General features: G+C 72.0%; 104 protein-coding genes, 4 tRNA genes and 3 pseudogenes (1 of these 111 cut by a window edge). 51 read left to right on the top strand and 60 right to left on the bottom strand.

Annotation, left to right across the window (positions count from 1 at the left end; genetic code table 11):
• Positions 1–112 precede the first annotated feature (112 nt).
• Positions 113–1063, top strand: coding sequence for a GTPase Era (gene era / locus ABZ934_RS09840; protein ID WP_361310814.1), 951 nt, complete (start codon positions 113–115; stop codon positions 1061–1063).
• A gap of 72 nt (positions 1064–1135) precedes the next feature.
• Here era and ABZ934_RS09835 read toward each other — a convergent pair whose 3' ends face one another.
• The 4 genes from ABZ934_RS09835 to ABZ934_RS09820 form a co-directional block, all read right to left on the bottom strand.
• Positions 1136–1810, bottom strand: coding sequence for a class I SAM-dependent methyltransferase (locus ABZ934_RS09835; RefSeq protein WP_361310811.1), 675 nt, complete (start codon positions 1808–1810; stop codon positions 1136–1138).
• A 134-nt stretch (positions 1811–1944) separates the two neighbouring features.
• Positions 1945–2775, bottom strand: a complete 831-nt coding sequence (locus tag ABZ934_RS09830) for a GNAT family N-acetyltransferase (RefSeq protein WP_361310809.1) — start codon at positions 2773–2775, stop codon at positions 1945–1947.
• 56 nt (positions 2776–2831) lie between these two features.
• A complete protein-coding gene (locus tag ABZ934_RS09825) occupies positions 2832–3101 on the bottom strand; it encodes a protealysin inhibitor emfourin (RefSeq protein WP_361310806.1) in 270 nt (89 codons plus the stop codon).
• Positions 3102–3111: 10 nt separating this feature from the next.
• Complete coding sequence (locus ABZ934_RS09820) at positions 3112–4176, bottom strand: M4 family metallopeptidase (protein ID WP_361310803.1); 1065 nt, start codon at positions 4174–4176, stop codon at positions 3112–3114.
• A gap of 376 nt (positions 4177–4552) precedes the next feature.
• Between ABZ934_RS09820 and leuA the strand changes: the two genes are divergently transcribed.
• From leuA to ABZ934_RS09790, 6 genes are all read left to right on the top strand, one after another.
• Positions 4553–6316, top strand: coding sequence for a 2-isopropylmalate synthase (gene leuA, locus ABZ934_RS09815; protein ID WP_361310801.1), 1764 nt, complete (start codon positions 4553–4555; stop codon positions 6314–6316).
• 251 nt (positions 6317–6567) lie between these two features.
• Positions 6568–7263, top strand: a complete 696-nt coding sequence (locus ABZ934_RS09810; protein WP_361310799.1) for a TerB family tellurite resistance protein — start codon at positions 6568–6570, stop codon at positions 7261–7263.
• 507 nt (positions 7264–7770) lie between these two features.
• The gene (locus tag ABZ934_RS09805; RefSeq protein ID WP_361310797.1) at positions 7771–9456 is read left to right on the top strand and encodes a nucleobase:cation symporter-2 family protein; all 1686 of its coding nucleotides are present in this window, start codon (positions 7771–7773) and stop codon (positions 9454–9456) included.
• A 100-nt stretch (positions 9457–9556) separates the two neighbouring features.
• Positions 9557–10303 carry a DNA repair protein RecO gene (recO, locus tag ABZ934_RS09800; protein ID WP_136215648.1) on the top strand — a complete coding sequence of 249 codons (747 nt, stop codon included), beginning with the start codon at positions 9557–9559 and terminating at the stop codon, positions 10301–10303.
• Positions 10304–10314: 11 nt separating this feature from the next.
• Entirely contained in the window at positions 10315–11139 is an 825-nt protein-coding gene (locus ABZ934_RS09795) for an isoprenyl transferase (protein ID WP_361310793.1), read from the top strand.
• Positions 11140–11255: 116 nt separating this feature from the next.
• Positions 11256–11783, top strand: a complete 528-nt coding sequence (locus tag ABZ934_RS09790; protein WP_361310792.1) for a hypothetical protein — start codon at positions 11256–11258, stop codon at positions 11781–11783.
• On the opposite strand, the gene ABZ934_RS09785 is transcribed toward ABZ934_RS09790, so the two are convergent.
• The 4 genes from ABZ934_RS09785 to ABZ934_RS09770 are packed head-to-tail and all read right to left on the bottom strand — an operon-like array spanning position 11780 to position 14900.
• Entirely contained in the window at positions 11780–12202 is a 423-nt protein-coding gene (locus ABZ934_RS09785) for a transcriptional repressor (protein ID WP_361310789.1), read from the bottom strand. The two genes, ABZ934_RS09790 and ABZ934_RS09785, sit on opposite strands and share 4 nt — an antisense overlap.
• Positions 12203–12253: 51 nt before the next feature.
• The gene (locus ABZ934_RS09780) at positions 12254–13120 is read right to left on the bottom strand and encodes a metal ABC transporter permease (protein WP_361310786.1); all 867 of its coding nucleotides are present in this window, start codon (positions 13118–13120) and stop codon (positions 12254–12256) included.
• Positions 13120–13914 (bottom strand): metal ABC transporter ATP-binding protein, encoded by a 795-nt coding sequence (locus ABZ934_RS09775; RefSeq protein WP_361310783.1) that lies wholly within the window; start codon positions 13912–13914, stop codon positions 13120–13122. Before ABZ934_RS09775 ends, ABZ934_RS09780 begins: the two co-directional genes overlap by 1 nt.
• A gap of 32 nt (positions 13915–13946) precedes the next feature.
• The gene (locus ABZ934_RS09770) at positions 13947–14900 is read right to left on the bottom strand and encodes a zinc ABC transporter substrate-binding protein (protein ID WP_361310781.1); all 954 of its coding nucleotides are present in this window, start codon (positions 14898–14900) and stop codon (positions 13947–13949) included.
• A 154-nt stretch (positions 14901–15054) separates the two neighbouring features.
• Here ABZ934_RS09770 and ABZ934_RS09765 point away from each other — a divergent pair, with 154 nt between their 5' ends.
• Complete coding sequence (locus ABZ934_RS09765) at positions 15055–16437, top strand: glycine--tRNA ligase (protein WP_361310778.1); 1383 nt, start codon at positions 15055–15057, stop codon at positions 16435–16437.
• 88 nt (positions 16438–16525) lie between these two features.
• Here ABZ934_RS09765 and ABZ934_RS09760 read toward each other — a convergent pair whose 3' ends face one another.
• The 6 genes and pseudogenes from ABZ934_RS09760 to ABZ934_RS09735 form a co-directional block, all read right to left on the bottom strand.
• Positions 16526–17239, bottom strand: coding sequence for a VC0807 family protein (locus ABZ934_RS09760; protein WP_361310775.1), 714 nt, complete (start codon positions 17237–17239; stop codon positions 16526–16528).
• A gap of 189 nt (positions 17240–17428) precedes the next feature.
• Positions 17429–18022 carry a TetR family transcriptional regulator gene (locus ABZ934_RS09755; RefSeq protein ID WP_361310772.1) on the bottom strand — a complete coding sequence of 198 codons (594 nt, stop codon included), beginning with the start codon at positions 18020–18022 and terminating at the stop codon, positions 17429–17431.
• Between the two features lie 20 nt (positions 18023–18042).
• A complete protein-coding gene (locus tag ABZ934_RS09750) occupies positions 18043–19116 on the bottom strand; it encodes an aldo/keto reductase (RefSeq protein WP_361310770.1) in 1074 nt (357 codons plus the stop codon).
• 57 nt (positions 19117–19173) lie between these two features.
• On the bottom strand, positions 19174–19317 hold the full coding sequence (locus ABZ934_RS09745; protein WP_361310768.1) for a hypothetical protein: 144 nt from the start codon (positions 19315–19317) through the stop codon (positions 19174–19176).
• Between the two features lie 85 nt (positions 19318–19402).
• A pseudogene (locus ABZ934_RS09740) lies at positions 19403–19519 on the bottom strand (DoxX family protein); the annotation flags it as partial.
• A gap of 153 nt (positions 19520–19672) precedes the next feature.
• The gene (locus ABZ934_RS09735; RefSeq protein ID WP_361310766.1) at positions 19673–21079 is read right to left on the bottom strand and encodes an MFS transporter; all 1407 of its coding nucleotides are present in this window, start codon (positions 21077–21079) and stop codon (positions 19673–19675) included.
• A gap of 64 nt (positions 21080–21143) precedes the next feature.
• Here ABZ934_RS09735 and dusB point away from each other — a divergent pair, with 64 nt between their 5' ends.
• From dusB to ABZ934_RS09715, 4 genes are all read left to right on the top strand, one after another.
• A complete protein-coding gene (gene dusB / locus ABZ934_RS09730; RefSeq protein ID WP_361310764.1) occupies positions 21144–22286 on the top strand; it encodes a tRNA dihydrouridine synthase DusB in 1143 nt (380 codons plus the stop codon).
• 376 nt (positions 22287–22662) lie between these two features.
• Positions 22663–25383: a pyruvate, phosphate dikinase gene (gene ppdK, locus ABZ934_RS09725; protein WP_361310761.1), complete on the top strand. Its 2721-nt coding sequence runs from the start codon at positions 22663–22665 to the stop codon at positions 25381–25383.
• 444 nt (positions 25384–25827) lie between these two features.
• Positions 25828–26889, top strand: coding sequence for a winged helix-turn-helix domain-containing protein (locus tag ABZ934_RS09720; protein WP_361310758.1), 1062 nt, complete (start codon positions 25828–25830; stop codon positions 26887–26889).
• 117 nt (positions 26890–27006) lie between these two features.
• Positions 27007–27417: a VOC family protein gene (locus ABZ934_RS09715; protein WP_361310756.1), complete on the top strand. Its 411-nt coding sequence runs from the start codon at positions 27007–27009 to the stop codon at positions 27415–27417.
• An 11-nt stretch (positions 27418–27428) separates the two neighbouring features.
• Here the strand turns inward: ABZ934_RS09715 and nirD are convergent, their stop codons facing one another.
• The 3 genes from nirD to ABZ934_RS09700 form a co-directional block, all read right to left on the bottom strand.
• Positions 27429–27767: a nitrite reductase small subunit NirD gene (nirD, locus tag ABZ934_RS09710; RefSeq protein WP_361310753.1), complete on the bottom strand. Its 339-nt coding sequence runs from the start codon at positions 27765–27767 to the stop codon at positions 27429–27431.
• Positions 27764–30253, bottom strand: a complete 2490-nt coding sequence (nirB, locus tag ABZ934_RS09705; protein WP_361311362.1) for a nitrite reductase large subunit NirB — start codon at positions 30251–30253, stop codon at positions 27764–27766. The genes nirD and nirB overlap by 4 nt, the downstream gene beginning before the upstream one ends.
• Positions 30254–30393: 140 nt before the next feature.
• Positions 30394–31647, bottom strand: a complete 1254-nt coding sequence (locus ABZ934_RS09700) for an FAD-dependent oxidoreductase (RefSeq protein WP_361310750.1) — start codon at positions 31645–31647, stop codon at positions 30394–30396.
• Between the two features lie 180 nt (positions 31648–31827).
• Between ABZ934_RS09700 and ABZ934_RS09695 the strand changes: the two genes are divergently transcribed.
• Positions 31828–32604 (top strand): TSUP family transporter, encoded by a 777-nt coding sequence (locus ABZ934_RS09695; RefSeq protein WP_361310747.1) that lies wholly within the window; start codon positions 31828–31830, stop codon positions 32602–32604.
• 22 nt (positions 32605–32626) lie between these two features.
• On the opposite strand, the gene ABZ934_RS09690 is transcribed toward ABZ934_RS09695, so the two are convergent.
• Positions 32627–33262 (bottom strand): class F sortase, encoded by a 636-nt coding sequence (locus ABZ934_RS09690; protein WP_361310744.1) that lies wholly within the window; start codon positions 33260–33262, stop codon positions 32627–32629.
• A gap of 129 nt (positions 33263–33391) precedes the next feature.
• Positions 33392–33934, bottom strand: a complete 543-nt coding sequence (locus ABZ934_RS09685) for a hypothetical protein (protein WP_361310742.1) — start codon at positions 33932–33934, stop codon at positions 33392–33394.
• Positions 33935–34202: 268 nt separating this feature from the next.
• On the opposite strand from ABZ934_RS09685, the gene ABZ934_RS09680 reads away from it, so the two are divergent.
• Positions 34203–34673, top strand: a complete 471-nt coding sequence (locus ABZ934_RS09680) for a gamma-glutamylcyclotransferase family protein (protein WP_361310739.1) — start codon at positions 34203–34205, stop codon at positions 34671–34673.
• Positions 34674–34680: 7 nt separating this feature from the next.
• Here the strand turns inward: ABZ934_RS09680 and dnaG are convergent, their stop codons facing one another.
• The 4 genes and pseudogenes from dnaG to ABZ934_RS09660 all read right to left on the bottom strand — a co-directional run bounded on the left by dnaG (position 34681) and on the right by ABZ934_RS09660 (position 40272).
• On the bottom strand, positions 34681–36582 hold the full coding sequence (gene dnaG / locus ABZ934_RS09675; RefSeq protein ID WP_361310737.1) for a DNA primase: 1902 nt from the start codon (positions 36580–36582) through the stop codon (positions 34681–34683).
• A 34-nt stretch (positions 36583–36616) separates the two neighbouring features.
• Positions 36617–37891 carry an FAD-dependent oxidoreductase gene (locus ABZ934_RS09670; protein WP_361310734.1) on the bottom strand — a complete coding sequence of 425 codons (1275 nt, stop codon included), beginning with the start codon at positions 37889–37891 and terminating at the stop codon, positions 36617–36619.
• 93 nt (positions 37892–37984) lie between these two features.
• The gene (locus tag ABZ934_RS09665) at positions 37985–39316 is read right to left on the bottom strand and encodes a deoxyguanosinetriphosphate triphosphohydrolase (RefSeq protein ID WP_361311359.1); all 1332 of its coding nucleotides are present in this window, start codon (positions 39314–39316) and stop codon (positions 37985–37987) included.
• Between the two features lie 75 nt (positions 39317–39391).
• A pseudogene (locus tag ABZ934_RS09660) lies at positions 39392–40272 on the bottom strand (sirohydrochlorin chelatase).
• Positions 40273–40494: 222 nt separating this feature from the next.
• Between ABZ934_RS09660 and ABZ934_RS09655 the strand changes: the two are divergent.
• From ABZ934_RS09655 to ABZ934_RS09640, 4 genes are all read left to right on the top strand, one after another.
• The gene (locus ABZ934_RS09655) at positions 40495–41193 is read left to right on the top strand and encodes an ElyC/SanA/YdcF family protein (protein ID WP_361310731.1); all 699 of its coding nucleotides are present in this window, start codon (positions 40495–40497) and stop codon (positions 41191–41193) included.
• Between the two features lie 40 nt (positions 41194–41233).
• On the top strand, positions 41234–41998 hold the full coding sequence (locus ABZ934_RS09650; RefSeq protein WP_361310729.1) for a glucose 1-dehydrogenase: 765 nt from the start codon (positions 41234–41236) through the stop codon (positions 41996–41998).
• 110 nt (positions 41999–42108) lie between these two features.
• Positions 42109–44205: a molybdopterin oxidoreductase family protein gene (locus ABZ934_RS09645; protein WP_361310727.1), complete on the top strand. Its 2097-nt coding sequence runs from the start codon at positions 42109–42111 to the stop codon at positions 44203–44205.
• A 140-nt stretch (positions 44206–44345) separates the two neighbouring features.
• On the top strand, positions 44346–45542 hold the full coding sequence (locus ABZ934_RS09640) for an RNA polymerase sigma factor (protein ID WP_361310725.1): 1197 nt from the start codon (positions 44346–44348) through the stop codon (positions 45540–45542).
• A gap of 88 nt (positions 45543–45630) precedes the next feature.
• Here ABZ934_RS09640 and ABZ934_RS09635 read toward each other — a convergent pair whose 3' ends face one another.
• The 4 genes from ABZ934_RS09635 to ABZ934_RS09620 all read right to left on the bottom strand — a co-directional run bounded on the left by ABZ934_RS09635 (position 45631) and on the right by ABZ934_RS09620 (position 51284).
• Positions 45631–47553, bottom strand: a complete 1923-nt coding sequence (locus ABZ934_RS09635) for an ABC transporter ATP-binding protein (RefSeq protein ID WP_361310723.1) — start codon at positions 47551–47553, stop codon at positions 45631–45633.
• A complete protein-coding gene (locus ABZ934_RS09630; RefSeq protein ID WP_361310721.1) occupies positions 47550–49283 on the bottom strand; it encodes an ABC transporter ATP-binding protein in 1734 nt (577 codons plus the stop codon). Before ABZ934_RS09630 ends, ABZ934_RS09635 begins: the two co-directional genes overlap by 4 nt.
• 129 nt (positions 49284–49412) lie before the next feature.
• Entirely contained in the window at positions 49413–50876 is a 1464-nt protein-coding gene (locus ABZ934_RS09625) for an FGGY family carbohydrate kinase (RefSeq protein WP_361310719.1), read from the bottom strand.
• Between the two features lie 105 nt (positions 50877–50981).
• Positions 50982–51284 carry a YtxH domain-containing protein gene (locus tag ABZ934_RS09620; protein ID WP_361310716.1) on the bottom strand — a complete coding sequence of 101 codons (303 nt, stop codon included), beginning with the start codon at positions 51282–51284 and terminating at the stop codon, positions 50982–50984.
• A 145-nt stretch (positions 51285–51429) separates the two neighbouring features.
• Between ABZ934_RS09620 and ABZ934_RS09615 the strand changes: the two genes are divergently transcribed.
• From ABZ934_RS09615 to ABZ934_RS09605, 3 genes are all read left to right on the top strand, one after another.
• Positions 51430–51502, top strand: a tRNA-Asn gene (locus tag ABZ934_RS09615).
• 5 nt (positions 51503–51507) lie between these two features.
• Positions 51508–51580: transfer RNA gene (locus ABZ934_RS09610), tRNA-Asn, on the top strand.
• 174 nt (positions 51581–51754) lie between these two features.
• A tRNA-Ile gene (locus tag ABZ934_RS09605) sits at positions 51755–51828 on the top strand.
• 105 nt (positions 51829–51933) lie between these two features.
• Here ABZ934_RS09605 and ABZ934_RS09600 read toward each other — a convergent pair.
• On the bottom strand, positions 51934–53103 hold the full coding sequence (locus ABZ934_RS09600; RefSeq protein ID WP_361310713.1) for a glutamate--cysteine ligase: 1170 nt from the start codon (positions 53101–53103) through the stop codon (positions 51934–51936).
• Between the two features lie 215 nt (positions 53104–53318).
• Here ABZ934_RS09600 and ABZ934_RS09595 point away from each other — a divergent pair, with 215 nt between their 5' ends.
• Positions 53319–54581, top strand: a complete 1263-nt coding sequence (locus ABZ934_RS09595; RefSeq protein ID WP_361310710.1) for an MFS transporter — start codon at positions 53319–53321, stop codon at positions 54579–54581.
• Between the two features lie 44 nt (positions 54582–54625).
• Here ABZ934_RS09595 and ABZ934_RS09590 read toward each other — a convergent pair whose 3' ends face one another.
• The 3 genes from ABZ934_RS09590 to ABZ934_RS09580 all read right to left on the bottom strand — a co-directional run bounded on the left by ABZ934_RS09590 (position 54626) and on the right by ABZ934_RS09580 (position 57323).
• Positions 54626–54778, bottom strand: coding sequence for a hypothetical protein (locus tag ABZ934_RS09590; RefSeq protein ID WP_361310707.1), 153 nt, complete (start codon positions 54776–54778; stop codon positions 54626–54628).
• A 321-nt stretch (positions 54779–55099) separates the two neighbouring features.
• Positions 55100–56470, bottom strand: a complete 1371-nt coding sequence (locus ABZ934_RS09585; protein ID WP_361310704.1) for a carboxyl transferase domain-containing protein — start codon at positions 56468–56470, stop codon at positions 55100–55102.
• Positions 56471–56522: 52 nt separating this feature from the next.
• Positions 56523–57323: a hypothetical protein gene (locus ABZ934_RS09580; RefSeq protein WP_361310702.1), complete on the bottom strand. Its 801-nt coding sequence runs from the start codon at positions 57321–57323 to the stop codon at positions 56523–56525.
• A gap of 70 nt (positions 57324–57393) precedes the next feature.
• On the opposite strand from ABZ934_RS09580, the gene ABZ934_RS09575 reads away from it, so the two are divergent.
• Positions 57394–57828, top strand: coding sequence for an Lrp/AsnC family transcriptional regulator (locus tag ABZ934_RS09575; RefSeq protein WP_361310699.1), 435 nt, complete (start codon positions 57394–57396; stop codon positions 57826–57828).
• Positions 57829–57855: 27 nt separating this feature from the next.
• Here ABZ934_RS09575 and ABZ934_RS09570 read toward each other — a convergent pair whose 3' ends face one another.
• Complete coding sequence (locus tag ABZ934_RS09570; RefSeq protein WP_361311357.1) at positions 57856–59373, bottom strand: GAF domain-containing protein; 1518 nt, start codon at positions 59371–59373, stop codon at positions 57856–57858.
• A 110-nt stretch (positions 59374–59483) separates the two neighbouring features.
• Entirely contained in the window at positions 59484–60521 is a 1038-nt protein-coding gene (locus ABZ934_RS09565; RefSeq protein WP_361310696.1) for a rod shape-determining protein, read from the bottom strand.
• Between the two features lie 352 nt (positions 60522–60873).
• On the opposite strand from ABZ934_RS09565, the pseudogene ABZ934_RS09560 reads away from it, so the two are divergent.
• Positions 60874–61023 (top strand): annotated as a pseudogene (locus ABZ934_RS09560) (triacylglycerol lipase); the annotation flags it as partial.
• 251 nt (positions 61024–61274) lie between these two features.
• On the opposite strand, the gene ABZ934_RS09555 reads toward ABZ934_RS09560, so the two are convergent.
• Positions 61275–61868, bottom strand: a complete 594-nt coding sequence (locus tag ABZ934_RS09555; RefSeq protein ID WP_361311354.1) for a hypothetical protein — start codon at positions 61866–61868, stop codon at positions 61275–61277.
• A gap of 78 nt (positions 61869–61946) precedes the next feature.
• Here ABZ934_RS09555 and ABZ934_RS09550 point away from each other — a divergent pair, with 78 nt between their 5' ends.
• Complete coding sequence (locus tag ABZ934_RS09550) at positions 61947–62849, top strand: hypothetical protein (RefSeq protein WP_361310694.1); 903 nt, start codon at positions 61947–61949, stop codon at positions 62847–62849.
• A gap of 3 nt (positions 62850–62852) precedes the next feature.
• On the opposite strand, the gene ABZ934_RS09545 is transcribed toward ABZ934_RS09550, so the two are convergent.
• The gene (locus ABZ934_RS09545) at positions 62853–63275 is read right to left on the bottom strand and encodes a MarR family transcriptional regulator (RefSeq protein ID WP_361310692.1); all 423 of its coding nucleotides are present in this window, start codon (positions 63273–63275) and stop codon (positions 62853–62855) included.
• Between the two features lie 115 nt (positions 63276–63390).
• Between ABZ934_RS09545 and ABZ934_RS09540 the strand changes: the two genes are divergently transcribed.
• The 3 genes from ABZ934_RS09540 to ABZ934_RS09530 all read left to right on the top strand — a co-directional run bounded on the left by ABZ934_RS09540 (position 63391) and on the right by ABZ934_RS09530 (position 65828).
• The gene (locus tag ABZ934_RS09540) at positions 63391–64413 is read left to right on the top strand and encodes an NADP-dependent oxidoreductase (protein ID WP_361310689.1); all 1023 of its coding nucleotides are present in this window, start codon (positions 63391–63393) and stop codon (positions 64411–64413) included.
• Positions 64414–64478: 65 nt separating this feature from the next.
• The gene (locus ABZ934_RS09535) at positions 64479–64901 is read left to right on the top strand and encodes an organic hydroperoxide resistance protein (RefSeq protein WP_361310687.1); all 423 of its coding nucleotides are present in this window, start codon (positions 64479–64481) and stop codon (positions 64899–64901) included.
• A 69-nt stretch (positions 64902–64970) separates the two neighbouring features.
• Positions 64971–65828 carry an EI24 domain-containing protein gene (locus tag ABZ934_RS09530; RefSeq protein ID WP_361310685.1) on the top strand — a complete coding sequence of 286 codons (858 nt, stop codon included), beginning with the start codon at positions 64971–64973 and terminating at the stop codon, positions 65826–65828.
• Positions 65829–65878: 50 nt separating this feature from the next.
• On the opposite strand, the gene ABZ934_RS09525 is transcribed toward ABZ934_RS09530, so the two are convergent.
• Positions 65879–66592, bottom strand: coding sequence for a carbon-nitrogen hydrolase family protein (locus ABZ934_RS09525; RefSeq protein ID WP_361310683.1), 714 nt, complete (start codon positions 66590–66592; stop codon positions 65879–65881).
• A gap of 56 nt (positions 66593–66648) precedes the next feature.
• Positions 66649–67230 (bottom strand): TetR/AcrR family transcriptional regulator, encoded by a 582-nt coding sequence (locus ABZ934_RS09520; RefSeq protein ID WP_361310680.1) that lies wholly within the window; start codon positions 67228–67230, stop codon positions 66649–66651.
• 157 nt (positions 67231–67387) lie between these two features.
• Between ABZ934_RS09520 and ABZ934_RS09515 the strand changes: the two genes are divergently transcribed.
• Positions 67388–69841: a glycoside hydrolase family 3 C-terminal domain-containing protein gene (locus ABZ934_RS09515; protein ID WP_361310678.1), complete on the top strand. Its 2454-nt coding sequence runs from the start codon at positions 67388–67390 to the stop codon at positions 69839–69841.
• A 79-nt stretch (positions 69842–69920) separates the two neighbouring features.
• On the opposite strand, the gene ABZ934_RS09510 is transcribed toward ABZ934_RS09515, so the two are convergent.
• Complete coding sequence (locus ABZ934_RS09510; protein WP_361310676.1) at positions 69921–70817, bottom strand: SGNH/GDSL hydrolase family protein; 897 nt, start codon at positions 70815–70817, stop codon at positions 69921–69923.
• 250 nt (positions 70818–71067) lie between these two features.
• On the opposite strand from ABZ934_RS09510, the gene ABZ934_RS09505 reads away from it, so the two are divergent.
• Positions 71068–71562, top strand: coding sequence for a DUF3145 domain-containing protein (locus ABZ934_RS09505; protein WP_361310673.1), 495 nt, complete (start codon positions 71068–71070; stop codon positions 71560–71562).
• A 121-nt stretch (positions 71563–71683) separates the two neighbouring features.
• Here the strand turns inward: ABZ934_RS09505 and fabF are convergent, their stop codons facing one another.
• The 5 genes from fabF to ABZ934_RS09480 form a co-directional block, all read right to left on the bottom strand.
• Positions 71684–72949 carry a beta-ketoacyl-ACP synthase II gene (gene fabF, locus ABZ934_RS09500; protein WP_361310670.1) on the bottom strand — a complete coding sequence of 422 codons (1266 nt, stop codon included), beginning with the start codon at positions 72947–72949 and terminating at the stop codon, positions 71684–71686.
• An 81-nt stretch (positions 72950–73030) separates the two neighbouring features.
• The gene (locus tag ABZ934_RS09495) at positions 73031–73279 is read right to left on the bottom strand and encodes an acyl carrier protein (RefSeq protein ID WP_361310667.1); all 249 of its coding nucleotides are present in this window, start codon (positions 73277–73279) and stop codon (positions 73031–73033) included.
• A gap of 55 nt (positions 73280–73334) precedes the next feature.
• Positions 73335–74339: a ketoacyl-ACP synthase III gene (locus ABZ934_RS09490; RefSeq protein ID WP_361310665.1), complete on the bottom strand. Its 1005-nt coding sequence runs from the start codon at positions 74337–74339 to the stop codon at positions 73335–73337.
• Positions 74340–74358: 19 nt separating this feature from the next.
• Positions 74359–75276: an ACP S-malonyltransferase gene (locus ABZ934_RS09485; RefSeq protein WP_361310663.1), complete on the bottom strand. Its 918-nt coding sequence runs from the start codon at positions 75274–75276 to the stop codon at positions 74359–74361.
• An 89-nt stretch (positions 75277–75365) separates the two neighbouring features.
• Positions 75366–76595, bottom strand: a complete 1230-nt coding sequence (locus tag ABZ934_RS09480; RefSeq protein ID WP_361310660.1) for a helix-turn-helix domain-containing protein — start codon at positions 76593–76595, stop codon at positions 75366–75368.
• Between the two features lie 115 nt (positions 76596–76710).
• Between ABZ934_RS09480 and ABZ934_RS09475 the strand changes: the two genes are divergently transcribed.
• Positions 76711–77367 (top strand): pirin family protein, encoded by a 657-nt coding sequence (locus ABZ934_RS09475; protein WP_361310657.1) that lies wholly within the window; start codon positions 76711–76713, stop codon positions 77365–77367.
• A 16-nt stretch (positions 77368–77383) separates the two neighbouring features.
• Here the strand turns inward: ABZ934_RS09475 and ABZ934_RS09470 are convergent, their stop codons facing one another.
• Complete coding sequence (locus ABZ934_RS09470; protein ID WP_361311352.1) at positions 77384–78202, bottom strand: serine hydrolase domain-containing protein; 819 nt, start codon at positions 78200–78202, stop codon at positions 77384–77386.
• A gap of 70 nt (positions 78203–78272) precedes the next feature.
• On the opposite strand from ABZ934_RS09470, the gene ABZ934_RS09465 reads away from it, so the two are divergent.
• Both ABZ934_RS09465 and ABZ934_RS09460 read left to right on the top strand, forming a co-directional pair.
• A complete protein-coding gene (locus tag ABZ934_RS09465; RefSeq protein WP_361310654.1) occupies positions 78273–78653 on the top strand; it encodes a MerR family transcriptional regulator in 381 nt (126 codons plus the stop codon).
• Positions 78650–79672, top strand: coding sequence for an aldo/keto reductase (locus tag ABZ934_RS09460; RefSeq protein WP_361310652.1), 1023 nt, complete (start codon positions 78650–78652; stop codon positions 79670–79672). The genes ABZ934_RS09465 and ABZ934_RS09460 overlap by 4 nt, the downstream gene beginning before the upstream one ends.
• Before the next feature lie 242 nt (positions 79673–79914).
• Here ABZ934_RS09460 and ABZ934_RS09455 read toward each other — a convergent pair whose 3' ends face one another.
• The 3 genes from ABZ934_RS09455 to ABZ934_RS09445 form a co-directional block, all read right to left on the bottom strand.
• Positions 79915–80739, bottom strand: a complete 825-nt coding sequence (locus ABZ934_RS09455; RefSeq protein WP_361310648.1) for a DUF4429 domain-containing protein — start codon at positions 80737–80739, stop codon at positions 79915–79917.
• Between the two features lie 76 nt (positions 80740–80815).
• Complete coding sequence (locus ABZ934_RS09450; protein WP_361311349.1) at positions 80816–81982, bottom strand: alpha/beta hydrolase; 1167 nt, start codon at positions 81980–81982, stop codon at positions 80816–80818.
• A gap of 219 nt (positions 81983–82201) precedes the next feature.
• On the bottom strand, positions 82202–82858 hold the full coding sequence (locus tag ABZ934_RS09445; protein ID WP_361310645.1) for a TetR family transcriptional regulator: 657 nt from the start codon (positions 82856–82858) through the stop codon (positions 82202–82204).
• 189 nt (positions 82859–83047) lie between these two features.
• Between ABZ934_RS09445 and ABZ934_RS09440 the strand changes: the two genes are divergently transcribed.
• Together ABZ934_RS09440 and ABZ934_RS09435 are read left to right on the top strand one after the other, a co-directional pair.
• Positions 83048–84655, top strand: a complete 1608-nt coding sequence (locus ABZ934_RS09440; RefSeq protein ID WP_361310642.1) for an MFS transporter — start codon at positions 83048–83050, stop codon at positions 84653–84655.
• Positions 84656–84873: 218 nt separating this feature from the next.
• Positions 84874–85290 carry a peptidase inhibitor family I36 protein gene (locus ABZ934_RS09435; RefSeq protein WP_361310639.1) on the top strand — a complete coding sequence of 139 codons (417 nt, stop codon included), beginning with the start codon at positions 84874–84876 and terminating at the stop codon, positions 85288–85290.
• Here ABZ934_RS09435 and ABZ934_RS09430 read toward each other — a convergent pair.
• Together ABZ934_RS09430 and aceE are read right to left on the bottom strand one after the other, a co-directional pair.
• Positions 85271–86173 carry a potassium channel family protein gene (locus ABZ934_RS09430; RefSeq protein ID WP_361310636.1) on the bottom strand — a complete coding sequence of 301 codons (903 nt, stop codon included), beginning with the start codon at positions 86171–86173 and terminating at the stop codon, positions 85271–85273. The two genes, ABZ934_RS09435 and ABZ934_RS09430, sit on opposite strands and share 20 nt — an antisense overlap.
• Before the next feature lie 70 nt (positions 86174–86243).
• Positions 86244–88976: a pyruvate dehydrogenase (acetyl-transferring), homodimeric type gene (aceE, locus tag ABZ934_RS09425; protein ID WP_361310633.1), complete on the bottom strand. Its 2733-nt coding sequence runs from the start codon at positions 88974–88976 to the stop codon at positions 86244–86246.
• Positions 88977–89424: 448 nt separating this feature from the next.
• Here aceE and ABZ934_RS09420 point away from each other — a divergent pair, with 448 nt between their 5' ends.
• From ABZ934_RS09420 to ABZ934_RS09395, 6 genes are all read left to right on the top strand, one after another.
• The gene (locus ABZ934_RS09420) at positions 89425–89856 is read left to right on the top strand and encodes a DUF3052 domain-containing protein (RefSeq protein WP_361310631.1); all 432 of its coding nucleotides are present in this window, start codon (positions 89425–89427) and stop codon (positions 89854–89856) included.
• 185 nt (positions 89857–90041) lie between these two features.
• Positions 90042–90500 carry a peroxiredoxin gene (locus tag ABZ934_RS09415; protein ID WP_361310628.1) on the top strand — a complete coding sequence of 153 codons (459 nt, stop codon included), beginning with the start codon at positions 90042–90044 and terminating at the stop codon, positions 90498–90500.
• Between the two features lie 127 nt (positions 90501–90627).
• Entirely contained in the window at positions 90628–91203 is a 576-nt protein-coding gene (locus ABZ934_RS09410) for a TerD family protein (protein ID WP_136214179.1), read from the top strand.
• 212 nt (positions 91204–91415) lie between these two features.
• The gene (locus ABZ934_RS09405) at positions 91416–91991 is read left to right on the top strand and encodes a TerD family protein (protein ID WP_136214178.1); all 576 of its coding nucleotides are present in this window, start codon (positions 91416–91418) and stop codon (positions 91989–91991) included.
• Between the two features lie 25 nt (positions 91992–92016).
• Positions 92017–93135: a DUF475 domain-containing protein gene (locus ABZ934_RS09400; protein WP_361310625.1), complete on the top strand. Its 1119-nt coding sequence runs from the start codon at positions 92017–92019 to the stop codon at positions 93133–93135.
• A 102-nt stretch (positions 93136–93237) separates the two neighbouring features.
• Positions 93238–94005, top strand: coding sequence for a Tellurium resistance (locus ABZ934_RS09395; protein ID WP_361310623.1), 768 nt, complete (start codon positions 93238–93240; stop codon positions 94003–94005).
• A gap of 25 nt (positions 94006–94030) precedes the next feature.
• Here the strand turns inward: ABZ934_RS09395 and ABZ934_RS09390 are convergent, their stop codons facing one another.
• Entirely contained in the window at positions 94031–94813 is a 783-nt protein-coding gene (locus ABZ934_RS09390) for a TerD family protein (protein WP_361311347.1), read from the bottom strand.
• Positions 94814–95021: 208 nt separating this feature from the next.
• On the opposite strand from ABZ934_RS09390, the gene ABZ934_RS09385 reads away from it, so the two are divergent.
• Genes ABZ934_RS09385 through ABZ934_RS09370 form a run of 4 tightly spaced genes read left to right on the top strand, consistent with a single transcriptional unit; the run spans position 95022 to position 100277 of the window.
• Entirely contained in the window at positions 95022–96188 is a 1167-nt protein-coding gene (locus ABZ934_RS09385) for an HpcH/HpaI aldolase/citrate lyase family protein (RefSeq protein ID WP_361310620.1), read from the top strand.
• Positions 96185–98794, top strand: coding sequence for a phosphoribosyltransferase (locus ABZ934_RS09380; RefSeq protein WP_361310618.1), 2610 nt, complete (start codon positions 96185–96187; stop codon positions 98792–98794). Before ABZ934_RS09385 ends, ABZ934_RS09380 begins: the two co-directional genes overlap by 4 nt.
• Positions 98791–99621, top strand: coding sequence for an HAD family hydrolase (locus ABZ934_RS09375; protein WP_361310615.1), 831 nt, complete (start codon positions 98791–98793; stop codon positions 99619–99621). The genes ABZ934_RS09380 and ABZ934_RS09375 overlap by 4 nt, the downstream gene beginning before the upstream one ends.
• Complete coding sequence (locus ABZ934_RS09370; protein ID WP_361310612.1) at positions 99618–100277, top strand: O-methyltransferase; 660 nt, start codon at positions 99618–99620, stop codon at positions 100275–100277. The genes ABZ934_RS09375 and ABZ934_RS09370 overlap by 4 nt, the downstream gene beginning before the upstream one ends.
• 83 nt (positions 100278–100360) lie before the next feature.
• On the opposite strand, the gene ABZ934_RS09365 is transcribed toward ABZ934_RS09370, so the two are convergent.
• From ABZ934_RS09365 to ABZ934_RS09355, 3 genes are all read right to left on the bottom strand, one after another.
• On the bottom strand, positions 100361–100582 hold the full coding sequence (locus ABZ934_RS09365; RefSeq protein ID WP_361310609.1) for a zinc ribbon domain-containing protein: 222 nt from the start codon (positions 100580–100582) through the stop codon (positions 100361–100363).
• Between the two features lie 9 nt (positions 100583–100591).
• The gene (locus ABZ934_RS09360) at positions 100592–101176 is read right to left on the bottom strand and encodes a DUF4383 domain-containing protein (RefSeq protein ID WP_361310606.1); all 585 of its coding nucleotides are present in this window, start codon (positions 101174–101176) and stop codon (positions 100592–100594) included.
• A 78-nt stretch (positions 101177–101254) separates the two neighbouring features.
• The gene (locus ABZ934_RS09355) at positions 101255–102499 is read right to left on the bottom strand and encodes a hypothetical protein (RefSeq protein WP_361310603.1); all 1245 of its coding nucleotides are present in this window, start codon (positions 102497–102499) and stop codon (positions 101255–101257) included.
• Between the two features lie 105 nt (positions 102500–102604).
• Between ABZ934_RS09355 and ABZ934_RS09350 the strand changes: the two genes are divergently transcribed.
• Positions 102605–102679: transfer RNA gene (locus tag ABZ934_RS09350), tRNA-Val, on the top strand.
• 70 nt (positions 102680–102749) lie between these two features.
• Complete coding sequence (locus ABZ934_RS09345; RefSeq protein WP_361310600.1) at positions 102750–103607, top strand: acyl-CoA thioester hydrolase/BAAT C-terminal domain-containing protein; 858 nt, start codon at positions 102750–102752, stop codon at positions 103605–103607.
• 13 nt (positions 103608–103620) lie between these two features.
• On the opposite strand, the gene ABZ934_RS09340 is transcribed toward ABZ934_RS09345, so the two are convergent.
• Positions 103621–103800, bottom strand: a complete 180-nt coding sequence (locus ABZ934_RS09340) for a hypothetical protein (protein ID WP_361310598.1) — start codon at positions 103798–103800, stop codon at positions 103621–103623.
• Between the two features lie 67 nt (positions 103801–103867).
• Here ABZ934_RS09340 and ABZ934_RS09335 point away from each other — a divergent pair, with 67 nt between their 5' ends.
• Both ABZ934_RS09335 and ABZ934_RS09330 read left to right on the top strand, forming a co-directional pair.
• On the top strand, positions 103868–104521 hold the full coding sequence (locus ABZ934_RS09335) for a hypothetical protein (protein ID WP_361310596.1): 654 nt from the start codon (positions 103868–103870) through the stop codon (positions 104519–104521).
• Positions 104522–104539: 18 nt separating this feature from the next.
• The gene (locus ABZ934_RS09330; RefSeq protein ID WP_361310594.1) at positions 104540–104773 is read left to right on the top strand and encodes a DUF2277 domain-containing protein; all 234 of its coding nucleotides are present in this window, start codon (positions 104540–104542) and stop codon (positions 104771–104773) included.
• Between the two features lie 67 nt (positions 104774–104840).
• Here the strand turns inward: ABZ934_RS09330 and ABZ934_RS09325 are convergent, their stop codons facing one another.
• The 4 genes from ABZ934_RS09325 to ABZ934_RS09310 form a co-directional block, all read right to left on the bottom strand.
• Positions 104841–105335, bottom strand: coding sequence for a hypothetical protein (locus tag ABZ934_RS09325; protein ID WP_361310592.1), 495 nt, complete (start codon positions 105333–105335; stop codon positions 104841–104843).
• 235 nt (positions 105336–105570) lie between these two features.
• On the bottom strand, positions 105571–106203 hold the full coding sequence (locus tag ABZ934_RS09320) for a VTT domain-containing protein (protein ID WP_361310590.1): 633 nt from the start codon (positions 106201–106203) through the stop codon (positions 105571–105573).
• A gap of 215 nt (positions 106204–106418) precedes the next feature.
• Positions 106419–108077, bottom strand: coding sequence for an alkaline phosphatase D family protein (locus tag ABZ934_RS09315; RefSeq protein ID WP_361310588.1), 1659 nt, complete (start codon positions 108075–108077; stop codon positions 106419–106421).
• Between the two features lie 171 nt (positions 108078–108248).
• On the bottom strand, positions 108249–108902 hold the full coding sequence (locus ABZ934_RS09310; protein WP_361311345.1) for an HNH endonuclease family protein: 654 nt from the start codon (positions 108900–108902) through the stop codon (positions 108249–108251).
• Positions 108903–109396: 494 nt separating this feature from the next.
• On the opposite strand from ABZ934_RS09310, the gene ABZ934_RS09305 reads away from it, so the two are divergent.
• Positions 109397–109978 (top strand): TMEM165/GDT1 family protein, encoded by a 582-nt coding sequence (locus ABZ934_RS09305; protein WP_361310586.1) that lies wholly within the window; start codon positions 109397–109399, stop codon positions 109976–109978.
• Positions 109979–110167: 189 nt separating this feature from the next.
• On the opposite strand, the gene ABZ934_RS09300 is transcribed toward ABZ934_RS09305, so the two are convergent.
• Both ABZ934_RS09300 and ABZ934_RS09295 read right to left on the bottom strand, forming a co-directional pair.
• The gene (locus tag ABZ934_RS09300) at positions 110168–110854 is read right to left on the bottom strand and encodes an HAD-IA family hydrolase (protein ID WP_361310583.1); all 687 of its coding nucleotides are present in this window, start codon (positions 110852–110854) and stop codon (positions 110168–110170) included.
• A gap of 645 nt (positions 110855–111499) precedes the next feature.
• On the bottom strand, positions 111500–112489 hold the full coding sequence (locus ABZ934_RS09295; protein ID WP_361310580.1) for a peptidoglycan-binding domain-containing protein: 990 nt from the start codon (positions 112487–112489) through the stop codon (positions 111500–111502).
• A gap of 204 nt (positions 112490–112693) precedes the next feature.
• On the opposite strand from ABZ934_RS09295, the gene ABZ934_RS09290 reads away from it, so the two are divergent.
• Positions 112694–113456, top strand: the beginning of a protein-coding gene (locus ABZ934_RS09290; protein ID WP_361310578.1) for an MFS transporter. The gene runs 1289 nt beyond the window's last position; only the first 763 of its 2052 coding nucleotides appear in the window; its start codon is at positions 112694–112696; its stop codon lies beyond the right edge, outside the window.

The raw sequence follows: 113456 nt of genomic DNA, 5'->3' as shown, positions 1-113456 counted from the left end.
ACGCGGGGCGAGCGCCGAAGGCACCGCCGACTACGCGCGGCGGCCCCGGCTCACGACCACGCCGGCCCTCGCGACCGTGGCCTGGTCGGCGCTGGGAGCGGCATCGGGGAGAATGGCCCGTATGAGCGATCGTTCCCCCGAGCCCACCGCCCCGCACCGCGCGGGCTTCGCCTGCTTCGTCGGCCGCCCCAACGCGGGCAAGTCGACCCTGACCAACGCGCTCGTGGGCACCAAGGTCGCGATCACCTCGAACCGGCCGCAGACCACCCGCCACACCGTTCGCGGCATCGTGCACCGCCCCGACGCCCAGCTCGTGCTGGTCGACACCCCCGGCCTGCACAAGCCGCGCACCCTGCTCGGCGAGCGCCTGAACGACGTCGTACGGACCACCTGGGCCGAGGTCGACGTCATCGGCTTCTGCCTGCCGGCCGACCAGAAGCTCGGCCCCGGCGACAAGTTCATCGCCAAGGAACTCGCGGAGATCAAGAAGACCCCCAAGATCGCCATCGTGACCAAGACCGACCTGGTGGAATCGAAGCAGCTCGCCGAGCAGCTCCTCGCCATCCACCAGCTCGGCGTGGAGCTCGGCTTCGAGTGGGCCGAGATCGTCCCCGTGTCGGCGGTCGGCGACAGCCAGGTCCAACTGCTGGCGGACCTGATCGCGCCGCTGCTGCCGGAGAGCCCGCCGCTGTACCCCGAGGGCGACCTCACCGACGAACCCGAGATGGTGATGGTCGCGGAACTCATCCGCGAGGCCGCGCTGGAGGGCGTGCGCGACGAGCTTCCGCACTCGATCGCGGTGGTCGTAGAGGAGATGATCCCCCGGGAGAACCGTCCGGCGGACCGCCCGCTGCTCGACATCCACGCGAACGTCTACATCGAGCGGCCCAGCCAGAAGGGCATCATCATCGGCCCGAAGGGCTCCCGTCTCAAGGAGGTCGGGATGAAGTCGCGCAAGCACATCGAGGCGCTCCTGGGCACGCCCGTCTTCCTGGACCTCCACGTGAAGGTGGCCAAGGACTGGCAGCGCGACCCGAAGCAGTTGCGCAAGCTCGGCTTCTGACCTTTTTCGCGGCTCGGTCCCGTGCCGACTTCGGTCGGAGGGGCGGGCCGGCCCGCAGGGCGTTCCGGCGGGCTACGGCAGCCGCCGGACCTTCACCGCGTTGTCCGTGCGGGCCCCGGGGTGGCCGTCGGGCCGGGTCTGGATCCGCTCGTGTTCCTCCGCGAGCAGCACCTCCCACTCACCCTCCGGCAGCTCCAGCTGCGCCACCACCTCGTCAGGGGTCGGGAAGTGCACGGAGTGGTCCGGGTGGTCGTGCCAGGTCGGCCAGCCCGCGTGGCCGACGATCAGCAGGACGCCGCCCCGCGCCACGGCCGCGGCGGCCCTGCGCAGGACCCGCTCGCGCGGGAAGTCCCCGTAGGTGTGCAGGAAGCACGCCGAGACGAGATCGAACTCGCCGTCCGGGAAGGACCGGGCCAGGTCGTGGCGCTGCCAGTCGACGCGGTCCTCGACCCCGGCCTCCTTCGCGTGGGCCCGCGCCCGCTCCAGCGCGACGCCGGAGATGTCGGTCGCGGTGACCCGCCAGCCCTGCCGGGCCAGCCACACGGTGTCGCCGCCCTCGCCGCAGCCGAGGTCCAGGGCGCGCCCCGGGGCGAGCCCCTCGACCTCCCGGAGCAGGACGGCGTTGGCGTTGCCGCTCCACACGCGGTCGCTCTCGCGGTAGCGGGAGTCCCAGTACTCCTCGCCGCCCTCGACGACGGTGTGCGCGGTGGCTTCGAGGTGGTCGGGGTGCGCGGCTTCTTCGGGCATCGGAGCCTCTTTTCTGTGCGGTGACCGGTACGCCGATGGTCCGCCCGGCCGCCGGACCGGGGCAAACAACCTTGCCGTTCCGGCAAAGAACCGGCCCCGACCCCTGGGCCTCGCTCCAAACCCACTGCGGCCTGTCAGGCGTCGGCCGGCGCCGGGGGCTCCGCGATCAAGGCGGTCCCGACCCGGCGGAAGCCGGCCCGCCCGTAGATCCGCGCCACGTCCTCGTCGCCCGCGGAGAGGAACACCGTACGCACGCCCCGCGCGCGGGCTTCCGTGACCAGGGCCGCCGTCACCGCGAGGGCCAGTCCCCGGCGGCGGGCCGCCGGCAGGGTGCCGACGCCGACGATCTCGGCCACCTCTCCGACCGGGTTGTACTGGCCCGAGCACAGCACCACCGCGTCCCTGACGGCGGCGGCCAGGACCGTGCTGCCGGCCGCGATCTTCTCCGCCACCCAGGCGCGGCGGACCTCCACCGCCGGATCCGCGGTCGCCGCCGTGAGTTCCGCCGCGCCGGCCTCGCCCGGCGCTGTGCCGGGGGCGGCGAAGGCCAGCATCGGCACCGTCACGGCGGCTGCCAGCAGAGGGTCGTCGGCGCCGAGCACCCGCGCCGGGCCCGGCGTCGGCGGGAGCGGTTCGGCGGTGTCGGAGGGGTCCAGGACCATGAGCGGGTAGGCGTGGACCCGGAGTCCCGCGGCCTCCACCGCGGCGCGGAGGGAGGGGCTGTTTTCGGCCACCCATTCGAAGCTCTCGGGCAGTTCGAGCTCCCGCTGGCGCGCCAGGACGCGTTCGACGTCCGCCGCGGAGACCTCGGAGCCGCCGAGCGTGGGGCGCGCGTAGTACGGCCAGCCCGCCCCCTCCTGCACGAACAGGGTCAGCGGACCGAAGTCCTCCGCCCGGGCGCCGCCCGCGCGCGGCGCCCCGTCGTAGTACTGCTCCAACGCGGCCAAGATCGTTTGTGTGGTCATCCGGTCATCCAAGCAAAGCCGCCGGTGCCGGTCATCCGAATTGGGGCCCGGCGCCGTTACGCACCCTCCTTGAGCACCCGCGTGATCAGGCTCCGCTGGGCCTCCGACAGGTAAGGCTCCGCGCAGGACACGGTGCGCCCGTCCACGGTGATCCGGTACGAGAACCCGTCCCGCACCCGGTCCGGTCCGTGCCCCGGCGGACCGGGCCGCAGGGCCAGCAGTGCCAGCGCCCGCCATTCGTTCTCGTCGGGCCGGCCCGAGGTGTCCACCTCGACCCGGCGCTCGATGCCCGCGAAGCCGCCCGTCCGTACCACCAGAATCCGCATGTGGGGCCTTCTACCCCAGCCCGACCGCCGACCACGCCTTCTGCATCGCCTGGTGCTCCGCGCCGCCCTCCCCGTACCGGGCGACGGCCGCCGCCACCGAGAGCCGGGCGAAGTCCGCGAAGTCGGCGTCGGGGGCGAGAGCGCCGCCGGTCAGGGTGTCGTACCAGATCCGCCCGGCCCGCTCCCACGCCTTGCCGCCCAGTTCGCTCGCCACGATGTAGAAGGCGTGGTTGGGGATGCCGGAGTTGATGTGCACGCCGCCGTTGTCGGCGTGGGTGGTGACGTAACCGTCCATCGTCGCGGGCTGGGGGTCCTTGCCGAGCTCGTCGTCGTCGTATGCCGTCCCCGGTGCCTTCATCGAGCGCAGTGCGACCCCGGTGACGGCGGGTCCGAGCAGGCCCGCGCCGATCAGCCAGTCCGCCTGGTCGGCGGTCTGCCCGAGCGAGTACTGCTTGATAAGTGAACCGAACACGTCCGACATCGACTCGTTCAGCGCGCCCGACTGGCCCCGGTACTCCAAGTTGGCCGTGTACTGGGTGACGCCGTGGGTCAGCTCGTGCCCGATCACGTCCACGGCCACCGTGAAGTCGAGGAAGAGGTCACCGTCACCGTCGCCGAAGACCATCTGGCGCCCGTCCCAGAACGCGTTGTCGTAGTCCTCGTCGTAGTGCACGCTCGCGTCCAGCGGCAGGCCCGCGTCGTCGATCGAGTGGCGGCCGAACCCCTTGAGGAACAGGTCGTACGTGGCTCCCAGCCCGGCGTACGCGCGGTTGACGCTCGCGTCGCCGGTCGGCTCGTCGCCCTCGCCGCGTACCCGCGTGCCCGGGAGCCGGGTGCGGTGTCCGGCGTCGTACACCGTCCGCCGGGGTTCGTCGGGGACGGGCGCCGCGAGCGCCGGGGCGACGCCGCGGACGGTGGTGACCCGGCGGCGGGTGCGCAGGGCGGCGTCGTGTTCGAGGGTCCGCTGCGCCGTGTCTGCCCGGCGGGTGTCCCGGGACCGGGCGATCCGGTCGAGGAGGTGGGGAGGTACGACCGTGCAGAACACGGGGGGCGCGGGGCGAAGAGAGGCATCCATGTCCGCAATGTGGCAGTGCGTGACCCTCCTGTCACTCATCGCGACCATGATTCATTCGGTTGTCTGAAAGACGTCGCGCCGCATTGACGGATCGACCGGACATTCCCCGCAAGCGACGGAGCAAAAAGAGTCTTATCCAACAAAGGGGTACAAAACGGACCAGCAGGTCTTGCATACTGAAACAGGTCCTCGCGTTACGGCGCGGCTCCGCTAGGCTCGGCCCATCATGCGTTTCGGGCTGCTTCTCCTTAGCTGCCGCGGCGAGGGTCTGTAGTCGTAGGCCGGCCCCCTCCCCGCGGAGTTCGGTGTTGCGGATTTACGACCGCCGTCGGCCGTCCCAGCGAACTACACGCGGACACGCGAGGAGCCCCACGCCATGAGTCAGCACACTTTCGCAGGTCGCCCCACGCCCATCACGAACGCGACCCACACGCAGAAGCCCTCCGGGATGCCGATCCACAAGTACGGCTTCTACGAGCAGGTGGAAATCCCGGACCGCACCTGGCCGAACGCCCGCGTCACCAAGGCCCCCCGTTGGCTGTCCACCGACCTGCGCGACGGCAACCAGTCGCTGATCGACCCGATGACCCCCGCCCGCAAGCGCGAGATGTTCGACCTGCTGGTGCGCATGGGCTACAAGGAGATCGAGGTCGGCTTCCCCTCCTCCGGGGAGACGGACTTCGCCTTCGTCCGCTCCATCATCGAAGAGGGCGCGATCCCGGACGACGTCACCATCTCCGTACTGACGCAGGCCCGCGAGGACCTGATCGAGCGGACCGTGGAATCGCTGGTCGGCGCCAAGCGCGCCACCGTGCACCTCTACAACGCGACCGCCCCGACCTTCCGCCGGGTCGTCTTCCGCGGCTCCAAGGAGCAGATCAAGCAGATCGCCGTCGACGGCACCCGCCTGGTCATGGAGTACGCCGACAAGCTGCTGGGCCCGGAGACCACCTTCGGCTACCAGTACAGCCCCGAGATCTTCACCGACACCGAGCTGGACTTCGCCCTGGAGGTCTGCGAGGCCGTCTGCGACGTGTGGCAGCCCGGCGAGGGCCGCGAGATCATCCTGAACCTGCCCGCCACGGTGGAGCGCTCGACGCCTTCCACCCACGCGGACCGCTTCGAGTGGATGGCCCGCAACCTGACCCGTCGCGAGCACATCTGCATCTCCGTGCACCCCCACAACGACCGCGGCACCGCCGTGGCCGCCGCCGAACTGGCCCTGATGGCCGGCGCCGACCGAATCGAGGGCTGCCTGTTCGGGCAGGGCGAGCGCACCGGCAACGTCGACCTGATCACGCTGGGCATGAACCTGTTCTCGCAGGGCATCGACCCGCAGATCGACTTCTCACAGATCGACGAGATCCGCCGCACCAGCGAGTACTGCAACCAGATGGAGGTCCACCCGCGCCACCCCTACGCGGGCGACCTGGTCTACACCGCCTTCTCCGGCTCCCACCAGGACGCCATCAAGAAGGGCTTCGACGCCATGGAGGCCGACGCGGCCGCCCAGGGCAAGACCGTGGACGAGATCGAGTGGGCCGTGCCCTACCTGCCGATCGACCCGAAGGACGTCGGCCGCTCCTACGAGGCCGTCATCCGCGTCAACTCGCAGTCCGGCAAGGGCGGCATCGCGTACGTCCTGAAGAACGACCACAAGCTGGACCTGCCGCGCCGCATGCAGATCGAGTTCTCCCGGATCATCCAGGCCAAGACCGACGCCGAGGGCGGCGAGGTCACGCCGAAGGCGATCTGGGCCGCGTTCCGGGACGAGTACCTGCCCAACCCCGAGAACCCCTGGGGTCGCATCCAGCTGCGCTCGGGCTCGACGGCCACCGACAAGGACGGCACCGACACGCTGACCGTCGAGGCGGTGGTCGACGGCGTCGAGACCGTCCTGACCGGCACCGGCAACGGTCCGATCTCGGCCTTCTTCGACGCGCTGGCCGGCATCGGCGTCGACGCCCGCCTGCTGGACTACACCGAGCACACGATGAGCGAGGGCGCCTCCGCCGTGGCCGCGTCGTACATCGAGTGCGCGATCGACGGCCGCGTCCTGTGGGGCATCGGCATCGACGCCAACACCACCCGCGCCTCGCTGAAGGCCGTCATCTCGGCCGTCAACCGCGCGGGCCGCTGATCCCACCGGTCCCCGCCCGGCCGCACCGGCCCCGTACGGCGAACCCCGCGCCTCCGCAGAGGGAGGCGCGGGGTTCCGCTTTTCCCGGGCTCCGCCGCGCCCCCGGCGCGCGTCGCGGCGGGGGCGCAGATCGGCCAACTCCGGTTCCGGAGCGAGGTTGTCTCGTCACACGACTGACACACACTCACGGATGTGGCTAACATCACGCCCACCCGGCGATGGTGCGCGGGGTCCGTATACGGAGGTGCGACGTGCTGCCAGTTCGGGGTGGGGACGGCCGGAAGCCGACCGTATGGGGCATCCGTACCACCTGGAGCACCGTGGCCGACGGGGAGTTCTTCTGCCCCGGCTGCGGTGGTGACCGCAACTACCGCCGGCGCACCGGCCGCCGCCGCTTCGCGGTCCTCGGAGTGCCGCTGCTGCCGCGCGGGTCCGCCGGGCCGGTGGTCGAGTGCCAGGCGTGCAAGGAGCGCTTCGACACCGACGTGCTGGACCACCTGACCACCACCCGCTTCTCGGCGATGCTGCGCGACGCCGTGCACACCGTGACGCTGGCCGTCCTCGCCGCCGGCGGCACCGCCTCCCGCAGCGCCCTGGAGGCGGCCGTGTCGGCCGTACGCGGCGCCGGGTTCCAGGACTGCACCGAGGAGCAGTTGGAGGCCCTCGTGGACGCCCTGGCGACCGACGAGGGGCGGCTGGGCCTGTATGACGGGCCGGAGTGTTGCGGGGCCGCGCTCTCGATAGAGCTCCACGAGGCGCTGGAACCCCTCGCGCCGCACCTGGCCGGACCGGGGCGCGCCTCGCTGCTGCTCCAGGGCGCCCGGATCGCCCTCGCCGACGGACCGTACATCCCGGCCGAGCGGGAGGTGCTGGCCACCGTGGGTGCGGCGCTGCGCATGGGCGCCGACGAGGTCACCGGGCTGCTGTCGGCGGTCCGCGCCCCGTAACGATCCGGCCACGTCAGGCCGAACCCGGCCCCTCCGTCATCCGTGTCATCGATGGAGGGGCCTTACCGTTCGAAGCGGTGTGTCCACCCCTCGGACGGCCTCGAACGCGCGCACGACGGCGGCCTCATGACGCCTGCGCAGCCTCGCGCCGCAGGTCAGGTCGTTGTGGGGCGGTTGTGGCGGCCGGGCCCGGGCGACGCCGGGTGTGGCGCGCGCCGTGGTTCTTACGCCCGCCGACCGACCTCGCGCCAGTGGCGGAACATCCAAATCGGGCGCCCCAGAGGGTCAACACTTTGTAGAAGTCGACGATACCTGTGAGCCCTTCCACAGGCGTTCAATTCCGGTCACACGACGAGACGCCGCCGGTAACACAGCGGGGCTTCGATTCACGTGAACTTCACTGAAACCCCACCGGATCAACGGAGCCCAGCACGCGCTGGGGGAGACCACTCCGGTCGGGGACAACCAGACTCCTCTCACTTACCTACCTTGAAGGGCAAGGCAGAGATGGCACGTGTCGCCGCCCGGCTTTCCGTTGACGGAGAGCAGAGCTCACACCACCCGGTCGACGAGGTGCTCCCCCTCCCCAAGCTCGCGCTGTACGGCTTCCAGCACGTACTCGCCTTCTACGCCGGCGCCGTGATCGTTCCGATCCTCGTCGGCAGCGCGCTCAAGCTGAGCCCGCACGACCTCATCTACCTGATCAACGCGGACCTCTTCACCTGCGGCATCGCCTCGATCATCCAGGCGTGGGGCATCGGCCGGGTCGGCGCCCGGCTGCCGATCATCCAGGGCGTCACCTTCACCGCCGTCTCCCCGATGATCGCCATAGGTCTCGGCGCGGGCGGCGGGACGGCCGCCCTGCTGGTCATCTACGGCGCGGTCATCACGGCCGGACTCGCCACGTTCGCCTTCGCCTGGATGCCCGCCAGGGTCTTCCGCGTGGTGATGTCGCTCTTCCCGCCGGTCGTCACCGGCACGGTCATCACCATCCTCGGCATCGTCTTGCTCCCGGTCGCCCTCAAGGACGCCGTCGGCGGCGCACCGCTGGTCGGCGACGGCGGCGATCCCCGGCAACTGGCCTACGCCGTCGGCACGATGCTCTTCGTCCTGGTGGTCATGCGGCTGCGCCGGCCCTTCCTCTCCAGCATCGCGGTCCTGCTCGGCCTCGTCGCCGGCACCGTGGTCGCGTTCGTCCTCGGCGACGCGAAGCTCGACGCGGTCAAGACCTCCGACTGGGTCGGGGTGACCACCCCCTTCCACTTCGGCGCCCCCAAGTTCGAGTGGTTCCCGATCTTCCTCATGCTGATCGTCATGCTGATCACCATGGTGGAGACCACCGGTGACACCTACGCCATCGGCGAGATCGTCGGCAAGGACATCGACAGCGAGACCGTGGCCCGCGCCCTGCGGGCCGACGGCGCCGCCACCGCCATCGGCGGCCTGCTCAACTCGTTCCCGTACGTTGCCTTCGCCGAGAACGTCGGCCTGGTCCGGGTCACCAAGGTCAAGAGCCGGTTCGTGGTGGTCGCCGCCGGCGTCATCATGATCGTCCTCGGTCTGCTGCCGAAGGCGGCCGCCGTCGTCGCGGCGATCCCGCCCGGGGTACTGGGCGGCGCCGCCACCGTCATGTTCGGCATGGTCGCGCTGGCCGGTATCCAGACCCTGGGGAAGGTGGAGCTCCGCGAGGAGAAGAACGCGCTCATCGTCGGTGTCTCCCTGGCCTTCGCACTCTTCCCCGCCACCATCCCGGCCTACTTCGACAAGCACCTGAGCGCCGACCTGTCCTCGCTGCTCAACAGCGGTGTCACCCTCGGTGCCACGGCGGCCATCGTCCTGAACCTGCTTTTCAACGGACTGGCCAAGGGCGACCCGCACAACGCCCCGCACCTCGCCCTGCCGGCCCAGGCCGCACCGGACGGAGCGGACACCGCGGTCGACGCGGTAACCGGCCCGGCGGCCGACACGGAAACCGTCCCGCGGGCCGACGCGGATGCCGATGCCCATGCCGATGCCGCTGCGGATGCCGATGGCAAAGCCGGCGACGCGGCCGGCGTGCCGGCGGCAGCGACAGCGGACGCGCAGCCCAAGGGCCGCCCCGCGGCCGAGCCCGTGGTGGCCGAGGAGAGGAAGCCGGTACGGGCCGTCGCCGCCCCGGACCCGGCGGACGAGGCGGCCGCCCCCGCCTCCTGACCCTCCCGAAGACCGAGGGCCTCCTCTTCCCCCCGGAGGAGGCCCTCACCGTCCTACCCGACGGCCCCGATCGGGTCCCCGCACAGGGGACAATGGACCCATGAGTCTGTTCCGCGACGACGGCATAGTGCTGCGCACCCAGAAGCTGGGTGAGGCGGACCGCATCATCACGCTCCTCACCCGAGGCCACGGCCGGGTCCGGGCCGTCGCGCGCGGTGTGCGGCGTACGAAGTCCAAGTTCGGCGCCCGGCTGGAACCTTTCTCCCACGCCGACGTGCAGTTCTTCGCACGAGGCAGCGATCTGGTCGGCCGCAGCCTGCCGCTGTGCACCCAGACCGAGATCATCGCCCCGTACGGCAACGGCATCGTCACCGACTACGCCCGCTACACCGCCGGCACCGCGATGCTGGAGACCGCCGAGCGCTTCACCGAGAACGAGGGCGAACCGGCCGTCCAGCAGTACCTGCTGCTCATCGGCGCCCTGCGCACGCTCTCGCGCGGCGAACACGATCCGCACCTCATCCTCGACGCCTTCCTGCTGCGCTCGCTGGCCGTCAACGGCTACGCGCCGAGCTTCGAGGACTGCGCGAAGTGCGGCATCCACGGACCCAACCGACACTTCTCCGTCGCCGCGGGCGGGGTCATATGCGGGGACTGTCGGGTCCCGGGCAGCGTCGTACCCTCGTCGGAGGCCATCGCTCTGCTCAGCGCGCTGCTGACGGGCGACTGGGGTCACGCGGACGCCTGCGAGGCGCGTCACGTGCGGGAGGGCAGCGGGCTGGTCTCGGCCTATTTGCACTGGCATCTGGAGCGCGGGCTACGCTCCCTGCGATACGTCGAGAAATAGGAGCTGGGCACATGGCACGACGCGGGATTCTGGGACGCTCTCGCCGCGAGTACAAGGTTCCCGAGCCGCACCCGTCCGGTGAACGTCCGCCGAAGATCCCCGGCGAGCTGGTCCCGAACCACGTCGCGATCGTCATGGACGGCAACGGCCGCTGGGCCAAGGAGCGCGGGCTGCCGCGCACCGAGGGCCACAAGGTGGGCGAGGGCGTCGTGCTCGACGTGCTCAAGGGATGCCTGGAGATGGGCGTCAAGAACCTGTCCCTGTACGCCTTCTCGACGGAGAACTGGAAGCGCTCGCCCGACGAGGTCCGCTTCCTGATGAACTTCAACCGGGACGTCATCCGGCGCCGACGTGACGAGATGAACGAACTGGGCATCCGCATCCGTTGGGTCGGCCGGATGCCCAAGATGTGGAAGTCGGTCGTCCAGGAACTCCAGATCGCGCAGGAGCAGACCGTCGACAACGACGCGATGACCCTGTACTTCTGCGTCAACTACGGCGGCCGCGCCGAGATCGCGGACGCGGCGCAGGCCATCGCCCGGGACGTGGCCGCGGGCAAGCTGGACCCCTCGAAGGTCAACGAGAAGACCTTCGCGAAGTACATCTACTACCCGGACATGCCGGACGTTGACCTGTTCCTGCGGCCGAGCGGCGAGCAGCGCACCTCCAACTACCTGATCTGGCAGAGCGCTTACGCCGAAATGGTCTTCCAGGACGTGCTGTGGCCGGACTTCGACCGCCGCGACCTGTGGCGGGCCTGCCTGGAGTACGCCCAGCGCGACCGCCGCTTCGGCGGCGCGGTACCGAACCAGCCGGCCCCGAACACGCCCCGCTGACCCCGAACACGCCCCGCTCACCCCGAATCGCCCCGCCGACCCGGCCGGCCCCGCCCGCGCCCCCGTGCGGGGGCCCCGGCCTCCGCACGGACGCGCCGGCCGTAGGGTTCGCTGTCATGGACATAGCAGCAGATCAGGCGGTCGAGCTCGTCTTCCGGGCCACCACGGCGGACGTCGCGGAGGCACTGCGGGCCCGGAATACCCGTACCACGTCGGGACGCCTCAGCCGATGGATGTTCCCGACGATGGGGACGTTGGCGGTGCTCTCCGCCGTCCTGCTGATCAGGCAGGGCGGCCACCTCCCCGGCGCGGTGGGCTTCCTCGCGGCCGGGCTGACGCTGTGGGTGATCACGCTGTTCGGCCCCCGGCTCACCGCCCGTGCCTTCGGCGGGCTGCTGGAGAGGGCGGGGGAGACGCGGGCCGTCATCGACGATTGCGGGGTCCGTGTGGCGACGGAGGTCACCGAGACCCGTGTCGGCTGGGCCGCGCATCCGACGTACGCGGAGACGGATGGCCTGTTCGTCCTGCTCAGCGACGACAAACGCGCCGTCGCCTTCACCGTCCTGCCCAAGCGGGGTGCCCAGGACCCGGCCGACATCGACCGGCTCCGGGCGATCCTCGACCGGAACCTGCGGCGGGCCTAGCCCGCCGCCGCGCAGTCCGCGCAGGTGCCGAAGATCTCCACCGTGTGGGCGACGTTCACATAGCCGTGCTCGGCCGCGATCGCCTCCGCCCACTTCTCCACTGCCGGGCCCTCGACCTCGACCGCCTTGCCGCACTTGCGGCACACCAGGTGATGGTGGTGGTCGCCCGTGGAGCAGCGCCGGTAGACGGATTCGCCGTCGCTGGTGCGCAGTACGTCGACCTCGCCCGCGTCGGCGAGGGACTGGAGGGTGCGGTAGACGGTGGTCAGGCCCACGGAGTCGCCGCGGTGCTTGAGCATGTCGTGCAGCTCCTGGGCGCTGCGGAACTCGTCCACCTCGTCCAGCGCCGCCGCCACGGCGGCACGCTGCCGGGTGGATCGTCCTCGTACTGGCGCGGTCTCGCCAGGCGCAGTCGCCACCGGTTCCTCCTCGTGTCGGCCTCGGCCCATTGTGCCAGGCGGCCGACCCTTCTAGACCTTCACATCGTCGCGCGTGCAGACCGCTTCGGCGGCCCGGGCGGCCTTGGCGCGACGCCGGGCCAGCGGGGCGGACAGGGCGGTCGTCACCATGAAGACGCCGATGGCCAGCAGCACGATCGTGGAGCCCGAGGGCACGTCGATGTAGTAAGTGGCGGCCGAGCCGGTCAGCGCGACGGTGAGGCTGATCGCCATCGCCAGGCCCAGCGTGGCGGCGAAGCCACGGGTGATCCGCTGCGCGGCCGCGACCGGGATCACCATCATGGCGCTGACCAGCAGCAGGCCGACGATGCGCATGGCGACGGTGACGGTGACGGCCGCGGTGACCGCGATCAGCAGGTTCAGCGCGCGCACCGGCAGACCGGTGACCCGGGCGAACTCCTCGTCCTGGCAGACCGCGAAGAGCTGGCGGCGCAGGCCGACGGTGACGGCGAGGACGAACGCGGCGAGGATCACCATCGCGATGACGTCCTCGGGCGCGACCGTGGTGATGGAGCCGAACATGGCGCTGAGCAGGTTGGTCGTGGAGCCGCCCGGAGCCAGGTTGATGATCATGACTCCTCCGGCCAGGCCACCGTAGAAGAGCATCGCGAGCGCGACATCGCCGCTGGTCCTGCCTCGGGAGCGGATGATCTCCATTCCGATGGCGCCGACGATCGCGACCAGGGTGGCCGTCCACACCGGGCTGGACCTGAGCAGGAAGCCGAGTGCGACACCGGTCATGGCGACATGGCCGAGACCGTCGCCCATGACGGCCTGCCGGCGCTGGACGAGGTACGTGCCGATGGCGGGCGCCGTCAGGCCGACCAGCCCGGCGGCGATCAGGGCCCGCACCATGAAGGGGGAGTCGAGGAGGTCCATCAGCTCAGCAGTCCCGTCCGCAGGGGCTCGGCGTCGTGCGCCGCGTGGGGGTGTACGTGGTCGTGGCCGGGCAGGGCGTGCTGACCGACGGCCTCCGGGGGCGGGCCGTCGTGCACCACGCAGCCGTCGCGCAGGACGACGGCCCGGTCGATCAGCGGCTCCAGGGCGCCCAGCTCGTGCAGGACGAGCAGGACGGTCACGCCGGCGGCCACCTGGCGGCGTACGGCCTTGGCGAGGACCTCCTGATTGGCCAGGTCCACGCCCGCCATCGGCTCGTCCATGATCAACAGTTCGGGCTCGACGGCGAGCGCCCGGGCGATGAGCACGCGCTGGTGCTGCCCGCCGGAGAGGGCGTTGACGGAGGCGTCCGCGTACGTGCCCATGTCGACGAGGTCCAGGGCGCGCTCCACGGCGATCCGGTCGGCCTTGCGCAGGACGCCGAAGCGGGTACGGGCCAGCCGGCCGGAGGAGACGACCTCCCGAACGGTGGCGGGCACGCCCGCGGCGGCGGTGGTGCGCTGGGGCACGTAGCCGATCCGCGACCACTGCCGGAAGCGCTTGAAGTCGGTGCCGAAGAGAGAGAGCCGGCCCTCGGTGAGGGGGACCTGCCCGACGACGGCGCGGACGGCCGTGGACTTGCCCGAGCCGTTGGCGCCGAGGAGGGCGACGACCTCGCCGCGCCGGACGGTGAGGTCGACCCCGCGCAACACGGGGCGCGAGCCGAGCGAGGCGGTGGCCCCGCGCAGGGATATGACGGGTTGCTCGGCCGCCGATGCGGACGTGTCGGACTCCATGGCGCGCGCCTCCGTTGCTGCTACCGCTGTCATCACTTGGTGCCGAGTGCCTTCTGCAGGTTCTTGAGGTTGGACCGCATGACCTCGAAGTAGTCAGCGCCCTGCGAGGCGGTGGTGATTCCTTCGAGGGGATCGAGGACGTCGGTCTTCAGGCCGGTGTCGGCGGCGAGGGTCTTGGCCGTCTTGTCGCTGGCGAGGGTCTCGAAGAAGACGGTGGACACGTTGTCCTTCTTCGCGATCGCCTGGAGGTCCTTCATCCGGGCCGGGCTGGGTTCGGACTCGGGGTCGACGCCGGAGATGCCCTCCTGGTCGAGACCGTAGCGCTCGGCGAGATAGCCGAAGGCGGCGTGGGTGGTGATGAAGGTCTTGGAGGCCGTGTCGCCCAGGCCGTTCTTGTACTCGGTGTCCAGCGCGCCCAGTCTGGCCACCAGGTCGTCGGTGTTGCTCGCGTAGTCGGCCGCGTGGGCGGGATCGGCCTTCCGCAGCGCTGCGCCGACGCCCTTGGCGATCTCGGCGTACTTGTTCGGGTCGAGCCAGACGTGGGGGTCCGCGCCGGCCTCGCCGTGGCCCTCGCCCTCGGTCGCGTGGTCGTCGTGGCCGGAGGTGGCGTGCTTCTCCAGCTTGGTGAGGGTGGCGGCGTCGACGGTGTTCTTCACACCGGCCTGGGCCACCGCTTTGTCGACGGCGGGCTGGAGGGTCTTGAGGTAGAGCACCACGTCGGATTCACCGAGCCGGGCGGTCTGCTTCGGGGTGATCTCCAGGTCGTGCGGTTCGACGCCCGGCTTGGTCAGGGTGTCGACCTTCACGTGGTCCTTGCCGATCTGTTCGGCGAGGTACTGCAGCGGGTAGAACGACGCCATCACATCGAGTTTGCCGTTCTTGTCGCCACCCTCGGCCGCCGCGCCGGAACAAGCGGTGAGGGCCGTCGCGGCGAGGGCCACGGCCCCGGTGAGGGCGGCGGTCGGTATGAGGCGTCGTACGTTCATGACATCCATTTTCATCAAAGATGGAAACGATTGTCAAAAACCCTGGTGGGCGGGCTGTGGAAGGCCGTTGCAGGGGGTCCCGATTTGAAACGGGGGGTGCGGGCGCCGGTAACCTAAAGGCTTCGCCGTTCGTCCTCGTAATGAAGAGAGCACCGTGGCCGCCGACAAGATCGAAACCATCGTCAGCCTGAGCAAGCGCCGTGGCTTCGTTTTCCCGTGCAGTGAGATCTACGGCGGCTCCAGGGCTGCCTGGGACTACGGTCCGCTCGGTGTCGAGCTGAAGGAAAACATCAAGCGCCAGTGGTGGAAGGCCATGGTCACCGGGCGTGAGGACATCGTCGGCCTCGACTCTTCCGTCATCCTCGCCCCCGAGGTCTGGCAGGCTTCCGGTCACGTCGCGACCTTCTCCGACCCGCTGACCGAGTGCACCGCCTGTCACAAGCGTCACCGCGCGGACCACCTGGAAGAGGCGTACGAGGCCAAGCACGGCCGCCCGCCGGTCAACGGCCTTGCCGACATCAACTGCCCGCACTGTGGTGTGAAGGGCCAGTTCACCGAGCCGAAGCAGTTCTCCGGCATGCTGGAGACCCACCTCGGCCCGACCCAGGACACCGGCTCCAAGGCGTACCTGCGGCCCGAGACCGCCCAGGGCATCTTCACCAACTTCGCCACGGTGCAGACCACCTCGCGCAAGAAGCCCCCCTTCGGCATCGCGCAGATGGGCAAGTCCTTCCGCAACGAGATCACCCCCGGCAACTTCATCTTCCGCACCCGCGAGTTCGAGCAGATGGAGATGGAGTTCTTCGTCAAGCCGGGCGAGGACGAGCAGTGGCAGGAGTACTGGATGGCCGAGCGGTGGAACTGGTACCGCGACCTCGGCATCCGCGAGGAGAACATCCGCTGGTACGAGCACCCGAAGGAGAAGCTGTCCCATTACTCGAAGCGCACCGCCGACATCGAGTACCGCTTCAACTTCGGCGGCAATGAGTTCTCCGAGCTGGAGGGCGTCGCCAACCGCACGGACTACGACCTCAAGGCCCACTCCGCCGCCTCCGGCCAGGACCTGTCGTACTTCGACCAGGAGGCCGGCGAGCGCTACACCCCGTACGTCATCGAGCCGGCGGCCGGTGTCAACCGCGCCATGCTCGCCTTCATGCTCGACGCGTACAACGAGGACGAGGCCCCCAACGCCAAGGGCGTCATGGAGAAGCGCACCGTCATGCGCCTCGACCCGCGCCTCGCGCCGATCAAGGTCGCCGTCCTGCCGCTGTCCCGCAACGCGCAGCTCTCGCCGAAGGCCAAGGGTCTCGCCGCCGACCTGCGCAAGAACTGGAACATCGAGTTCGACGACGCGGGCGCGATCGGCCGCCGCTACCGCCGCCAGGACGAGGTCGGTACGCCGTTCTGCGTGACCGTCGACTTCGACACCCTGGACGACAACGCGGTGACCGTGCGCGAGCGCGACACCATGAAGCAGGAGCGCGTCTCCCTGGACCAGATCCAGAGCTACCTCGGCAGCCGCCTGCTCGGCTGCTAGGTCTCCGGTTCGGCTTCCCGCCGGAACGGGCGGTGGCCCGGTGCGCTGTGCGCGCCGGGCCACCGTCGTTCTGCCGAGCCGCTGCCGGTCAGACGGCCCCCGCCTGGGCGGCGGCCGCGTCGGCCGCCGCGCGGCGTTCGCCCTCCGCCTGGGAGCGCTTGCCGTAGCGCGCTGTCCAGAGGGCCAGCACACCGAGCACCGTGTAGATCATGATCGGGCTGACGGTGACCATCGTGCCGGTGTCCAGCACGTACGTCAGCGCGATGCGAACCCCGGCCTCGGCCAGATACGCCACGCCCCAGACCGTGGTCATGACGGTCAACGTCCGCCGGAAGCCCTCGTACTGCCACAGGCCGTTCCACCAGGCGGTGCTCTCGGAAGTGCCGTCGGTGGCGAACTTGCGGCCGAAGTAGAACATCAGCGGTCGCGGGGCGAGCAGGGTCGCCAGGCACAGCAGCCCGAACAATCCGGTGACGCAGGAGTCCTTGATCAGCAACGCGCGCGCCGAGTGCGCGCCGACCAGCGAGACGACGGCCGTGATCACAAGGAACACCAAGGTCACGACGGCGAACTCGTCGAGCTTGCGGCGCCACGCCAGGCTGATCGCGCTGTCGAGGACCGGCCAGGCGCTGCTGACCAGCAGTGCGCCGAACTCGCTCCAGCCGTGGTCGTGAAGCTGGTTGTACGTGATGATCGGCGCGACCACATTGAGGCCGATGGTCAGGATCCAGCCGAACGCGGCGGCACCGGCCGACCGCGCGGGTGGCGCCGGGCGAGTGGCCTGCGGCTCCGAAACGGACATGCTTCCCCCTGAGAGTTACCTGATGACTGTCCGGGGGGAACCCAGGGCAGGCGTGCGGGCCCACGACAGGGTTCCCCGGATCACATGATCACCAAGTCGGCCCGGAATCAGCCAGTCCGCCCAGCGGTGGGGGTCACGGAGGTCGGTGGCGGCCGGTCGGGGTCGGTGGCGGCCGGTCGGGGCGCCGGTTCAGGCCCGCAGGCCCCGGATGACCAGCGAGGTGACCGCCTCGAACTCCGCGAGGATCGTGGGCGAGAGCCAGTCGGCCGCGTACTGCGGGTCATGGAAGCGTCCGGTGGCATCGAACACCGCGCGCGCGGTGGCCGGCACGTCCCGCGCGGCCAGCGTCCCGTCCGCGACACCCTCGGAGATGATCCGGGTCAACTGTCCGATCAGCTCGTTCAGATGGTGATCCACCACCTCGCTGCTCTCGGCGAGGAGCACCGTGTACGTCGCGAACAGCTCCGGGTCGTCGCCCGCCTTGTGCCGCTTGGCTTCGAAGAGCGCCTCCAACCACGCCTCCAGCTTGGAGGGGGCCGGCTCGGCCGGCGCCGAGGCGATCTCCTCCAACCGGACGACGCTCTTGGCGAGCCAGCGGTCGGTGACGGCCTCGCGCAGCGCCGCCTTCGACGGGAAGTGCCGGTACACGCTGCCGTGGCTGACGCCCAGGGCGCGCGCCACGTCCACCACGGTCGCCTTGGTCGGACCGAAGCGGCGCAGCACTTCCTCGGTGGTTTCGAGGATGCGCTCGGGAGTCAGGGGTTCGGCGGCAGCGGAGGGCATGGGACGACCGTACCGCCAGCTCAGTGCTCGCTGTCGAGGTGGGCCATCTGCGCGGCCGGGTAACGCTCGCCGGCCGCCGCCCCCGCGGGTATCGCCGCCTCGACGGCGGCCACCTCGGCGGCGCTCAGCTCCACTTCCAGCGCGCCCAGTGCCTCCTCCAGCCGGTCCCGGCGCCGGGCCCCCACCACCGGCACGATGTCGACACCGTGCCTCGGGCCCTGGGCCAGCACCCAGGCTATGGCGATCTGGGCGACGCTCACCCCCTTCTCCTGCGCCACCTTGCGCAGGGCCTCCACCAGATCGAGGTTCCGGTCGAGGTTCTCGCCCTGGAAGCGGGGGCTCATCCCGCGGAAGTCGCCGGGCGCCAGCCGGCGGTCGCGGCTGAAGTGGCCGCTGATCAGACCGCGGGACAGCACCCCGTACGCGGTGATCCCTATGCCGAGCTCGCGCGCGGTCGGCAGGATCTCCGCCTCGATCCCTCGCGAGATCAGCGAATACTCGATCTGGAGGTCCGCGATCGGGGCCACCGCGGCGGCCCGGCGCAGGGTGTCCGCGCCGACCTCCGAGAGCCCGATGTGCCGTACGTGCCCGGCCTGCACGGCCTCGGCGATGGCGCCGACGGTCTCCTCGATCGGCACGTCCGGGTCGAGACGGGAGAGTCGGTAGATGTCGATGTGGTCCCGCCCAAGCCGCTGGAGGGAGTAGGCGAGGAAGTTCTTCACGGCCTCCGGCCGACCGTCTATCCCGGTGAACGCACCCTCGACCGTCCGCAGCGCGCCGAACTTCACGCTGGTCAGCGCCCGCTCCCGCAGCGCGGCGGGTGCCGTGCGCAGGGCCTCGCTGATCAGCAGCTCGTTGTGGCCCATGCCGTAGAAGTCGCCGGTGTCGAGCAGGGTGTCCGTCCCGTCGGGCGCGGCCTCCAGGTAGGCGTGGATGGTCGCGATCGACTCGACGCGGTCGCTCTCCCCGTACAGCGCGGACATGCCCATGCAGCCCAGCCCCAGCGGGAAGACGGCGGGGCCGGTGGTGCCGAGGGTCGTGGTCGCGGCGGTGGTCGTCGCGGCGGTGGTCGGGTTGCTCTCGTTCGTCGTCATGCAACGAGAATGGCATGACGAGTGACAGATTTCAATATCTGTCACTCGTCAGGGTCGTTACGCCGTTGCGCGCAGCACGAGCGCACGGCCACCGCGACCAGGGCGAGGACCGCCGCCGTGGGCGAGGGCGTAGTCCTTGACGCGCAGGTGGCTGACGACGGCGCCGACGAAGTAGAGCGTCACTCCCACCGCCGTGGCCACGCCCAGCGGCGCGCCACAGGCCGGCGACCAGTCCGACCGTCCCGGCCGCCTTCAGGGCGGCCAGTCGCGGGAGCCAGGACTCCGGGGCCTCGACCTTGCGCATGCAGCCCATCACCGCCTCGTTGCGCTGGAGTGTGAAAGTGGCGTACGCGGCCAGGGTGAGCGCCGGCAGGACGGCGACGACGGCGTAGGCAAAGAACATGAAGAACTCCAACGCGTCGCCCTCACCGACGCGGGCGCCGCCGCGCTGGGCAAGACCAACGCCGCGCTGGACCGGGTCGAGCTCGCGCTGTTCTCCGGCCTCTCGCAGCGCCCCCAGACGCCCCTCATCACGGCAGGGTCGGGCGTCACAGCACTAGCCGAGCGCGCGGGCGGTCCGGGTCGCCGTGGCCAGGGCCCACCGGCCGGTCGTCGCGACGCCCACCGCCAGCACCAGCACCCCGCACACCGTGATGATCCACCAGGCCGGCTGCGCCGCCGTGACGAAGTCGCCGCCGTGGGCGAGGCCGGCCGCCAGCACCGCGCCGATCACCGCAACGCCCAACGTCCCCCCGGTCTGCCGGCTGGTCGACGCGACCGCCGCCGCCACGCCCGCCTGGGCGCGCGGCATCCCGGACACCGCGGTGTTGGTGATGGGCGCGTTGACCATGCCGAAGCCGAGACCGAACAGCACGTACCCGGCGAACATCAGCGGATTCGACGCCTCCGCCGAGAACCCCGCGAACAGCAGCCCGCTGGCCGCCATCGCCACCCCGGCGATCACCAAGGGCACCCGCGGGCCCACCACGCCCACCAGCCGCCCGGACACCGGCGCGCACAGGAAGGCCAAGGCCGCCATCGGCAGCATGTAGAGGCCCGCTTGCAGCGCGTCCAGCCCGCGCACCTCTTGGAGGTAGAGGGTGTTCAGGAACAAGAACCCCGAGAGCGCGGCGAAGGCGCTCACCGCGATCACGGTCGCCCCGCTGAACGGGGCGCTGCGGAAGAAGCGCGGGTCGATCAGCGGCTCCGCCCGCCTCGGCTCGTAGACGAGCAGTCCCACCAGGGCCGCCACCGCGAGCGTCGCGCACCCGATGACCGTGGGCGAGATCCAGCCGGCCGAGGGCGCCTCGATGATCCCGTACGTCACCGATCCGAGCAGCGCCATGACCAGTGACTGACCGACCGGGTCCGGGCGGCGCGGGTGCTCGGCCCGCGACTCGGGGACGTAGCGCAGGGTCAGAACGAGGGCCAGCAGCCCGACGGGCACGTTGACCCAGAAGATGGACCGCCAGCCGACCGAGTCGACCAGCAGGCCGCCGATCAGCGGTCCGGCGGCCATGGAGATGCCGACGACCCCGCCCCAGACGCCGATGGCGCGGGCGCGCTCCTTGGGTTCCGTGAACGTGTTGGTGATGATCGACATGGCCACGGGGTTGAGCATCGAGCCGCCCACGGCCTGGATCATCCGGAACGCGATCAGCCACTCCAGACTCGGCGCCAGCGAACACAGCACCGAGCCCGCCGTGAAGACGATCAGGCCGGTGCTGAACACCTTCCGGCGCCCGATCCGGTCGCCCGTGGACCCGGCCAACATCAGCAGTGAGGCCAGGACCAGCGTGTACGCGTCGATCGTCCACTGCATGCCCGCCACCGAAGCGTTGAACTCCCGCCGCATCGAGGGCAGGGCGACGTTCAGAACGGTGGTGTCCAGGCTCACGATCAACAGGCTCATGCAGCAGATGGCCAGCACGAGGCTGCGTCGCCTGGGACTCAGGGTGCGCATGGCTCCGATAGTACGGCTAACTAATGAAATGCGGGACGCGGTCCGGCTGGGCGACAATGGGGGGATGACCACGCTCCCCCCGCCCCTCGCGATCGGCCCGCACACCGTGCAGCCCCCGGTGGTGCTCGCACCCATGGCCGGTATCACCAATGCCCCGTTCCGCACCCTGTGCCGCGAGTTCAGCGACGGCAAGGGGCTGTTCGTCAGCGAGATGATCACGACGCGCGCCTTGGTCGAGCGCAACGACAAGACCATGCAGCTGATCCACTTCGACGAGACCGAGAAGCCACGCTCGATCCAGCTGTACGGAGTCGACCCCACGACGGTCGGCAAGGCGGTCCGCATGATCGTCGAGGAGGACCGCGCCGACCACATCGACCTCAACTTCGGCTGCCCGGTCCCCAAGGTCACCCGCAAGGGCGGCGGCTCGGCCCTGCCCTACAAGCGGAACCTGCTGCGCGCGATCCTGCGCGAGGCCGTGGCCGGCGCCGGTGACCTTCCCGTCACCATGAAGATGCGCAAGGGCATCAACGACGAGCACCTCACCTACCTCGACGCCGGGCGCATCGCGGTCGACGAGGGCGTCACCGCCATCGCCCTGCACGGGCGCACCACCGCCCAGCACTACGGCGGCACCGCCGACTGGGACGCCATCGCGCGCCTCAAAGAGCACGTGCCGGAGATCCCGGTACTCGGCAACGGCGACATCTGGTGCGCCGAGGACGCCCTGCGCATGGTCCGCGAGACCGGCTGTGACGGAGTGGTCGTCGGCCGCGGCTGCCTGGGACGGCCCTGGCTGTTCAACGACCTGGTCGCCGCCTTCGAGGGGCGCCCCCAGGACTTCCACAAGCCCACGCTGCGCGAGGTCGCGGCCACCATGCACCGGCACGCCCAGCTCCTGGGGGAGTGGATCGGCGACGAGGCGCGCGGGGTGATCGACTTCCGTAAGCACGTGGCCTGGTACCTCAAGGGTTTCTCCGTGGGATCCGAGATGCGGCAGAAGCTGGCCGTCACGTCTTCCCTCGCCGAACTGGACGCTCATCTGAGCGAGCTTGATCTGGACCAGTCCTGGCCCGAGAGCGCCGACGGTCCGCGGGGGCGGACGTCCGGAAACAACCGAGTTGTCCTGCCAGAGGGCTGGTTGAAGGATCCCTACGACTGCGCCGGCGTGACCGAGGACGCAGAGCTGGACACCTCCGGAGGCTGACAGCAGCCGACAAATCGCCCTCGGTGTAGCGTGATATACGCCACGCATGGGAGAGGTTTCGCTCAGATGAGCGCGTAAGTCACGGGTAAGACTTCCAAAGGGTGGCACTGGGTGCCACCCTTTGTACGTTCAATACTTGAACGCAAATGTATCGATGATCGCTCATCGGAGCGCAGAAGCCCCTCAGGGGCGCCATCATCCTTCGGGAGGTGAACGCTGTTCGGCCGCCGGCATTACTTACCGGTTACTTTCGATTGGCTGGCACACGGGTGGTTACAGCCCCATGACGCCTAAGTGGACATATCCAGACGCCTTCGATCTGGGTATGTTCCTGGCCGTCAGGGCAGCCACCCGAGTCCTCGAGGAGTCGAGACCCGTGTCGGAAAACAAAGATCAGAAGTTCGTCTACGACTTCACCGAGGGAAACCGCGACCTCAAGGACCTTCTCGGCGGCAAGGGAGCCAACCTCGCCGAGATGACCAACCTTGGTCTCCCGGTGCCTCCCGGCTTCACCATCACCACCGAGGCGTGCAAGGTCTACCTCGAAAGCGGTGAGGCCCCGGCAGCGCTGCGCGACGAGGTCAGCGCCCACCTGGCCGCCCTTGAGGCGAAGATGGGCAAGAAGCTCGGCCAGTCGGACGACCCGCTGCTGGTCTCCGTACGCTCCGGCGCCAAGTTCTCGATGCCCGGCATGATGGACACCGTCCTCAACATCGGCCTCTCCGACGAGTCCGTGGTCGGCCTCGCCGCCCAGGCCGGCGACGAGCGCTTCGCGTGGGACTCCTACCGGCGACTGATCCAGATGTTCGGCAAGACCGTCCTCGGCGTGGACGGCGAGCTCTTCGAGGACGCCCTCGACGAGGCCAAGGCCGCCAAGAAGGTCACCGTCGACACCGACCTCGACGCCGCCGACCTCAAGAAGCTGGTCAAGGGCTTCAAGAAGATCGTGGCGAAGGAGGCCGGCCGCGAGTTCCCGCAGGACGCCCGCGAGCAGATGGACCTCGCCGTCGAGGCGGTCTTCAACTCCTGGAACACCGACCGCGCCAAGCTCTACCGCCGCCAGGAGCGCATCCCCGGCGACCTGGGCACCGCCGTCAACATCTGTTCCATGGTCTTCGGCAACCTCGGCCCCGACTCCGGCACCGGTGTCGCCTTCACTCGCGACCCCGCCACCGGCCACCAGGGCGTCTACGGCGACTACCTGCAGAACGCGCAGGGCGAGGACGTCGTCGCGGGTATCCGCAACACCGTCCCGCTGGCGGACCTGGAGACCATCGACAAGGCCTCCTACGACCAGCTCATGACGATCATGGAGACGCTGGAGACCCACTACAAGGATCTCTGCGACATCGAGTTCACCATCGAGCGCGGTCAGCTGTGGATGCTCCAGACCCGCGTCGGCAAGCGCACCGCGGGCGCCGCCTTCCGCATCGCCACGCAGCTCGTGGACCAGGGCCTGATCGACGAGGCCGAGGCCCTCCAGCGCGTCAACGGCGCCCAGCTCGCGCAGCTGATGTTCCCCCGCTTCGACGAGGGTGCCGGCGGCAAGCAGGGGTCCACGCTGCTCGGTCGCGGCATCGCCGCCTCCCCGGGCGCGGCGGTCGGCAAGGCCGTCTTCGACTCGTACACGGCCGTCAAGTGGTCCCGTTCCGGCGAGAAGGTCATCCTGATCCGCCGTGAGACCAACCCGGACGACCTGGACGGCATGATCGCCGCCGAGGGCATCCTGACCTCCCGCGGCGGCAAGACCTCGCACGCCGCCGTCGTCGCCCGCGGCATGGGCAAGACCTGTGTCTGCGGTGCGGAGGACCTCGAGGTCGACACCAAGCGCCGCCGCATGACGGTCGGCGGGACGGTCATCGAAGAGGGCGACGTCGTCTCCATCGACGGCTCCACCGGCAAGGTCTACCTCGGCGAGGTACCCGTCGTACCGTCCCCCGTGGTCGAGTACTTCGAGGGCCGCATGCACGCCGGCGCCGACGACGCCGACGAGCTGGTCGCCGCCGTGCACCGGATCATGGCGTACGCGGACCGCGTGCGCCGGCTGCGGGTGCGCGCCAACGCCGACAACGCCGAGGACGCCTCGCGCGCCCGCCGGTTCGGCGCCCAGGGCATCGGCCTGTGCCGCACCGAGCACATGTTCCTCGGTGAGCGCCGTGAGATGGTCGAGCGCCTGATCCTCGCCGACACCGACGACGAGCGCGAAGAGGCACTCAGTGCCCTCCTGCCGCTGCAGAAGAAGGACTTCATCGAGCTGTTCGAGGCGATGGACGGGCTGCCCGTCACCGTCCGTCTCCTCGACCCGCCGCTGCACGAGTTCCTGCCCGACATCACCGAGCTGTCGGTACGCGTCGCCCTCGCCGAGTCCCGCAAGGACGCCAACGAGAACGACCTGCGCCTGCTCCAGGCCGTGCACAAGCTGCACGAGCAGAACCCGATGCTGGGTCTGCGCGGTGTCCGGCTCGGCCTGGTCATCCCCGGCCTGTTCGCCATGCAGGTCCGGGCGATCGCCGAGGCCGCGGCCGAGCGCAAGAACGCCAAGGGCGACCCGCGCGCCGAGATCATGATCCCGCTCGTGGGCACGGTCCAGGAGCTGGAGATCGTCCGCGAGGAGGCCGACCAGGTCATCGCCGAGATCGAGGCCGCCACCGGCACCAGCCTCAAGCTGAGCATCGGCACGATGATCGAGCTGCCGCGCGCCGCGCTGACCGCCGGTCAGATCGCCGAGGCCGCGGAGTTCTTCTCCTTCGGTACGAACGACCTGACGCAGACGGTGTGGGGCTTCTCCCGCGACGACGTCGAGGCCAGCTTCTTCACCGCGTACCTGGAGAAGGGCATCTTCGGGGTCTCGCCCTTCGAGACCATCGACAAGGACGGCGTCGGCGCGCTGGTCCGCAGCGCGGTCGAGGCCGGCCGGGCCACCCGCCCCGACCTCAAGCTCGGCGTCTGCGGCGAGCACGGCGGCGACCCGGAGTCGGTGCACTTCTTCCACGAGGTCGGCCTCGACTACGTCTCCTGCTCGCCGTTCCGGATTCCGGTGGCGCGGCTGGAGGCCGGCCGCGCGGCCGCCGAGTCGAAGGGCTCCGACAGCCGCTGAGCCCCCCTGTGCCGGGTTCCGGCGCGGCTCGGCCGGGCACGAACCCGGCCGGGCGGCACCGGTTCCTGAGGCTGCGCCCTGCTTCCGGTTTCCCTGACCCCCGGAAGCGGGCGCAGCCTGCTTTGCGTTTAGGGACCGCATTCAACCAAGTCGCCTTTACGGCACCAGGCGGTGGACGGATCCCCACCCGTCCACCGCCTGCCGCCTATCGCCAGGCACGTCGGCGCTTCCCTGTGCGACCGACCGCCAGGCCCCGCAAAGCCCCCCACGGCCTTCACGGAGCGTTTCGGTCGCACCGGAGTGTGCCTGGCGGAGTACAGGATTTCGGTTGTCACGCTCCTGCCGAAAGGGGTTTCAACTGTGGCTGAAAGGGCGTGGTGACCACGTGTGACGGCGTGCATACTCATGGGGCGGGGGGATTGCGGTTGCACAGGTGGGGGTTCGGTGCTTCGTATCCATTTCACGGGAGTGGACCTCGCACGCGTACGGATGGCGGGACGCCCCGATGCGTTGTGGGAAACGATTCTCAGTTTTCACCGTTTAAGGGACCGGCGAGATGCCCGGTTGTTCGGTGAATGGCGTACGGAAACCCGTAGCCGGTTGAATAGTGAAACAAGGCTCCTAGGCGCGCTGATACCCGGTCGCGGCTATTTCCCCGATTTCCTGACCCCGGTCGAGGGGCAGTACGGGTGGGACGTCGGGCTCGACGCGCTGCGCGGCATACGCCCGGAGCGGATCCGGCGCGAGCTGTCGCTCCTGGGGGCCGGAGCGCGCGTCGGCGCTGCCTTCGGCATGCCCGCGGGCGCGAGCGGCGCGGGCGCCGGCGCCGACGCGCTCGTCCCGCGCCGACTGCGCGAGTTCATGGACGACGCGCCCAAGCACATGCCGCGCGTACTCGGTGAGCTACGCGCGTATCACCGGGTCGCCGTGGAGCCCTACTGGACCCACATCCAGGCACAGATCGAGGCCGAGCGGGCCGCCCGGGGCCGCGCGTTGCTCGACGGCGGTGCGGACGAGCTGCTCGCGTCGCTGCCGCCGATGCTGCGCTGGCGGGCGCCGGTCCTGGAGTGCGACTACCCGGTCGACCGGGACGTCCGGCTGCGGGGGCGCGGCCTGCTGCTCCAGCCGTCCTTCTTCTGCCGCCGCACCGCCGTCACCCTGCACGATCCGGAGCTGCCGCCGGTCCTGGTGTACCCGGCGGCGGCGCAGCTCGCCTCGGCGCCCGCGCAGGGGGAGGGCGCCCGCCCGGCGGAGGAGCAGCGCCAGCGGACCCTGGGCAAGCTCGTCGGACACACCCGCTCGGTGGTGCTGCGGGCGATCGGCGACGGAGCCACCACCAGCGAACTGGCCCGCCGGGCCGGGGTGTCGCTGGCCTCCGCGAGCCAGCACGCATGCGTGATGCGGGAGGCGGGCCTGGTCACCACCCTGCGCCGGGGAAACGCCGTCCTGCACACGGTGACCCCGCTGGGCGCGGCGCTGCTGAAGGGCGGAGCCGTGGCGTCCTGACGGCCGCAGCGCGAAAGAATCGGAGCGCGTGAAAAAGGCTTCTCCACGGCGATGAGTTTCGCGGGGCGGCCCGGTCTACCCCTTCGCACGCACCACCACGAGAGAAGAGGGACCGAGATGTCCGCAACCATGATCTTCGTCAACCTGCCGGTCAAGGACCTGGAGGCGAGCCGGGCCTTCTGGGGCAAGCTGGGTTACTCCTTCAACGCCCAGTTCAGCGACGAGAACGGCGCCTCCCTGGTCATCAGCGACACCATCTACGCGATGCTGCTGACCGAGGCCCGCTTCAAGGACTTCACCCACAAGGCCATCGCGGACACCTCCACCACCACGGAGGCGCTGCTCTGCCTGAGCGCCGAGAGCCGCGAGGCGGTGGACGCGCTCGTCGACGCGGCCGTCGGCGCGGGCGGCACCGAGCCGCGGGCCGCGCAGGACCACGGATTCATGTACGGGCGCGCCTTCGAGGACCTGGACGGCCACACCTGGGAGATCATGTGGATGGACCCGGCGGCCGTCCAGGCCCAGTAGGCCCCCGGCCGCTACGCGGGCGAGGTCACGGCGGTCCGCACCGGGTAGGTCCGGACCGCCACCGCGTCGTCGTCCAGGCAGCGCCCCGACTCCAGGTCGAACCGCTGCTTGAGCAGCGGCGAGGCCACGAAGGGCCGGCCCGTCACCGCGCCCACCAGCCCCCGGGCGAGCACCTGCGCGCCGGTGAAGGGGTCCCGGTTGCCGATGGCGTACGGGCGTCCCCCGCGGTCGACGAACACCGCCGCCTGGCTCCCGTCGGGCAGCAGGGCCGCGACCCCGCGCCCCGGGATCAGTTCCGACAGTTCGCACACCGTCAGCCAGCCGCCGTTCACTTCCAACTCGATGGTCACCGGTTGCCTCCCACGGGCTCAAGGGTCAGGACGGTCAGGTCGGGCTTGACCTGGTCGCGTTCCGGCACGAACCGCACGGTCGGGTCCGGGGCGCCGGGCGCGTTGACGAAGGACACGAACCGGCGCAGTCGCTCCGGGTCCTGAAGCGTCTCGGCCCATTCGTCGCGGTAGTGGGCAACGTGGTCGGCCATCAGCGACTCCAGCTCCGCGCACAGGCCGAGCGAGTCGTGCACGATCACGTCCCGCAAGTGGGCCAGGCCGCCCTCCAGCCGCTCCAGCCAGGTCGAGGTCCGCTCCAGTCGGTCGGCGGTGCGGATGTAGAACATCAGGAAGCGGTCGATGAGCCGGACCAGTTCGGCGTCCGACAGGTCCTGGGCGAGCAGGTCGGCGTGGCGCGGGGTGGCCCCGCCGTTGCCGCCGACGTAGAGGTTCCAGCCGTTGGCCGTCGCGATGACCCCGAAGTCCTTGCTCTGCGCCTCCGCGCATTCGCGGGTGCAGCCGGACACCGCCGACTTCAGCTTGTGCGGGGCGCGCAGGCCCCGATAACGCAACTCCAGGTCGATGGCCATGCGCACGCTGTCCTGCACCCCGTAGCGGCACCACGTCCGGCCCACGCACGACTTCACCGTGCGCAGCGCCTTCCCGTAGGCGTGCCCGGACTCGAACCCGGCGTCCACCAGCCGCGCCCAGATGCGCGGGAGCTGGTCGACCGCGGCCCCGAAGAGATCGATCCGCTGCCCGCCGGTGATCTTCGTGTAGAGGCCGAAGTCGCGGGCGACCTCGCCGATGACGATGAGCTTCTCGGGGGTGATCTCACCGCCCGGGATGCGGGGCACGACCGAGTACGAGCCGTTGCGCTGCATGTTCGCGAGGAAGTGGTCGTTGGTGTCTTGGAGGGCGGCCTGCTCCCCGTCCAGGACGTAGCCGCTCGCGCCCAGCGTCGCGGCGAGCGAGGCGATGATCGAGGCGACGGCCGGCTTGCAGACCTCGCAGCCCTCGCCGCCCCGGGCGCCTTCGCGGCCGTGGCCGTCGAGGATCTCCCGGTAGGAGGTCAGGCGGCGGGTGCGGACGATCTCGTACAGCTCGGCGCGGGTGTACGGGAAGCAGCCGCACAGCCCCTTGTCGGCGGCGGCGGGCAGCAGTTGGCCGATCACCTTCAGGCAACCGCCGCAGCCGGTGCCGGCCTTGGTGCACTTCTTCACCTCGGGGAGCGAGGAGCAAGCGGTGATCTGCTTCTTGGTGACGTTGTGGCAGGAGCAGATCACCGCCGTGTCGGGGAGCGCGGACGGCCCGAGCCGCGCGGCCGGGCCGATGCCGGCGGGCAGCACCAGCTGTTCGGGGGTGACGGGCGGGACGCTGCCGGTGAGCGGGCGCAGCAGCCCGTAGGAGTCGGCGTCACCGACGAGAACCCCGCCGAGCAGGACGCCCTCGGGGGAGACGACCAGCTTCTTGTAGACGCCGGAGCGGGAGTCGGAGTAGACGACGTCGAGGCAGTCCGGGGTGGCGCCGTGGGCGTCGCCGAAGGAGGCCACGTCCACGCCGAGCAGCTTGAGCTTGGTGGACAGGTCGGCGCCGGTGAACTCCCGGTCGCGGCCCAGCAGGTCGTCGGCGGCCGTCTCGGCCATCTCGTAACCGGGCGCGACCAGGCCGTAGACCCGGCCGTCGGCGGCCAGCGCGCATTCGCCGATGGCGTACACGCGGGGGTCGGAGGTGCGGCAGCGGGCGTCGACGGAGATCCCGCCGCGTTCGCCGACCGTCAGACCGGCATCGCGGGCGAGCTGGTCACGGGGGCGGACACCGGCGGAGAAGACGACCAGGTCGGTGGGGACGGTCGAACCGTCGGACAGGCGCATCCCGGTCACCGAGCCGTCGTCGCCGGTGAGCACCTCCTGGGTGCCGACGCCGGTGTGGACGGTCAGGCCCATGGATTCGATGGTCCGCAGCAGCGCGGCGCCGCCGCCCTCGTCGACCTGTACCGGCATCAGGCGCGGGGCGAACTCCACGACGCGGGTGGTCAGCCCCAGCCCCTGGAGCGCGCCGGCCGCCTCCAGGCCGAGGAGCCCGCCGCCGACGACGGCTCCGCTGCCGCGGCCCTTGCCGTACGCCTCGATCGCGAGGAGGTCCTCGATGGTGCGGTACACGAAGCAGCCGAGGGCGTCCTTGCCGGGCACGGGCGGCACGAAGGGGTAGCTGCCGGTCGCGAGGACGAGGACGTCGTACGGGAACACGCGCCCGGAGCGGGAGGTGACGGTGCGGGCGCGGCGGTCGACGCTCTCGGCGGGGTCGCCCAGGTGCAGGTCGATCCCGTGCCGTTCCATGAAGCCGTCCGGGGTCAGCGACAGGTCCTCGGGGGTGCTGCCGGAGAAGTAGGAGGTCAGGTGGACCCGGTCGTAGGCCGGGCGGGGCTCCTCGCACAGGACGGTGACGCGGTGCGTGGCGGTGATCCCGCGCTCGGTGAGGGCCTCCAGGTAGCGCTGGCCGACCATGCCGTGGCCGACGAGCACGAGGGCGGGGCGGCGCGCCGGGCCGTCCACCGGGACGTCCGCCGGGGCGGGTCCGGGGCCGGCCGCGGCCGTGGCCGCAGCCGTGGGTGCGGGGGTGGTCGTGGGCGGGACTGCGGCCATGATCAGGAGCCTCCGTCGTCGGTGAGCAGGTGCGAGAAGTCGGTCAGGGCTTCGCCGTCCTCCCAGGAGCGGGCCAGCGCGCCCACGGTGGACAGTTCGCCGAGGAGGACCCCGCCGACCAGGCGGTCGCCGCGGACGACGACCTTCCGGTAGGTCCGGCGGGTGGCGTCGGCGAGGCGGATGACGTCGTCCCCGGGGAGCGGGGTCGCCTCCCCGAAAGCGGCCAGGTCCAACGGGCCGTCGCCGCCGGAGGTGAGGGTGAGCCGGGTCAGCGCGCGGGTCCCGGTGTAGGGGGAGGGGTCGGCGGGGTCGCCGGCTCCGGTGAGGAAGGCGGCGACGGCGTCGGCCTGCTCCAGCGCGGCCCCGGCCAGCCCGTACACGCGGCCGTCGTGCTCGGCGCAGTCGCCGACGGCGTGGATACGGGGGTCGGAGGTGCGCAGCCGGTCGTCCACGACGACGCCCTTGCGCACGTCGAGCCCGGCGGCCCGCGCCAGCCCGGTGCGCGGGCGCACCCCGCAGGCGAGCACCACGAGGTCGGCGTCGAGCCGGTACCCGTCGGCGAGTTCGACGCCGGTGACCCGGGTTCCGGCCCCGGCGCTGGAATCCGCGGTCTTGGTCAGACCGCGTACCCGGCACTCGGTGTGGATCTCCACGCCGAGTGCCGTCAGGTGGGTGTGCAGGAGCGCCGACGCGTCCGCGTCCAGTTGGCGTTCCATCAGCCGCTCGGCCTGCTGCGCGAGCACCACCTGGGCGCCGCGGGCGGCGAGGGCGCGGGCCGCCGAGACCCCGAGGAGCCCGCCGCCGATCACGACGGCGCGCACGCCGGGACGTACGGCCGCCGAGAGGGCCAGGCAGTCGTCCATGGTGCGGAACGCGTGCACCCCTTCGGGGAGTTCCCGTCCGTCCGGCTCGAACAGGCCGCGCAGCGGGGGCAGGACCGGGTTCGAGCCGGTCGCCAGCACCAGGGTGTCGTACCCGAGCACCGCCCCGTCGTCGCAGTGCACCGTCCGGTCGCCGCGGTCGACGCGCACCGCGCGCACGCCCCGGCGCAGCGCCGGGCCGGGGTCCGGGAGCGCGGTCACCTCGGGGTCGTACCGGCCGGCCAGGATCTCGGCCAGCAGCACCCGGTTGTACGGGGCGTGCGGCTCCTCGCCGAGGACCGTGACCGCAGCCGTGCCACCGGTGGCCAACCGCGCGGCGCACCGCAGGCCCGCCAGGCCGCCGCCGATCACCACCACACGCCGATTCGAGGTCATGGCACGAGCGTGCGGGCCCGCTGTTTCCCCGCCGCATCGCCGCTGTTACCCGGACGGAACGCGCACCTCAGCACCCGGCCGTGAGGCCCGTGAGGCACCGACCCCACCCGAACCTCAACGTTTGCGCAAGTTTTCGATGTCCCGGGCCGTAGCGGTCGAACGCTCCATAGGGTCGGAGTCGTGCCTGACATATCAACCGCAATGATCATCTTGCTGTGCGTGGCCGCCGCGGCGGCCGGCTGGATCGACGCCGTGGTCGGGGGTGGCGGACTGCTGCTCCTGCCCGCCCTGCTGCTCGGTCTCCCGCACACGCCCCCCGCCGCCGTCCTCGGCACCAACAAGGCGGTGGCCATCGTCGGCACCACCGGAGCTGCCGTGACCTACGCCCGCAAGGCGCCGGTGAACGTGAAGCTCGCCGTCCGCATCGGCCTGGCCGCGCTCGCCGGATCGATGGGCGGCGCCGCGTTGGCCGGCGGGATCAGCAAGGACGCCCTGCGCCCGCTGATCATGGCGGTCCTGGTGGTCGTCGCCGCAGTGGTGATCTTCAAGCCCGGGTTCGGCGCGGCCGCGGACACCGCGCCCGCCGGCCGTCGCCGGGTCCTGCTCACCATCGGCTTGGCCGGACTCGGCATCGGCTTCTACGACGGCCTCATCGGGCCCGGCACCGGCACCTTCCTCGTCCTCGCCCTGACCGCGCTGCTCCACCTCGACCTGGTGACCGCCTCCGCCACCGCCAAGATCGTCAACTGCTGCACCAACGCCGGGGCGCTCGCGATGTTCGCGTACCAGGGGATGGTGCTGTGGCAACTGGCCGCGCTGATGGCGGCCTTCAACCTCGCCGGGGGCATGATCGGTGCCCGGATGGCGCTCACCAAGGGCAGCGCGTTCGTCCGGACGGTGCTGCTGACGGTCGTCGGGGCGCTGGTGGTGAAGCTCGGTATCGAGCAGTGGGGCTGAGCGGGGCCGCCGTCCACGGCTGCTAGTACGTCCCCGTCAAGTGGGCGAAGACGACCACGTTGCCCTCGTAGCCGGTCCGGGGCGAGAAGCCGCCCCCGCAGGTGATCACCCGCAGCTCGGCGCGCGGTGAGGGCCCGTACACCCGGGAGTCGGGGAACGCCTTGGCGTCGTAGACCTCGACGGCGTGGACCGTGAACACGGCCGTCCGGCCGTCCGCGCGCGCCACCTCGATCGATGCCCCGCGGCGCAGCGCGCCCAGGTGATAGAAGACGGCCGGGCCGGTGGCGTGGTCGACGTGGCCCGCGACGAGCGCGGTGCCGGTGGCGCCCGGGGTGGTGCCGTCGCGGTACCAGCCGGCGAGGTCGCGGCGGCCGGGCGGCGGTACTTCGAGACTGCCGTCGGGCTGGAGCCCCAGCCCGGTGAGCGGGGCGTCCACGCGGATCGACGGGATACGGATGCGGGTGGGCGGTGACCCCGGCAGCGGGGCGATGCTCCCGGCGTAGGACGCCTGGCCGCTGAGCGTGCCCAGTGCCTCGGCGGGGGACGGAAGCGGCGGCCCGACGGTCTCCGAGGAGCCGCTGCCGACGAGCCAGATGCCCACGCAGGCGGCCAGGGCCAGGAGCCCACCGCGGCCGGCGACGCCGGAGGTGCCCACCATGCCTGCCCCCTCGTGCTCGCTTCCCGTGCGTATGACTGGCCGTCGCCCGGCCCCGCGAACGGGGGGACCTCGCGGGGCGGGCGACGGGGGCGGTACCGCTCGGACCGCGGTCGGGGCCGCGGGCCTCCGTCAGCTCCGCGTGCCGCTCGCCCGGCGACGCAGGAGCCAGGTACCGCCCACGGCGACCGCGGCCAGCACGACCGCTCCCGCCGTGACTCTGGCGGGGTCGGTGGTGGTGGTCGTGCCACCACCGACCCCGGTCCGTACGTGGCCTTGCGGGCCACGGTCGGTGACGATCAGATCGCCCGTGGCGAACTTGCCGTTCGCACAGGTCGCGCCGATGTCGTAGGTCCCGGGCCGCAGGTCGCGGGCGACCTGGAACTGTCCCACGACCACCTCCTTGTGCGGGCCCGGCAGCAGCTTGAACCGGCCCCCGCCGACGGTGGTGGCATCTCCCTCGGCGCGACCGGAGGGCCCGCAGGCACCGGTGTTCACCGTCACGGTCACGCCCGGGGCGGCGGACTTCGGCCAGACCTCCAGCGGGGCGAAGTCGCCCGGCGCGAAGGGGGGCATGCCGAGTTCCGCGGCGGCCACCGCACCCGCGACCGGGCCGGCGAAGGCGACGGCGGTCAGCGCGGTGGCGGTCAGCACGTGGGCGGTGCGGCGGCGCATGGGGGCTCCTGGGAACGCGGGGTCGTGTTCCCGAGATAACCCTTCCCGCTCGCGCCCCGCCTCCTGATGCGGTGTCAGCTCCGCCGTATCGGCCGGTGTCCCACCAGGTCAGAGCGGCCCGCTTGGGCCGTCCGGGGGACCCTGCCCGTACGGGTGACAGCGCCCGCCGATCCGCGCGGGGGCGGGCTTACGCCGGCCCGGCGCGCTGCGTACGGTGGGGGTGCGCGGACGGGCCGCCCGTACCGCGCCGGCAGTCCAGGGAGGGCCCGTGACACCGCTCGACGTGACACCGCCCGACCCGCCGGGAACCGCCGTGACCGCCCTGCCGTTCTTCGTGTACGGGACCCTGCGGCCGGGTGAGGTCAACCACGACCTGTTCCTGCGGGGCCGTACGGCTGCCGAGGAACCGGCACTGCTGCCCCACACCGCCCTGTACGAGGGGCCCGGCTACCCGTACGCCGTCGCGCGCCCCGGATCCGCGATACGGGGAGAGCTGATCACCCCCGCCCCCGAGAACTACGCCGAGCTGCTGGTCGCGCTGGACCTGCTGGAGGAGTACCGCGGCCCGGGCCGCCTGGGGAACGTCTACGACCGGGTCGCCCTTGAGGCCCTGCGCCCCGACGGCACCCCGGTCCCGGCCTGGGTGTACCTGGCCGCCCCACCGCTGGCCCGCGCCCTCGCCCGCTCCGGTACCGAGATCCCGGGCGGCGACTGGCTCGCCCGCGGCCGAACCCGGTGACCGGGGGCTACAGCCCCTCGGCCCCCCGGTTGCGCAGCCGCTGCCCGTACTGCTGGAGGACCCACAGCTCCTCCTGGACCGCCGCGAGCTGTTCCGGCGGAGCCTGCGGGCCCAGACGGGCGAGCGTGCCCTGGATCTCGTGCACCCGGCGGTCGACGGCGCGCAGTCGCACCTGGACCAGTTGCACGCCCGCGTAGACCTCGTCCACCGTCTTGGCGTGGATGGCTTCGACGGCCAGTTCCGTCACCAGCGCGCGCACCGTGTCGTTGGGCGCGGCCTCGCGGACCCGGGTCAGATAGTCCTCGGTGCCCAGGGAGGCACCCCCGGCGTCCTGGATCGCCTGCCGGACCGCCGCGTAGGGCGGAGCGGTGAACTCGTCGATCCCGTAGGCGTCGAAGGCGGGGGAGACCAGGGCCGGTCTCTGCAGGGCCAGCTTGAGCAGCTCGCGTTCCGTGCGGTGGGCGGGACTGCGCAGGTTCAGCGCCGGGCCGCCCACCGCGGGGGCGGTCGCGGTCGCGGGGCCGGCCTCGTACGCCCGGCCGCGTCCGCTCTCCTGCGGCCGGCCTCCCCGCTCGCGCGCCCAGCGGGCGAGCTGGGCGACGCGCTTGACCACGAACTGTTCGTCGCGGATGCCCAGCATCCCCGCCAGTTGGACCGCCGACTCGTGCTGGATCGCGATGTTCTTGATGTGGGCGACGACCGGGGCCGCCTCGTCGAGCGCGGCCGCCCGGCCCGCCGGGTTCTCCAGGTTGTGCCGGGCCACGATGTGCCGCAGCGCGAACTCGAACAGCGGGGTGCGGGACTCCACCAGTCCCGACACGGCGGCGTCGCCCTGCGCGAGCCGCAGGTCGCAGGGGTCCATGCCGCCCGGGGTGATCGCGATCGAAGTCTCGGCGGCGAACTTCTGGTCGTCCTCGAAGGCGCGCAGCGCGGCCTTCTGGCCCGCCGCGTCCCCGTCGAAGGTGAAGATCACCTCGGCCGTCGCGTTGTCCATCAACAACCGGCGCAGGATCTTGATGTGGTCCCCGCCGAAGGCCGTGCCGCACGTCGCGATCGCGGTGGTCACCCCGGCCAGGTGGCAGGCCATCACATCGGTGTACCCCTCGACCACGACCGCCCGCGAGGTCTTCGCGATCTCCTTCTTCGCCAGGTCGATGCCGTACAACACCTGGGACTTCTTGTAGATCGCCGTCTCGGGGGTGTTCAGGTACTTCGGGCCGTTGTCGTCGTCGCGCAGCTTGCGCGCGCCGAAGCCGACGACCTCCCCGCTGATGTCCCTGATCGGCCACATCAGCCGCCCGCGGAACCGGTCGATCGGCTTCCCGCTGCGGCTGTCCTGGGCCAGGCCGGAGGTGATCAGCTCCTTGTCGCTGAATCCCTTGCCGCGCAGGAAGCGGGTCAGGTGGTCCCAGCCGGCCGGGCTGTAGCCCACGCTGAAGTGCGCGGCCGCGGCCTGGTCGAAGCCGCGCTCCGCCAGGAACTTGCGGCCGATCTCCGCCTCCGGGCCGTCCAGCTGGTCGACGTAGAACTGCGCGGCGGCCTTGTGCGCCTCGACCAGTCGGATCCGCTCGCCGCGGCCGCTGGTCCCGGCGGTGTACCCGCCCTCCTCGTACCGCAGGGTGATGCCCGCCTGGCCGGCGAGGCGCTCGACCGCCTCCGAGAAGGAGAGGTGGTCGATCTTCATGATGAAGTCGAGGGTGTCCCCGCCCGCCTGGCAGCCGAAGCAGTGGTACAGCCCCTTGCTGGGGCTGACCTGGAAGGACGGGGACTTCTCGTCGTGGAAGGGGCAGAGGCCCTTGAGGTTGCCGCCACCGGCGTTGCGCAGCTGGAGGTAGTCGGAGACCACGGCGTCGATCGGGACCGCGTCCCGTACCGCCTTCACGTCGTCGTCGTTGATCCGTCCTGCCACGCGTGAAGTCTACGGCCGGGCGCCGACAAACCCGTCAGGCCCCCTCCGCCGCCACCAGGGAGGAAAGCGGAACAGACGGGTCCGCCAGTTTCTCCCGGTCGACCGGCGCGTGGGAGCGGATCAGGGCCTGGATGTGCTCCGTCACGTCCCACACGTTGACGTTCATCCCGGCCAGGACCCGCCCCTGCGACAGCCAGAACGCGATGAACTCCCGCTTGCCCACGTCCCCGCGGATCAGCACCTGGTCGTAGCCGCCCACCGGGGCGTATCCGGAGTACTCCAGACCCACGTCGTACTGGTCCGAGAAGAAGTAGGGCACCCGGTCGTACGAGACCTCCTGCCCGAGCATCGCCCTCGCGGCGGCGGGTCCGCCGTTGAGGGCGTTGGCCCAGTGCTCGACCCGCAGCCTGGTCCCCAGCGCCGGGTGGTGGGCGGCCGCCACGTCCCCGACGGCGAAGACGTCCGGATCGGACGTCCGCAGCGACGCGTCGACGGCGATCCCGCCGCCGTGCTCCCGGTCCACCAGGGCCAGCCCCGAGGTCTCGGCGAGCGCCGTGCGCGGCGCGGCGCCGATCGCGGCGAGCACCGCGTGCGCCGGATGCTCCTCGCCGTCGTCGGTCCGGGCGGCCAGCACCATCCCGTCCTGTCCGACGATCTCGGTGAGCCGGGCGCCGAAGTGGAAGCGGACCCCGTGGTCGGCGTGCAGGTCCCCGAAGAGCCGGCCGATCTCCGGGCCGAGCACCGCGTGCAGGGGTGTGGCCAGCGGCTCCACGACGGTCACCTCGGCGCCGTACCCGCGGGCCGCCGCCGCGACCTCCAGACCGATCCAGCCGGCCCCCGCGATCAGCAGGTGGCCGTTCTCCCGGCCCAGCCCGGCCAGGACCCCCTTGAGCCGCTCCGCGTGCGCGAGTCGCCGCAGGTGGTGCACCCCCACCAGGCCGGTGCCGGGGACGTCGAGGCGGCGCGGCTCGGCCCCGGTGGCAAGGAGCAGCTTGTCGTAGTGCAGCGCCGTGCCGTCACCGAGGACGACCTTCTTGGCCTCCCGGTCGAGCTGGACGGCGGGCTGTCCCAGGTGCAGCTCGATGTCGGCGCGCGCGTACCAGGACGGCTCGTGGACGAAGACGCTGTCGCGTTCCTCCTTGCCCGTCAGGTACCCCTTGGACAGGGGAGGGCGTTCGTAGGGATGCTCCCGCTCGTCCCCGATCAGGATCACCCTGCCCGTGAACCCCTCCGACCTCAGCGTCTCGGCCGCCTTGGCCCCGGCGAGACCCGCGCCGACGATGACGAACGTCCGGTGTGCGTCGACCACCTGATGCCTCCTCATAACCTCTGCGCCACATGCGACCACATGCGAGCGTCCCGCACCGAGCCTGCCCGGGGAAGGGGGAGTGGCCCGATCGGCTCACCCTTCGGCGCGTCGTGGCCGCCTGGTGAGACGGGTGTGCAACGAGCGGGCCGAGGCGTCGGTGAGGGCGGCGATCTGGTCGATGACCGCGCGTTTCCTCGCCTTGTCGTCCGAAGCGGCCTCGAAGATCGCGCGGAACTGGGGGTCGAGGCCCTCGGGTGCCCGGGCGCTGAGCGCCTCGGCGAGTTCGGCCAGGACGATGCGCTGGTCCGCGCGGAGCCGCTCCTGCTCGTCGCGCTGCATCACGTACAGGTCGGCGACCGCCTTGAGGACGGCGCACTCGTTGCGCGCCTCCCGGGGAACCACCAGCTCGGCCGCGTACCGGGTGAGCCGGCCCGTCCCGTACGCCTCCCGCGTCGCGCCCTCGGCGGCCAGGCAGAAACGGCCGATCAGCTGGCTGGTGGCGTCCTTGAGCCGGGCCTGGGCGACGGCCGAGCCGTCGTAGCCGTGCGGCCACCACTCCTGCCCCATCAGCCGGTCCAGGGCCTCGCGCAGCTCCTCCGGCGCGGTGTCCGCGGGCACGTACCGGCCGATCGCGACCCGCCAGATCGCCTCGCGGTCCGGTTCGGCGAAGAGCATGTTCGGGTCGAGGTGCCCGGCGTGCAGACCGTCCTCGAAGTCGTGGACGGAGTACGCGACGTCGTCCGCCCAGTCCATGACCTGCGCCTCGAAGCACTTGCGGTCGGCGGGGGCGCCCCGGCGCAGCCAGGCGAAGACCGGCAGGTCGTCCTCGTACGCGCCGAACTTCACCGAGTCGGGGTCCGTGGGGTGCCCGCCGCGCGGCCAGGGGTACTTGGTGGCGGCGTCCAGAGCGGCCCGGGTGAGGTTGAGACCGACGCTGACGAGCTCACCCGTGGCCGGATCGGGCACGAACCGCTTCGGCTCCAGCCGGGTCAGCAGGCGCAGCGACTGGGCGTTGCCCTCGAAACCGCCGCAGTCCTTGGCGAACTCGTTGAGGGCTTCCTCGCCGTTGTGCCCGAAGGGCGGGTGGCCCATGTCGTGGGAGAGGCAGGCGGCCTCGACCAGATCGGGATCGCAGCCGAGCGCCAACCCCAGCTCGCGGCCCACCTGGGCGCATTCCAGGGAGTGGGTCAGCCGGGTACGGGGGCTCGCGTCCCAGTCGTAGGAGCGGGTTCCGGGGGTGACGACCTGCGTCTTGCCGGCGAGACGGCGCAGCGCGGCGGAGTGCAGCACGCGGGCGCGGTCCCGCTGGAAGGCGGTGCGGCCGGGCCGTTTGTCGGGCTCGGCGGCCCAGCGCTCGGTGTCGGCGGGCTCGTACGGGACGGGGTGCGGGGTGGTGCGGGGGGTGGTGCGGGGGGTGCCTTCCATGCCTTCCATGTTCAGACGTTAACCGGAAGAGCCGACAAGGCGGGTGATCCGGGCGGCCCCGGTCCGCGCGCTGCCCTACGCGGTGGCGAGTGCCGGCGGGGTCCGCCGCCGGGCGAGGGCCTCGTCGTAGCGCAGCAGGACGAGCCGGGCGAGGGCCGGGTGGTCACCGAGCGGCGCCGCGGCCGGGCCGGACGCCGCCGCCGCGCTCTGGGCGGCGAAGCGGCCGGGGGCGGTGAAGTACGAGGCCACGGCGATCCGGTGGTGGCCCCGGGCGGCGAGGGCGCGCAGGGCGTCGGGGACGGTGGGGGCGGCGGCGGAGGCGTAGGCGGGCACCACGGGCACCCCGTCGAGCCGTTCGGACAGCAGGGCGGCGGTGCGGCGGACGTCCTCGGCGGCGTCCCGGTCGCGGGAGCCCGCGGCGGCGAGCACGACCGCTGTACCGGGGACCCAGGCGGCCTCAAGGAGCCGTTCGTACAACGCCTCGACCAGCAGCGGGTGCGGGCCGAGCGGGGCGGCGACCCGGGTGAGCAGGTGGCCGGCGCGGGCGGCCGCCGCGGGCAGGTCCCGCTTGACGTGGTGCCCGCGGCTGAGCAGCAGCGGCACGAGGACCGCCGAACCGGTGGCCCCGCCCAGGGTGTCGCCGAGCAGTGGCCGGTTCAGCTCGATGTGCCCGAGGCGGACGTCGAGGCGGGGGCGGAGTTCACGGACCCGGTCCAGGAGGGCCCGGGCGGTCCGGAGGGCGCGCGGGTCACGGCTGCCATGGGCGACGGCGACGAGGGTGGGCTGCATGCGTGGGCTCCGTGGGACCGGGCCCCCGGCGGACGCACGGCGTTCAACTGCGCCCCGAGCTGGGCGGTGATCCGGGACAGCAGCTCGCCGGCGGTGGCGGGGGGAAACGGGAAGGACGGGAAGGGCGGGCCGGACGGGGATTCGGGAGGGTGCGCGGGCTCCGTCATGCACCGATCCTCCGGGTCGGAGATTGCCGCCGGGTTGCGCCGCGATGACGGGTCTTTTCCGGCTGCTCACAGCCGGCCGGCCGGGCACCGATCGGCGGCGGTGAAACCACACGGGCCCCACCGGCGTCCTGACCAGCGGAGACCGGGCGAGGACAGGTACCGGGCGACAAGCCGTAACCGGACGACGGCCGGAGACCCGGCGGCAACCAGGAGGGGAACGTCATGCGCGGAGCGCGCCTGAGCCGGATCGCGGGCGGGGTGCGCGGCCTGGTGCCGCGTACGGTACGGGCCAGGCGGCGCGCCGTCCGGGCCGTGGTGACGCTGTGCGTGCTGGCGCTGCTGCCCTCGGCGTGGACCCACGCGGTGACCGCCGACCGGGTCGGCGGCACGACCCAGGCGCCGGCGGCCCCCGTGGCGGTGGTGTTCGGCGCGGGCCTGCTGGGCGCCCGCCCCACCCCGTACCTGGCCGACCGGCTCGACGCGGCCGCCGAGCTGTACCGCGCGGGGAAGGTCAAGGTCGTCCTGGTCACGGGGGACAACAGCCGCACCGAGTACTCGGAGCCGGACGTGATGCGGGCCTACCTGGCCCGCCACGGCGTCCCGGACGACCACATCGTCAGCGACTTCGCCGGTTTCGACACCTGGGACTCCTGTGTCCGGGCCCGACAGATCTTCGGCGTGCGGCGCGCGGTGCTGATCAGCCAGGGGTTCCACATCCGGCGGGCCGTCGCCCTGTGCCAGGCGGCGGGCGTGGACTCGTACGGTGTCGGGGTGGCGGACGTGCACGACGCGACCTGGTACTACGGCGGCGCCCGCGAGGTCTTCGCGGCCGGGAAGGCGGCGCTGGACGCGGTGTTCAAGCCGAATCCGACGTTCCTGGGGCCCAAGGAGGACGGGGTGACGCGGGCCCTGACGCCCTGACAGACTGGCACGGATTGTCAGACTCTAGGGGTGGGGCACCGTGGTGGATCTGAAGGACAAGGCCGTCGTCGTCACCGGAGGGGCCCGCGGTCTCGGCGCCGCGAGCGCCCGGGCCGTCGTGGAGGGCGGCGGCCGGGTGCTGATCACCGACGTGTTGGAGGCGGAGGGCGCCCGGACCGCCGCGGAACTGGGGGACGGCGCGCACTTCCTGCGCCACGACGTCACGAGCGAGGACGACTGGCGGACGGTGCTGGAGTACGCGACCGCCGCCTTCGGCCGACTGGACGGCCTGGTCAACAACGCGGGCATCGCCTCGGGCCGGCTGTTGGAGGAGGAGAGCGTCGAGCACTTCCGCCGGGTCCTGGAGATCAACCTGGTCGGCGTGTTCATCGGCGTCAAGGCCGCCGTTCCGCTGATGCGCGCGGCCGGCGGCGGCTCGATCGTCAACATCTCCTCGGCGGCCGGGCTCACCGGGCTCCCGCTCACCGGCGGCTACGGGGCCTCCAAGTGGGGCGTACGCGGCCTGTCCAAGATCGGCGCGGTGGAACTCGCCGAGTCCCGGATCAGAGTCAACTCCGTACACCCCGGCATGACCTACACCGAGATGACCGCTTCCGTGGGCATCCGCACCGGCGAGGGCAACTACCCGGGCACCCCCATGGGCCGGGTCGGCGTCCCGGACGAGATCGCCGCCGCCGTCGCCTTCCTGCTCTCCGACGCCGCCGCCTACATCACGGGCGCCGAACTCGCGGTGGACGGCGGCTGGACCGCGGGTCCCACCCTGGGGCAACTGACCGGCGGGTGACCTCGGGCGCGCCATCCTCACCGGGCCCCGGCGGGCGCGCTGAGGTCGCCGTACAAGAGGCGTAACCGGACGCGGCGGCCCGTGTAACACCGGCGGCGCACCGTGGCCGTATGAGCGCCGAAGCCACCGCCGGCCCCGCCACCACCGGCCCCGTCACCGCCACGCACTGCCCCTACTGCGCCCTGCAGTGCGGCATGAACCTGCGCGCCGGGGCGACCGGCGGCGTCGTGGTGGAGGAGCGGCCCGACTTCCCCGTCAACCGGGGCGCCCTGTGCGGCAAGGGCCGCACCGCCCCCGCCGTGCTCTCCTCGCGGGTGCGCCTGACGGAGCCGCTCGTGCGCGGCCGCTCCGGACGGCTGGAACCGGCCGGCTGGGAGGAGGCCCTCGACGCCGTCGCCGAGGGCCTCTCCCACACCGCCCGGACCCACGGCCCGGACGCGGTCGGCGTGTTCGGCGGCGGCGGGCTGACCAACGAGAAGGCGTACGCGCTCGGCAAGTTCGCCCGCGTCGCCCTGCGCACCTCGCAGATCGACTACAACGGCCGCTTCTGCATGTCCTCCGCGGCCGCCGCCCACCAGCGCGCCTTCGGCCTCGACCGGGGCCTGCCGTTCCCGCTGGAGGACGTCCCGCGCACCGGCTGCGTGATCCTCGTCGGTTCCAACCTGGCCGAGACCATGCCGCCGGCCCTGCGCTTCCTGCGGGAACTCAAAGACAACGGCGGCACGTTGATCGTGGTGGACCCGCGCCGCACCCGCACCGCCGAAGAGGCCGACCTGCACCTCGCCCCCCGCCCCGGGACGGACCTCGCCCTCGCCCTGGGCCTGCTGCACCTCGTCGTCGCCGAAGGGCGCACCGACGAGGCGTTCATCGCCGAGCGCACCAGTGGCTGGCCCGAGGCGCGGGCCGCCGCGATGGCGCACTGGCCGGAGTTGGTGGAGCGGATCACCGGCGTCCCCGTGCCCCGCCTGCGGGAGGCGGTGAGCCTGTTCTGCGCCCCGGAGTCCGCCATGGTGCTGACCGCCCGCGGCCCCGAGCAGCAGTCCAAGGGCACCGACACCGTCGGCGCCTGGATCAACCTCTGCCTGGCCACGGGCCGCGCCGGTCGGCCGCTCTCCGGATACGGCTGCCTCACCGGCCAGGGCAACGGCCAGGGCGGCCGGGAGCACGGCCAGAAGGCCGACCAGCTGCCCGGGTACCGCAAACTGACCGACCCGGCGGCGCGCGCCCATGTCGCCGGCGTCTGGGGCGTCGACCCCGACAGCCTCCCCGGACCGGGCCGCAGCGCCTACGAACTCCTCGACGCCCTCGGCACGGACGTGAAGGCGCTCCTGCTGATGGGTTCCAACCCGGTGGTCTCCGCGCCGCGCGCCGCCCACATCGAAGGCCGCATCCGATCCCTGGACTTCCTCGCCGTCGCGGACGTCGTCCTCTCCGAGACCGCCGAACTGGCCGACGTGGTGCTCCCCGTCACCCAGTGGGCGGAGGAAACCGGCACCACCACCAGCCTGGAAGGCCGGGTCCTGCTGCGCCGGCGGGCCCTGACCCCGCCGCCGGGCGTCCGCACCGACCTGGAGGTCCTGCACGGCCTGGCCGCCCGCCTCGGCGTCGAGAAGGGCTTCCCCACCGCCCCCGAGGAGGTCTTCGAGGAACTCCGGCGCGCCTCGGCGGGCGGCCCGGCCGACTACTCGGGGATCTCCTACTCCCGCGTCGAGGCCGAACAGGGCGTCTTCTGGCCCTGCCCCGAGGGCTCGTCCGGAACGCCCCGCCTCTTCCTGGACCGCTTCGCCACCGAGGACGGCCGGGCCCGCTTCGTGCCCGTGGCGCACCGGGACGCGGCCGAGATGCCCGACGCCGCGTATCCGCTGCTGCTCACCACCGGCCGGGTCGTGGCCCAGTACCAGTCCGGGGCCCAGACCCGGCGGGTCGCGGAGCTCAACGCCGCCGCCCCGGGCCCGTTCGTGGAACTCCACCCCCGCCTCGCGGCCCGCCTGGGCGTGACCGAGGGCGCCCCGCTGGCGGTGGTCTCCCGGCGCGGGCGCGCGGTGGCCCCGGCCAAGATCACCGACACGATCCGGGCGGACACGGTGTTCATGCCGTTCCACTGGCCGGGGGAGGGACGCGCGAACACCCTCACCAACCCGGCCCTCGACCCGATTTCGCGGATGCCGGAGTTCAAGACCTGCGCGGTGCGCGTCGAGCCGGCCTGACCGGTGCGATCCGGAAGCGACGGCCGGGCCGCGGTCCGCTCGGACATGCGTCCGGGCCGCTTCGGTCACGTCGGCGAGGGGTAACCATCCGGTCACGCCCCGGACTCAGAAAGTGCTCGCACGCCCCTCGTGGCCGTGATGTGTCGTACCCCACACTGAAATCCGGTGCCCCCGTCCTCGGAGCCCTGGAGGTCGCCCCCGTGCAGACCCAGACCCTGACCGTGAACGTGAGTCACCCCGCCCGGGTCGACGAACCCGCCGACGCGGAGGCCCAAGCCGTGGACACGGAACCGGCGGAGCCGGAGGAGCCGGAAGAGGCGGAGGAGCCCGGGGAGCCGGAGGCGCTCGACCTGATCGAACGGGTGCCGGCACAGCGCGGGCGCGGCGCCGCCAAGGCCGGAGGGTCGGCCGGTTCGGGTGGGTCGGGTCCGTCCGCGGACCTCTTCCGGCAGTACCTGCGCGAGATAGGCAGGATCCCGCTCCTGACCGCCGCCGAGGAGGTCGAACTCGCCCGGCGCGTCGAAGCGGGACTCTTCGCCGAGGAGAAGCTCGCCACCGCCTCGGGGCTCGACCTCCAGCTCACCCTCGACCTGGACAAGCTCGTCGTCATGGGCCGCATGGCCAAACGTCGCCTCATCGAGTCGAACCTGCGCCTCGTCGTCTCCGTCGCCAAGCGGTACGTGGGCCGCGGGCTCACCATGCTCGACCTCGTCCAGGAGGGGAACCTCGGGCTGATCCGGGCCGTTGAGAAGTTCGACTACGCCCGCGGCTACAAGTTCTCCACCTACGCCACCTGGTGGATCCGGCAGGCGATGTCCCGGGCCCTCGCCGACCAGGCCCGGACCATCCGCGTGCCCGTACACGTCGTCGAACTGATCAACCGCGTCGTGCGCGTACAGCGCCGCATGCTCCAGGAACGCGGGTACGAGCCCACCGCCGAAGAGGTCGCGGCGCACCTGGAACTGACCCCCGAGCGGGTGCTGGAGGTGCTCCGCCTCGCGCAGGAGCCGGTCTCGCTGCACGCGCCGGTCGGCGAGGAGGACGACGTCGCCCTCGGGGACCTGATCGAGGACGGGGACGCCGCATCACCCGTCGAGTCCGCCGCGTTCTTCCTGCTCCGCGAGCATCTTGAAGCGGTGTTGTCGACGCTCGGCGAACGCGAACGCAAGGTCGTCCAGCTCCGCTACGGCCTGGCCGACGGCCGCCCGCGCACACTGGAGGAGATCGGGCGGATCTTCGGCGTGACGCGCGAACGCATCCGCCAGATCGAGTCCAAGACGCTCAACAAACTGCGCGACCACGCCTTCGCCGACCAACTGCGCGGCTACCTCGACTGAAGACACCGTCGGGCGGGAACGCTCAAGGGGTGCCCCGTACGAGGGCACCCCTTGTGGCCGACGACAGGACCTGGCCGGACTGGTCGGTCTAGTCGACCTCGGCGACCGCCTGTGCGAACTGGGCCGCGTACAGCCGGGCGTAGGCGCCGTCCGCCTCCAGCAGCTCCTCGTGCGTACCCTGCTCCACGATCGACCCGTTCTCCATCACCAGGATCACGTCCGCGTCGCGGATGGTGGAGAGCCGGTGCGCGATCACGAAGGACGTACGGCCGTGCGCCAGGCGCGCCATCGCCTTCTGGATCAGCACCTCGGTACGGGTGTCCACCGAGCTCGTCGCCTCGTCGAGCACCAGGATCACCGGGTCCGACAGGAACGCCCGCGCGATCGTGATGAGCTGCTTCTCGCCCGCGCTGACGCCCGCGCCCTCGTCGTCCAGCACCGTGTCGTAGCCGTCCGGCAGGGTGCGGACGAACCGGTCCGCATGCGCCGCGCGGGCGGCCTCCTCGATCTCCTCGCGGGTGACCTCACGCGAGGCCCCGTAGGCGATGTTCTCCGCGATGGTGCCGCCGAACAGCCAGGTGTCCTGTAGCACCATGCCGATTCCCGTGCGCAGTTCCTCGCGGGTCATCTTCGCGACGTCCACCCCGTCCAGGGCGATCCGGCCGCCCGTGACCTCGTAGAACCGCATCAGCAGGTTGACGAGGGTGGTCTTGCCGGCGCCCGTCGGACCGACGATCGCGACCGTCTGCCCCGGCTCGACGCTCAGCGAAAGGTTCTCTATGAGCGGCTTGTCCGGCTCGTAACGGAACGCCACCTTGTCGAGGGTGACCTGACCGCGCAGCCGCTCCGGCCGCTCGGGGACCTCGACGTCCGGCTCCTGCTCCCGCGCGTCCAGCAGCTCGTACACCCGCTCCGCCGAGGCGACACCGGACTGCACGAGGTTCGCCATCGACGCGACCTGCGTCAGCGGCATCGAGAACTGGCGCGAGTACTGGATGAACGCCTGCACGTCACCGATCGACAGGGTGCCCGAGGCCACCCGCAGACCACCGACCACCGCGATCAGCACGTAGTTGATGTTCGAAATGAAGAACATCACCGGCTGCATGATCCCGCTGACCAACTGCGCCTTGAAGGAGGCCCGGTACAGCGCCTCGTTCTGCTCGGCGAAGACGGCCGCCGACTCCTTCTGCCGCCCGAAGACCTTGACCAGCGCGTGCCCCGAGTACATCTCCTCGATGTGCGCGTTGAGCACGCCCGTGGTCTTCCACTGCGCCACGAACTGCGGCTGCGACTTCTTGCCGATCTTCGCCGCGACGAAGATCGACACCGGTACGGTCACCAGCGCGACCAGCGCCAGCAGCGGCGAGATCCAGAACATCATCGCCAGCACACCGACGATCGTCAGCAGCGAGTTCAGCAGCTGCCCCATCGTCTGCTGGAGCGTCTGCCCGATGTTGTCGATGTCGTTCGTCGCCCGGCTCAGCACCTCGCCGCGCTTCTGCTGGTCGAAGTACGACAGCGGCAGCCGCGACAGCTTCGCCTGGAGCTCCTCGCGCATCCGGTACACGGTGCCGTTCATGACGTGGTTGGACAGCCGCGTCGCGACCAGCATCAACAACCCCGCCAGCGTGAACGCCAGCAGGGCCCACAGCGCCACGACCCCCACGGCTGCGAAGTCGATGCCCTCGCCGGGGGTGAAGTCGGTGCCGGACAGCATGTCCGCCATCCCGCCCTGCCCTTTGGCCCGCAGACCGTCGAGCGCCTGCGCCTTGGTGATCCCGGCCGGCATCTCCCGCCCGACGATCCCCGCGAACACCAGGTCGGTGGCGTTGCCGAGGATCTTCGGCCCGACCACCGAGCAGGCGACGCTGCCGACGACGGCGGCGACCATGCCCCAGATCTTGGCCCGGTCCTGCGCGAGCCGGCCCAGCAGCCGCTTGCCCGACCCCTTGAAGTCCATGGACCGCTGGACCGGCCCCATCATCATCCGTCCTCCGGGCCCGCTCATGCGGCCTCCGCCTCCGTCAGCTGGGAGAGCACGATCTCCCGGTAGGTCTCATTGCCGGCCATCAGCTCCTGATGGCGTCCCTCGCCCACCACCTGGCCCTCGTCCAGGACGACGATCCGGTCGGCGTCGCGGATCGTGGACACCCGCTGGGCGACGATGACGACGGTCGCGTCCTGCGTCTCGCGGGCCAGCGCGGCCCGCAGCGCGGCGTCCGTCGCGTAGTCCAGCGCCGAGAAGGAGTCGTCGAACAAGTAGATCTCCGGACGCTGGACCAGCGTCCGGGCGATCGCCAGACGTTGGCGCTGACCACCCGAGACGTTCGTACCGCCCTGCGTGATCGGCGCGTCCAGGCCGCCTTCGAGCTCGGAGACGAACCCGGCCGCCTGGGCCACCTCCAGGGCGTGCCACAGTTCCTCGTCCGTCGCCTCGGGGCGCCCGTAGCGCAGGTTGGAGGCGACGGTCCCGGAGAACAGGTACGGCTTCTGCGGCACCATACCGACCGTCTTGGCCAGCAGCTCCGGATCGAGCCGGCGCACGTCCTCCCCGTCGACGAGGACCGCGCCGCCGGTCGCGTCGAACAGCCGGGGGACCAGACCGAGCAGCGTGGACTTGCCGCTGCCCGTGGAACCGATGACGGCGGTCGTCTCGCCGGGCCGGGCCAGCAGGTCCACCCCGCGCAGCACCGGCGCCTCGGCGCCCGGATAACGGAAGTCGGCGCCGCGCAGTTCGAGCTGCCCGTGGCGCAGCAGCTTGCGGACCGGGTCGGCGGGCGGGACCACACTGGAGTCCGTTTCGAGGACCTCCTGGATGCGCTCGGCGCAGACCTCGGCACGCGGCACCATCATGAACATGAAGGTGGCCATCATCACGGACATGACGATCTGCATCAGATAGGCCAGGAAAGCCGTGAGTTGGCCGATCTCCATGCCCTTGCCGTCGATGCGCATCGCACCGAACCAGATCACGGCGACGCTGGAGATGTTCACGACGAGGATGACGACGGGGAACATCAGCGCGAGCAGCTTGCCGGAGGCCAGCGACACCCCGGTGAGCTCCGCGTTCGCCTCCCGGAAGCGCTCCTTCTCGTAACCGTCGCGGACGAAGGCGCGGATCACCCGATTGCCGGTGATCTGCTCGCGCAGCACCCGGTTCACGATGTCCAGCCGCGTCTGCATCTTCCGGAACAGCGGGCGCGTCTTGAAGACGATCGTCCCGACGGAGAGGCCGAGGACGGGGACGACGGCGAGCAGCACCCCGGACAGCTTGACGTCGAGCGACAGCGCCATGGCGATGCCGCCGATGCACATGATCGGCGCCGAGACCATCAGGGTGAAGGTCATCAGGACCAGCATCTGGACCTGCTGGACGTCGTTCGTCGTACGGGTGATCAGCGAGGGGGCGCCGAACTGGCCGAGCTCCCTGGCGGAGAAGCTCTGCACCCGGTCGAAGACGGCGGCCCGGAGATCGCGCCCGACGGCAGCGGCGGTGCGGGCGCCGAAGTAGACGGCACCGATGTTGCAGGTGAGCTGGACGAGCGAGACGCCCAGCATCAGCGCGCCGAAGCGCAGGATGTAGCCCGTGTCACCGTTGACGACACCGTTGTCGATGATGTCCGCGTTGAGCGTGGGCAGGTAGAGACTCGCGCTGGTCTGCAGCAGTTGCAGCAGGACCAGCAAGGCGATGGGTTTCCGATATGGACGCAGATGCGTCCCCAGCAGTCGTATGAGCACGCGCAGGCTCCGGTCGGCAAGATCGAGGGGGGTTCACCCCATCTTCGGCCAACCGGCGGCCCGAACCCCAACGCTTTTCGCAAAGCCCGGTCAAAAGGAGTAGCCCCCCGGACCCCCCGGACGGGGGTCCTACGCCGTGACGCCCTGAAACGCCCCGGGGTGGATCTGCTCCCGCGTCGCGATGTACTGCTGGCGCACCGCCTGCCACGCCGGGAACTCCTCGCCCGGCTCGAACGTCTGGCCGGCGGGGGCCGGCCACACCGGCGGGGTGTGCGGTGCCGGCGTGCCCTGCGCCACACCGAGCGCCCACGCCGCTTGGCGCGCGGAGCCCAGCGCGGCGTAGTCGGCCGGGGCCGGGACGATGACCTGCGTACCGAACAACCCCGGTGCGGCGGCCTGTACGGCGGGCAGCTCGGCCGCCGCCCCCAGCAGGAACACCCGGCGGATCTCCACCCCTCGGTGCCGCAGCACGTCCAGGGCGTCGACCAGCCCGCACAGCATCCCCTCGAACGCGGCCCGCGCCAGGTGCTCGGGCTTCATCGAGTCCCGGCGCAGCCCGGACAGGGTCCCGGCGCTGTGCGGCAGGTTCGGCGTCCGCTCCCCTTCCAGGTACGGCAGGAGTACGAGGCCGTGGGCGCCCGGCGTCGACTTCAGCGCGAGCGCGCTCAGCCCCTCCAGGTCGGTGCCCAGCAGCTCGGCGGTGCCGCGCAGGGCCCGTACGGCGTTGGAGGTGTTCACCACCGGCAGGTGCATCCCGCTGGCGTCGGCGAGCGAGGTGATCAGACCGCCCGGATCGGAGACCGCCTGGTGGTGCACGGCCATCACCGACCCCGAGGCTCCCAGCGAGACCACCGCGTCGCCGGGAACCAGCCCCAACCCCAGCGCGGCGGCCATGGTCTCCCCGGTCCCGGCGGAGATCAGCAGCCCCTCGGGGGTCGTCCCGGCGGCGTCGGAAGGACCGAGCACCTCGGGCAGCAGTGCCTGGTGGCCGAGCGCCAGCTCGACCAGGTCGGGGCGGTAGGTGCCGGTGGCCGGTGACCAGTAGCCGGTCCCGGAGGCGCCGCCGCGGTCGGTGGTGCGGCGCGCGGGCCGGCCCAGCAACTGCCAGACGAGCCAGTCGTGCGGGGACATCAGCACGGCCACCCGCCGGGCCGCCTCCGGCTCGGCCCGGGCCAGCCAGGCCAGCTTCGCCAACGGCTGCGCCGCGTGCGGGACCGAACCCACGGCCTCCGCCCAGGCGTGCCGGCCGCCCAGCGCCTCGATCAGCTCGGCCGCCGCGACCTGCCCGCGCTTGTCGTTGCCGACCAGCGCCGGCCGGACCAGACCGCCCTGCGCGTCGAGCGGGAGCAGGCCGTGCTGCTGCGCGGAGACGCCGATGGCCTGGACCCCTTCGAGGAGTCCGTTGCCGGCCGCCTCCCCGAGCGAGAGCAGCCACGCCTGCGGATCGGTCTCGTGCGGGCTCGCCCCGGCGGCCTCGCCGGTCGGCTGCGGATGCGGGGCGTAGCCCTGGCGCAGCACGGCCCCCGTGTCGGTGTCGCAGACGACGATGCGAGTGAAGGCGGAAGAGCTGTCCAGCCCGGCGACTATCCCCATGCGGTAATTCTGCCGCACCGCGCGCCCGTCCTGACCGCCGAGTAGCCACAGAACCGCCGCGGGCCCCGGAAAGTGCCGGGACCCGCGGCGGTTCGGTGTCGGCTGTCAGGTGTTGCTGGTACCCCACTCGTCCTCGCGGCCGGAGCCGCCCCGACCGCGCAGCGTCCGAACCCGTCCCGCGAGGGACTCCGGCAGCGCGTCGCCGACCTTGTCGCCGACCATGGTGAACGCCTTGCCGGCGTAGGCGCGCCCGGCTTGCCCGGCGGTCTCGGCGGCGTTGCGTACCGCCGGGGTCTGCGCCACCTGGCGCGCGGACTTCTTCAACTGCTCGTACCGCTCGCGCCCTGCCCGGGTCCCGAGCACGTACCCGACGGCCAGTCCGACCACGAACGTGACCTTGTACCGCATGCTTGCCACCCTTCGTCGTGTGGTGCCCGGCCCACTGCCGATACCGATTGGCGGAGCACCCCCCTGCTTGCGCTAATCTATGACTCGCAACGGGCGCTCGCCCCCCGGCAAGGCCGGAGGTGGGCTGTTCGGCGCACCGCAGCAATCCCCTGTAGCTCAATTGGCAGAGCAGCCGGCTGTTAACCGGCAGGTTACTGGTTCGAGTCCAGTCGGGGGAGCGCGATCCCCTGTAGCTCAATTGGCAGAGCAGCCGGCTGTTAACCGGCAGGTTACTGGTTCGAGTCCAGTCGGGGGAGCACGGAAGACGAGGGCCCCGGGTGGGTCCTCTTCTTTTTTGCCCCGAACCGGAACCGGGCAGCGCTCGACACGGTCTTCCAGGGCAGGCGAAGCCGATCATGCGAGGCAGCAGATCGTATGAGCGGCTATGCTGCGGCAGACGGCGCGCACACATGTACGCGCCACGCCGTAGAGGGGCGGTAGCTCAGCCGGTTAGAGCAGCGGACTCATAATCCGTCGGCCGTGGGTTCGAGTCCCACCCGCCCCACTGCGAAGCTGGTCAGCAGAAACGTTGCGACCAGTCATTTCGGTGCCTCGACCCGGCTTTTGCCGGGACGAGGCACCTGTGCTTTTTCGGGATGGTCGGGGAGGGTCAGCATTCCTCCGTTTCGTCTGCCGCCTCGCGCAGGACGTCCAGGAAGTCCTGGCGGTGGGCGTACGCGCGGCGTTGGCGGTGGGCGCCCGAGCCGTCGCGCAGGAGGCGGCCCATCGTCTTCGCCGCGTGGTCGAGGTCTCCGTACGCCGCCAGTTCCGGGGCGACCAGGTCGAGCAGGGCCTCCGCCAGGTCGGCCGCCGGGAGTTCGACGCCCGTGTACGGGTCGAGGCCGAAGCCCTCCAGGCCGTCGTGGGCCGCCCGCCAGCGGGCGAGGCGCAGGACCTCGTCGCGCAGGGGCGGATCGGGGCGTCGCTCCGCCATCTCGTGGAGCGCGGTGGCCACCAGGGCGCGGCCCAGTTCCGCCTGGAGGACGGCCGAGTCGATGTCCGAGGACATGTCGGGCGCCCGGATCTCCAGGGTGGGCCAGTTCCCGGACGGGCGGAGGTCCCAATAGACCATCTTGGTGTCCAGGGCGGCCCCGGAGCGGAGCAGGGTCTGCACCGAGCGCCGGAAGTGGGCCGTGGACGCGAAGTGCGGGGGCAGCCCGGCGGAGGGCCAGCCGGACCAGGCCATCGCCCGCCAGCTGGCGTGGCCGGTGTCACGGCCGCCCCAGAACGGCGAGTTGGCGGCCAGCGCGATCAGCGTCGGCAGCCACGGTCTGACCCGGTTCGACACCGCCACCGCCGTGTCCACGTCGAGGGTGCCGATGTGGATGTGCCGCCCGCAGCTGACGAGGGTCTCGGTGAGTGAGCCGAAGCGCCGGTGCTGTTCACGCTGGCGCGGCTCGTCGTCGGTCAGGTGCAGCGGCCCCTCCACCGCCACGATCGGCGAGGGCGCCGCCACCAGCCGGCAGCCGTGCGCCCGGGCGGCCGCGGCGAGGGTGCGCCGTAGGGCCGCGAGCTCCGCGCGGAGGGTGACCGCCGAGTCGGCGACGGGGGTGGAGAGCTCCACCTGGTAGCGGGTGCCCTCCGCGTGCAGTTGGTGCGCGTGCCCGCCGGCGGTGGCGAGGATGAGCGGGGCGGCCGGGACCACCCGGAAGGTGCGGGCGTCGACGAGGAGGAACTCCTCCTCGACCCCGACCGTGAGGGGGGCGGTGCCACCGTTCGAGGTGCGCAGCCCGACCTCCGCCTCACTGGTGCTCGTGGTGCTGTTGCCAGGTTCGATCACTACGCCTCCCTGGACATACGAGTCTTTTCATCATGAGCCGAACCGGAGGGATGACCGCCACGCCGATTCTGGTCAAATGTCCGGTCGCCGTGGCGGGTTAGCGGCAAGGGCGGCGAAAGGTCGGGGCGCGCGGGACCCGGGGGGCGGCCGTTGCGGGGGTGTGAACAGGTGTCCTGGTCGGGCGGTCCTCGACCGCAGGGTGGTTATCATCCGTTGTGACCGCTACGACGACCCCGCCCCGACCCCGGCGGCGCATATTCGCCGACCTGACCCCCCTGCGCACTTCCCCGGACTACCGGCGGCTGTGGGTGGGCAACACCGTCTCCTGGGTGGGCCAGGCGATGACCACCCTGGCGATCTCGCTCCAGGTCTACGAGATCACCGGTTCCAGCTTCTCGGTCGGGCTCGTCGGACTCTTCTCCCTGGTCCCGCTCCTCGCCTTCGGCCTCTACGGCGGCGCGATCGCCGACACCGTCGACCGCCGCAAGCTCGGCCTCCACAGCTCGCTGGGCCTGACCGTGCTGTCGGTCGGCCTGGCCGCCGCCGCGCTGCTCGACTACGACCGGGTCTGGCTGCTGTACGCGGTCGTCGCGCTCCAGGCGGTCTGCGGCGCCCTCAACGGGCCGGCCCGATCGGCCATGATCCCCCGGCTGCTGCCGGCCGAGCAGTTGCCCGCCGCCAACGCGCTGAACTCCGTCACCATGACCTCCGGGATGATGGCCGGCCCGATGCTGGGCGGCCTCGCCGTCGGATGGTGGGGTTACCAGGCCGCGTACCTGATCGACGCCGTCACCTTCATCGCCGCGCTCTACGCGATGTGGCGACTGCCCTCGATGGCACCCGAGCGGGGCGAGGGCACGCGGGGACGGGCGTCGGTGATGGACGGGCTGAGGTTCCTCGGGACGCGGCCCAACATCCGGATGACCTTCTTCTCCGACCTGGCCGCGATGGTGCTGGCCCAACCGAAGGCGCTGTTCCCGGCGATCGCCGTGCTCTGGTACGCGGGCGACGCCAAGACCGTCGGCCTGCTGGTCGCCGCGCCCGCCGTCGGGGCTTTGCTGGGCGGGCTGTTCTCCGGTTGGCAGGGCCGGATCCGGCGGCACGGGTTGGCGATCCTGCTGTCCGTCGCCGCGTGGGGGCTCGCGATCGCCGTCTTCGGGCTGACCCGGAACCTGTGGCTCGGACTGCTCTTCCTCGCGCTGGCCGGCTGCGCCGACACCGTCTCCATGGTGTTCCGCTCGACGATGATGCAGGCCGCGACCCCCGACGAGATGCGGGGCCGGCTCCAGGGCGTCTTCATCGTGGTCGTCGCGGGCGGACCCCGGCTCGGGGACTTCCTCGCCGGGACCGCCGCCGACCTCAGCTCCCCGGCCGTCGCGATCACCGGCGGGGGCCTCGCCTGTGTGCTGGTGGTGGGCCTGCTGGCGGCCCGCTGGCGCGGCTTCGCCCGCTACGACGGGCGCTCGCCGCAAGCCTGACGCCGAGCGACCCGGCGCCCGTACGTCCGCGCCGGCCCGCGCGCTCAGGCGAGCCGGAGCGCCGCGCGGCGGTGACGGGCGGGTCGGATGTCCGTCTCCTCCGCCCGGGACAGGTCGAGCCGCCGGTCGCGGCCGCGGTCCGTGAGGCGGAGCGGCGTACGGGCGTCCGGCGCGCAGCCGCAGCCGCAGCCGCGCACGGCGTTCCTCCTGGGCGGCCCGGCAGGACACGGACCGGTCGCGCAGGACGCGCGGAAGGCGACGGACCACGGCGCGCCGGCGCACGGCCCTCGCCGGGGACGCCGGCCGCGGGCCGCCTCGGCGTGGCAGCGGGCGCTGTGGCGGAGGTCGTGCAGGAACACGAACACGCACTGCACCCCCGCCGTGTGGTCGGCGCGGCGGCGGGAACGGATGTCGTGTGGCGGTGCGAGACACGGACGGCTCCGGGATCGGGGCGCCGCCGGGGGAGTCCGGCGGGCATTACCGGAAGCGGTAGGGGGGCGCCCCACGGGTGCGGTCGGTCATGCGCGGGCCTCCGGCGCCACGACGCCCCGGGCCACGCCGAGGGCCACCAGGTCGTGGGGGCGGATACGGAGCTGGTCCGCCGTGGCGGGGGCCTCGGAGGCGGGGCGCTTGAGGATGGCCGCCGCCAGTTCCGGGGCGATGACCGAGAAGTAGCTGTCCGGGGTGACCCAGGTGTTCCCCGGCGCGGCCAGCGCGAGTGCGCCGCCCGAGCCGCCCTCGCCGATCAGGAGCGTGGTCACGGGGACGCCGGCCGACGCCACCGCCGCGAAGGCGTCCGCGATGGCCGCCCCCGCCCCGGCCCGTTCCGCGGCGGCGTCATTGGCCGCGCCCGGGGTGTCGACCAGGGTGAGCACCGGGATGCCGAGCCGGTCCGCGAGGCGGATCACGCGGGCCGCCGTACGGTAGCCCGCCGGGAGGGTGGCGGTGCCGCACTGGGCGACGTACGCCACCACACCCTCCCCGCCCTCCCGCAGGCCGAACCCGCAGAGCATCCCGGGATCGGTGCCGCCCGCCCGGTCGCCGCGCACGGGAAGGCGGAGCGTGAAGTACGCGTCCAGGTACGCCCCGGCGCGCGGCCGGTCCGGGTGACGGGCCCGCCGGACGGCGTCCCACCCCGTCGCGGGCGCCGCCACGTCGGCCAGGGCGGCCGGGGGTGCGACGGGCCCGGCCGAGCGGGGCGCGGCCAACACGCGGAGCCAGTCGCTCACGGTCCGGGCGAGCTCCGGGGCGGCCACGACGGCGTCCACGTGCCCGGCCGCGTACTGCCCCTCGGCGGTGTAGGCCGCCGGGTCCGCGTCCGGCGGGCGCACCCGGGACCCGGCGAAGCCGACCTGGGCGCCCGGCAGGGCGAGCACGATGTCGGCCCCCGCCCCGAGCGTGGCCCAGCCGCCGCCGGTGGTGGGGTCGCGCAGGACGGCGATCTGGGGGAGCCCGGCGGCCCTGGTGAGGGCGGACTGGGCGGCCACGCGCTGGAGTTGGGTCAGCGCGAGCATCCCCTCCTGCATCCGGGAACCGCCGGTGGCGATGAGGGAGACCAGGGGGAGCCGGTGCTCGCGCGCGTACCGGTACGCGGCCTCCAGTCGGTCCCCGGTGTGCCGACCCAGCGAGCCCCCGAGGAAACCGAACTCGAAGGAGATCAGCACGGCCTCCTGACCGCCGATGCGCGCGGCACCGACGACGACGGACTCCGTCTCTCCGGTCGTCGCGGCCGCCCGGGCGCGCGAGCCGTCGTACCCGGACCAGGCCAAGGGCCCGTCCGGGTCCGACTCCCGCTCGGAAACGTCGAGTTCGGCGTCGAGTTCGGCGAACGTGTGGGGGTCGGTGAGGGAGGCGATGGCCGCGCGGGCCGACAGGCGGGTCGTGGTCACGGGGCCACTGTAGGACGTGGCGGTGCGGCCGTGGTCCGGTGTGTGCGGCGGCTCACGGGAGCGGGAAGGCGATGTCGAGGGCGTAGGCGGCGACCAGTCCGTAGCCGAGGCGGAACGTCCACACGCGGACCGCGGGGGAGATCCGGGCGGCCGCGAAGGAGCCGACCGCGACGAGCAGTTGCTGCCAGATCAGGGAGGCCAGGCCGACACCCACGAGGAAGGCGGTTCCGGCCGCGCCGGTGCGCAGGCTCGCGCCCCGGGCGGTGGTGAGGGCGGCGAAGTAGAGGGCGGTGGTGGGGTTCACGGCGGTGAGCCCGACGTACCGTGCGAACGCGGCACCCGCCGTTCCGCCGGAGCCGGAGCCGGAGCCGGAGCCGAGGCCGACTCCGCGCCGCGCGGCCGGCGCCGGCGCGTGACCGGCGGGACCGGACCCGCCGGCGAAGGACGGGTCCGGTCGGGCCGCTCGGGGGGCGGGGAGCGGCCGCCGCGCCACGGGTGCGGGCGGCGGGGCGGGGACGGAGCGCGTGGCGCCCAGGCCCCGGGCGGCGATCGTGAGGAGGACGACCGCGGCGGCCAGGCGCACCCACGCCTCCACCGGGCCGACCCGCGCGGCGACCCACGGACCGAGCGCGGTGGTCAAGGCCGCGTACCCCAGGTCCACCGCGGCGATGCCCACCGCCGCGGCCATCGCCCTACGACGGTGCCGCATCGCCTCCTGGAGCAGCAGCACGCTCATCGCACCCATCGGCATCGCCACGCCCAGGCCTGCCACCGCCCCCGACAGGGCCGGCGCCATCAGCCCGCCCGGCCCGCTCATGCCGCTCAACGCGCCCAGTCCGCTCGGATCACTCATGCGGGACAGCCTGGTCCGGGCGGGTCGCGCGACGGCGGCGAATATCGGCGGTGACTGCGACAATCGCGGAATGGACCGCCTGGACAGGGACATCCTCGGAATCCTGCGGGAGGATGCGCGGATCTCGTACCGCGACCTCGGCGCCCGCGTCGGACTCAGTGCCAACGCCACCGCCGACCGCGTGCGACGGATGCGGCGGGACGGGGTGATCCTCGGCTTCACCGTCGTGGTCGATCCGGCCGCCGACACGCGCGGCGGGCTCGTCGTGTTCATCGACCTGACGCTGCGCGAGGGGGTCAGCAACGAGGAGTTCGAGCAGTGCGTCGTCCGACTGCCAGGGATCACCGAGGTCGTCCACGTCACCGGCGCCTACGACTACCTCGTACGGGCCCGCGCCGCCGACGCCGCCGCGCTCGACGCGCTGCTGCGACGCCTCAAGCGGGAGGCCGGGGTGGCCCAGTCCAGTACGCGGATCGCGCTGCGGGCCGCGAACACCGCGGGGTAGCCGCGGAACGCCGTCGGGTGGGAGCCCTCAGAGCGGGGACTCCCAGGTGAGCGTCGTCCCGCGGGTGCCCGCCGTCGTACGGCCGTCGTCGGTGACGGTCAGCCGGACCCGGTCCGGGACCGCGTCCACCTCCACCTCGATCGAGGTGACGTCCGCCCGGCGGTGGGCCGCGGCCAGGGCACCCCGGAGGGCGGCGAGCAGCTCGGCCGCCACCGACTCCGGGACCAGCGCGTCGACGGCGCCGGCGAAGTGCACCGACGGCTGGAAGCCCAGCGGCACCGCCGCGCCGCCCGTCTCGCGCAGCACCCGGCCCCGGAAGGTCGTCGGGGCGTCCGTCGGGGGCTGCTGGAGCGCGAAGATCGCGGTGCGGACCTCCTGGATGGTGGAGTCCAGCTCGTCGACGGCCCGCCCGAGTTCGGCGCCGACCGTGTCCCCGGAGGCGGCGGACGCCGAGCGCTTCTTCGTGCTCTCCAGCATCATCTCCGTCGCGAACAGCCGCTGCACCACCAGGTCGTGCAGGTCGCGCGCGATCCGGTCGCGGTCCTCGTAGACGGCCAGTTGCTCGCGGTCGTGCTGCGCGTCGGCGAGTACGAGGGCCAGCGCCGCCTGGGAGGCGAACTGCGAGGCCAACAGCCGGTCCGCGGCGTCGTACGGGCGCCCGCCGCGGGCCCGCGGCAGGGCGAGGGTGCCGATCAGCCGGCCGCCGCTCTGCAGCGGGAGCATCATGCTCGGGCCGAACCGTTCCCGTACGCGGGTGGTCATCCGGGGGTCCGTCGCCGAGTCCTCTATGAAGACGGGCTCCCCGCCGAGGAGTTGTTCCAGGACCGCCGAACCCGGGGCGATGGTGGTGCCGACCAGGTCGCCGGGGTCGCCGTGCGTCGAGGCGGCGACGATCTCCATTCCGCCCTCGGGGGTGGGCTGGAGCACCACCCCGGCCGTCGCGTCCGCCAGCAGCCGGGCCCGTTCGGCGACGCACATCAGCGCGTCGGCCGCCGGGCGGCCCGCCAGCAGGGCGGTGGTCACCGCGGCGGCGCCCTCGATCCAGCGCTCCCGGCGGCGGGCGGTGTCGTAGAGGCGGGCGTTGCCGATCGCTATTCCGGCCTGCGAGGCCAGGACGCGCAGCAGGGACAGGTCCTCGTCGGTGAAGGGGCCGCCGCCGCGCTTCTCGGTGAGGTAGAGGTTCCCGAAGACCTCGGTGTGCACCCGGATGGGTACGCCGAGGAACCCGCGCATGGGCGGATGCCCGGGCGGGAAGCCGGCCGAGCGGGGGTCCTGGGCGACATCGTCGAGCAACAGCGGTCGCGGATCGCTGATGAGCGCGCCGAGCAGGCCCCTGCGACCGTCCGGCAGCCGGGGGATCGCGGCCCGCTGGGCGGCGGTCAGACCGGAGGTGAACAGTTCGGTCAGCCGGCCGCGCTCGGGGTCGACGACCCCGAGCGCGGCGTACCGCGCCGCGCACAGGTCGGCGGCCGAGTCCACCAAATGCTGGAGGGTGCTGTGCAGTTCCAGCTCCGACCCGACGGCGAGCACCGCCTCCAACAGCATGGGCAGGCTCGCCGACTCCGCGGACCGCGCGTACTCCGCCGGGCCCGGAGCGTCCGGTTCTCCGGGCTCCCGGCCCGGCAGACCCTCCGGGTGTTCAGGTGCGTGCGGCTTCATTTGGTCAAGGGGTTGAGGACCATCGGGGCGATCTTTCCTTCCAGCATCGCGCCCAGACCCAGCACGGCGCACACGTCGGGGCGTTCGGCGATGGCCACGGGCATCCCCGTCGCGTCACGCAGCATCTGGTCCAGGCCCGGCAGCAGGGCGCTGCCGCCGACCATCATGATGCCCCGGTCCGTCAGGTCGGCCACCAGGTCCGGCGGGCAGTCCCGCAGCACCTTGCCGATGCCGTCGAGCACCGCGGTCAGCGGCGTGTGGATCGCGTCGCGCACCGCCGCGGTGTCCACGTGCACCGAGCGGGCCAGCCCGGTGGCCACGTCCCGGCCGTGGATGAGGGTGGAGGCCGGACCCCCGGCGGTGATGCCGTTGCCGTGCAGGGCCAGCTGGAGCGGCCGGACGGCCTGGCTGGGGAGCATCAGCTCGTGCGCGTGCCGCAGGTGCTGCACCACCGCGTGGTCGATGGCCTCGCCGCCGACCGGGATCCGTTCGGCGGTGACGATGGACCCCAGGGACAGCACCGCCACCTGGGTGGCCGCCGCCCCGCACACCATGATCATGGTCGCGGTCGGCTGCTCCACGGGCAGGCCGCAGCCGACGGCCGCCGCGATCAGGGTGTCCACCAGCTCGACACGCCGGGCGCCGAGGCCGACCAGCGTCTCCACGGCCGCCCGCTGCGCGAGCGGATCGGCGTCGTGCGGGGTGCAGGCGGCGGCCCGCAGCCGCGGCTTGCGCCGCAGGGCGCGGCGCAGCTTCTCGCCGAGCAGGTGACGCAGCATCCGCTGCGCCATCTCGATGTCGACGACGGTGCCGCCGGAAACGGGGCGCACCACCCGGATGTAGTCGGGCGTACGGCCCGTCATCCGTTCGGCGAAGGTGCCGACGGCGATGAGTGCCCCCGTACGGGTGTTCACCGCGGCGACGCTGGGCTCGTCGACGACCAGGCCGGCGCCCTTCACGTAGACGCGGGTCCTGGCCGCCCCCAGGTCGACGGCGACGTGGCAGCGGCGCAACTGCTCAAGACTGACGGTCACGGCAGATCCCTCCGAGAGCGCTGACGCAAGAAGACCGGCGACTGCCGGTCGGACAACTCATATCTTCTCGGGTCAATAGGGTCCCGCGCCTGTTGAGATGCTCCGGCCGGGGTGGGTCGCGCGTGCCGGGCGGTGCTGCACAGGGGTGGTCTTCTGTACCGACAGGCGCCACGATGCGCGCACTGTCCGCGCTACCGGCGCGTAACGAGGTAAAGGGGACCCGATGCTGACGCCCCGCCAGGGTCTGTAGGCCCTCTTGACGCTCTGCCTGACGCTCTGCGTCGCCCTCCTCGGGCCCGCGCCGGCCCAGGAGGCGGCCGGGCCCGCCGAACGGACGGCCGCCCGCAATCCGGTGGTCTTCGTGCACCGTTACAACGCCGATCCGGGCGTGTGGGGGTCGCTGCGGGAGGACCTGCGCGCCGACGGGTACACCGACGCGCAGCTCTTCTCCTGGGGCTACGACACCCACCAGTCGGTGAACGAGGTCCTCGCCGGGCAGCTCGGCGCCTACGTGGACCAGGTCCGCCGGCAGACCGGAGCGGCCCGGGCGGCGACCGTCGCCCACTGGGCCTCGCTCGCCGGCCCGAACCACGGCACCTCCACCGCCTGGGCCTGCACCCTGTGGGACCAGGCGTGCCCGGGACACGACCCCCGGGTCGGACGTGGTGAGGAACCTGGCCGACCTGCTCGGGGACGACGCCACCTCGGCCGGCGTACGGGCCTTCCTGGCCTCCTGAACCCGGCCCGGCGGCTTCAGGCCGCCCCTGGCCGCACCTCCTGGAGGAGGCCGTACGTGAACTCCGCCACCAGCGGCGTCCCCGACGCGGTGAAGGCCAGCCGCCACCGCGTCGGGGCGGTGCCCTCCATCGGGCGGACCGGCGCGAAGGCGCGGGCCACCTCGTCCACCGTCGCCGACCAGGGCCGCAGATCCTCCGCGCCCTCCAGTACGGGCCCCGGCGCGCCCGGGGCCCGCACCAGCCACTCGTTCCACACCGCCCCGTCCGGCCCGGCCAGCACCTCGAAGCGCAGGTCGGGCCAGAGCGGTACCGGCCACAGCAGCGCCTCGCACTCCAGGTCCCCGATCCGCCGGGGCCCGGTGGACTCGGGCGGGCCGAGCACCGAGCGGTAGCGGGCCAGGGTCCCGCGGGACCGGGGCGAGCGGACCATGGCCTGCCAACGCTTGTTCGCCTGGCGCTGATCGGCGAGCGAGGCGCCCAGGCGCAGCCGGGCCCGTTCGGCGAGGTCCGGCTGGAAGTCCGCCATCCTGCGCAGCAGCACCAGTTGGAAGGCGGCCGGGCCGAAGCCTCCCGAGCCGGCCGGGGGTGGTTTCGGCGGGATCGCGGTCATGGAGGTCACGATTCCACACAGGATCCTTACGTTCCCGGAATCCCGCTGTTGCCGATCACCACGTAGCCTGCGGGCCCTATGAATTACTGCCCTGCCTGTCGGAGGTACCTCAACGGCGCGCTCGCGTGCGCCGGATGCGGAATCCCGGCCGAGTACCTCATACCCGCCCCGCCGGCCTCCGCCGCGGCGCCCGGCCATGAGCAGTACGGCCATGAGCAGTACGGCCATGGGCAGCCGGACCCCGCGCAGCCGGGGTACGGGCAGCCGGGGTACGGGCACCCCGGAGACCCCGGCTACGCCGCCCAGCCCGCATACGCCGAGCCGGGGTACGCCGGGCCCGAGTATGCCCAGCCCGCATACGCCCGGCCCGGTCACGGCGACGGGCCGGCCCCCGATCCCGGCCCCCGGCCCATCGACCCGTACACCGAGTCGATCGTGTTGCTCTCCGGGCCGGTGGAGGGCCGGGGCCGCTCGCGCGGTCGGGCCGCCGCCCGGGGCCGCCGGACCGTGCTCAGCGTCGGACTCGGCCTGCTGCTGGCGACCGGCGGCTCGGTGGCCCTGGCCCGCATGGCGACGGACGACGAGGGCGGTGGCCGGGCCGCCAAGGTCGAGCTGACCGACGAGGTCGGCCCCGAGAAGCCGGAGCCGGCGCCGGACGCGCCGAGCGGAGCCGCGCACTCCGGGGCGACGGGCACGGGCAAGGGCGCCGGGGGTGCGAAGGCCACCGGGGGCGCAACGAAGTCGGCCGGGCCCAGCGGGAGCCCGAACGCGTCCGCGCGGCCGGGCGCCGGGGCGAGCGCCTCCGCCTCCGGGACGCCGGGGCCGACGCCGACCGCTTCCGGGCCGGGTGCGTCCGTACAGCCCACGAAACCGGGACAGCCCGCGCCCAGCACGTCCGGCACGGCGCAGCCGCCCGCGCCGCTGCCCACCCCCACCAAGACCAAAAAGCCCAAGCCGACCTGCTGGTTCCTCTGCTGGTGAGACTCAGCCCAGCATGCGCCTGAGCAGGTCCCGCAGCGTCCCCCGTTCGGCGTCGGAGAGGCCGGCCAGCGGTTCGCGCGCGAAGTCGAGCGACTCGCGGAGCCGGTCGGCGGTCTGCAAGCCCTCCTCGGTCGGGGCGGCCAGCTTCACCCGGCGGTCCGCCGGGTCCGGCCGGCGTTCGACCAGGCCGCGCGACTCCAGCCGGTCCACGATGCCGGTGATGTTCGAGGGCTCGCACTTGAGCTTCTGCGCGATCCGGCGCATGGGCATCGGTTCCAGGGACAGCAGGTTCAGGACGCGGGCTTGGGCGCCGGTGAGCTGGTGGCCGGCGGCCGCGAGCTCGTACTCCTGGTGGTAACGGGCCACGACGTCGCCGATGAGTTCGACGACCTCAAGGGTCAGGGGGTCTGTGCGACGACTGGGCATGGAACCAGCGTACCCATTTACTTGACAACATGAAATATCCAGGAGCATGGTTGTTTCAGGTAGTGAAGTATTTCGCCGCCGGGTTCCGTTTTTCCCCATGCCTCAGGAGCACACCATGTCCCAGATCCCCGCCGTGAGCCGCGAGTGGCACCTCGTCCGCCGCCCGCAGGGCTGGCCCGTCGCCGAGGACTTCGCCCTGCGCGAGGTCCCGGTGAACGCCGAGCCCGCCCCGGGCCGGATCCTGGTGCGCAACCTCCACATGTCCGTCGACCCGTACATGCGCGGCCGGATGAACGACGTGAAGTCCTACGTACCGCCGTTCCAGCTGGACCGGCCGATGGACGGCGGCGCGGTCGGCGAGGTCGTCGCCTCCGCCGCCGAGGGCTTCGCGGTGGGCGACCACGTCCTGCACGGCCTGGGCTGGCGCGAGTACGCCGACTTGGACGCCAAGCACGCCACCAAGGTCGACGGCTCGCTCGCCCCGCTCTCCGCCTACCTGGGCGTGCTCGGCATGCCGGGCCTGACCGCCTACGCGGGTCTCTTCGAGGTCGCCTCCTTCAAGGAGGGAGACGCCGTGTTCGTCTCCGGCGCCGCCGGCGCGGTCGGCAGCCTCGTCGGCCAGTTCGCGAAGATCAAGGGCGCGTCCCGGGTGATCGGCTCGGCCGGTTCGGACGAGAAGGTGACGCTCCTCACGGAGAAGTACGGCTTCGACGCCGCCTTCAACTACAAGAACGGCCCCGTCGCCGAGCAACTCAAGAACGCCGCTCCCGAGGGCATCGACGTCTACTTCGACAACGTCGGCGGCGACCACCTCGAAGCCGCCATCTCCTCCCTGAACGTGCACGGCCGCGCCACCCTGTGCGGTGCGATCGCCCAGTACAACGACACCGAGCCGGCTGCCGGCCCGCGCAACCTCGTGCAGGTCATCGGCAAGCGGCTGCGCCTCCAGGGCATCCTCGTCAGCGACCACGCCGGCATCCAGAACCGCTTCGTCCAGGACGTGGCCGGCTGGCTGCGCTCCGGTGAGCTCCGCTACGACGAGACGGTCGTCGAGGGCGTCGAGAACGCGGCGGACGCCTTCCTCGGAATGCTGCGCGGCGAGAACACCGGAAAGATGATCGTTTCCTTCACCCGTTAGGCTCACTCCACACCGTCGTGATCGTGGGCGCGAGTCACGGCGATTCCTATGGAGGATCCACTTTCATGTCCATCACGCAGTCCGACGTCGCGTACACCGCCGTGGCCACCGCCGAGAACGGCCGTGACGGTCGCGTCGCCACCCACGACGGCAAGCTCGACGTCGTCGTGAACCCGCCGAAGGAGCTCGGCGGCAGCGGCGCCGGTACCAACCCGGAGCAGCTGTTCGCCGCCGGTTACAGCGCCTGCTTCCAGGGCGCCCTCGGGGTCGTCGCCAAGAACGAGAACGCCGACATCTCCGGCTCCACCGTCACCGCCGAGGTGGGCATCGGCAAGAACGACGACGGTTTCGGCCTGATCGTCAAGATCTCCGCCGTCATCCCGAACGTGGATGTCGCCACCGCCAAGGACCTCATCGAGAAGGCCCACCAGGTCTGCCCGTACTCCAAGGCCACCCGCGGCAACATCACGGTCGAGCTGGCCGTCTGATCCCGCACCGCGCCGAAGCGAAGGCCGCACTCCCCCTGGGGGTGCGGCCTTCGCCGTAAACTGGGCCGCATGGGTGATCTTGTGGGGGGCTTCCGGTATCTGCTCGCCGGACAGCGATGGGTGTTCGGCAACGGCCGGTGGCTCGGCTTCGGCCTGCTGCCGGGGCTGGTCTCGCTCGTGCTGTACGCGGGCGCGCTGGTCGGGCTCGGGTTCGGCGCCGACGACCTGACGGCCTGGGCGACGCCCTTCGCCGACCACTGGTCCGCGCCCTGGCTCGGGCTGTTCCGGGGCTTCCTGACGGCCCTGGTGTTCGCCCTCGGGCTCTTCCTCGCGGTGATCACCTTCACTGCCGTGACCCTGCTGATCGGCCAGCCGTTCTACGAGTCGCTGTCCGAGCAGGTCGACCGGACCGAGGGCGGCGAGGTGCCCGAGTCGGGGCGCGGCCTGTGGCGGGACCTTTGGATCTCGGGCCGGGACAGCGTGCGGCTGCTGCTGCGGGTGGCGCTGTACGGGGTCCCGCTGTTCGTCCTCGGGTTCGTCCCGGTGATCGGGCAGACGGTGGTGCCGGTGATGGGGTTCTGCGTGTCCGGCTACTTCCTCACCCAGGAGCTGACCTCCGTCGCCCTCCAGCGGCGCCGGGTCGACCTCGACGAGCAGTTGGCGCTGCTGCGAGGGCGGCGGGCGCTGGCGCTCGGGTTCGGGGTGCCGCTGGTGCTGGCGTTCCTGGTGCCGCTGGTGGCGGTGTTCCTGATGCCGGGCGCCGTGGCGGGCGCGACCCTGATGGCGCGGCACCTGGTGGGCGCGGACAGTGCTGCCGAGGACGCCGGGGCCGAGGACGCCGCAGCCGAGGACACCGCCGGGGAGGGCGCGGAACGCGGGGCGCGGACCGCCCCCGTCGGGGAGTTCGGTCCGCCGAAGCCCTGGTAGACGCCTGCGCTCGGACGTCCGGTCGGAGGCCTCCGGTCGGACCCCTCTGTTCAGACCTCGACGGCGGCCGTCACCACGGACGGCGTGCGGTCGTCCGCCTCGGCCAGGAGCGTGCCGTCCGGCGCCCATACGGCGGCGCCGCCGCAGCCGGTCCACGGGCCGGCCGGGCCGACGTGGTTGGCCAGCACCACGTACAGGCCGTGGTCGCGGGCGATCCCGGGGTAGACGGTGGCCCGCTCCCGGATGCCGTCGCCCGTCCCGTAGAGCGAGCTCGCCAGGTGCACCCGGCAGCCGTCGGCCGCGCCGCGTGCGGCCAGGTCCGGGAAGTGGTTGTCGTAGCAGACGCCGATGCAGAAGCGGATGCCGCCGAGGGCGAAGCGGCCGTCGGCGGCGCCGGCGGCGAAGGCGTCGTGCTCGTGCCGGTAGAGGTGCTGCTTCGCGTACGTCGTGACGTGCGCGCCGGTCGCGTCGTGGACCAGCGTGGCGAGGACGGGGCGCGGTCCGGTCGTGCGCAGGGCGACGTTGACGGCGGTGGCGATACCGGTGGAGCGCAGCGGGTCCAGTCGGGGGTCCTCGGCGTCCGTCAGCCACAGGCCCGGGTCGGACGCCAGCGCGTCCAGCTCGTAGCCGGTCAGGGTGAGTTCGGGGAACACCACGAGTTCGGCGCCCTGCTCCCGCGCGGCGGCGGCGAGTTCGACGGCCGCGGCGACATTGGCCGTGACATCGGCCGGGACACAGGTGAGCTGGGCTGCCGCGATCTTCATAGGCTTCAGGATGCCGGCTGCCCCCCGGGTGCCGGACAGGGGCCCGTCCCCCAGCACTAGGGGGCCGCGTCCGGGCCGCGGAGCAGGGTCAGGAAGGAGCGGAAGGCGGCCGGCATGTCCACCGACTGCGGGGCGAGGAGCCACTGGTACTGGAGCCCGTCCATCACCGCCGTCAGGAGCGGGGCCGCCTCCTCGGGGGTGAGGCCGGAGGGGAGACGGTCGCCGAACTCCGCGCGCAGCACCGCGGCCATCTCCCCGCGCACCTGCGCGTAGCGGTCGGTGAAGAACTCCCGGGCCGGGTGGCCGTCGGTGACGCTCTCGCCCAGCAGCGCCGAGAAGGTCTGCACGATGCCGGGGCGCATCGCGTTGTACTCGACGAGGGACGCGAGCAGGTCGAGCCGCCAGGTGTCCGCGGAGGCGCGCGAGCCGCCGCCGGTGTCCCAGCGGTCGCGTTCCTCCAACACCGCGACCAGCAGGGCCTCCTTGGTGGGGAAGTAGTGCAACAGCCCCTGTTGGGTCAGGCCGACGCGTTCGGCGACCGCGCCCAGGGACGCGCCCCGGTAACCGCGCTCCGCGATCACCTCGACCGCGGCGCGCACGATCTCGCCGCGCCGCTCCTCGCTCCTCGCCCTGACCATCGCCCCGGCTCCCCTTCCGTTTGCATCCTGCCAGCAGGACCGTACGGCATAGGGATATCACAAGAAGATAACAAGACCTACCGCTCAACAGGTGACGGGGTCAGGATGGGCGCACCGCACCGCACACCGCACGCACCCCAGACGAGGAGGCACGGCCGTGACCGATGCCGATCAGGCCCGCGAAGACGCCGTAGAGGCCGCGCTCGACAAGCTGGACCTCGAAACGAAGACCCGGCTGCTGTCGGGCCAGGACATGTGGTCCCTGCCCGCCCTCCCCGAGATCGGGCTGGCCTCCCTGGTCATGTCCGACGGCCCCATCGGCGTCCGCGGCGTCCGCTGGACCGCCGACGACCCGTCCGTGGCGCTGCCCTCACCGACCGCGCTCGCCGCCTCCTGGGACCCCGCGCTCGCCCGCCGCGCCGGCCGGCTCCTCGCCCAGGAGGCGCGCCGCAAGGGCGTCCACGTCCTCCTGGCGCCGACCGTCAACCTGCACCGGACCCCGCTCGGCGGTCGGCACTTCGAGTGCTACTCCGAGGACCCGTACCTCACCGGCGCCATCGGCTCCGGCTACGTCGGCGGCGTCCAGGACGGCGGCGTCGGCACCACCGTCAAGCACTTCGTCGGCAACGACGCCGAGACCGACCGGTTCACCGTGGACAACGTCATCGCACCGCGCCCGCTGCGCGAGCTGTACCTGGCGCCCTTCGAGGCCATCGTCAAGAACGCCCGCCCATGGGGCGTCATGACCGCCTACAACCGGGTCAACGGCACGACCATGACCGAGCACCGGCACCTCGTCAACGACGTGCTGCGCGCCGAGTGGGGCTTCGACGGCTACAACGTCTCCGACTGGATGGCCGCCCGCTCCACGGCCGGCGCCGTCCTGGGCGGCCTGGACGTGGCCATGCCCGGCCCGCGGACCGTCTACGGGGCCGCCCTCGCCGAAGCGGTCCGCGCCGGGGAGGTCCCGCAGGAGGCGGTGGACGGCGCCGTGCGCAACGTCCTGCGGCTCGCCGCCCGCGTCGGGGCGCTGGAAGGCGCGCACGCCGTCGTCACCGACCCCCCGGCCGGGATCGACGGCGCGGCCCTGGCCCGGGAGGTCGCCGCCCGCGGTTTCGTCCTGGTCCGCAACGAGGTGGTGTCCGAGGAACGGCGCGCCCTGCCGCTCGACACCGCCCCGGGCCGCACGGTGGCGCTGATCGGCGCCGCCGCCCGCGACGCCCGGGTCCTCGGCGGCGGCTCCGCGACGGTCTTCCCCGAGCGGGTCGTCTCCCCGCTCGACGGTCTGGAGGCCGCGCTCCCCGCAGGGTCGCTCACCTTCAGCGTCGGCGCCGACCCCAGCGAGGAACTCGTCCCCGCCGACAAGGGCTTCGAACTCCGTGCGATCTGCCGCGACGCGGCCGGCGCCGTCCTCGGCGAAGGCAGCCTGCCGTCCGGCCAGGTCCAGTGGATCGGGGAGGACCTGCCCGCCGGCGCCGCGTACGAGACGATGGCGAGCGTCGAGGTCACCGGCACGTTCGTGCCGCGCGAGAGCGGCGAGCACGCCTTCGGCACCCGGGGCCTGGGCGCCTTCGCCCTCGCCGTGGACGGGCGCCCGCTCTGGGAGGGCGTCCAGTCGATGGGCGACGAGGCCGACCCCTTCGAGGCGTTCTTCGGCGCCCCCAGCGAACGCGCCCGCGTGACCCTGACCGAGGGCGAGCCCGTCGAGGTGTCCCTGACCTTCCAGGTCCCCGACGTGAGCGCCCTGCCGCTCAAGGCGATCATGTTCTCGCTGCTCCACCTCGGGCCCCGGCGGGACGCGGACGAGCTGATCGCGGAGGCGGTCGCGGCCGCCCGGGCCGCCGACACCGCCGTGGTCGTCGTCGCCACCACCGAGCGCGTCGAGTCCGAGGGCTTCGACCGCAAGGACCTGCGGCTGCCCGGGCGCCAGGACGACCTGGTGCGGGCCGTCGCCGCCGTGAACCCGAACACCGTGGTCGTCGTCAACGCCGGTTCCCCGGTGGAACTGCCCTGGCGCGAGGACGTGGCCGCCGTGCTGCTGACCTGGTTCCCCGGCCAGGAGGGCGGCGCCGCGCTGGCCGACGTACTCCTCGGCCAGGCCGAGCCGGGCGGCCGACTGCCCACCACATGGCCCGCCGAGATCGCCGACGCCCCCGTCACGGAGGTCGTCCCCGCGGAGGGGCGGCTGGAGTACCGCGAGGGCCTCCTCATCGGGCACCGGGCGTACGAGGCCCGGAGGGTGGCCCCCGCTTACCCGTTCGGGCACGGCCTCGGTTACACCGAATGGACGTACGAGTCGCTGGAGGTCACCGGGTCGGTGGCGCGGGTGCGACTGACCAACACCGGCTCCCGGCCGGGCCGGGAGGTCGTCCAGGTCTACCTGGCCCCGCTCGCCGACCCCGTGGAGCGCCCGGCGAGCTGGCTGGCGGGCTTCGCGTCGGTCGCGGCGGGCGCGGGCGAGGGCGTCGAGGTGGAGATCGCCCTGCCCGAGCGGGCCTTCGAGATCTGGGACGAGGGGGCCGGGTCCTGGCGGCGGATCAGCGGCGCGTACGAGGTCCGCGCGAGCCACGCGCACGGCGACACGCGGTTGACGGCCACGCTCCACGTGTAATGGCCGGAAATCACCCCTGAACCGGACCGGTGGATGCCCCTGACGGCCTCCACCGGTCCTCTTGGCGCGGTGGGGGAGTTCAGCGCGGCGGCGCGGGCGCCGTCACCTGTCGGTGCGCGAGTTCCGCGAGCCGGGCCTGGCCCGCCTTGCCCGGGTGGAACCAGTCCCAGCGGCTCAATTGCTCCGTCCCGAAGGGGTACTGGAACACGGCGCCGCCGTCGTAGCGGCACAGCGGGTCCTTCGAACAGACGGTGCGCAGCACCTCGTTGTACTCGACCACGCGCGCCCGGACCCGTTCGCGCCGGGCCGTCGCCTCCCGCGTGGACGCCAGCGGCTCGGCCAGCATCGACTGGCAGATGCCGAGCTTCCAGACCTGCCGCACCATCGGGGCGTCCTTGCCCTGCTCCCACAGCCGCTGCAGGTCCGGCACGGAGGACACGTACACCTGGGTCGCGGGGGAGGCGGCCCTGAGCTCGGCGAGGGCCTTCTCGAAGCCGGTCTTGAAGGCGGCCACCGAGGTCATCGAGGAAGTGGTGGGCCGGCAGGCGTCGTTCGAGCCGACCATCACCGTGACCAGGTCGGGCTTGTGCGCGGCCGCGGAGGTGAGCTGGCCCGCCAGGTCCGCCATCCGGGAGCCGGTCACCGCGTAGTTCCAGCTGTGCGCGGGCGCGTCGGAGGGGCCGAGCAGTCGGGTGGCGAGGGAGGCGACCTCGGGGTCCGCGCCGGTGGCCCACGAGACCTCGGGGCAGTCCGCCAGTACCGAACAGGCGTCGAACCCGCGGGTGATGGAGTCACCCACGGCGGCGATCGACTTCGGGGCGGTGTTCCAGCGGGGTCCGGCCTGCGCCCCCCGACCGCCCTCGGTCCCCGGGCCGCCGGAATCGCAGGCCGTCACCGCCCCCGCCAGCAGGGCGGCCGTCGCCACCGCCGCCGCGAGGGTCCGGCGGGTGCGTCGGCGCGGAGCGGTGGTGCCCATCGGGGTGGTCCCTCCCTCGTCGCCCCCCGTCCTACGGGGGCGTCCTGCTGAGTGAATGCTCTGTGTTTACGGGGTTCTGAGCGACCGTACGTCACACCAGGACCCCTGGCGCACGGTAGCTTTTTCCCGTGGCGTTTCGGCCGCAGGTCCCGCGACGCAATGTCAGATCATTTCCGTTACATTACATCTCGTCACATACTGTCCGTTTTCTGGAGTTTATTCCCGACCTCGTCCCACACTGGAGGTCCCGGTGACGACACGTGGAGTCCTGTACGTGCATTCCGCACCGCGCGCGCTCTGCCCGCACGTGGAATGGGCTGTTGCGGGGGTGCTGGGGGTGCGGGTGAACCTCGACTGGATCAGGCAGCCCGCCTCCCCCGGAACCTGGAGATCCGAATTCTCCTGGCAGGCCGAGGCGGGCACCGCCTCGAAGCTCGCCTCCGCGCTGCGCGGCTGGCACCTGCTGCGCTTCGAGGTGACGGCCGAGCCCTGCCCGACCGCCGAGGGCGAGCGCTACAGCTCCACCCCGGAACTCGGCATCTTCCACGCCGTCACCGGCCTGCACGGCGACATCCTGATTCCCGAGGACCGGCTGCGCGCCGCCCTCGCCCGGTCCGCGAGCGGCGAGAGCGACCTGGAGACGGAGATCTCCACGCTGCTCGGCAAGCCCTGGGACGACGAGCTGGAGCCCTTCCGCTACGCGGGCGAGGGCGCCCCGGTCCGCTGGCTCCACCAGGTGGTCTGAGCCCGACACGCGGCCCGACACGCGGACGACACGCGGCCCGGCCCACGCGAGAGGCCCGGCCCGCGCGAAAGGCCCGCCCGGTCGCCCGGGCGGGCCTTTCCCGGTCTTCGGGTTCGGCGCGTCAGACCGTACGGAACGCCAGCGTCACGTTGTGGCCGCCGAAGCCGAACGAGTTGTTGATCGCCGAGATCGGACCGTCCACCGGCAGCTTGCGCGGCTCGCCGCGCACGATGTCCGCGTCGATGTCGTCGTCCAACTCGTCGATGTTGATCGTCGGCGGTGCGATGCGGTGGTACAGGGCCAGTACCGTCGCGACCGTCTCGATGCCGCCCGCGCCACCCAGCAGGTGACCGGTCATCGACTTCGTCGCCGAGATCGCGATGTGGTCGAGGTCGTCGCCCAGGACCTGGCGCAGCGCCTTCAGCTCGGCCGTGTCACCCTGCGGGGTGGACGTGGCGTGCGCGTTCAGGTGCACCAGCTCGGCCGGGTCGAGGCCCGTGTTGTCCAGCAGGTTGCGCACCGCGGCCGCGACGCCGCGGCCCGTGGGCTCCGGCTGCGCGATGTGGTGGCTGTCCGCGGACAGGCCCTGGCCCAGCACCTCGCAGTAGACGCGGGCGCCACGCGCGGCGGCGTGCTCGGCGGACTCCAGGATTACGACGCCCGCGCCCTCGCCGAGGACGAAGCCGTCACGGGCCTTGTCGTAGGGGCGCGACGCCTCGGTGGGGTTCTCGTTGTTCTTGGACATCGCCATCATGTTGGCGAACGCGGCGATCGGCAGCGGGTGGATCGCCGCCTCGGTGCCGCCGGCGACGACCACGTCGGCGCGACCGGTACGGATCATCTCGACGGCGTAGCCGATGGCCTCGGCGCCCGACGCGCAGGCGCTGACCGGGGTGTGCACACCGGCGCGGGCGTTGACCTCCAGGCCCACGTTGGCGGACGGGCCGTTCGGCATCAGCATGGGGACGGTGTGCGGCGAGACCCGGCGCACACCCTTTTCCTTCAATACGTCGTACTGGTCGAGCAGGGTGGTGACGCCGCCGATGCCGGAGGCGATCACGGTGCCCAGACGCTCGGGGACGATCGAGTCGTCCTCGCCGGCCGGGGCGGTGTAGCCCGCGTCGGCCCATGCCTCACGGGCCGCGATCAGCGCGAACTGCGCCGAACGGTCCAGCTTGCGGGCCAGCGGCTTGGGCAGGACCTCGCTCGGGTCCACGGCGGCCTGAGCGGCGATGCGGACCGGGAGTTCGGCGAAACGTTCGCCCTCCAGGGGCTTGACGCCGGAACGGCCGGCAAGCAGACCTTCCCAGGTCGAAGCGCTGTCGCCACCCAGCGGAGTGGTTGCGCCGATACCGGTGACGACCACGGTGCGATTGGTCGGGCTCACAGGAATTCTTTCTCCACGTCTCAGGGGGTGCTGAATTGTCACGGCGCCACCGCGGGGTGGCGACAAACGCTCGGCAGGCTCTTAGGCCTGGTTCTTCAGGATGTAGTCCGCGGCGTCGCCGACCGTCTTGAGGTTCTTGACGTCCTCGTCCGGGATCTTGACGTCGAAGCGCTCTTCGGCGGCGACGACGACCTCGACCATGGACAGGGAGTCGACATCCAGGTCGTCGGTGAAGGACTTGTCGACCTGGACGTCCTCGGTCGGGATACCGGCGATCTCGTTGACGATCTCGGCGAGACCCTCGACGATCTCTTCCTGGGTGGCGGCCATGAGGCGCTCCTTCTCTAGCTAATTGATGATCAGGGAGGGAAAAACGATCCCGGCCCTAGGGGAGGGTAACGACCGTCGCGGCGTAGACGAGCCCCGCCCCGAAGCCGATGACGAGCGCGGTGTCGCCGCTCTTCGCCGCTCCGGTCGCCAGGAGCCGCTCCATAGCGAGCGGAATCGAGGCGGCCGACGTGTTGCCGGTGGTTTCCACGTCACGGGCGACCGTGACGTGGTCCGGCAGCTTGAGAGTCTTCACCATCGAGTCGATGATCCGCATATTGGCCTGGTGCGGAATGAAGACGTCCAGGTCATCGCCGGTGATCCCGGCCGCGTCGAGCGCCTGCTGGGCCACCTTGGCCATCTCGAAGACGGCCCAGCGGAAGACCGCCTGGCCCTCCTGGGTGATGGCCGGGAACTTCCCCCCGCCGCCCTTGCCGAGGTATTCGTCCCACGGCACGGTCTGCTTGATCGTCTCGGACTTGTCGCCCTCCGAACCCCACACCGTGGGGCCGATGGCCGGCTCGTCCGAAGGACCGACGACCACCGCGCCGGCGCCGTCACCGAACAGGAAGGCCGTCGCTCGGTCCTCCAGGTCGGTCAGGTCCGACAGCCGCTCGACGCCGATGACCAGGACGTACTGCGCCGACCCCTCGACCACCATGCCCTTGGCGAGCGTCAGGCCGTAACCGAACCCGGCGCAGCCCGCGGAGATGTCGAACGCGGCCGGCTTGACCGCCCCGATCCGGTGCGCGATCTCCGTCGCGACGGCCGGCGTCTGCTTGAAGTGCGAGACCGTGGAGACGATCACCGCGCCGATCTGCTCCGGCGAGACGCCGGCATCGGCCAGCGCCTTGCCCGACGCCTCCACCGACATCGCGGCGACGGTCTCCTGGGGCGAGGCCCAGTGCCGGGTCGCGATGCCGGAGCGCGAGCGGATCCACTCGTCGGACGAGTCGATCGTCTCCAGGATGACCTCGTTGGGCACCACACGCGTCGGGCGGTAACCGCCGACACCGAGGATGCGGGCGTACGGGGAGCCCTTGGCAGGCTTGATCTTCGACATGCTGAGGGGGCTCCTTCTCTCAGGCCGCGTGCTCGGCGATCAGCGCCGTGGCCTTCTGGAGATCGTCCGGGGTCTTCAGGGCCACATTCGGAACGCCCTTGAGCGCGCGCTTGGCCAGACCCGTCAGGGTCCCGCCCGGGCACAGCTCGATGATCCCGGTGACACCCAGCTCGGCGAACGTCTCCATGCACAGGTCCCAGCGGACCGGATGGGCGACCTGGCCGACCAGGCGGGCGACGACATCGGCGCCCGAGGTGACGACCCCGCCGTCCTTGTTCGACACGTACGTCAGCGTCGGGTCCGCCGGGGCGAGGGCCTGGGCGGCCTTCTCCAGGGTGGCGACCGCCGGTGCCATGTGATGCGTGTGGAAGGCGCCCGCGACCTTGAGAGCGACGACCTTCATGGAGCCTTCGGGCTTGTCGGCCTCCAGAGCGGCGATCTGCTCCAGGGTGCCGGCCGCCACGATCTGGCCCGCGCCGTTGATGTTGGCCGGGGTGAGCCCCAGCTTCTCCAGGTGAGCCACGACCACGTCGCGGTCACCGCCGAGCACCGCGGCCATGCCGGTCGGGGTGACGGCCGCGGCCTCCGCCATGGCCAGGCCCCGGGTCCGTACGAGCGACAGCGCGTCGGCCTCGCTCAGCACACCGGCGTACGCGGCGGCGGTGATCTCGCCGACGCTGTGACCGGCGACCGCGCCGAAAGCGGCGGGGGAACCCAGCGCCGAAGCGGACAGCAGACCGGCGGCGACCAGCAGCGGCTGGGCCACGGCCGTGTCACGGATCTCGTCGGCGTCGGCCTTCGTGCCGTAGTGGGCGAGGTCGAGCCCGAGAGCGTCGGACCACCCCGAGACGCGCTCGGCGGCGCCGGGGAGTTCGAGCCAGGGAGTCAGGAAGCCGGGCGTCTGAGCGCCTTGGCCTGGAGCGACGAGTACGAGCACCCTCACACTCTCTCTTGTATCCGGCCCGCGCCGCCCGTGGGGACAGGGACGAAGAACCGTCGGGGTAATTGTTGATGTCCGACAAAAGTCTAGGGCTGGAGATCGCCGTCGGCCAGACGCCCCAGGATCAGGGCGATCCGGAGCGTGAACGCGGAACGGACATCCGAGGGCGACCAGCCGGTGACGTCGGTCACACGTCGGAGCCGGTAGCGCACCGTGTTGGGGTGGACGAACAACATCCGCGCCGCCCCTTCCAGACTGCTCGCCTGCTCCAGATAGACGCTCAGCGTCTCCAGCAGCGCCGAACCCGCCTCCTCCAGCGGTCTGTAGATCTCCTCCACCAGCTGCTCCCTCGCCGAGGGATCCGCCGCGATCGCGCGCTCCGGAAGGAGATCGTCCGCGAGCACCGGACGCGGGGCGTCCTGCCAGGCCGTGCACGCCTTCAGACCGGCCGCCGCGGCCTGCGCGGACTTCGTCGCGTTCAACAGGTCGGGAACCACCGGACCGGCCACCACCGGCCCGGCCGCGAACGGCCCGATCAGCGACTTCGCCACCTGCAACGGGTTGTCGCTGCCGCCCGCGATGACCACGAGACGATCGCCCAGCACACCCGTCAGCACCTGGAGCTTGTGGTGGCGGGCCGCGCGCCGGATCGCCTCGACCGTCAGCTCGCTGTCCCCGTCCGGGGCCGTGCCCAGGACGACACACACGTGCTCCGGCGAATTCCAACCGAGCGCCGCCGCCCTCGACAACGCGCCCTCGTCCGCCTCGCCCGACAACACCGCGTTGACGACGAGGGACTCCAGGCGGGCGTCCCACGCCCCGCGCGCCTCCGCCGCCTGCGCGTACACCTGGGCGGTCGCGAAAGCGATCTCCCGCGCGTACACCAGCAGCGCCTCGCGCAGCACCGACTCGTCACCCGGGGCCGCCACCTCGTCGATCGCGGTCTCCATGACCTCGATCGTCGTACGGACCATCTCCACCGTCTGTCGCAGCGTGATCGCCCGCGTCAGCTCCCGCGGAGCCGTCCCGAACACGTCCGTGGAGATCGCCTGCGGGGTCTCCGGGTGCCGGAACCACTCGGTGAACGCGGCGATGCCCGCCTGGGCGACCAGGCCGATCCACGACCGGTTCTCCGGGGGCATCGCCCGGTACCACGGCAGGGTCTCGTCCATGCGCGCGATCGCGTTCGCGGAGAGCCGACCGGCGGACTTCTCCAGCCGGCGCAGCGTCGCGGGATGCGGATGCGCGGGTTGCGCGGCGTGCGCGGGACGCGTCGGGCCGGTCTCGGGGGAATGCTCACGTTCGGGTTGGGGCACGGGACAAGACTGCCTTATCGGCGCCCCGGCGCGGAGCCGGGTCCGGGGCCGGCCCTCCCGGCCGCCCGCCGGAGCCGTCCCGGAAGCACCCGTCCAGGGGTCTACGGTGGCCACCATGATTGATGTACGCCGCGCCGCGGACCGGTACGAGGGCGGGAACCCGGCCGCCGGGATCACCACCCGGCACGCCTTCTCCTTCGGGTCCTTCTACGACCCGGACAACATCCGCTTCGGACCCGTCCTGGCCTGCAACGAGGAGCTGCTGCGGCCCGGCTCCGGGTTCGACGAGCACCCGCACAGCCAGACCGAGATCGTCACCTGGGTGGTGGAGGGCGAGCTCACCCACAAGGACAGCACCACCGGCCACACCGGCCTGGTCCGCGCCGGCGACGTACAACACTTCGCCGCCGGGTCGGGCGCGCGGCACATCGAGCGCAACGACGGCCCCGCGCCGCTGCGCTTCGTCCAGACCTGGCTCGCCCCGCTCACGGCGGGCGGCGAACCCTCGTACCGGCTCGTGCCGGGTCTCGCGGACGGGGAGCCCTACGAGATCCCCGAGGCCGGGGCGGTCCTGCGCGTGCGGCGGCCCGGCGCGGGCGAAATGATCACCGTACCGACCGCGCCCCGCATCTACCTGCACGTGGTCCGCGGCGACCTGCGCCTGGACGGCGAGGAACTCGGCCCGGGCGACTCGGCACGGATCACCGACGAGCCGGGCCTGTCCATCGTCGCCGGCTCCCCGGGCGAACTGCTGATCTTCGAACTCCCCTGAGTCTCGGGGAGGCGGTCTACCGCCCGCGGAGTTCGGCGAGGACCGCGTCGGTGAACGGGGTCCACGCCTCCACGGCCCACGGCCCGAAGGCGCGGTCGGTCAGCGCCACGCACGCGGCGCGCGCGTCCGGGTCCACCCACAGGAAGGTGCCGGACTGGCCGAAGTGCCCGAAAGTGCGCGGCGAGGAGGTGGTGCCCGTCCAATGCGGGGACTTGCCGTCGCGGATCTCCAGACCGAGCCCCCAGTCGTTGGGGGACTGGTGCCCGTAACCCGGCAGGACGCCCTTGAGGCCCGGGTGTACGACGGAAGTGGCCTCGGCGACCGTGCGCACGTCCAGCAGTCGGGGCGCCTGGAGTTCGGCGGCGAAGCGCGCCAGGTCGGAGACGGTCGAGACGCCGTCCTTGGCGGGGGAGCCCTCCAGCGTGCTCGACGCCATGCCCAGCGGCTCGAAGACGGCCTGGTGCAGGTACTCGGCGAAGGGGATGCCGGTGGCCTTGGCGATGTGGTCGCCGAGCACCTCGAAGCCCGCGTTGGAGTACAGCCGGCGCTGCCCGGGCGAACCCATCACCCGGTGCTCGTCGAACGCCAGCCCGCTGGTGTGGGCCAGTAGGTGACGGACCGTGGAACCCTCCGGTCCGGCCGGCTCGTCCAGTTCGACCGCGCCTTCCTCGTACGCGACGAGGGCGGCGTACGCGGTGAGCGGCTTGGTGACCGAGGCCAGCGGGAAGCGGTGGTCCACGGGCCCGTGGGCGCCGGCGAGGCTCCCGTCGGCGCGCACGACGGCCGCCGCTGCCGTCGCCGCCGGCCAGCTCTCGATGGTCCGCAGGGTCTGCAAGGTCTCCGGGCTCTCCATGCGGCCGAGCCTACTTGCTTGGAGTGCACTCCAAGGATTTAGCGTGGTCGACATGAGCCTGACGCAGACGCGGTACACGATCAGCGAAGTCGAGGCACGGACCGGTCTGACCCAGCACACCTTGCGCTGGTACGAGCGGATCGGCCTGATGCCGCACGTGGACCGCTCCCACTCGGGACAGCGCAGGTTCACCGACAAGGACCTCGACTGGCTGGCCTTCGTCGGAAAGCTGCGCACCACCGGGATGTCGGTGGCGGACATGGTGCGCTACGCGGAACTGGTCCGCGAGGGGGAGCACACCGTCGACCAGCGGCGGGAGCTGCTGGAACGGACCCGCCGAGAGGTGCGGGCGCGGCTCTCGGAGATGAAGGACGCGCTCGCCGTACTGGACTACAAGATCGATCACTACGCGGGGAAGGCTGTACGGCAATGACGGAGAGCACGAAGAAGATCGAGCGGGTCGAACTCGGCAAGGGCGGCCCCTTGGTCGGTGTCCAGGGCCTCGGCTGCATGGGCATGAGCGAGTTCTACGGGGACACGGACGAGACGGCGGCCCGACAGACCCTGGACGCGGCCCTGGCCGCCGGGGTCACCCTCTTCGACACGGCGGACGTGTACGGGCGCGGGGCGAACGAGGAGTTCCTCGCACCGTTCGTCGCCGCGCACCGGGACGAGATCACCCTGGCGACGAAGTGCGGCATAGAGCGCAGCGACGACCCGCAGTACCGCGGCATCCGCAACGACCCCGCCTACATCCGGCAGGCGGTCGAGGGCAGCCTGCGGCGGCTCGGCACCGACGTGATCGACCTCTACTACATGCACCGGCGCGACCCGGCCGTGCCGTTCGCCGAGTCGGTTGGCGCGATGGCCGAACTCGTGCGCGAGGGCAAGGTGCGCCACCTGGGCCTCAGCGAGGTCACGGGGGCGGAGCTGCGCGAGGCGCACACGGTGCACCCGATCGCGGCCCTCCAGTCGGAGTGGTCGCTGTTCAGCCGGGACGTGGAGCGCAGCGCGGTCGGCGCGGCGGCGGAACTGGGCGTGGCGTTCGTGCCGTACTCCCCTCTGGGGCGCGGTTTCCTGACGGGCGCGTTCGCGGACGCGGCGGCGGACCTGCCGGAGGGCGACTTCCGCAGGTACCAGCCGCGGTTCACGGGCGACAACGCGAAGGCGAACGCGGCGCTGTTGGCCCCGGTGCGGGAGATCGCCGCCGCTCACGGGGCGACGCCGGCGCAGATCGCGCTGGCGTGGGTGCAGCAGCGGTCGGCGGTGCACGGGCTGTCGGTGGTACCGATCCCCGGCACCCGCAAGCCCGGGCGGCTCGCGGAGAACACGGCGGCGACGCGGATCACCTTGACGGAGGCGGAACTGGCACTGCTGGAGCCGATCGCCGCCCAGGTCACGGGCGACCGCTACCCGGACATGTCCCCCACCTCGGCGGCCCGCGAGGGCTAGGAGGTCAGCCCGCCGGCGGGGCACGGGCCACCTGGGAGCCGCCGGGCGGCGGCCCCGGCGTCGCCCTGGTCGGGGGTCGGGCCATTCCAGCCTCGTGGGGGTCCCCCCCGGACGGAGTCCGGGGGAGTTCGAGGCGCGGGGTGTGGGGCGTGTGGGGCGGAGCCCCACGGAGCCCGGCGCAGCCGGGGCCGCTCGTGCGACGGCGCCGCAGCCCGTCCGACCCCGACGGCGTACGGCGACGGCTACGCCAGCCGGTCCCGCAGCGCCGAATACTCCGCGTCCGTGAGCAGCCCCGCGCTGTGCAGCTCGCCCAGGTGATGGAGCCGGTCTCCGCCGGAGGCCCTCGGCCCGGCGGCCGTCACCGGCATCCGCCGCCCCCGCACCGCCGCCAGCACGGCCGCCGCGAACGGCAGCGACTCGTGTACCGCTCCGTACCCCACCCCGAACACGGCCGCCGCCAGGTCGTGGTCCGGCCGGACCTCACCCGTCGCGGCGTCCCGCAACAGCAGCCGCAGGTGGCCCTCCGGCCCTTCGGGGGAGCGCCACACCACCCCCGTCACATCCCCCAGCGGATACCGCTGGTCGCCCGCCTTCCACTTCGTGCTGCTGGCCCCGGTGCGCGACCAGTGGAAGGTGACGGCCGTCCCGTCGAACCCGACCCGCGCGTCGTACGCCTTGAGGGGCGCGCCCGCCTCGGGGACGGCGACCAGGAAGCGCTCCGCCGCCGTCGCGGGTCCGAGCCGATCGCGTACGTCGTCCGCCAGCGCCGCGGCCTTCGGGGCCGACTCGCCGGGCAGCACCAGCCGGTACGGGTCAAAGCTCTCCTTGAGCTGGCCGGCGGCGGCCTCCATCAGCGGGTCGGCCCCGGGCCGCGGCACGGCACGCAGCACCACCGTGTCCCGTTTGCCCCCCGTCAGACTCATCTCCGACAGTGCCTTCAGCGGGATCCGGCGCTCCCGAAGGGAGTGCCAGAGTCGCGGCGTCCGCAGCCCCCGCGCGAAACGGATGGTCACCGAGTCGGAGTCGAACTCCCAGACAGCATGGTTTCCGGCCAGTACGTCCCCCATGCGGCTCATGGTAAAGGGACGTGCCCCCGCTCGTCCCCCTCACCGCAGAGACGGTTCTGCGGGGCCCGCGGGCCCGTCAGCCCCCGGAAACTCCCAGTCGGCACGTGTCGTCCCCGGTCACGCACACAACGGAACCGAACGCGCCGGTTCCGATCTTCGCGAAGTTGTCCAGCGAGGCGGTCCCTGGCTCGAAATAGCCGGTGTGGCTGCGGGCGCCCGCCGAGGACAGCAGCCGTGCGCCGAAGTCCGGCGACACCGGGTCCGCCCCGTGCCCGAGGCCGCCCAGTTCCAGGTGCGGAACGTCGGCGATCCAGTCCCCGGAGTCCCGCATCGCCCACACCCGGGCCGCCGTGTGCAGCTCGGCGGCGTTGGACACGCGCATCCCGGGGCTGCCGGCCACCACCACGTCGGTCACCCGCGACGGCAGCACGTGCGCGGCGACCCCGCACACCACCGACCCGTAGCTGTGGCAGATCAGGGCCACGCTGGACCGCCCGGGCAGCGCGGCGGCCAGCGCCCGCAGCCGTACGGAACCCTCCACCGCCAGCTTTCCGGTGGCGGCGTCCATGCCGACCCCGGTGGGCGCGGTGTACCCGGCCCAGGCGATGACCGCGGTCCTGCTGTCCGGCGCGCTCGCGCGTTCGGCCTCGTACAGGGAGCGCGCCATGCCCGACGGCGCGGTCAGGCGGCGCTGCGTCCGCTCGAAGGTGAGCAGGTCGGTGTCGACGCCGGGCACGATCACCGACACCCGGCGGGCCTGGTCCAGGTCGCCGAAGACCTCCGCGACGAGTCCGTCGCCGGTGGGATCGAAGAGGAGGATCTGCCGCGCCGGGTCGGCGAGCGATTCCAGGCGATGGGCGCGCCGGAGCGCGGTGGCGCGGTCGGCCGGGGTCAGCGCCACGTCCCGGCTGCGGGCCTCCTCCACCCGGCGGGCCTGTTCCAGGGAGTGCAGGTTGGCTCGGTAACGGGTGGCGGCGGGCACCCCGTCGAGGTTTCCGACGACGAGCGGGTAGCCGTCCGCGAGCCGGGCCCGCTGGCCTCCGTCGAGCCCGGCGAAGAAGCGCGAGACCGCGGCGGCGGGGGCGTCGGCGGAGGGCAGGACCCGCCCGTCGATCCGGGCCAGGGACCAGGCGGAGAGGGCGGCGGCCCGGGGGGAGATGCCCGCCTCGGGCCGGTGCACCGAGGTCCAGCCGGTGATCACCAGCATGACGAGGACGACCGCGAGCGCGAGCAGGGTGCGCATTGCGGCGGGGGGCGCTGTGGCGCCGGCGGTGTGGTGGACGGAGCCGGGCAGTTTCACTGCAACCAGCCTAGGAGACCCCCGGAGTACCTGGCACTCCGGGTGACGGGTCTCACCGCCGACCGTGTCACAGTCGGTCGCGCGGTCACGGTCCGCTACCGCCGTACCTACGGCTACGGCTACGGCTATGGCCACCCGGCGCCCGGAGGCGGGGGTCGTCGCTCAGCGCCAGTCCGCGGCCAGCGCCGGGCCGATCTGGTCGAGGTACGCCTCGGTCATCCGCCGGATCGCCGCCACGCTGGTGTCCTGCCCCTGCCCCCACAGCCGCCCCGTGACCCGCATGACGCCGGAGAAGGCGGCCACCGCCACCCGCGGCCGCGGGTCCGCGTCCACGTCCAGGCCCTCGCGGTCGGCGACGAGCCGGGCGATGCGCTCCTCCAGCTCGGTCGAGCGCCGCAGGTGCACGGCGAGCAGCGCCGGGGTCGACTCGATGAGCTGGTAGCCGCGCATGTAGAGGTCGACGGGCACCACGTCGGAGATCGCCTCGTCGACGGTGTCCCAGGCGACGAGCACCGCGTTCCGCATGGCCGTCAGCGGGCCCTCGGTGGCCGGCCGGGCCCGCAGGGCCGCCACGAAGTGCGATTCGACCAGGTCCTGGACGGCGAAGGCGACCTCTTCCTTGTTGGCGAAGTAGCGGAAGAAGGTGCGCTGGGAGACCTGCACGACGTCGGTGATCTCGTCGACCGTGGTCTTGTCGTAACCCTGGGAGAGGAACAGGAGGAGGGCCGCGCGCAACAGCGCGTCCCTGGTGCGCCGCTTCTTGCGTTCCCGCAGGCCGGCCGTCGGGACTGCCGGCGCGGGCCGGTGCTCGGTCGTCACCGCGGGGTCCCCTTCCGGTGTGCTGCCGTCGGCCCGATCCGATGCCCGGGGCGACGCGCGGGCCGACGGCCTGTGCCGTCGGCCCGTTCTGACGCTGAGTGAGCGGTCAGGTTACCTGTGACCCACCTGACAGCGACTGTCCTGTTAAGCCGTCTGTGAAGTGTCAGTCGCTGTCACTAGCCTGTTCGCATGACTAGTCAGATCACCGCCAACGGCCGGGTGAACCTGGAGAAGTCCGGCCCGGCGCCGTCGGGTTCAGGACTGCGCGGCCATCCGTGGCTCACCCTCTTCGCCGTCGCGATCGGCGTCATGATGGTGACGCTGGACGGCACGATCGTCGCGGTCGCCAACCCCGCCATCCAGAAGGACCTCGGCGCCACCCTCGCCGAGGTGCAGTGGATCACCAACGGCTATCTGCTGGCCCTGGCCGTCTCCCTCATCACCGCCGGCAAGCTCGGCGACCGCTTCGGCCACCGGCAGACGTTCCTCATCGGCATCGCCGGCTTCGCGCTCTCCTCGGCCGTCATCGGCCTGTCCAGCGGTGTCGAACTCGTCATCGGCGCCCGCGTGGCCCAGGGCCTCTTCGGCGCGTTGCTGATGCCCGCCGCGCTCGGCCTGCTGCGCGCCACCTTCCCCGCCGAGAAGCTGAACATGGCCATCGGCATCTGGGGCATGGTCATCGGCGCCTCGACCGCCGCCGGGCCCATCGTCGGCGGCCTGCTCGTCGAGCACGTCAGCTGGCAGTCCGTCTTCTTCATCAACGTGCCGGTCGGCGTCGTCGCTCTCGGCTTCGGCCTGTTCATCCTGCTCGACCACCGTGCCGAGAACGCCCCGCGCTCCTTCGACCTGCTGGGCGTCCTGCTGCTGTCGGGCGCGATGTTCTCCCTGATCTGGGCCCTGATCAAGGCCGCCGAGTGGGGTTGGGGCGACACCAAGACCCTGGTCTTCCTCGGCGCCTCGGTCGTCTGCTTCGGGCTCTTCACCCTCTGGGAGAGCCGGGTCGCCGAACCGCTCATCCCGCTCGGGATGTTCCGTTCGCTGCCACTGTCCGCGGGCACCGTCCTGATGGTGTTGATGGCCTTCGCGTTCATGGGCGGCCTGTTCTTCGTGACCTTCTACCTCCAGAACGTCCACGGAATGAGGCCCGTCGACAGCGGCCTGCACCTGCTGCCGCTCACCGGCATGATGATCATCGGATCGCCCCTGGCGGGCGCCGCGATCACCAAGATCGGACCGCGGGTGCCGCTCGTCGCCGGCATGGTCGCCACCGCGGTGGCCTGCTTCGGGATGGCCCGACTGACGCCGGGCACCGGCACCCTCGTCATGTCGCTCTGGTTCGCCCTCCTCGGCCTCGGCCTCGCGCCCGTCATGGTCGGCGCCACCGAGGTCATCGTCGGCAACGCCCCGCTGGAGCTGTCCGGGGTGGCCGGTGGCCTCCAGCAGGCCGCCATGCAGGTCGGCGGCAGCCTGGGCACCGCCGTCCTCGGCGCCGTCATGGCGGGCACCGTCCGTGACTCGTTCGGGGACAACTGGCGGGCCGCAGGGTTGCCGCCGCTCGGTCCCGAGCAGCTCGACCTCGCCGAGAAGGGAGTGCAGGTCGGCATCGCGCCCGTCCCGCCGGGCGTCCCGGACCAGGTCAAGCAGGCGATCACCACGGTCGCGCACGACACGTTCGTCTTGGGCATGAGCACCGCCTTCACCGTCGCGGGCGTGGTCGCGGTGCTCGCCGCGGTCGTGGCCGGCTTCACCAAGCGCGGCGAGAACGCCGCCGCGGGAGCCGGCACGGCCCACGTCTGAGCCTGCCGCCCGCCCGCCGGCCGCCCGCCGTGCGGGCTCCGCGGGCGTCAACCCCGTGCGTACGCCGGCCCCGCCGGACGGTTCCGGCGGGGCTGTCGCCTATCAGGGTGGACCCGGCCGCAGCCCCTTCCGCAGCCGCGTCGCCGCAGGTCAGCGTGGGGTCGTCGGAGCCTCCGGAAACGGTCCGGGGCCCGCCGTCCACCAGGAGTTGACCCGTCATGCGTACGAGTTTCCCCGCGCGCCCCGGCACCTTCCCCGCGCGCCCCAGCACCTTCCTCGCCGCCGTCGCCCTGGCCGCGGCCGCCCTCATCCCCGGCTCCGCGGGCCCCGCCCACGCAGCCGGGCCGCCGACGCTCGGCGCCTGTGCCACCGGGCAGCTCTGCCTGTGGGCGAAGCCGGACTTCAAGGGCACCCGGCACACCTACGAACTCAGCACCCTCGACATCAACAGCTGCACCGCCCTGCCCGCCGGGACCAGCGCCCAGGCCCTCACCAACCGGACCGGCCGCCCGGTGACCACGTACCAGTCGGCGGAATGCCAGGAGACGGGCGAGTTCCAGACCTACCCGGGCGACGGCGTCTGGCTGCCGCAGTCGCCGTACCAGGTCCGCGCGTTCAAGGTGTGGGAGCGCTGACGGACGCCGCCGGCACGGGGTGGTCGTCCGCCGGCTCGACGGGTGTCTCGTCGACCGCCCCGTCCGCCGCCCCGTCCGCCGCCCCGTCCGTTGCCCCGGCGCGGTCCTCCCGCGCCGGGGCGCCACCCGGCCCCGGCTCCGGCCCCGGCTCCGGTTGCGCCGCGCCGCCCAGCCGGGCGACCTCGGCGCGCAGTGCCCGTACCTCCCGCGCGAGTTCGGCGATCGCGGCGGTCTGGGCCCGCTCCACCTGGTCGTCGCGCTCGAACCGGGAGATGAACCAGGCGGCGATGTTGGCGGTGACCACACCCAGCAGCGCGATCCCCGACAGCATCAGCCCGACCGCCAGCAGCCGTCCCAGCCCGGTGGTGGGGGAGTGGTCCCCGTACCCGACCGTCGTCATGGTGGTCACCGACCACCACAGGGCGTCCCCGAGGCTCTTGATGTTCCCGCCGGGCGCGTCCCGCTCCACGCTGAGCACCGCCAGCGAACCGAACATCAGCAGCCCCACCACCGCGCCCGCCACGTACGTCGTCAGCCGGATCTGCGGCGCCATCCGGGCCCGCCGGCCCACCAGCAACAGTGTCGACACCAGCCGGAGCAGCCTCAGCGGCTGGATCATCGGCACCAGCACCGCCGCCAGGTCCAACCAGTGACCCCGGACGAACGCCTTGCGCGACGGCGAGAGGGTCAGCCGGACCAGGTAGTCGGCGGCGAACGCGGCCCACACCACCCACTCGGCGTGCGTGCACGCCCGGTGCACCGCGGGACTCGCGTCCGGCGCCACGATCGGCACCGCGTACGCGACGGCGAACGCCACGGCGAGCACGAGCAGCGGGGTCTGGCTCCGCCGCTCCCACCGGGCCTGGCGGGAGGGTTCCTTCATGCCGGCATGGTAAAGAACGGGTAAGGGGCGCTGGGACAACTGTCCCAACGCCCCCTCGGAAGAGTGACGGCTACGCGTCGCCGCCCGCCGCGCCCGGTTCGGCCGCCGTGACGTCCAGCAGCTGGTACCGGTCGATCGCCTGCTTCAGCACCGAGCGGTCGATCCGACCCGCCTTGGCCAGCTCGGTCAGCACGGCCAGCACCACCGACTGCGCGTCGATGTGGAAGAACCGGCGGGCCGCGCCACGGGTGTCCGCGAAGCCGAACCCGTCGGCGCCGAGCGAGGTGTACGGGCCGGGGACCCAGCGCGAGATCTGGTCCGGCACCGACCGCATCCAGTCCGAGACCGCCACGAACGGCCCCTCGGAGCCCGACAGCTTCCGCGTCACGTACGGGACGCGCTGCTCCTCCTCCGGGTGGAGCAGGTTGTGCTCCTCCACCTCCACGGCCTCGCGGCGCAGCTCGTTCCAGGAGGTCGCCGACCAGACGTCCGCCTTCACGTTCCACTCCGCGGCCAGCAGCCGCTGCGCCTCCAGCGCCCACGGCACGGCCACGCCCGAGGCCATGATCTGCGCCCCGACGCCGCCCTCGGTGCCCGCCGACACGCGGTGGATGCCCTTGAGGATGCCGTCGACGTCGACGTCGGCCGGCTCCGCCGGGTGCTGGATCGGCTCGTTGTAGACGGTCAGGTAGTAGAAGACGTCCTCCGCCTCGGGGCCGTACATGCGCCGCAGGCCGTCCTTGACGATGTGCGCGATCTCGTACCCGTACGCCGGGTCGTACGCCACACAGCCCGGGTTGGTCGATGCCAGCAGCTGGGAGTGACCATCGGCGTGCTGGAGGCCCTCACCCGTGAGGGTGGTCCGTCCGGCCGTCGCGCCGAGGACGAAACCGCGCGCCAGTTGGTCGGCCATCTGCCAGAACTGGTCACCGGTGCGCTGGAAACCGAACATCGAGTAGAAGACGTAGACCGGGATCAGCGGCTCGCCGTGCGTCGCGTACGCCGAACCCGCCGCGATCAGCGAGGCCGTGCAGCCCGCCTCGGAGATGCCGTCGTGCAGCATCTGGCCGGTCGGCGACTCCTTGTACGCGAGCAGCAGCTCACGGTCGACCGCCTCGTACTGCTGCCCCAGCGGGTTGTAGATCTTGGCGCTCGGGAAGAAGGCGTCCATACCGAAGGTGCGGTACTCGTCGGGCGCGATCAGCACGAACCGCTTGCCGATCTCCTTGTCCCGCATCAGGTCCTTCAGGATGCGCACGAACGCCATCGTCGTCGCGATCGACTGGTGGCCCGAGCCCTTCTTGGCCGCCGCGTACGCCGAGTCGTCGGGCAGCGCGAGCGGCTTGGCGCGCACCACCCGGGTCGGCACGTAACCGCCGTGGGCGTTGCGCTGGTCGTGCATGTACTGGATCTCGGGGGAGTTGCGGCCCGGGTGGTAGTACGGCGGGGCGCCGCTCTCCAACTGCGCGTCCGTGATCGGGATGTGCAGGCGGTCGCGGAAGCGCTTGAGGTCGTCGACCGTCAGCTTCTTCATCTGGTGCGTCGCGTTGCGGCCCTCGAAGTTCGGGCCCAGCGTCCAGCCCTTGACCGTCTGGGCCAGGATCACCGTCGGCTGGCCCTTGTGGGACTTGGCCGCAGCGTAGGCCGCGTAGACCTTCTTGTGGTCGTGGCCGCCGCGCCCGAGGTGCTGGATCTGCTGGTCGGTCATGTTCTCGACCATCGCGCGCAGTCGCTGGTCACCGCCGAAGAAGTGCTCGCGGATGTACGCGCCGGACTCGGTGGCGTACGTCTGGAACTGACCGTCGGGGGTGGAGTTCATCTTGTTGACCAGGGTGCCGTCGCGGTCCTGGGCCAGCAGCGGGTCCCAGGAGCGGTCCCAGATCAGCTTGATGACGTTCCAGCCGGCGCCCCGGAAGATCGACTCCAGCTCCTGGATGATCTTTCCGTTGCCGCGGACCGGGCCGTCGAGGCGCTGGAGGTTGCAGTTGACGACGAACGTCAGGTTGTCCAGACCCTCGCGCGCCGCGATGGACAACTGGCCCAGCGACTCCGGCTCGTCCATCTCGCCGTCACCGAGGTACGCCCAAACGTGGGACTTGGAGGTGTCCGCGATCCCGCGCGCCTCCATGTACCGGTTCATCCGCGCCTGGTAGATCGCACCGAGCGGGCCGAGGCCCATCGAGACGGTCGGGAACTCCCAGAAGTCGGGCATCAATCGGGGGTGTGGGTAGCTGGACAGGCCGTACGGCGCCTTCGACTTCTCCTGCCGGAACGCGTCGAGCTGCTGCTCGGAGAGCCGGTCCAGGAGGTAGGCGCGGGCGTAGATGCCGGGCGAGGCGTGGCCCTGGAAGAAGATCTGGTCGCCGCCGTCGCCCTCGTCCTTGCCCCGGAAGAAGTGGTTGAAGCCCACGTCGTAGAGGGAGGCGGAGGAGGCGAAGGTCGCGATGTGACCGCCGACGCCGATCCCCGGGCGCTGCGCGCGCGAGACCATGACGGCCGCGTTCCACCGGGTCGCGTTCAGGACCTTGCGCTCGATCTCCTCGTTGCCGGGGAAGAAGGGCTCGTCCTTGGTCGCGATCGTGTTGACGTAGTCCGTGCTGCGCATCTCGGGCACGGCCACGCGCTTCTCGCGGGCCCGCTCGATCAGTCGCAGCATGAGGTAACGGGCGCGCTCACGGCCGCGCTCGTCGACGGCCGCGTCCAGGGAGTCGAGCCACTCCCGCGTCTCTTCCGGATCGAAGTCCGGGACCTGGCTCGGCAGGCCGCCAATAATGATCGGATTGCGATCGGATGCGGAAGCCACGCTGTTCCTTCGCTGTCGGGGGAGTCGTGCCTTGGGTCGCCGCCTCCCATGGTCTTACGCTCGGCCCGAATCTTCACCTCTACCACTGGGTAACCCCTGGAAGGTCCGGGCAACGTCGGTGGAGCGGGCGCAAGGCTCGGCAGAGCGGGTCCGGCCGGAACGCCACCCTACGCCCCGGACGATCAACCCCTTCGCAAAACCGTTCGTCCCTCAAACAGGTGGGAAGTCCCGACCGATGCCGAATGAGGCGGAATGGTGTGGGATGAATCACCACAGGCCCGTACGGGCAGGCTCAAAGTTGCGGCGAGACGGCCGCAATCGTCACCGTTTCGACGGTCTCGGCGGCCGGGTACTTGCGCGATCCGCCGCGCCCGTGTGGACTACGCCCAATGCTGCGCGTACGCGCGCCGCCGAAAGACATTCACCGAACATGAGCAGGAGGCACCCCGTGAGCGCGACCGCGGACCACGCGGAGAGCCTGGCCGCCCGGCTGGGTTTCCAGTCCGAACAGGTGGTCCAGGAGATCGGCTACGACGACGACGTCGATCAGGAATTCCGTGACGCCGTCGAGAAGCTCGTCAGCGAGCTCGCCGACGAGGACTACGACGACGTCGCCGACGCGGTGCTGTTGTGGTTCCGCGACGAGGACGGCGATCTGACGGACGCCCTGGTCGATGCGACCGAGCTGGTCGAGGACGGCGCACTGATCCTGCTGCTGACCCCCAAGACGGGCCGTGACGGCTACGTCGAGGCCAGCGACATCAGCGAGGCCGCCGAGACGGCCGGCCTCTCGCTCGCCAAGGGCGGGCCCGTCGGCAAGGAGTGGACCTCCACCAAGCTGGTGACGCCCAAGACTGCCCCCAGCAAGACCAAGCGCTGAGCCGCGCCCGCAGCCGAGCTGGACACACCCCGCCGACCGGAATCACCCCGGTCGGCGGGGTGTGCGCTTTCCGGCGGCGTACGCGCGTTCCCCTCCCGCGTTCCCCTCCCGGAGCCGATACCCCATAGGCTGGCCACACCCGAACAGCCCACCGCAGGAATGCGGGAACGAAGGGATTGCGAGAGATGGCGATCGAGGTCGGCAGCAAGGCCCCGGACTTCGAGCTCAAGGACAACCACGGCGCCACCGTGCGGCTGTCCGACTTCCGGGGGGAGAAGGCCGTCGTGCTGCTCTTCTACCCCTTCGCCTTCACCGGCGTCTGCACCGGCGAGCTGTGCGAGCTGCGCGACCAGCTGCCCCGCTTCCAGAACGACGAGGTCCAGCTCCTCGCCGTCTCCAACGACTCGGTGCCGACCCTGCGCGTCTTCGGCGAGCAGGAGGACCTGGACTACCCGCTGCTCTCCGACTTCTGGCCGCACGGCGAGACCTCCCGCGCCTACGGGGTCTTCGACGAGGACAAGGGCTGCGCCGTCCGCGGCACCTTCATCATCGACAAGGACGGCGTCGTGCGCTGGACCGTCGTCAACGGGCTGCCCGACGCGCGTGACCTGAACGAGTACATCAAGGCCCTCGACAGCCTCTGACGCGCACGCCGCCCGATCCGCGGGAAATTCGGTGCCGGGCGGGAACCCGTCACTAGGATCGAGACGTTGATCGGACAGCAACCGCACGAAGGGGCGCAGCCCCACATCGAAACCCAATGGAGGACCCGTGGGAGTCAGCCTCAGCAAGGGCGGCAACGTCTCGCTGACCAAGGCCGCGCCTAACCTGACGGCGGTCATCGTCGGTCTGGGCTGGGACGCTCGCACCACCACCGGTGTCGACTTCGACCTCGACGCCAGCGCGATCCTGACCAACGACCAGGGCAAGGTCGCCAACGACTCGAACTTCGTCTTCTTCAACAACCTGAAGAGCCCGGACGGCTCGGTCGAGCACACCGGTGACAACACCACCGGTGAGGGCGAGGGCGACGACGAGGCCATCAAGGTCAACCTGTCCGGCGTCCCGGCCGATGTGCACAAGATCGTCTTCCCGGTGTCGATCTACGAGGCCGAGACCCGCCAGCAGAGCTTCGGCCAGGTGCGCAACGCCTACATCCGCGTCGTGAACCAGGCCGACAACAGCGAGCTCGCCCGCTATGACCTCTCCGAGGACGCCTCGACCGAGACCGCCATGGTCTTCGGCGAGCTGTACCGCAACGGCGCGGAGTGGAAGTTCCGCGCGATCGGCCAGGGGTACGCCTCGGGCCTGCGCGGCATCGCCCAGGACTTCGGCGTCAACGTCTGAGTCCTGGCCCCAGCCAGCCGGCTGTGACCCACAGCCGCTTCCTGTCCGGCGCCGTGCACTGTGTGTACGGCGCCGGACCGGCTTTACCGGCCCCACCGGAATCCCCGGTTCAGCCGGCCGTACCCGCCCCACCGAGGCACCGGCACCCGGAGCACGGGTACCACCGCAGCACCAGCACCACCATCACCACGTCGTCCGGGGAGGACCACAACATGGGCGTCACACTCGCCAAGGGGGGCAACGTCTCCCTGTCCAAGGCCGCACCGAACCTCACCCGGGTCCTGGTCGGTCTCGGATGGGACGCGCGCTCGACCACGGGTGCCGACTTCGACCTCGACGCCAGCGCGCTGCTGTGCCGCGACGGCCGGGTGCTCGGCGATTCGTACTTCGTCTTCTACAACAACCTGAAGAGCCCCGAGGGCTCCGTCGAACACACGGGGGACAACCTCACCGGCGAGGGTGAGGGCGACGACGAGTCGATCATCATCGACCTGACCAAGGTGCCGGTGGAGGTCGACAAGATCGTCTTTCCCGTCTCGATCCACGAGGCGGAGGCCCGCCGGCAAAGCTTCGGCCAGGTCAGCAACGCGTTCATCCGTGTCGTGAACCAGGCCGACGGCCAGGAACTCGCGCGCTACGACCTCACCGAGGACGCCTCCAGTGAAACCGCGATGATCTTCGGCGAGGTCTACCGGTACGGGGGCGAATGGAAGTTCAGGGCGGTGGGGCAGGGGTACGCGTCGGGGCTGCGGGGCATCGCTCTAGACTTCGGGGTCAACGTTTCGTAAAGCCGTACAAGACGATGGGGTGCCAGTGGTTCTCAAAACCTTCGGCTGGTCGTTCGCAGTCACTGCGCTCGGTCTGGCCGCAGCGGTGTTCTACGGGGGGTGGACCGCTTTGGGGATCGTGGCGATCCTGTCGATCCTCGAAATCTCGCTGTCCTTCGACAACGCGGTGGTCAACGCCGGAATCCTGAAGAAGATGAATGCCTTCTGGCAGAAGATCTTCCTCACGGTCGGCGTTCTGATCGCGGTCTTCGGCATGCGACTGGTGTTCCCCGTCGTCATCGTCGCGATCACCGCGTCCATGGGCCCGATCGAAGCCGTCAATCTGGCATTGACCGACAAGGACCGTTATCAGCAGTTGGTCACGGACGCCCACCCGGCGATCGCGGCCTTCGGCGGCATGTTCCTGCTGATGATCTTCCTGGACTTCGTCTTCGAGGACCGGGACATCAAGTGGCTCGCCTGGCTGGAGCGTCCCCTGGCCAAGCTGGGGAAGATCGACATGCTGTCGGCGTGCATCGCGCTGATCGCCCTGGTCATCACCTCGGCCACCTTCGCGACCCAGGCCCACCAGCACGGCGGCGCCCACGTCGACAAGGCACAGACGGTCCTGGTGGCCGGGATCGCCGGTCTGATCACCTACATGATCGTCGGCGGTCTCTCCGGCTACTTCGAGAACAAGCTCGAAGAGGACGAAGAGGCCGAGCGCGAGGCCGAGGAAGAGGCGAAGCGGAGCGGGAATCCCGTCTCCGCCGTCGTCATGGCCGGCAAAGCCGCGTTCTTCATGTTCCTCTACCTCGAAGTCCTGGACGCCTCGTTCTCCTTCGACGGGGTCATCGGCGCCTTCGCCATCACCAACGACATCGTGCTCATGGCCCTCGGCCTCGGCATCGGTGCCATGTACGTCCGGTCGCTGACGGTCTACCTGGTCCGTCAGGGCACCCTCGACGACTACGTGTACCTGGAGCACGGCGCGCACTACGCCATCGGCGCGCTCGCCGTGATCCTGCTCGTCACCATCCAGTACGAGATCAACGAGGTCATCACCGGCCTCGTCGGGGTCGTGCTGATCGCCTGGTCCTTCTGGTCCTCCGTGCGCCGCAACAAGCGCCTGGCGGAAGTGGAAGGGGTCCCCGTCGAGGCATGAGCCCGGCGGTAATGCGGAACGCTCCATGTGCGGGGCGGCCCAGGGGAACCCCAGGGCCGCCCCGCTTCCGTACGTGTGTGGGGTTTCAGGGGGGTAGGGGAAATGGGTCTCTTCGACAGCGTCTTCGGCAGTGGCTTCTTCGACGGCATCAGGGGCGCCCGCGCCATGCGTTTCGACTCGGGCAGCGCCTCGTCCAACGCGATCGAGCTGACCCGGCGGCATCCGACGGTGTCACTCACCAAACAGGGGGCGGTCCACGGGAACCTGCGGGTCAACCTGTCCTGGCGGATGCGCAGCTCCGACATCGGTGGCCGCTCGGGTCAGAGCGGCCGGCTGCTGCGGCATCCGTTCAAGCTCTTCAAGCCCGACATGGTGCAGGCGCACACCCAGGGCATGGTCAACGTCGACCTCGACATCGGCTGCCTGTACGAGCTGACCGACGGCACCCGCGGCGTCGTCCAACCCCTGGGCAACCTGCACGGCGACATCAACAACCCGCCGTACGTGAAGCTCAGCGGCGACGACCGGTTCGGCGCCCCCTCGGGTGAGACGATCTTCGTCAACCTCGACCACGCCGACGAGATCAAGCGGCTGCTGGTCTTCGTCTACATCTACGACCAGACGCCCGCCTTCGACCGTACGCACGCCCTGGTCACCTTGTACCCCAGCACGGGGCCGCGCATCGAGATCCAGTTGGAAGAGCGCCACCCGCAGGCCCGGTCCTGCGCCGTCGTCTCGCTGGAGACCGTCAAGGGCGAGCTGACCGTGCGCCGTGAGGTGAAGTTCGTCTACGGGTTCCAGGCCGAGCTCGACCGGCTGTACGGGTGGGGGCTCCAGTGGGGGCGGGGCTACAAGAGCACCAAAGCCTGACCGGCCCCCCGGGCGGGTTCCGGTGTCAGCGGCGGATGAACTGGGGGCCCTGCGCCGGCAGCCGGAAGGCGGAGTCGCCGCCCGGGCCCGGAACCGGGGACACCGGCTGGGGATAGCCGTAGGCCGGTTCGACGGCCGGCGGGGCCTGCGTCGGGGGCGCGGGCACCGGGTTCACCGGGGACACGGGAGGGGTCGGCGGCATCATCGCGGCCGTCTGCTCGTCGGTCGGTCCGGGAGCGGGGGTCGCCGCCTGGTCGGGGGCGTTCTCGTCGACCGAGATGCCGTGGTCGGTCGCGAGGCCCACGAGGCCGTCCGAGTAGCCCTCGCCCAAGGCGCGGAACTTCCACCCCTCGCCCCGACGGTAGAGCTCGCCACAGATCAGCGCGGTCTCGGCGCCGGTCTCCGGGTGCACGTCGAAGTACGCCAGCGGCTCGGAGCCGCCGGTGGGCGTGGCGTCATACAGGAGGATGCGCAGGTCACGGACCCGCTCGAACGGGACGTCCTCGGCGGAGGCCACCACCAGGACGCGGTCCACCACGGCGGGCACCGCGCGCAGGTCCGCCTGGACGGCATCGGTGATCGCGTCCCCGATCTGTTTCTTGCCCAGGCGCCACACGGCCCCCGAGGGGTGCCGGGGCTGGTTGTAGAACACGAAGTCCTCATCGGAGCGCACGCGCCCGTCCGCCCCCACCAGGAGCGCGGACGCGTCCACGTCGGGCACCTCGGGTCCGGTGGTCCAGCGCAGCACCGCCCGGACCGCCACGGCGGCCACCGGGATGTTCGAGCCCTTCTGCATCGCGTGCGTCATGCCGGTCATCCTGCCCTCCCGGCCATGACCTGGACAATGCGGCCCCCCGTAGACGCCGGCCCGTAGCCACTTGTACCGAACCCGAGACCTGGGCATGGTGCAAGAGGGTTACCTGAACTTCATGTGCTCGCGGAACTCTTGACTCTCATTCGTACGTACTATTACCGGCCACGCCAGTTGGGCCGCCGAGGCAGTACGGGGGAAGCACATGCGTCACTTCGGGCACATATCGCCCAGCGTCCGCAAGGACCTCTTCCACCAGGAGCCGGCCGAGTTCACCGCCGCCTCCCCCGCCCGTACGCTCGCCGCCGGACTCGGCGCCACCCTCTACAGCCCCGCGATCCGCCCCCGCCTCGCCGACGACATCCGCAAGCAGGCGGCCCGCGGAGTCGTCTCCATGGTCCTCTGCCTGGAGGATTCCATCAGCGACGGCGAGGTGACGGCCGGCGAGGCCAACCTGATCCGCCAGTTCGCCGCACTCGACGAGACCGCCGCGGAACCCCCGCTCCTCTTCATCCGCGTACGGACTCCCGAGCAGGTACCCGACCTCGTGCGCCGCCTCGGCGGCTCCGCGCGACACCTGGCCGGATTCGTACTACCGAAGTTCACGGAGAGTCGCGGAACCGCGTTCCTCGACGCCGTGGCGCAAGCGGAGCGGGAGAGCGGCGCCGCCCCCCTGTACGCCATGCCCGTCCTGGAGACTCCCGACCTGCTCCACCTCGAAACCCGGGTCGAGGCCCTCGCCGGGATCTCCCGGACCGTGAACCGCTACCGCGAACGCGTCCTCGCCCTGCGCCTCGGCGTGACCGACTTCTGTTCCGTATACGGACTGCGCCGCACCCCCGACATGACCGCCTACGACGTCAAGATCGTCGCGGGCGTCATCGCCGACGTCGTGAACGTCCTCAGCCGCGCCGACGGCACGGGCTTCACCGTCACCGGCCCCGTCTGGGAGTACTTCCGCAGCCAGCAGCGCCTCTTCAAGCCGCAACTGCGCCGCAGCCCCTTCCTCGCGGAAGGCGTCGAGGAACTGCGCACCGCCCTCATCGAGCACGACCTCGACGGACTGCTGCGCGAGATCGAACTCGACCGGGCCAACGGACTGCTCGGCAAGACCTGCATCCACCCCGCCCACGTCACACCCGTCCACGCGCTGTCCGTGGTCTCCCACGAGGAGTTCAGCGACGCCCAGGACATCCTGCGCTCCGAGCGCGGCGGCGGCGGCGTCATGCGCTCCGCCTACACGAACAAGATGAACGAGGTGAAGCCCCACCGGGCCTGGGCCGAGCGGACCATGCTGCGCGCCGAGGTCTTCGGTGTGGCGAGGGAGGAGGTCGGCTTCGTCGACCTGCTCACGGCCGGGCTCCAGGTATGAGCCGGTCGTCGCACACTGGGTATCCGGAGCCTTCGGAGCCCGCCATCGAGAAGGGGAAGACGATCGAAGAGGTGTGGTCGGGAACCTGGGTCGCGGACCGGCTGGGCGTACGCCTGGAACCGGGTGGCGCGGAGACAGGGCAAGCCGAGACCGGGCAGCCGCCGTTGCGCGAACTCCTCGGGCTCGCCCTCCGGCGCAACCCCAAGCGCGCCCATCTGCTGGTCTCCCACGTCCTCGGCAAGCACGTCCCGCAGTCCCCGGCGGCCGTCCACGCCGCCGGGTACGGGCTTGGCGAACGCGTCCGGGACCTGCTGGGCGAGGAAGCCGCCGACGCGGTCGTCCTCGGATACGCGGAAACCGCCACGGGCCTCGGCCACAGCGTCGCCGACGGCCTCCGAGTCGCCCCCTACCTGCACTCCACCCGCCGTCCCGTACCCGGCGTCGAGCCTGCCGGCGGCTTCGAGGAAGCCCACTCGCACGCCACCTCGCACCTGCTGCTCCCCGAGGACCCGAAGCTGCTGACCGGCAGCGGACCGCTGGTGCTCGTCGACGACGAGTTCTCCACCGGCAACACCGTCCTCAACACCATCCGCGACCTGCACGCCCGCCACCCGCGCCGGCGCTACGTCGTGGTCGCGCTCGTGGACATGCGCTCCCCGGCCGACCGCGCACGCCTCGACACCTTCGCCGCCGGGCTCGGCGCCCGCATCGACCTCGTCGCCCTCGCCCGCGGCACGGTCACCCTCCCCGACGACGTCCTGGCCAGGGGCCGGGCGCTGGTCGAGGAGTACGAGACCCACGAGTCCCAGGACGCCCCGGCCGACACTTCTGCCGCCGACCACCGCCCGGCCGCCCCCGTCCGGCGCGTCGCACTGGGGTGGCCCGCCGGGCTGCCCGACGGGGGCCGGCACGGCTTCACCGCCGCGCACCGGGCCCGCCTGGAGACCGCGCTGCCCGCGCTGGCCGCCCGGATCGACGCCGAGCTGGGGACCGGACCCCGGCGGGTCCTGATCCTGGGCAACGAGGAGCTGATGTACGCGCCACTGCGGCTCGCGCGGGCCTTGGAGGAGTCCGGGGTGCCCGCGGGACGCGAGATCCGCTTCTCCACCACCACCCGCTCGCCGGTCCTCGCCGTGGACGACCCCGGCTACGCCATCCGGACCCGGCTGACCTTCCCGGCGCACGACGAGCCCGCCGACGGGCCGGGGCAGCGGTACGCGTACAACCTGGCGGGCGCCGGCTTCGACGCCGTCGTCGCCGTGGTCGACTCACACGGCGACACCGACGCGCTGCACGCCCCCGACGGGCTCCTCGCCCGACTCGCCCCGCACACGGGGCAGGTGCTGCTGGTGGTGGTGCCGTCGTACGTACCGTCGCCCGCGCCGGGGGCGGCGGCCGTGCCGTCCGTCGCACAGCGGCCCGCGGCCGCCGAGCGTTCAGCGTCTTCCGACCGGCAGGAGCCGATCATGACCGAGCCCCTGCGCGGGCCCGCCTTCTCCTCCTACGCGCCCGAGGACGTCGGTTGGCTGCTCCAGGACCTCTCGGACGTGGAGCTGGAGGCCCCGACCGAGGAGCGGGAGGAGGCCATCCAGGCCGGCGGCGCGCACTACGCCGAGTCGCTGCCCGTGGAGTACCAGCCGTCCCCCGACTACCAGCGGCTCTACGAGAGCGCGCTGAACGCCTCCGCCGCCCGAATAGCCCGCGCCGTGGGCACCGTAACCGAGACGGTGCTCGCCGAACGGTCCCCGTCCCCCGTGCTCGTCTCCCTCGCCCGCGCCGGCACCCCCGTCGGCGTGCTGATGCGGCGCTGGGCGCAGGCCCGGCACGGCCTGGACCTGCCCCACTACGCCGTCTCCATCGTGCGCGGGCGCGGCATCGACGCCAACGCGCTGCGCTGGCTGGCCGCCCACCACGACCCCGCCGATGTCGTCTTCGTGGACGGCTGGACGGGCAAGGGGGCCATCACCCGGGAGCTGCGGGACGCCCTCGCGGAGTTCGACGGCTTCGACCCGGAGATCGTCGTCCTCGCCGACCCCGGCTCGTGCGTGTCCACGTACGGCACCCGCGAGGACTTCCTGATCCCGTCCGCCTGCCTCAACTCCACCGTCTCGGGGCTCGTCTCGCGTACGGTGCTCAGGTCCGACCTGGTCGGGCCCGCCGACTTCCACGGCGCGAAGTTCTACCGCGAACTCGCCGGCGCCGACGTGTCCGTCGCGTTCGTCGACGCGGTCGCCGCCCGCTTCGAGGAAGTGGCCGAGGCCGTCGACGCCGACGTCAAGGAACTGTTGGCGGCCGACCGGGCACCCACCTGGGAAGGCTGGGCGGCCGTCGAACGGATCAGCGTGGAGTACGGCATCCACGACGTGAACCTGGTCAAGCCCGGTGTCGGCGAGACGACGCGCGTACTGCTGCGCCGCGTGCCCTGGAAGATCCTCGCCCAGCGCGGCGCCGGTACGGACCTGGACCACGTACGCCTCCTCGCGCGCCAGCGGGGAGTGCCGGTCGAAGAGGTCGACGGGCTTCCCTACACCTGCGTCGGACTCATCCACCCCCGCTTCACGCGCGGCGCCACCGGCGCCGACGGAAAGGCCGTGGCCTCCAAGTGACCGTCCTCGTAGCCAGTGACCTCGACCGCACGCTCATCTACTCCTCGGCCGCCCTGGGCCTGACCATGCCCGACCAGGAGGCGCCGAGGCTGCTGTGCGTGGAGGTCCACGAGAGCAAGCCGCTGTCGTACATGACCGAGACCGCGGCGGGCCTGCTGGCGGAGCTGTCCGCGGACCCGGGCGTCGTATGGGTCCCCACGACCACCCGGACGCGCAAGCAGTACCAGCGCATCCGCTTCCCCGGCCGGCCGGCGAAGTACGCGATCTGCGCCAACGGCGGGCAACTGCTCGTCGACGGCGTACCGGACCGGGACTGGCGGCGGCAGGTCGCGGCGCGGCTGGCCGAGGAGTGCGCGCCGCTCGGCGAGGTGAACGAGCACCTGCTCGCGACGGCGGACCCCGCGTGGCTGCGCAAGGCGCGGGTGGCGGAGGACCTGTTCGCGTACCTGGTCGTGGAGCGCGCGCTGGTCCCCGACGAGTGGCTGAAGGCACTGGTGTCCTGGGCGGAGCCGCGCGGCTGGACGGTGTCCCTCCAGGGCCGCAAGATCTACGCCGTCCCGCGGCCGCTCACCAAGAGCGCCGCGATGCGGGAAGTGGCCCGCCGCAGCGGGGCCGGCACCGCCCTGGCCGCCGGGGACTCGCTGCTGGACGCCGACCTGCTGCTCGCGGCGGACCGGGGATGGCGACCGGGCCACGGCGAACTCGCGGAAGCGGGCTGGACCGCCGGGTCGGTCACGGCCCTCGCGCAGGCCGGGGTCCTGGCGGGCGAGGAGATCGTGCGCGCGTTCCGGCGAGCGGTAGGGGAACTCGGCACACTGGGCGCATGACCAAGGGCAACAGCACCAAGATCACCGACGAGCTCTACCAGTACGTGCTCGACCACAACCCCCCACTGGACGCGGTCCAGCACGGGCTCGTGACGACGACGTACGAGAAGTTCCCCGACGTGGCGGGGATGCAGTCGGCGCAGGAGCAAGGGCCGCTGCTGGCCTTCCTGGTCCGGCTCACGGGGGCCCGCCGCATCGTGGAGATCGGCACCTTCACCGGTTTCTCCACCCTGTCCATGGCGCAGGCGCTGCCCGCGGACGGCGCCCTGATCGCCTGCGACATCTCCGAGGAGTGGACCGAGTACGGCCGGCAGGCGTGGGAGGAGGCGGGCGTCGCCGACCGCATCGACCTGCGGATCGCCCCGGCCCTGGAGACGCTGCGCGCCATGCCGGGGGAGCCGCACATCGACATGGCCTACATCGACGCCGACAAGGAGAACCAGATCGCCTACTGGGAGGAGCTCGTCCCGCGCATGCGGCCGGGCGGCCTGATCGTCAGCGACAACACCCTCTTCCACGGGCGGGTGCTCGACGAGGCCGCGACCGGCGCGGCCGCGGCCATCCGCGCGTTTAACGACCACGTACTGGCCGACGACCGCATGGAGTCGGTGCTGCTCGCCATCTCGGACGGCCTGACCCTGTCGCGCAAGCGGTAACGCGGTACGGCCCGGTCGTGGGCCGACGGTTGTCGCCGGTGGGCGTGGGCCGGTGTTCGTGGTCGGTCCGGTGTTTGCGGGCCTCAGCCGCAGCCGCCTCCACCGCAACAGCCGCCACCCATGGCGGGGGCGGGCGCGGCGGCCGGGCCGCCGCGGGCCGATCCGCCGACGGCGACCGCGGAGAGCAGCTTGACGGTGTCGGCGTGACCGGCCGGGCAGTCGGCGGGTGCGGAGGACTCGGCCATCGGACGGCTCACCTCGAAGGTGTCGTCACAGGTACGGCAGCGGTATTCGTAACGAGGCATGCGGACAGGCTAGCCGTACCGCCGCTCCGGATGGGGCGGGCGCCGGGTGCCGAGCGCACGCCTGGCCGCGGCCCGGTCCTCCCGCGCCGCCTCGTCGGGGTGGCGGGCGCGCCAGTACGGGTTGTCGTGCGACAGCCCGCCACCGACCCGCCCGTACATGCCGAACCACATCAGCATCACGCCGACGACGAAGCTGAACAGCACGTTCGGGATGCGGAACGCGAGGAAGTTCAGCCTGGTGTCCAGCAGCGCGAGGTTCACGAACCCGCTCGCGATGAACAGCAGACCCAGCACGATGTTCAGGGTCGAGGCGAAGTTCCCGCCCACCACCATCCCGTAGAACAGCAGAGCGCCGATGCAGATGGACAGGACACTCAGCGCCCCATTCGTGTTCAGCGCCAGCACCGTGTCGCCGCCCGTGTCGAAGAACCCGATCCGGTGCACCAGCCCCAGGACGCCGAACAAGACCAGCAGCAGGCCGGTCAGGCCCGCGCCCGCCCGGTACACCCGGCTGAGCTTGTGATCGACCGGCAGGTGCTCGTCGAGTCGGGCACCGACCGGACGCCGCACGTGCGGAGTCGCGTGAGTGGCCATGACGGCCTCCTCTGCCTGACGTCTGCCTGACGTCCCTCCCAGCATCCGCCGGGTGCCCCGCCGGGACAACCCCCGGCCTCAGGCGTGGCCGCGCTCCACGCGGATGTCGTTCACCACCCGGTTCACGGACGCCCGTACCCCCTCCATCTCCTGGAGGAACCGCCAGTAGTCGGGATGGCGCCCCTCCAGGCCGGCCAGCGCCCGCTCCACCCGCGCCACCGCCTCGTCCAGCGGCCGGGCGTGCCGGGGTTCGGGCACCGTACGGCCCTCCATCGCCAGCCGCTGCGCGTCGCGGATCGCGAAACGGGTCCGGCGCACCTCGTTTCGGGGGTCCCGCGCCACCGCCTCCAACCGCGTCAGCCGCTCCTGCGCCGCCGACACCGCCTCGTCGGTGGCGTCCAGACCGGCGCGGACCTCCTCGATCAGCGCCCCGACCTCGGCCCAGCGCTGGCCGTCCCGCGCCCGGCCGGCCTCCGCCAGCTTCTCCTCCGCCCGAGCGACCTCCCGTACCGCCTGGTCGGGCACGTGCTGGAGGTCCTGCCAGCACGCCGCGCTGAACCGCCGGCGCAACTCGCTGAGCACCGGATCCACCCGGTCCGCCCGATTGCGCAACGCCTGCGCGCGGGTCCGCAGGCTCACCAGCCGCCGGTCGACCTCCGCCGCCCGCTCCGGCAACCGGGCCGCCTCGGCCCGTACCGCCTCCGCGTCGCGCAGGATTCGGTCGGCGCGCTGGACCGTCTCCTGCACCCCGTGCCGGGCCGCACCCTGGTTCAGCTTGGTCAGCTCCGGCCCGAGCGCGGCGAGGCGCGCCGCCAGGTCGTCGGCCCGCATCCCCTTCGCGCGGACCCCGTCCAGCGCGTCACTCGCCGCCAGCAACGCCGCCTTCGCCCGTTCCCGGGCCGGCGCGACCCGGGCCAACTGCGTCTCCGCCTTGTCCAGCAGCGGCTGCAACCCCTGCTGGAACCGGTCCAGCTCACCCTTGACCCGTACGAGCTCGTCCCGCGCCCGCGTCAACTGCTGCCGGGCCTGCGCGGCGACCGAGCCCTCCAGATCGACACGGTCCAGGTCGTGCGCGTCGACGGCCTCGATGTACACCTGGCTGACCTGGTCGATGCGCTGCCCGAGCGCGACGAACCCCTCGGCCGCCTGCCGCGCGGCGGGCGACCCGTCCGCCGCCGCGATGGTCTCCATCGAGATCCGCAGATCCCGCTGCGCCGTGTCCAACTCGTAGAACGCGGCCGCGGCGGCATCCTTCGCCGCCTGCGCATCCGCCCGCCGGCTCTCGTCCCGCCCACCGAACCACCGCCGGGATGCCGTTGCCACAATCCCTCTCCCGTACCGCGTCCGCCATGCCCCGCTCCATTCTCCCCTACGGGAACGCGTTTGCGCCGGGGGTGCGCCCTCCATGTACTCTGTCCACTCGTCCACGGGTGCGTAGCTCAGGGGTAGAGCGCTGCTCTTACAAAGCAGATGTCGGCGGTTCGAAACCGTCCGCGCCCACCAGCACGAAGGCCCCCCGCCGATCATGGCGGGGGGCCTTCGGCATCCGGATCCGACGGGGACGGGGCGGCGCGTGGAGGTCGTCGAGCGTGAGGTGACGGAGCCCTGGGAAGGCGTGGTCGTGGCTCCCGTGCGGGGTGGGGAGGTCGGCGTTCTGGTGCTGGCCGGGTCCAGTGGGCGCATCGAGCGGGAGCGGGCGCGGATCCTCGCCCGGCAGGGTTTCACGGCCTTGGCGATCCGCTGGTTCGGCGGGCCGGGACAGCCTCCGGGGATCTGTGAGGTCCCCTTGGAGACCTTCACCGCCGGTGTCGACCACCTCCGGCGGGGCGGGTCGCGACGCATCGGGATCCTCGGCAGTTCCAAGGGGGCCGAGGCGGCAACGCTCACGGCGGTGCACGACCCGCGCGTCGATGTCGTCATCGCGCTGTCGCCCACCTCCCGGGTGTGGTGCAACGTCGGCCCCGGCCTCGACGGAGCCCACCATCCGTACCGTTCCTCCTGGACCTGGCGGGGGCGGCCGCTGCCCTTCGTCCCGATGGACGACGCCTGGACGCCCACGGAGCCGGGCACGGGCCCGGTCGCCATCCGCGGATGGTACGAACGCAGCGAGCGGACCTACGCCCACCTGTTGGCGCCGGCCGAGATCCCGGTGGAGGCGGCCGGAGCCGACCTGCTGCTGGTCGCGGGCGGGGACGACGCGATGTGGCCGTCGCTCCCGTTCGCCGAAGACCTCGCCCGGCGGCGGCGCGCGGCCGGCGCTCCCGTGCGTCTCATCACCCGCCACGACGCCGGCCACCGGCCACGCCTCCCCGGTGAGGGCCCCGCACCGGCGTCGCCCCGCTTCCTGTACGGAGGGACACCCGAAGCCGACGCGCTCCTCGGCGAAGCCGCCTGGCCCCACATCCTGGAGGCCCTCCGCGCCGGCCGCTGAATCGACGTCACCCTCACGCGGCCCGATGGCCCGCGACGGGGATCAGCGGTTCGTGGTGGTGCCAAACGAGGTAGCGGTCCTCGCGGCGTAGTTCGGCCGAGCTCCATTCGGCGCGCATGACGCCCCGCTCCATCGAGCACGCGTACGCCACGATGACCAGCCGCAGCTCCGGCGGGAGCAGGGCGAAGGGCACGGGCGCACGCCCCGCGCATCCGCTCCGGGGTCTTGGCGGTGGGGGTGGGGCGTGGGAAGGTCGGGGGATGGGGGAGTGGGGTGCGGGGCTGGGCGGGTTGGTCGCGGTGCTCGTCGCCGGGGCGGCGTACGTCGTGCTGGAGCGGCGGGCCGGGCAGGCGTTCGAGCGGCGGCGGCAGGCCGAACGGGAGCGGTTGCTGGCACTGCTGCCGGGGCCCGGGGCGGAGGCGGGCGATCCGAAGTACGCCGACGTCGGTGGTGTGCCGCATCCCGGTCACCGGCCCACGGGGTCGGAGGACGACTTCACGACCCTCCTCGTCGAGTACTACGCCTACGGCCTCACCCAGGCCCGCAGCAGCTTCCTGACCAGCCAGCGCTTCGCCGGCGCCGGGGCGGTGATCCTCCTGGGCGGGGTGGCGCTGGCGGTGTGGAAGGCCGAGAGCAGCGGCGACCTGTACCTCGGGGTCGTCACCAGCTCCGTCGGACTCGTCGTCACCCTCATCGGGCAGCTCTTCCACCGCAGGGCCGACGTCGCGCTGCGCCACATGGCCGGGCAGACGGCCTCGCTGCGCGACGACCGCCGGTCGGCGGAGTCGATGGCGCAAGCGGTCCGGCTGCTGGACGAGGTCGCCGATCCCGAGCTGCGCGGACGGCTCCAGGCCGGACTGATCATGAAACTGTCCGGTGCCGAACTGCCGGAGCGGGGCCGAGCCGCCGGGTAGCGGAGCCATAGTGGAGATATGTGCCGTTCCATTAAGACCCTGCGCCCGCCCGCCATCCCCGAGAAGGCCACGGAGGAGGAGATCCGCGCCGCCGCCCTCCAGTACGTGCGCAAGGTGTCCGGGTTCCGGGCGCCCGCCGCACACAACCGGGAGGTCTTCGACGCCGCCGTGGACGCCATCGCCGAAGCGACGGCGGCGCTCCTCGACGGCGTGCACGTACGGGGCCGGGAGCCGGTCGCCCAGGCCCGGTGACCGGATCCGGTGAATGGATCCGGTGAGCAGACCCGGTACCGGAGACCGGCAGGCGTGTCGTAGACCGTCAGACGTGCGGCTCCCTGCGCCGGCGCAGCACCCACAGCCCCGCGCCCAGCGCGCCCGCCACGAGCGCGCCGCCGATGGCGACCGGACCCGTACTCATCGAGTCCACGCTGCCGCCCAGCCCGCCACGGGCGGCGCCGAGCCCGACGGTCAACGTCACCGTGACCCGCTCGCCACCGGTTCCCCCACACTCGAACGTGACGGGGTGCGAACCGGTGGCGACGCTGCCGAAGACGATGGCACTGCCGGACAGTCGGGTGGCCTGGGCGTTGCCGGGCGCCAACTGCACGTCCCCGAACGCGGGCGAGGACGCCCTCGCGGTCCGGGCGCCGCAGCCCGTCACACTGAGGTTGACCCGGCTTCCAGGGGCGGCGACACCGGGTGATACGGACGCGGACGCGTTGGCGTGGGCGAGGGTCGCGGGCATGACGGCGGTGACGACCAGCGCCGCGGCAGCGGCCCCCGTCAGGCGGTACCGCTTACGGGTAGCGGGCATGGAGTGAACTCCTCGGGCTCCTCGAACGGCGCGGCCAGGACACGGGCATGACGCGGAATGCGGTCGCGCTCCCTGCCCAGGACGCTAGGAGCCCGCCCCGCACCCGGCGATCTCAGCCGGGTGAACGGGTGACCGACTGCCCCGACCGGCCTACATCCGGCCCCACGGGAGGGTCGTGCGAGCGCGGCAGGAGAGCCGTACGAATCCGCTGCGAGTGCCGTCCGAAGGAGACGCCCTACGCCGCCGGGGCCGCCGACGGGACCGGACGGCGCAGCAGGAACACCGCGAGGGAGCCCGCCGCGAACAAGGCGATGACGGACACCGCCGTACCCAGCCAGGCCGCACCCAGCCACTGCGTGCCGAAGTATCCCAACGCGACGCTGTAGCCGGCCCACGCCATGCCCGCCAGCACCGACCACGGCAGGAACTCCCGCACCTCCCGCTGCGTCTTGCCCGCACCCAGCGACACCACCGAACGACCCGCCGGCGCGAAGCGGGCGATCACCACCAGAGCCCCGCCGCCACGCGCCAGCGCCACGCCCAACCGCTCGTGGGCCCGGGTCAACCGGCGCGAGCGGGCGATCGCCCGGTCCAGCCGGGCACCACCGCGCCGGGCCAGCCGGAACGCGGCCATGTCACCCAGCACCGAAGCCGTCGTCGCGATCACCAGCAGCGCCATGATGTCCGGCACCCGCGCCGGCACCGGCGTCGGCGAACCCGCGGCCCCGGCCGCCGCCGCGGCGGCGGCCGACGTGATCACCAGGACACCGCTCGGCAACACCGGCACGAACACGTCCAGCACGACGGACACCGCCACCACGACATAGATCCAGGGGGTCGTGGTCAGCGAACCCAGAGTCTCAAGCAAAGCGGGACTCCCCAGTCCGAAGCGCCGCGTCGTCGCGGGGAGCGGCAGGGGCGGCTGACAGCCATACAGCGTACGCCCGACGCCACCACCCCCGAGCCCCGGGGCAGCCGGTCCGTCAGCCTCCGCGCACAGCACGCCACACCCGGCCGCCGACACCAGCGCCCAAGCCCGGTCACACCACCGCCGGCCACTTTGCCCCGGTCCGGCCGTACGCGTTACTCCGGTTCGGTGAGCCGCCGCTCCAGCACCGTCACCAGCCGGGCCCCCGAGCCGCCCGAACGGGCCTGGTCCAGCCAGAGCCGCGCCGTCCGCCCCGCCAACGCCAGCGTCATCAGCTGGTTGCCGAACCACGGTCCGCCCGTACGCCGCCAACTCAACGGCGGTCGGCCCGTGCGACCGTGCCGGGAGAAGGCCCGCCCCAGCCACCGCCCCACCCGGGACCACCCCAGACGAAAGCCCCATTTCACCGCCAGGTGGATCGAGTTGTGGACCGGCGAGCAGGTCAACTGGAACACCCGCGACGTGCTCGGTATTCGGGGCTCGGCAACATACGCGTGATGCACGTCCCCGGACAGGACCATGACGCTCGCCGGAGCCCTCGGACCCGTCCCCACCTCCTCGATCAGATCACTCAACGCCGCGAACGAGCCCGGGAACGCCGCCCAGTGCTCCAGATCCGCGCGCCGACGCAGGTCCTCCCCGATCCGCGCCCACCGCGGCCCCCGCTCCCCACGGCACAGCGCCGCGTTCCACACCTCCGCGTCATGGATCAGCGGCGGCATCAGCCACGGCAGCGACGACCCGATCAGCAGATGGTCGTAACCCCCGTGCCCGGCCAGGGCGTTCTCCCGGAGCCATTGGTGCTCCGCCGGATCCAGCATCGCCCGCCCGTCCTCGGCCAGCACCCGAGCCGCCCGGGTGTCCACCATCAGCAGGCGCGAACGGCCGAAGTCCCGCCGATAGCTCCACCGCACCGAACCGGGATCCGCGTCCGCGCGAGCGGCGAAGGCGCGCAATGCCTCCGTACCGTCCGGGGAGGCCCGTACCGCCCCGTACAACTCGTCGGCCGCGAGCTCGGCGGGCGAGAGATTGCCGAGGTGCTGGTACACCCAGTACGACATCAGCCCGCTGAGCACCCGCTCCCGCCACCAAGGCGTCGCCCGCATCCCCGCCAGCCATGCCTCGCTGGTGTTCCAGTCGTCCACGACATCGTGGTCATCGAATATCTGCAGGCTGGGCACCGTGGACAGCAGCCAGCGGATCTCCGGGTCCAGCCAGGACTCGTAGTAGAGCCGGGTGTACTCCTCGTAGTCCGCGACCTGGGCACCCGGAGCCTCCCGCAGGTCCCGACGGGCCGCGAGCCACCGCCGGGTCTCCCGCGACAACTGGTCGGCGTACACCTGATCGCCCAGCAGGAGCAGCACATCCGGCCGAACCGCCTCCGGTTCGGCGGCCAGCCGCGCCGCGAGGGTGTCGAGCGCGTCGGGTCCGTGCGGCCCGCGCCGGCCGGCCGGTGGCGCCGCCTGCCGGCAGGACCCGAACGTCAACCGCAGCTCCGGCGCCGCCCGGCCGGGGCCGGTGACGGCGGGCATGGTGATGGTGCTCGACGGGAACCCGCTGCCGGACAGCGGCCACACGCGGACGCCGTCGAGCAGCACCTCGTACGTCGTGGTCGTCCCCGGGGTCAGGCCCGTCACCGGGACCAACGCGTAGTGGTGGCCGGCTATCTGGAACGTGCGCACGCTCCCGGCGGCGCCGTCCGCACACCGCACCTCCGCGGTGCACGGGCGGTCGGTCTCGACCCACACCGTGGCGCAGGCGCCGCGGTCCCAGTCGACGTAACGCAGCAGCGGCCCCAGACGCAGTCCGGCCATCGAACTCCCCCTCCTTCGCATCCCCTTCGATCACGGTACGGGGTGGAGGGGGCGCCTGACCTCCCCCTGGTGGGGGAGAAAGATCGCCGTCCGCTTCCGGGCGACGGGGGGTGACCGGGGACGGCGCTGGGGGAGGGCGACGGGGATGCGGGGGATGTGGTGGGGCCGCTGTCAGCAGCCGTTGAGGATGTCGACCAGGGCCGTCTTCTCGCCCGAGTTCATGCTCAGACCCCAGTACTGCTTCACGCCGACCCACATCCGGGCGTACGTACAGCGGTAGGCGGTCCGCGGCGGGAGCCACGTGCCGGGGTCCTGGTCGCCCTTGGACTGGTTGACGTTGTCGGTGACCGCGATGAGTTGCGGCCGGGTGAGGTCGTTCGCGAACTGTTGGCGCTTGGCGGTGGTCCAGGACGAGGCGCCCGAGCGCCACGCTTCCGCGAGCGGTACCACGTGGTCGATGTCGACGTCGGAGGCGGCGGTCCAGGTGGCGCCGTCGTACTCGGAGTACCAGCTTCCGCTGACCGCCGCGCAAGAGGAGGAGACGACCACCCCCGAGCCGTCGCGCTTGAGGACGGTCTCCCGGGTGTCGCAGGTGCCGGAGACCGTGCTCCAGTGCGGGAAGAGGGTGCGGCTGTAGCCGCTGAGGGAACCTTCCGCCACCGGGGTCACCGTGGCCAGGTACGAGCGGGCCGCCGCGGCGCTGATGGGTGCGGGCGGGGCCGCCTGGGCCGCGGGCGCGCAGACGAGCGAGGTGAGGGCGGCGAGCGCGGCGGCCGAGGAGAGAACGCCGATCCGGCCGGTTCGACGCGCGTAGACGGAAGGTATGAGCGCCATGGGGGCTCCTTGATGCGGGGGGCGGGGGCCGTGCGACCCCGGCGGGTCGCGGCCATGGTGGCGGCGCCAGGTGTCCGACGGGTGGGCGCCAGGTGACAGCGTGCAGACATGAGCACGTCACATCAAGGCGTCCAAGGCGCCTGCTTCGCAGGGGACTTGGGATGGTGCCCGAAACAGCCGGGCGGGGTGGGGTCAACGTCACATTCCGGACGCCGCACCCGTCGGCGGGCATCGCGTACCCTGGAGGAGCAGAAGGGGAGTAGCTCTTCGCCGGACCGTCGACATACTGCTGGGTCAAACCAGCCGGCGCCCGGAGGCAGACCGCGTCGGCGGTCGGCCAGCGAGACCTTCGGCCGCAGTGTCCTGGCGCCACGCACTTCGCGTGGCAACCTATCCGGGGTGCCGCCGAGCCGAAGCGACCCCGATACATCCCAGGTCTCTCGGTGCCGACGGCGTCCTGCCCGACCGATTGAGGTTCTGCCCCCGTGTTCAGCTTCAGCGTCACGGCGATCGCCTTCGGCGTCGTCTTCCTCGCCGAACTCCCCGACAAGACGGCCCTGGCCGGACTGATGCTCGGCACCCGCTACCGCGCGTCCTACGTCTTCGCGGGCGTCGCCGCCGCCTTCGCCCTGCACGTCGGGCTCGCCATCGCGGCCGGCAGCGTGCTCACACTGCTCCCGCACCGACTGGTACAAGCCGTCGTGGGCGTCCTCTTCCTCGCGGGTGCGGCCATGCTGCTGTGGAAGAAGGGTGACGACGAGGAAGAGGTCAAGCCGCCCGCCGACCAGTCCTTTTGGAGGGTGTCGGGAGCCGGCTTCATGCTGATCCTGGTGGCGGAGTTCGGTGACCTGACCCAGATCATGACCGCGAACCTCGCCGCCCGGTACGACAACCCCGTCTCGGTCGGCGTCGGAGCCGTGCTCGCCCTGTGGGCGGTCGCCGGCATCGGCATCCTGGGCGGGCGCACGCTCATGAAGTACGTGCCGCTGAGGCTGATCACCAAGGTGGCGGCGGCCGTGATGGCGGCGTTGGCCGGGTTCTCGCTGTACGAGGCGATCGTGGGCTGAGGCGGCGCGGGCGCGTGCGGTGCGTGCTCGTGCGGGCGTCCGTGCGTGCGGGCCTGTGCGTAGGGGCGCCGGCACGCGCGTGGTGGCGCCGGGTCCGGGCTGTGCGGGTGGCTGTCCTGGCCCCACGCCGTGGCGTCACGCCCGCCCGGCCGGCCGGACGGGCTATGACGTCGCGCCGGGCCGGTGAGGTCAGGCAGGAGTGGTGAGCGTGAGCCGGAGGATTCCGTCCGGTGTGGAGTCGACGCGCACCGACCGCAGGTCGGGGACGAGGGCGGTCGGAGTGTGCGCGGCCGCGCGCGGGCCGATGCCGACCACACGCATATCGGCGGCCTGACCTGCGGCGATACCGGCGGCGGAGTCCTCGAACACGATGCAGTCGGCCGGGTCTACCCCCAGTTCGGCGGCGCCCTTCAGGAACCCCTCGGGGTCGGGCTTGCTCGCGCCGACCGACTCGGCGGTCACCCGTACGCGCGGCATCGGCAGCCCGGCCGCCGTCATGCGGGCGCCGGCCAGAGTGGCATCGGCGGAGGTGACCAGGGCGTGCGGCAGGTCGGCGATCGCCGCCATGAACTCCGGGGCCCCCTCGATCGGCACCACGCCGCCGGTGTCGGCCGTCTCGCGGGCGAGCATCTCGGCGTTCTCGGCGTGGTTCTGCTCCATCGGGCGCTCGGGCAACAGGATCGCCATCGTGGCGTACCCCTGGCGGCCGTGCACGACCTTGAGCGCCTCCTGCGGGTCGAGGCCGTGGGCCACCGCCCACTCGCGCCAGCACCGCTCGACCACCGCGTCGGAGTTGACGAGTGTGCCGTCCATATCCAGGAGCAGGGCCTTGGCGGTGAGGACGACGGTGGTACGGGCGGTGGTGCTGGCCGACATCGGCGGGGCTCCAGACACGGGGATAAAAGAGAACAAGTGGTTCCGTCCACCGGTCAGGGGATGTGGACGGAACCACTTTGTTCCTTCACTATACAAAACCGGGACGGGTTCGCGCCACCACGGACACGGCGCGCAGTCGAGCCGTAGGCGCGTCGGTGCGCGACGAGGGGCTGGGCGCCGTGTGGGTGAGGCGAGGGACGCCGTGGTCGCTTCCGGCGCAGCGCCGGAAGGCGCCGGGGCGATCGTGAATCGGCAGGCGGTCTCCCGGCCGCCACCGTCGCGCCCGCCTTCCGGAGCGGGCGGAGCAGCCGTCGGACTTCGCGGCCCCGTACGTGCTCCCGCCCGCGGCACGGACGCGTCCAACCGGCCGGCGGCCGACTTCGAGGCAGCCGGGAGCGGGGTCGAGACCACCGCGCGCGACGAGGTGATCGCCGCCGATTCCGATTCGTGGCCGCGCGTTCGGCGGAGCGGAGTACCACGGGCCCTTCCGATACCGGCGGCCGGTCGGTGCGCCATGGGTTCACGGACGCGGACATCGCGGAGCTCGCCTCCGCCCGGGAGCGGTGCACCGGTCGCGGGACTCCGCCTCCGCCCGGGAGTGGTGCACACCGGTCGCGGGACTCCGCCTCCGGCGGGGCAGGCGGCTCAGCCTTCCAGGGCCTTGCGGGTCGCGGGGCCGTAGACGCCCCAGGGGTCCGCGGTGATGTCGTTGTACCACTGGAACTCCGACACGGCGTCTTCCGTGGACTTGCCGAACTTGCCGTCCGGCCTACCGCGAAAGAGGCCCTGCCCGGCCAGGAGTTGCTGGAGCTTCTTCACCTCCGGGCCGGAATCGCCGTAGCGCAGGGTCGGACCCTGGGCGGCAGGCGGAGGCGGCGGCGCGGCGCTGGTACGGCTCGGGGTCGGCGAAGGGGTGCGCGACGGGGCCGTCGAGGAACGGGACGCGCCCGGCGACGCGGACGGCGACGCCGAACGGGATGCGCTGGGCGACGGCGAAGCCGAGGCGGACGCCGAAGCGGACGGGCCGGCCGGCGCGCTGGACGGACCCTGCGACGGACCGGCCGGGGCTATGCCCACCGCCGGAGCCGAAGGCTTGGCGTCGAGGAGCGTCGCCTCACCCGACCCGGAACCGCCGGACACGCCGACCGCCACCGCCACACCGCCGAGGGCGACGACGGCGGCGGCGCCGGCGAGTAGCAGGGGCAGCTTTCGCCGCTTCTCGGGACCCCCGCCCCCACCCTCCCCTCCCGCTGTGACGTTCATAGTGCCCGGCCACGGTCCCGGCCCTGGCCCCGGTCCCGGCGCCGGGACCGCGCGGAGGGGGACCGTGTGGTCCGGCCAGGGCTGCGCCGCCGGAGCTACGGGGGTGCCGTACGCCGGGGTGTCCTGGCTCGCATCGGGGGCGGGCGGGACCGGGGGCAGCAGCTGCGTCGCGTCGGTGTCGACGTCGGCGGGCGCGCCGGGCCGTGCCACCGCGCCCAGGACCGGCTGTGGGGACGGCCCGGTGTCACCCGCCTGGCCGGTTTCGGACAGGCTGACGTACGGACGGATGCGCAGGGGGTCGAAACCCGCCGTCGGAGCACACCCGCAGCCGGCGCCCGGGGCGCCGCAATCTGGACAGCGCTCAGCGCTCACTGGAAACCCTCCCTGGCCAATGCCAGCGATTATGCAGACCCGCCAGGCCGCACCCAACCTCCCGAGAGGCCATAACCGGACACACCGCTCAGGATGGAGATGTTGATCCCGCCCGAGGGGGCTCGACGAGGGAGACGAGCCGTCCGCGCGACCGACGGCCGGCCTTCCCGACGCCCGAGGGGCCCGACACGTACGGAGGAGCCGATGGCACAGGAAGTGACCACGTCGGCCGTGGGCCCCCGCCCGGGCTCGGAGCACACCTCCCGGGAGGTGCTCGTCGCCATCGGCGCGCTGCTCCTCGGCCTGCTCCTCGCGGCGCTCGACCAGACCATCGTCTCCACCGCCCTGCCGACCATCGTCAGCGAGCTCGGCGGCATGGAGCACCTGTCCTGGGTCGTCACCGCCTATATGCTCGCCTCCACCGCCGCCACTCCGCTGTGGGGCAAGCTCGGTGACCAGTACGGACGCAAGAAGCTGTACCAGGGCGCCATCGTCATCTTCCTCATCGGGTCGGCACTGTGCGGGCTGGCCCAGAACATGCCGCAGCTCATCGCCTTCCGGGCCCTGCAAGGCCTGGGCGGCGGCGGGCTGATGGTGCTGTCCATGGCGATCGTCGGCGACATCGTCACACCCCGCGAACGCGGCAAGTACCAGGGCCTCTTCGGTGCGGTCTTCGGCGCCACCAGCGTCCTCGGCCCGCTGCTGGGCGGCCTGTTCGTGGACCACCTGTCCTGGCGCTGGGTCTTCTACATCAACCTCCCCATCGGTCTCGTCGCGCTCGTGGTCATCGCGGCCGCACTGCACATCCCGAGGCGCTCCTCGAAGCACACCATCGACTACCTCGGCACCTTCCTCATCGCCTCCGTCGCCACCTGCCTCGTGCTCGTCGCCTCGCTCGGCGGCACCACCTGGGCATGGGGCTCGGCTCAGATCATCGGTCTCCTGGTGCTGGGCGCCGTGCTGCTCG

The organism is Streptomyces sp. NPDC046557 (assembly GCF_040645975.1).
Lineage (GTDB): Bacteria > Actinomycetota > Actinomycetes > Streptomycetales > Streptomycetaceae > Streptomyces.
This window is presented reverse-complemented; position numbering and strand designations above follow the sequence as displayed.

Coding starts and splice junctions, on each gene's coding strand:
- era (WP_361310814.1), top strand. CDS start 113: ATGGCCCGTATGAGCGATCGTTCCCCCGAGCCCACCGCCCCGCACCGC.
- ABZ934_RS09835 (WP_361310811.1), bottom strand. CDS start 1,810: ATGCCCGAAGAAGCCGCGCACCCCGACCACCTCGAAGCCACCGCGCAC.
- ABZ934_RS09830 (WP_361310809.1), bottom strand. CDS start 2,775: ATGACCACACAAACGATCTTGGCCGCGTTGGAGCAGTACTACGACGGG.
- ABZ934_RS09825 (WP_361310806.1), bottom strand. CDS start 3,101: ATGCGGATTCTGGTGGTACGGACGGGCGGCTTCGCGGGCATCGAGCGC.
- ABZ934_RS09820 (WP_361310803.1), bottom strand. CDS start 4,176: ATGGATGCCTCTCTTCGCCCCGCGCCCCCCGTGTTCTGCACGGTCGTA.
- leuA (WP_361310801.1), top strand. CDS start 4,553: ATGAGTCAGCACACTTTCGCAGGTCGCCCCACGCCCATCACGAACGCG.
- ABZ934_RS09805 (WP_361310797.1), top strand. CDS start 7,771: ATGGCACGTGTCGCCGCCCGGCTTTCCGTTGACGGAGAGCAGAGCTCA.
- recO (WP_136215648.1), top strand. CDS start 9,557: ATGAGTCTGTTCCGCGACGACGGCATAGTGCTGCGCACCCAGAAGCTG.
- ABZ934_RS09795 (WP_361310793.1), top strand. CDS start 10,315: ATGGCACGACGCGGGATTCTGGGACGCTCTCGCCGCGAGTACAAGGTT.
- ABZ934_RS09790 (WP_361310792.1), top strand. CDS start 11,256: ATGGACATAGCAGCAGATCAGGCGGTCGAGCTCGTCTTCCGGGCCACC.
- ABZ934_RS09780 (WP_361310786.1), bottom strand. CDS start 13,120: ATGGACCTCCTCGACTCCCCCTTCATGGTGCGGGCCCTGATCGCCGCC.
- ABZ934_RS09775 (WP_361310783.1), bottom strand. CDS start 13,914: ATGGAGTCCGACACGTCCGCATCGGCGGCCGAGCAACCCGTCATATCC.
- ABZ934_RS09770 (WP_361310781.1), bottom strand. CDS start 14,900: ATGAACGTACGACGCCTCATACCGACCGCCGCCCTCACCGGGGCCGTG.
- ABZ934_RS09760 (WP_361310775.1), bottom strand. CDS start 17,239: ATGTCCGTTTCGGAGCCGCAGGCCACTCGCCCGGCGCCACCCGCGCGG.
- ABZ934_RS09755 (WP_361310772.1), bottom strand. CDS start 18,022: ATGCCCTCCGCTGCCGCCGAACCCCTGACTCCCGAGCGCATCCTCGAA.
- ABZ934_RS09750 (WP_361310770.1), bottom strand. CDS start 19,116: ATGACGACGAACGAGAGCAACCCGACCACCGCCGCGACGACCACCGCC.
- ABZ934_RS09735 (WP_361310766.1), bottom strand. CDS start 21,079: ATGCGCACCCTGAGTCCCAGGCGACGCAGCCTCGTGCTGGCCATCTGC.
- dusB (WP_361310764.1), top strand. CDS start 21,144: ATGACCACGCTCCCCCCGCCCCTCGCGATCGGCCCGCACACCGTGCAG.
- ABZ934_RS09715 (WP_361310756.1), top strand. CDS start 27,007: ATGTCCGCAACCATGATCTTCGTCAACCTGCCGGTCAAGGACCTGGAG.
- nirB (WP_361311362.1), bottom strand. CDS start 30,253: ATGGTCGGCCAGCGCTACCTGGAGGCCCTCACCGAGCGCGGGATCACC.
- ABZ934_RS09700 (WP_361310750.1), bottom strand. CDS start 31,647: ATGACCTCGAATCGGCGTGTGGTGGTGATCGGCGGCGGCCTGGCGGGC.
- ABZ934_RS09690 (WP_361310744.1), bottom strand. CDS start 33,262: ATGGTGGGCACCTCCGGCGTCGCCGGCCGCGGTGGGCTCCTGGCCCTG.
- ABZ934_RS09685 (WP_361310742.1), bottom strand. CDS start 33,934: ATGCGCCGCCGCACCGCCCACGTGCTGACCGCCACCGCGCTGACCGCC.
- ABZ934_RS09665 (WP_361311359.1), bottom strand. CDS start 39,316: ATGGAAGGCACCCCCCGCACCACCCCCCGCACCACCCCGCACCCCGTC.
- ABZ934_RS09655 (WP_361310731.1), top strand. CDS start 40,495: ATGCGCGGAGCGCGCCTGAGCCGGATCGCGGGCGGGGTGCGCGGCCTG.
- ABZ934_RS09645 (WP_361310727.1), top strand. CDS start 42,109: ATGAGCGCCGAAGCCACCGCCGGCCCCGCCACCACCGGCCCCGTCACC.
- ABZ934_RS09635 (WP_361310723.1), bottom strand. CDS start 47,553: ATGAGCGGGCCCGGAGGACGGATGATGATGGGGCCGGTCCAGCGGTCC.
- ABZ934_RS09625 (WP_361310719.1), bottom strand. CDS start 50,876: ATGGGGATAGTCGCCGGGCTGGACAGCTCTTCCGCCTTCACTCGCATC.
- ABZ934_RS09620 (WP_361310716.1), bottom strand. CDS start 51,284: ATGCGGTACAAGGTCACGTTCGTGGTCGGACTGGCCGTCGGGTACGTG.
- ABZ934_RS09580 (WP_361310702.1), bottom strand. CDS start 57,323: ATGAGTGATCCGAGCGGACTGGGCGCGTTGAGCGGCATGAGCGGGCCG.
- ABZ934_RS09575 (WP_361310699.1), top strand. CDS start 57,394: ATGGACCGCCTGGACAGGGACATCCTCGGAATCCTGCGGGAGGATGCG.
- ABZ934_RS09570 (WP_361311357.1), bottom strand. CDS start 59,373: ATGCTGTTGGAGGCGGTGCTCGCCGTCGGGTCGGAGCTGGAACTGCAC.
- ABZ934_RS09555 (WP_361311354.1), bottom strand. CDS start 61,868: ATGACCGCGATCCCGCCGAAACCACCCCCGGCCGGCTCGGGAGGCTTC.
- ABZ934_RS09550 (WP_361310694.1), top strand. CDS start 61,947: ATGAATTACTGCCCTGCCTGTCGGAGGTACCTCAACGGCGCGCTCGCG.
- ABZ934_RS09545 (WP_361310692.1), bottom strand. CDS start 63,275: ATGCCCAGTCGTCGCACAGACCCCCTGACCCTTGAGGTCGTCGAACTC.
- ABZ934_RS09540 (WP_361310689.1), top strand. CDS start 63,391: ATGTCCCAGATCCCCGCCGTGAGCCGCGAGTGGCACCTCGTCCGCCGC.
- ABZ934_RS09535 (WP_361310687.1), top strand. CDS start 64,479: ATGTCCATCACGCAGTCCGACGTCGCGTACACCGCCGTGGCCACCGCC.
- ABZ934_RS09530 (WP_361310685.1), top strand. CDS start 64,971: ATGGGTGATCTTGTGGGGGGCTTCCGGTATCTGCTCGCCGGACAGCGA.
- ABZ934_RS09525 (WP_361310683.1), bottom strand. CDS start 66,592: ATGAAGATCGCGGCAGCCCAGCTCACCTGTGTCCCGGCCGATGTCACG.
- ABZ934_RS09520 (WP_361310680.1), bottom strand. CDS start 67,230: ATGGTCAGGGCGAGGAGCGAGGAGCGGCGCGGCGAGATCGTGCGCGCC.
- ABZ934_RS09510 (WP_361310676.1), bottom strand. CDS start 70,817: ATGGGCACCACCGCTCCGCGCCGACGCACCCGCCGGACCCTCGCGGCG.
- ABZ934_RS09495 (WP_361310667.1), bottom strand. CDS start 73,279: ATGGCCGCCACCCAGGAAGAGATCGTCGAGGGTCTCGCCGAGATCGTC.
- ABZ934_RS09490 (WP_361310665.1), bottom strand. CDS start 74,339: ATGTCGAAGATCAAGCCTGCCAAGGGCTCCCCGTACGCCCGCATCCTC.
- ABZ934_RS09475 (WP_361310657.1), top strand. CDS start 76,711: ATGATTGATGTACGCCGCGCCGCGGACCGGTACGAGGGCGGGAACCCG.
- ABZ934_RS09465 (WP_361310654.1), top strand. CDS start 78,273: ATGAGCCTGACGCAGACGCGGTACACGATCAGCGAAGTCGAGGCACGG.
- ABZ934_RS09460 (WP_361310652.1), top strand. CDS start 78,650: ATGACGGAGAGCACGAAGAAGATCGAGCGGGTCGAACTCGGCAAGGGC.
- ABZ934_RS09455 (WP_361310648.1), bottom strand. CDS start 80,739: ATGGGGGACGTACTGGCCGGAAACCATGCTGTCTGGGAGTTCGACTCC.
- ABZ934_RS09450 (WP_361311349.1), bottom strand. CDS start 81,982: ATGCGCACCCTGCTCGCGCTCGCGGTCGTCCTCGTCATGCTGGTGATC.
- ABZ934_RS09440 (WP_361310642.1), top strand. CDS start 83,048: ATGACTAGTCAGATCACCGCCAACGGCCGGGTGAACCTGGAGAAGTCC.
- ABZ934_RS09435 (WP_361310639.1), top strand. CDS start 84,874: ATGCGTACGAGTTTCCCCGCGCGCCCCGGCACCTTCCCCGCGCGCCCC.
- ABZ934_RS09430 (WP_361310636.1), bottom strand. CDS start 86,173: ATGAAGGAACCCTCCCGCCAGGCCCGGTGGGAGCGGCGGAGCCAGACC.
- ABZ934_RS09415 (WP_361310628.1), top strand. CDS start 90,042: ATGGCGATCGAGGTCGGCAGCAAGGCCCCGGACTTCGAGCTCAAGGAC.
- ABZ934_RS09405 (WP_136214178.1), top strand. CDS start 91,416: ATGGGCGTCACACTCGCCAAGGGGGGCAACGTCTCCCTGTCCAAGGCC.
- ABZ934_RS09395 (WP_361310623.1), top strand. CDS start 93,238: ATGGGTCTCTTCGACAGCGTCTTCGGCAGTGGCTTCTTCGACGGCATC.
- ABZ934_RS09390 (WP_361311347.1), bottom strand. CDS start 94,813: ATGACGCACGCGATGCAGAAGGGCTCGAACATCCCGGTGGCCGCCGTG.
- ABZ934_RS09385 (WP_361310620.1), top strand. CDS start 95,022: ATGCGTCACTTCGGGCACATATCGCCCAGCGTCCGCAAGGACCTCTTC.
- ABZ934_RS09380 (WP_361310618.1), top strand. CDS start 96,185: ATGAGCCGGTCGTCGCACACTGGGTATCCGGAGCCTTCGGAGCCCGCC.
- ABZ934_RS09370 (WP_361310612.1), top strand. CDS start 99,618: ATGACCAAGGGCAACAGCACCAAGATCACCGACGAGCTCTACCAGTAC.
- ABZ934_RS09365 (WP_361310609.1), bottom strand. CDS start 100,582: ATGCCTCGTTACGAATACCGCTGCCGTACCTGTGACGACACCTTCGAG.
- ABZ934_RS09360 (WP_361310606.1), bottom strand. CDS start 101,176: ATGGCCACTCACGCGACTCCGCACGTGCGGCGTCCGGTCGGTGCCCGA.
- ABZ934_RS09335 (WP_361310596.1), top strand. CDS start 103,868: ATGGGGGAGTGGGGTGCGGGGCTGGGCGGGTTGGTCGCGGTGCTCGTC.
- ABZ934_RS09330 (WP_361310594.1), top strand. CDS start 104,540: ATGTGCCGTTCCATTAAGACCCTGCGCCCGCCCGCCATCCCCGAGAAG.
- ABZ934_RS09325 (WP_361310592.1), bottom strand. CDS start 105,335: ATGCCCGCTACCCGTAAGCGGTACCGCCTGACGGGGGCCGCTGCCGCG.
- ABZ934_RS09315 (WP_361310588.1), bottom strand. CDS start 108,077: ATGGCCGGACTGCGTCTGGGGCCGCTGCTGCGTTACGTCGACTGGGAC.
- ABZ934_RS09300 (WP_361310583.1), bottom strand. CDS start 110,854: ATGTCGGCCAGCACCACCGCCCGTACCACCGTCGTCCTCACCGCCAAG.